A 111,520-nucleotide genomic window follows, 5' to 3' on the forward strand; every position below is an offset into this window, starting at 1 on the left:
TGGGGCCGTGACCGGCTGTGCCCGTCAGTTGCACGTCGAGGCCGCCGAGCGCCACTTCGGTTCCCGAGGTGGCCGCCGGCACATAGATCGTTGCCGCTCCTCCCCCCGTCGATGCGCCCTTGCCGAGAGACGAACCGGTTGCAATATCGGCAATGCCGGCCGTGTCCTTGGCGGACAGCGTGGCAGTGACCCCAAGCGTGCCGGCATCTGCCGGGACATTGACCGTCTGAATGCCGCCGCCGGTGCCGGTGAACGTTGCCGCGTGGTTGTGCGGCGGCAGGGTGGAGACGTTGAGGGTGGTGGTGGGTACGCCGGATTGCATGGCGAAGGGCTGTGTCGGCAGGCCGGGGCCCGTGCCGTAGTGGAGAATCGCCCGGCCGCGCAGATCGGGGAGACCGAACTGGCCGCTCTGGGCCGAGCCGCCGTACTGGGTGCCGATCAGGCTGTAGAGGGCCTGGTTGCCGTTGATCGCGATCAGCCGTCCGTCGGCCGGGAGCCAGTTCCGTGGGCACCAGTTGAACGCAAAGGCACAGACGGTGCCGATGTAGGCCTCCATGTTGCAGGCCTGTGCAGGCGTCGTGCCGACGACGAGCAGGCCGCCGCCCAGGCCGAGCGTTCCGGCGATGCCGAGGGCGGAGAGCCCCCGGGCAAGGGTATGATGCAGGTGGAGTTTGCCCTTCATGCCAGTCTCCTTCCTATTGCGCGCGGCCCGAATCGTGCCCGCAAAGTGCTATGCTGCGCATCGCAGTATAGTTTTTCAATCTTAAGTTGGTAAATATAGAATATTATCTCATTAGTTGTAATGCGTACCGCAAGGTTGCAAAGCGGGACGCCGCCCGGCGGAGCGGATTTCGGGCAGCGCGCTCGCGTGAAAGGTACATCCGCGCCGCGCCGCGCACTGGGGGAGGAGCGGTCGCCAGCCCCTTCGACGCGCGTGCGGCGGCGCTTGAGACGGTGGTTGAGACGGGCGAGGTGCACGATGGGAGGTCGAAACCGGGAGAGTTCGGCCCTAAAATGGAGTACACACACTCCGTTCCCGATGCACCCGATGTATGTAGAGTTATGAGATATCAATCGAACAGGCTGGCCGTGGCGCCGATGATGGAATGGACCGACCGCAACTGCCGGGCGTTCCACCGTCATCTCAGCTCCCATGCGCTGCTCTATACCGAGATGGTGGCGAGCGCCGCCGTCATTCATGGCGACCGGGAAAAACTCCTTGGCTTCGACGCCATGGAACATCCCGTTGCCTGCCAGCTCGGCGGCTCGGACCCGCGCGAACTGGCCGAGGCCGCACGCGTGGTCGAGGCGTTCGGCTATGACGAGGTCAACCTCAATGTCGGCTGCCCGTCCGACCGGGTGCAGTCCGGCCGTTTCGGCGCCTGCCTGATGCGCGAGCCGGAGCTGGTCGCCGAAAGCGTCGCCGCCATGCGTGAGGTCGTCTCGATCCCCGTCACCGTCAAATGCCGCATCGGCGTCGACGACCAGGACCCGGAAGAGGCGCTCGACCGGCTTGCCGACGCCGTGGTCGCGGCCGGCGTCGACGCGCTGTGGGTTCATGCCCGCAAGGCCTGGCTGAAAGGCCTGTCGCCTAAGGAAAACCGCGATATTCCGCCGCTAGACTACGACCGCGTCTACCGGCTGAAGCAGCGCCTGCCGGACCTTTACATCGGCATCAACGGCGGCATCGCCGACCTCGATGAGGCGGAGGCGCATCTTGAGCGGGTCGACGGGGTGATGCTGGGCCGTGCGGCCTATCATGATCCCTGGCTGCTGGCCGATGTCGACCGCCGCTTGCACGGGGCGGAAAATCCTGTGGCGACGCGCGAGGAGGCGGTCGAGGCCTTCCGCCCGTATATCCTGGCGCGGCTCGAAGAAGGCGGCCGGGCGAACCAGATGTTGCGCCACATGCTGGGGCTCTATCACGGGGTGCCGGGCGCGCGCTCCTGGCGCCGCCGCCTCACGGTGGACGCGGTGAAGCCGGGCGCCGGCATCGAGGTGCTGGACACGGCCCTTGCCGAGATTGCCAGTGCCGGACTGGACAAAGCGGCCGCCTTGGGTCAGTTAGAAGCCACGGGGTAGGCGACCGGCTGAGTCCGGCCCGCCCGTCCCCGCTTCCTTCCCGCGCCGCATCCAGTGGGGGCTTTCATGGATTTGTCGTCGATCAACGGCGAGGTCATCGGCCTCGCGCTTGCCCTTGTTGCGTCGGGCGCCGTCGCCGGCCTGCTTGCCGGCGTCTTCGGCATCGGCGGCGGGGCGGTGCTGGTGCCGGTGCTCTACCAGTTCCTCACCTGGCTCGGCGTCGACGAGTCCGTCCGCATGCACATCTCGGTGGCGACCTCGCTCGGCATCATCGTGCCGACGTCCATCCGCTCCTTCATGGCGCACAAGAAGCGCGGCGCGGCCGATCTCGAGTTGCTGAAGAGCTGGATCATCCCCGTGCCTGCCGGCGTGGTGGCCGCCAGCCTGGTCGCAGCCTATGTCTCCGGCGACAGCCTCAAGGGCATTTTCGCCGGCATCGCCGTGATCGTCGGCCTGCGCATGCTGTTCAACCGTGAAAGCTGGAAGATCGGCAACGACATCCCCGGCAATCCCATCCGGGCGATCTGCGGCGTGTTGATCGGCTTTTTCTCCACGCTGATGGGCATCGGCGGCGGCGTCATGAACAACACTTTCATGACCCTTTATGGCCGGCCCATCCACCAGGCGGTGGCGACCTCGTCCGGCACCGGCGTGCTGATCTCCATTCCCGGCGTCATCGGCATGATGTGGGCCGGCTGGGGCGAGCCGAACCTGCCGGCGTTCTCGCTCGGCTACGTAAACCTCCTCGGCGTGGCGCTGATCATCCCGATCACCACCTTTGCCGCGCCGTTCGGCGTCAAGATCGCCCATGCGCTGCCGCGCCGCTATCTCGAGGTCTTCTTCGGACTGTTCCTGCTGTCGGTGGCCGCCCGCTTCGCCTGGAGCCTGTGGGGCTGACGCCTCACGGCTCCAGGATCAACCTGTTGCCCTCGACTCGCCAGCTCTTGAGCCGGTCCATCGCCGACATGCCGAGCAGGCTCGTTTCCAGCGCACCCGGCCGGGCAACGAAGGCGCGCAGGTCCGCAAGCGTGAACTCGCCGATCTGCAACCGGTCCAGCCGTACGGTGGCGACCTCGGTGCGCCCGTTCGCCGTCGACACCGGAACCGTGTAGGACAGCACCGAAGGATCGATGCCGGCCGCCCGCGCATCGGCATCCGTCAGCGTCACGGCCGAGGCGCCCGTGTCGAACAGGAAGTCGACATCGGCGCCGTTGACCTGCGCGGCGATGCGGTAATGGCTGGAGCCGTCGCGGATGATCGTGATGGTGCCGGTCTGCGGATCGGTGAGCGCCATGCCGGGAACCAGCGTTCCGACCACGCGGCGGGCGACGACCTCCAGTTCGTCCCGCCAGGCATAGCCGGTGACCAGCAGTGCACCGAGAGCCCCCCAGATGAGCAGGCTGCGCAGCAGCGCCGGCACCTGGCGAGGGGAGGCGGCCATCGAGCCGCCGATCACCACGAGCAAGGCCAGCAGCGCGACGATGCGGGGGCCGGTTTCGGAATAGCCGCCGTCATCGCCCGGCATCTGGAAGCCGAACAGATACGCGACGAGGGCCGTCACGATCACGGCGGCCAGGAGCGCGAGGATGACGAGGCCTGCAGTCTTGCCGCGAAACATCAGCTTGCCTCCGCCGTCGAGGTGGTCCGCTCTGGAAGCGAGGCGTTGATCGCGCGCCGATGATCGTCCGAAAAGCCCGCCCAGCCGGCGATCTCGTCGAGCGTCCGCCGGCAGCCGACGCAAAGGCCGGTTGCCGGGTCGATCCGGCAAAGGCGGATGCAGGGGCTGTCGCTGCCAGTCATGTCTCTCGCTGGTCCTGTCGTTGCGGTGTCATCCATCCCATGTGGGAGATTTCATCGCCCGGACAAGATCGTGATCGGCGCGGCAAGGATCTTGAGCGGGAAGGTGACCGCCGCCTTGGCCGTGTTGCCCACTACGTCCAGGGTCGTCTCTGTCGGCCCGGATTGCTGTCGCAGCTCCAGCGACTGCAGTGCCTGGTTGAGTTCGGGCGCGACCTGGGCGAGCTGGGCGAACTTGCCGTGGTTCGCGGCATCGCCTCCCTTCACGGCAGTAAGGTCGATGACCACCGCGCCGAGCTTTGCCAGTTCCTCCTCGTCGCCATAGGCGCCGAGCCGCTCGCCGCCGGCGAGCAGGCTGGACGCCCGCAAGGCCCGGTCATCGCGGGAAACGAGGATGACATAGGGCCGCTCCGGCCTGCCCGTGCGGCGCAGCTGCGCCTTGAACACGTCGACATCGACATCGGGTGCGGCCATCGCGATCAGGCCGATCTTGTGGGCCGGCAACGGCTTTCCGGAGATGCGGATCTGGCGGATCGTCTCCGTCAGCACCCAGTTGCCCATCGAGTGGGCCAGCACATTGACCCTGTCGGCACTGGAGGCGGTGAGCGCACGCAGGGTCCGCTCGAGCGAGTCCCGCGCGATGGTGGCGCTGTTGGTATCGTAGAGATAGCCGGTAACGTCGCCGCTGGAGGCCCAGGTGAACAGCACCGCCACGCTCGGCATGTTGCTGTCGTGCTTCAGCTGCGTCATCCGGTAGAGCGCTTCGGGAAAGCGCGTGTTGTAGCCGTGGACGAAGAGGAAGACTTCGCGCTTGCCCTTCGGTCGTTTCGCCAGCTGGCGCTCCAGCTCGGCGCTGAAGCCCTTGTCGTCGAGATAGGCGGCCGAGCGCAGGGTGAAGTCCTTGGCCGGGTCGCCGGGCGGAATGGACGGCCATTCGATCGCCCCCGGCTTGTGGTCGGGCGGGACGGAAACGGTGGCGACCGCATGGTCGAGCCCGCCGCCGCGCTCGCCGCTGAACAGGCTGCCGCGGGTGGTGTCGCGCTTGCGAGTGGTGGCGACCAGGATCTCGTGCATCTTTGCGCCGGGTGCGGTCGCCTCTGTCTCGATCAGGCTGCCCGGGCCGGGACGCCCGGCGCAGGCGGCAAGGACCAGCGCGGCGACAAGGATCATCACCGCCGCCGGCCGGGCGGAGGCGTTTCTGCCGTAACGGGAAGCGGAACTCGGCACGCTGCGGACCTCACTTGAAACCGGCCGGCAGCGCCTGCCGAAAGCCGTTGTTCTTCTTATCAGCAAATGCGCCTGGATGCAGTCATTGCGCAAGGCAGAAGCCGAGAAGCAGGCCGACAAGGGCGAGCTGCTGTGTCGCGCCGAGCACATCGCCCGTGTGCCCGCCGATGCGTGCCCGTGCCAGCAGGGCGGTGCCGGTAGCTGCCGTAGCGGCAAGAAGCAGCGCGGCGAAGACGGCCGGGGCGGGAAGCAGGGCAAGACCGGTGAGCGCTGCGGCCAGGCCGAGGAGCATGGCAACCATCGCCGCGCGAGACGACGGCTGGCCGCTGGCCGCCGCGAGCCCGTCGGGGCGGGCAGGGGCAAGCGCCGTCCACACGCCGACCATGGCAGCGCGCGACGCGGCTTCAACCAGGATCAGCAGGAGAGCTGCCGAAAGCGCGCCGACACGCGCCATGAGGGCTGCGAGCAGCACGGCCCGCAATCCGACGCAGACCACAAGCGCCAGCGTGCCGAAAGCGCCGATGCGACTGTCCTTCATGATCTCCAGCCGCCGCTCGCGCCGGCTGGCGCCGAAGAACCCGTCGGCGACATCGGCGAGCCCGTCCTCGTGCAACGCGCCGGTGAGCATCATCGCGAAGGCGACGGCAAGAAGCGAGGCGGCAAGCGGCGGCAGGTCCGTGAGGCCGAGGAGGGCCAGCAGCAGGGCCGGCGGCAGGGCGAGCAGGGCGCCGGCGACGGGCACGAGCCAGGCGGCGCGGGAGAAGGCGGGAAGCTGCGACGGATCGTCCAGCCGGTTCGCCGCCGGGACGGGCACGCGCGAGAAGAAGCGCAGGCAGGCCGCAAGGTCGGCAGCCGCGCGCAGCACGGGGTCAGTGATCCTGTCGCGGGGGACTTCGGCCTCAGGCTTCATTTTTCACTCATCCGACTTTGCGAGCCTGCGCCCGCCGGTTTATAGATCGGCCCCCGCCCGCCGCCAAGATCGTGCGGACTGCCGATGCCAGCCGGAGTTTCCAGCCCATGTCCCTTTCGCCGTCCGCGCTTCCCTTCGACGACATTCGCAACCTGATCCGCCAGATGCCCGGACCCGACGAGGATGCGGTGGCGGAAGTGCGCGCCCGCGACGCGCAGCTGACCAAGCCTGCCGGTTCACTCGGCAAGCTGGAAGAGCTTGCCGAATGGCTGGCCGGCTGGAGCGGCCGCGGCCGTCCCAAGGTCAGCCGCCCGGTCGTCGCGATCTTCGCGGCGAATCATGGCGTGGCCGACAAGGGCGTCTCGGCGTTTCCCGCCAGCGTCACCCGGCAGATGGTGGAGAATTTCGCAGCCGGCGGCGCGGCGATCAACCAGATCTGCATCGCCCACGATCTCGGCCTGAAGATCTTCGACCTGGCGCTGGACATGCCGACGCCGGACATCACCGAGGAAGACGCCTTCGACGAGGCCAACTGCGCCGCGACCATGGCCTTCGGCATGGAGGCGGTCGCCGGCGGAACCGACCTGCTGTGCATCGGCGAGATGGGCATCGCCAACACCACCGTTGCCTCCGCGCTGCTGGCCGGCCTGTTCGGCGGTGTGCCGGGCGACTGGGTCGGGCCGGGCACCGGTGTCGACGCCGAGGGCATGGCGCGCAAGCGTGCCGCCGTAGAGCAGGCCGTCGCCCGGATCGAGGGGACCAGCGATCCGCTCGAGGTGTTGCGCCGCGTCGGCGGGCGCGAGCTTGCCGCCATGGCCGGTGCGGTGCTGGCAGCGCGCCTGCAGCGCACGCCGGTGATCGTCGACGGTTTCGTCGCGACCGCCGCCGTCGCCGTGCTGCATGCGATGGATCCGCGCGCGCTCGATCATTGCCTCTTCGCGCATCTGTCCGCCGAGCCGGCGCATCGCATGGCGCTGGAAAAGCTCGGCAAGGAGCCGTTGCTGGACCTGGGCATGCGGCTCGGCGAGGGAACGGGCGCAGCGCTCGCCGCCGGTATCGTGCGTGCGGCCGCGCAGGTGCATGACGGCATGGCGACGTTTGCCGATGCCGGCGTGTCGGGGAAGGGCGATAACTAACTCCCGCTTCCGTCTCAGCCGGCAGAAACCCGCGCCCTATAGGCGCTCGGCGTCTCGCCGGTCACGCGCAGGAATTCGCGGTTGAAGTTGGACTTGGTGTTGAAGCCGCTGGCCAGCATCGCGGCGGTCACGCCGTGGCCTTCTGCGAGCAGCTTGCAGGCGTGGCGGATGCGGTAGCCGTTGACATGGCGTGACACGTTCTCGCCCTGCGTGCGGTTGATCGCCGCCGAGAGCTGTTTCATCGGCACGTGCAGGCGCCGGGCAAGGCGCGCGAGCGTCAGGTCCGGATCGAGGCACGCACCGCCCTGGTCGAGCAGTGCGCCGAGACGTGCCATCAACTCCTTGTCGGCCTCGATGTCCGCCCCGCTTTCGGCTCCGGTCTCCCTGGGGACGGCCTCGTCGCTATCGGGCCCTTCGTCCTCTCCCACCGATCCGGGGCGCGCGGCAACGAGGCCGAGCAGGCCCACGGCCAGAAGCGCCAGCGACGAGGTGAGGCTGACCACCAGCGGGCGCAACCACGCTTCGCCGGACATCAGCGCGATGGCAATCGCCGTATCGCTGACCGCCGACAGCAGAAGCGAGGCGCCGACCGCCTGCCAGATCCGCCGGGGCAGATGGCCGGCCTCGAGCCGTGCGAGCGGCAGGTCCTCGCGGCCGCGCGCCTGATAGAGGATCGCGGCGCCATACCCGGCATACAAGGCGACGAGGGCGGCATCCGGCAGCCACTGCAATGCACCCTGGCCGAGCGGCACGGCAAGGGCGGCGGCAAGCGGCGCGGCCACATGCGGCAGCGCGCCGGGCAGGGCAGGCGCGCGGATCGCCGCCTGCCGGAAGGCGAGATAAGCGAGCGGGGGCACGAGCGAGGCGGTGACCGGCAGCACCGGCTGAAGCGCAGCGATGCCGTAGTGCTGGACCAGGGAAATCAGGGTGCCCTGCAGCGCCGCCGCCCCGAGCAGCAAGGGAAAGAGCGAAGGCCCGTCCCGCAGCAGCACGAAGCGGCAGGCCAGGAATGCCAGCACGAGAGCGACGGCAAGGGGGATCGGCAGGACGAGCATGAAGGGTCCTCGGTGAATCGTATCGGGCACGAGGCCGGACGCATCCCTGGTACAGGATCCGGTTGCAGTCGTCCTCGATCCGGTTTCAGGACGCAAGGGCGGGCTCGGGGTGGCATCGGGATCTCATCGCCACCCCGAAGGAGATCCCGCGATGAAACGTCTTGCCCTTGCCGCCCTGCTGTCCGTTCTTACCGTCCTGCCTCCCGTTTCCGCAGTTGCTGAAACGCTGGCGATCCCCGGCTACGACCGGATGGACGTACCGGCCCGTCACCGCGCCCTGCCGATTGCCGCCTCGCTCTGGTATCCGGCAGGCCGGGCGACCTATCGAAACCTGATCGGCGACAGCGTCCTGTTCGAGGGCGCGCCGGCAATGGTCGGCGCGGCGGTCGCCGAGGGCCGCTATCCGCTGATCCTGCTGTCGCATGGCTCCGGCGGCGCGATGGACGGGCTGACGTGGCTGTCGTCGCGCCTGGCCGCGCGTGGGGCCATCGTGCTGGCGGTGAACCATCCCGGCACCACGTCGGGCGATTCCTCGCCGCGCCGGACCATGCGGCTGGCGCCGCGCGCCGCCGATCTGGGCGCCGCCCTGGAGGCCGTGCTCGGCGACCCGCAGTTCGCCCCGCATATCGACCGCGAACGCATTTCCGCGCTCGGCTTCTCGCTCGGTGGCAGCACCGTTCTGGGCCTCGCCGGCCTGCGGTTCGACCGCGACGCCTTCGCCGACTATTGCCGGAAGGCCGGAGAGGAAGCGGCCGGTTGCGATTTCCTGGCGAAGGGCGGAGTGCGGCTGGATGCGTTGCCGGAGGCGTTTTCGGCCGATATGCGGGACCTGCGCGTCTCGGCGGTGATCTCGGTCGATCCAGGGTTCACCCATGCCGCGGCGGAGGAAAGCCTTGCCGGTGTCCGGGGGCCGGTCCTTTTCCTCAACCTGGGCGAGGAAGATCGCTGGCCGGCGGTGGATGTCGGTCCGCAGGGCAGCGGTCTGGCCGCCCGCGTGCCCGGTGCGCGCCATCTCGCAGTCGCACCGGCGCACCATTTCACCTTCCTTGGCGTGTGCAAGGAGGGCGGGGCGGAACTGCTGCGAAAGTGGCAGGACGATCCGATCTGCGACGATCCGCAGGGCGCGGACCGGGCGAGGGCGCATGAAGAGATCGTCGGGATCGTGGCCGACTTTCTCGGGCTGTCCCGGACAGGCGCCGAATAGAACGAAGGGCTCCGGACGGAAGGCGGCAGCGCGTGCTGCCGCCTCAGGACGCCTTGCGCACGATCATCCGCCGGGCGGCGCTGCGGCGCGGGTTGATGCCCGCGCTCGCGGTCTCTTCCAGAGCCGGCATGGCTTCCAGCACGCGCGAGGCCGGGAAGGTGATGATCACCTCGGTGCCTTCGCGCAGCTTGGAGCGCAGCTCGAACTTGCCGCCATGCATCTGCACCAGCGCCTGGACGATGGACAGGCCGAGGCCGGTGCCTTCCTCCGCGCTCTTGATGGCGATGGCACCCTGGCCGAAGGCCTGCATGACGATGGGAATCTCGTCTTCCGGAATGCCCGGGCCGTTGTCGCGAATGGAGATGTACTGGCCGCCGCCCGCGGTCCAGCCGGCCTTGATGTGCACCTCGCCGCCCGACGGGGTGAACTTCACCGCATTCGACATCAGGTTCAGGATGACCTGGCGCACGGCCCGCTCGTCGACCCACAGCTTCGGCAGGTCGACCTCATAGGCTTCCGTGATGGTGATGCTCTTCTTGCGCGCGCGGATCGCCATCATGTGCTTGCAGTCGTCGAGAAGCTCGGCCAGCGGCACGGCTTCCTCGGTGAGCTCGTAGCGGCCCGCCTCGATGCGCGACAGGTCGAGGATCTCGTTGATCAGGTTGAGAAGATGCTGGCCGGAATTGTGGATGTCGGCCGAATATTCGCGATAGGTGTCATTCTGCATCGGGCCGAGAAGCTGGTTCTTCATGACCTCGGAGAAGCCCAGAATGGCGTTGAGCGGCGTGCGCAGCTCGTGGCTCATGGTCGCCAGGAACCGTGATTTGGCGAGATTGGCTTCCTCCGCCCGCCGGCGGGCCTCGTCGGAGATCGCGTTCGCCTGTTCCAGTTCGGAGATCAGATGGTCCTTCTCGGCGCGGAAGGCCAGCATCGTCACGGTGGAGACGTGCAGCTGGTTGCCGAGCATCAGGAAGAAGCCCTGCGCGCCGATGGCCATGGCCATCATCGCGTAGTGGATCGCCGTCTGCTGGTTGAGGAACGACACGACGATCGCCAGCGTGATCGGCAGCGTGCCGGCGAGCAGGGCGCGGGGCAGGCTGGCCGACAGCATGGTCAGCATGGCGATGACGATCAGCATCGTCGCGAACTGGAAGATTTCCGAGCCGTCATGGCCGGGCGCGGTCGACTGCAGCAGGAAGAACCCGGCCCAGGACAGGCCGTAGAGCATGTCGCCGATGATCATCTGGCGGCGCCAGCGCGGCAGATCGGCCTCGGCCGGGGTTTCGCGCTCGAAGCGGCGGCAGGCCATCAGCAGCAGCGTGTGCGCGATGAGCGTGAAGACGAGCCAGCCGACGACGATGTCGACCCGCATCCACAGCAGCGAGATGCTGCCGACGATCAGCGCGAACAGCGGCAGCGCGAGCGCCGCGCTCAGGCGATTCTTGGCGAAGGTGAGCAGCAGCTCGTATTCGAAGTTCGGCGTAGAGCCGTCGCCCGTCGACAGCCGCTCGCGCACATTGCGCACGGTCTTCGCCACGTCGCGCCGTCGCCGGGCGCGCTCGCTGTTGAGGGCCGTTTTCGCCTCGCTGCTGGTGGTTTCCTGCGCGGACATGTAACTCGGGCACCTGGTTGCCGGGGCCTTGCCCGGTTGGATCGAAACAGGTCCAGTGTGGTGACCAACCCTTAATATCCGCCTCAAGGACGTGGTTAACCAAACGTCACGATCCTATATCGCGGGCGCATGGGCAGTCGGGGGCAAGGAGAGCGAATGACAGCGAAAAGCGGATCGGGGCTTGCCGCGCTGGCGCAGGAGATCGGCGCCTGCCGGGCCTGCGTCACGGCTCCGACGGGACGGCCTCTGCCGCACGAGCCGCGGCCCGTCTGCGTCATGTCCAGGACGGCACGCATCGCGGTCTGCGGTCAGGCGCCGGGAACGCGCGTTCACGCCAGCGGCCGGCCGTTCACCGATCCGAGCGGCGACCGGCTGCGCGAGTGGATGGGGATCGGCGAGGATGTCTTCTACGATCCTGCGAAACTCGCCATCGTGCCGATGGGGTTCTGCTTTCCCGGGCTCGACGACAAGGGCGGCGACCTGCCGCCGCGCCGCGAGTGCCGCCGGCTCTGGCACGACCGCGTCTTTGCCGCCATGCCGCAGCTGCGGCTGAAGCTCGTCATCGGCGCCTATGCGCAGGCCTATCACCTCGGCGACCATCGCCGCGGGTCGGTGCGCGAGACGGTCGCCGCCTGGCGCGAGATCCTGGAGGAAACCCGGGCCGAAGGCGTTGCGGCGATTGTGCTGCCGCATCCTTCGTGGCGCAACAATGCCTGGCTGAAGCGCAATCCCTGGTTCGAGGAGGAGTGCCTGCCGGTGGTGCGGGCGGAGGTGGCGCGTCTTCTGGACTGAGGCGGGCAAACAAAAAGGCCGGCGCCCGGGACGAGGCCCGAACGCCGGCGGAAGGTGCGGGGCGCGAGGCCCCGGGGAGTATCCCAGAGGGGGAAGCGTGCGGCCGATCAGCCGAAAAGGTCGCTCAGGAAGGTGCGGACCTCGTCGAGGACCGTGCGGTCCGAGGTCATCGGCAGGGTTTCGTCCTGCGACCAGCCGACCATGCTGTCGTCGTAGAGCGACACGTTCTTGTAGCCGAGCAGCTCGTGCAGCACGAACCAGTTGGTCGCGGCCCAGTGGCCGGTGTTGCAGTAGGAGACGATCTCCACCGACTTGTCGCCCAGCGTTGCCGGCACCAGCGCGGAGATCTCGGCCTGCGGCTTCAGCTGGCCCTTCGCGTCGTCGTAGAAGACGGCCTGGTCGAGGCTGACGGATTCGGGGATACGGCCGAAGCGCGTCGCCTTGGAATGCTTGTCCAGTCCGGCGAACTGGTTGGCCGGGCGGCCGTCGATCAGCACGGCGGAGGTCTCGAGGCGCTTTGCGACATCGGAGGTCTGCGCGAGATAATCGGCCCGCGGCTCGGCGACGAACATGTCGCCGACGGGCGTCACGTTGCCGGTCTCGACCGGATGGCCGGCTGCGACCCAGGCCTTGTGACCGCCGTCGAGGATGGCGACCGCGTCGTGGCCGAGATACTTCACGGTCCAGTAGACGCGCGCTGCGGCGGAGAACTCGGAGCTGTTGCCGCCGGCCGGCACGATCACCAGCGCCTTGTCTTCCGACAGGCCGAGCTCCGAAAGGGCCGCCTCGAGCTTCTCGACGGACGGAAGGATGCCAACCAGGTCGCCGCGGTCGGTGCGCCAGTAACCGGGATACTCGCTCCACACGGCACCGGGCACATGGCCCTTGAGATAGTCCTCCTTGCCGGAGCCGGCGAAGGGCGAGCGGATGTCGATGACGACGACGTCGTCGCGCTCGAGATTGTCGGCGAGCCATTGCGGGCTGACCAGCGGCGTCACTTCGGGCGCAGCAACGGCGACCGGTGCGGCGAAGGATGTGGCGACCACCAGAAGGGTCGCTGCAAGACGAGAGAACGCAAACATCTGCCTGCCTCCAGAAAAGATGGCCGCCTGCGAGCCTTGCAGACGCCTTTTCAAGGGAGGAGTTGACACCGGAGACAAAACGCGGCAAGCGAAATCGAGACGGAAATTGGAAGAAAAATCCAATATTCTCCACTCTCCAGCCAGTAGAAGAAAATGAGAGTTGCCTGAATGCGATTCATTGGAAAATGAATCCGTGCACCTCTCGAGCCGCCGAGCCAGGAACCCATGATCGACCGCATCGACAGACGCATCCTTTCGATCCTCCAGGAGGATTGCACCATTCCGGTCGCCGAAATCGGCCGCCGCGTCGGACTTTCCACGACCCCTTGCTGGCGCCGCATCCAGAAGCTGGAGGAGGACGGCGTCATCCAGCGCCGGGTGGCGATCCTCGATCCGAAGAAGATCAACGTGAAGGTCACCGCCTTCGTGGCGATCACCACCTCGCGGCACAACGACGACTGGCTGCGCAAGTTCGCCGACGTCATCTCCGAGTTCCCCGAGGTGATCGAGTTCTACCGGATGGCCGGGCAGGTCGATTACCTGTTGCGCGTCGCGGTGCCGGATATCGAGGCCTATGATGCGTTCTACAAGCGCCTGATCGCCAAGATCGACATCTCCGACGTCTCCACCTCCTTCGCGATGGAGCAGATCAAGTCGACAAGCCAGCTGCCGCTCGGCTATGTCCAGACGGAGAAGCCGCGCGCCGAACGCGACGACCAGTAGGGCGCGCCAGCAAGGGAGGCGAGACATGGGAAAGCATTCGCGGCGGCAGGGCCAGACCTGGCGACGGCTTGCGGTTGCCGGCCTGATGGCATGCGCCGTGTCCGCCGCCCCGGCGATGGCCGCCGACGGGCCGCAGATCCGCCAGGTGGAGCGGTCTTACGAGGACGTGCGCTTCGACCTGGAGAACGCGATCATCAATCGCGGCCTCGTCATCGACCATGTCTCCAATGTCGGCGACATGCTGGCCCGCACGGCCGCCGACGTCGGGTCGCAGACGCAGGTCTTCGTGAATGCGGAAGCGCTGCTGTTCTGCTCTGCCCGCCTGTCGCGCGCGGCAATGGAGGCGGCGCCGGAAAACCTCGCCTTCTGTCCCTATTCGGTGTTCGTCTACGAGACGCCGGATGCGGGCGGAAAGGTCTCCGTCGGCTATCGCCCGCTCCCCGAAACGGGAAGCGAGGCATCGCGGGCCGCCATCGCCGAGGTGAACGCGCTGCTCGCCGGCATCGTTGAGGAAGCTGGCGGCGAGTGAGCGAGCCGATGCCGGTCTCGCCTCAGGCGTTCTCGCCGACCTGCGGCCAGTAGGTGCCGAGGCACCAGACATTGTCCTCCGGGTCGCGGCAGATGAATTCGCGGCTGCCGTAGTCGCGGGTGACGAGCGGCTCGACGATGACCGCGCCCGCCGCCTCGGCGCGGGCGAAGGCCGCATCGATGTCCTCGACGGCGATGTAGAGCGTCTTGCCGGCCGGGCCGTCCGGCTGGCCGACGATCTGCGCGAAATCGTCGTCGCGCGCCTGTCCCAGCATCAAGATCGAGCTGCCGAGCGCGAGCTCGGCATGGGCGATCGTGCCGTCAGGCGCCTCGTGGCAGGTATGGACGGTGAAGCCGAAGGCCTGTTGCAGCCACTCCACCATCTGGCGGGCGTTGCCGAAGCGAAGGGCCGGAAAGATGCAAGGGGCAGAGGATGTGGTCATGGGTCGTCTTTGTCCTCGTTGCGGAACGAGGGCAGAGATAGCCGCCGTATCCGGCAGACGATTGAACAAATGTCACCTGCCCGGCGGGTCGTGCCAGGTCGCGGAGCCGAGTTTGTCGAGGCTCAACCACCATGCGCGCGGCGTGAGCCCCGCGAAGTCCTCGAACTCCCTGATCATGTGCGCCTGGTCCGAATAGCCGCCGGCGCAGGCGATATCCGCCCAGTCGGGGCGCTTCGCCGCGCGGGCAAGCGCCTGCGCCCGGTTGAAGCGGGCGATGCGGGCAACTGTCTTCGGCGAAAGGCCGAACGCGCGCGAGAAGCGGTCGGCAAGATGCTTGCGGCTCCAGCCGATCCGCGTCGCCAGATCGTCGATGCGATGCACAGCTCCGGACGCGATGAGGCCGAAGGCAGCGTCCACCAGAGGGTGGGAGGGCTCTGCGGCCGCCGCCCCGAAGCGGGCGGCGAGGAAGCCTTCCGCGCAGTCGAGCCGGGCGTTCCAGTCGTCGGTATCCTCCAGGCGCCGACGAAGCTCCGAGATCTGCGGATGGGCAAGATCGGCCAGCGGCACCATCCGTCCGGCGAATTCGGACGCCGGGATGCCGAGGAGGCGCTGCGCGCCGACCGGCGTCAGATTGACCTGCAGGCAGGCGGAGCGGCCGCTCGAGGCGATGAAGATGCGCGCAGTATCGAGACCGGCGATGAAGCTCGGCTGCTCGTCTCCAGCCACGGGCGCACGGCCGAGACGGATGCGGAAAGGCGTGCCGAAACTGATGATCAAGGGGGCGGCGAGCGAGGCGGTCTCGATCTGGCGGATCGCAAATCCGCCCGTTTCCTCATAGGTGGCGACTTCGGTGTAGAAGGGGCGCAGGGCAGGCGGCGCGGGCCTGTGCAGGAAGACGACCTCGCAGTCGGCAGGCATGGTCATGCCAGGTGTATGCGGGGCGGGAAGGCCCGCCTCCGGCGGTTCTTGATCGGCAACAAGTCCAATGGGGTCGCGCCGATGGTCTGTCCGTGTGGTCATGGCCCAGGATGCTCCCGGCTCCTCCCCCTCAGCGGGGTCTGGGATGAGGCGCAGGGTGGCGCAGTCCGGCGCGGCATGCAACCCGGCCGGCCCGGCGGCAAGGCGCCGCCGGGCTGTTTTCAGGTTTACTTGTCGGCGTTCTGCAGCCGGGCGATCAGGCTGGACGTGTCCCAGCGGTTGCCGCCCATGGCCTGCACTTCCGCATAGAACTGATCGACCAGCGCGGTGACCGGCAGGCGGGCGCCGGTCTCGTTGGCGGTCTTCAAGCAGATGCCGAGATCCTTGCGCATCCAGTCGACGGCGAAGCCGAAGTCGAACTTGTCGTCGCGCATGGTCTGCCAGCGGTTCTCCATCTGCCAGGACTGGGCCGCGCCCTTCGAGATGACCTCGATCACCTTGGCCACGTCGAGATCGGCCTTCTTGGCGAAGTGGACCGCTTCCGACAGGCCCTGCACCAGACCGGCGATGCAGATCTGGTTGACCATCTTGGTGAGCTGGCCGGCGCCGGCCGGGCCCATGTGGCCGACCATCTTGGCAAAGCACTCGATGGCCGGACGGGCGGTCTCGAAGGTGTCGGCATCGCCGCCGACCATGACGGTCAGCGCGCCGTTTTCCGCGCCTGCCTGGCCGCCGGACACCGGGGCATCGAGGAAGCCGCAGCCCTTGGCCTTCGCGGCCTCGTAAAGCTCGCGCGCCACTTCCGCCGAGGCGGTGGTGTTGTCGATGAAGATCGCACCCTTCTTCATGCCGTGAAAGGCGCCGTCCGGGCCGGTGGTGACCGAACGCAGGTCGTCGTCATTGCCCACGCAGGCGAAGACGAAGTCGCAGCCCTCGGCCGCCGCAGCCGGCGTTGCGGCATGCGAGCCGCCGTGCTCGGCCGCCCACTTCTCCGCCTTGGCTGCGGTGCGGTTGTAGACGGTGACCTCGTGGCCGCCACGCGACTTGAGGTATCCGGCCATCGGATAGCCCATGACCCCGAGACCGATGAATGCAACTTTCGCCATTGCGCCCCTCCGTTTGCATCTGTTGGCTGAGCCATCCCGGTCGGGACGGCAATTGTATGATGTCGCATCCTCTTTAGCGCATCATCGTGCCAGTGTCAGGTAGCAGTGCCAGGGGCAAGCGTCGGCAAGGGGCATATCGGAGGCGAGGTCTCGCGAAGAATGCCGGCCGGAGCGCAGGGCTCCGGCCGATGGTTCACTTGTCTTCGCAAGCGGTCGGCGGGTTTGCAGCCCGGCGCTTCACCGGACGCCAGATCTGGCGCGGCGCTTCCAGGGGAGGCAGGACCTGGTCCTCGGCGCGCAGCGCGATCAGATAGGTTCGTGCAAGTGCGTCGATCATGTTCGGCTCTCCATCAACGGCGTTTCATTGAGGAAAGCATTGCGGTTTTCGCCCGTTCATGCGACTCAGGAAAAACTTGATCATGTAAGTGAGGCTTACATATGGACTGGAGCCGGATGCCCTCGCTCGCCAGCCTGCGCGCCTTCGCTGCGGTGGCCGAGGCGGGAACGCTGGCGGCGGCGGGACGCAAGCTGAATGTCAGCCACGCTGCGATCAGCCAGCAGGTGCGGGCACTGGAAGCGTATCTGGGGGCCGAACTGGTGGTGCGCGAGGGGCGGGGACTTGCCCTGACGCAGGAGGGGCGCGCGCTGGCCGGCCATCTCGACGAGGCCTTCTCGCTGATGCACAGGGCGGTGGCGGAACTCACCGACGCCGACCGTACCCGCCCGCTGCAGGTGACCATGACGCCGACCTTCGCGGTCAGCTGGCTGATGCCGCGCATCTCCGAGTTTCGGCATCGGCACCCGGATATCGAACTGATGCTGAACCCGACGGCGGACGTGGTCGAGCTCGAGCCGGGCGGCGTCGATCTCGCCATCCGCTTCGGCAAGGGGCAGTGGCGGGGGCTGAATTCGGAGCCGCTGCTGCTGACCGGATTCGTCGTCGTGGCGGCGCGCTCGCTGGTCGGCGACGCGGATTTCACGGATCTGACGAAACTGCGCGAGTATCCCTGGCTGCAGGAACTCGGGGCAAATGAAAGCGCCAACTGGTGGGACCGCCAGGGCATCGCCCCGAACCGCGGCACCAACCTGCACTTGCCCGGCTACATGATGCTGGAAAGTCTGCGGCGCGGCGACGGGGTGACAGCCGCCGCGCGCGCCTTCATCGAGCCGGAAATCCGCTCGGGCCATCTGCGGGTCCTGTTCGAGGACGAGGAGCGCGGCAACGGCTACCACCTCGTCACGCGGCCGGGTGTGCAGCGGCCGCCGCTCAAGACCTTCATCGCCTGGCTGCGAAGCCACCGCGACGGGCAGGGTGCCGCGTCGGGCTAACGGGCGAGCGGCGCAAGGGCGGAGGACAGGTCCGCGATCAGGTCGCCCGCATCCTCGATGCCGACGGACAGGCGCAGCAGGTTGACCGGAACGCCGGTGGCGTCGCCCTCGATGGTGTGGCGATGCTCGACAAGGCTCTCGACGCCGCCGAGCGAGGTTGCCCGCTTGATCAGCTCCAGCCTCCCGGCGACGGCAAGGGCTTCCGCGGCTCCGCCCTTGACCAGGACCGACATCAGGTAGCCGCCGCTCGTCATCTGGCGGCTGGCGACGCCGTGCGAAGCGTGGCTGGCAAGGCCCGGATAGAGGACGCTCTCCACCGCGGGATGTGCCTCCAGCATCTCGGCAACGGCCTGCGCATTGGCGCACATGCGCTCCATCCGCAGGGACAGGGTGCGCAGGCCCCGCAGCAGCAGATAGGCCTCGAAGGGACCGAGCACCGCACCGGCATCGTGCCGCTCCTCGCGAATGAAGCGCCAGGCGTCGCTGTCCGCGTCGCGGCAGGTGACGATGCCGGCCAACACGTCGGAATGGCCGTTCAGCGCCTTGGTCGCCGAATGCACGACGAGATCCGCGCCGAGCTCCAGCGGCTTCATCAGCAGCGGCGTGGCGGCGGTGGCATCGACCGCAAGAACGGCCTTCAGCGCATGGGCAGCCTCGGCGATGGGGGCGATGTCGGCGACGGTCAGCCAGGGGTTGGACGGCACCTCCAGGAAGACGAGGTCCGGCCCGGTCTCGCGGAGCGTCTCGCAGAAACGCGCCGTGTCGGCCGCATCCGCCTCGATCAGGGCGATGCCCGCATGAGCGCAATGCTTGCGCAGCCAGGAGGTGGTGCCCCAATAGATACCGGACTGCGCGACGATGGTGCCGCCCGGCCGCACGCTGCGCAGCGTCGCGGAGATTGCGGCCATGCCGGAGCCGAAGGCGCGGCTCTCGGCGCCGTTCTCCAGCGTGGCGACGAGGCTTTCGATCTGCCGCACGAGGTCGCTGTCGTCCCGCGAGTAGATGTGGGCAGCGCTGGTCAGCCGGTAGTCGGTGTCGCGGGCGAAGGTGGTCGCGGTGTGGATCGGCGGAACCACCGCGCCGTTGACCGGGTCGATGCCGCCGCCGCCATGGGCGAGAAGCGAGGCGGGAGCAAGGCTGCGGTTGGTCGTTTCGGCCATGGGGAAACTCCGGTGAGACTGATCTTGAGGCAAGCGGTAGCCGCGAAACGCCGGCCCCGCAATGGGGCAGGCGTTACGATTTTTCGCGGAAGGGAACTGGTCAGTTGCGGCGCAGGTGCCGGGTCAGGCGTAGCTCGATCTCGTCCCAGAGCCGTCGCAGCGCCTCGACGACGATGAGATAGAGCACGGCCGCCCAGATATAGGCCTGGAAGTCGAAGGTGCGCGAATATGCCCGCCGCGTCTCGCCCATCAGGTCGAAGATCGTCACCAGCGAGACGATGGCCGAGCCCTTGATCATCAACACCAGCTCGTTGCCATAGGGACGAAGCGCGACGATCATCGCCTGCGGCAGGATCACCTTCCAGAAGGTGATGCCCTTGCGCAGGCCGAGCGCGGCTGCGGCCTCCCACTGGCCCTTGTCGACATTCTGGACCGCGCCGCGCAGGATCTCGGCCTGGTAGGCGGCCGTGTTCAACGTGAAGGCGAAGACGGCGCAATACCAGGCGTCGCGGAAGAACCACCACAGGCCGATGTCGCTGAAGAAGGGGCGGAACGTGCCGGCGCCGTAGTAGATCAGGAAGGCCTGGGCGAGCAGCGGCGTGCCGCGGAAGAAGTAGACATAGGCGTAGGCAATACCGGAGATGAACGGGTTGCGCGAGGCGCGCGCCAGCGCCACCGGCAGCGACAGTGCCGCGCCGGCGACCATCGACAGGCCGACCAGTTGCAGCGTGATGATGATGCCGTCGAGATACTTCTGCCAGTAGTCGCGGAAGAAGTCCGACATGACGTTGCTGGCGAGGTAGTAGAGCAGGTTGGCGCCGGCAACGATCCAGAGCGCCATGAGGAGATGGCCGGCGATACGCGCTCCGGTCCAGCGGCGCTGGCGGGCCGGCGGTGCCGGCTGCGGGGCGAGCGTCTGGCTGCTGACCCAACTCATCGCGGTGCCTCGCCGCGACGCGTCCAGGTCTCGATCCGGGACAGCCCGGCAGACGAGATCATGGACAGAACCAGATAGATCAGGCAGGCGCCGCCGAAGAACAGGAAGGGCTCCTTGGTGACGCGGGCGGCGATGCCGGCCCACCGCAGGAGGTCGTCGAGCCCGATGGCCGACACGAGGGCGGTTTCCTTGAGCAGGATCAGCCAGAGATTGCCGAGCGCGGGCAGGGCGAGGCGGATCAGTTGCGGCAGGATGACAAGACGCATCGTCAGCGAGCGACTGAGGCCGAGCGCATAGCCGCCCTCGTACTGCCCCTGGCGGATCCCGCGGAACGCCGAGAGGAAAGCCTCCGAGGCGTAGGACGAGAACACCAGCGACAGCGCGACCATGCCGGCGACGAACGAGTTCACGTCCACGGTCGCGCCGGTGACGAAGACGCGGGCGATCTCGTTGAGCAGCATCTGTCCGCCGTAATAGACGAGAAACAGGGTCAGCAGCTCGGGCAGGCCGCGGAAGATGGTGGTGTAGACATTTGCCGCCGAGCGCAGCGACGGTTCGCCGGAGTTCTTGGCCAGCGCGATCAGGAACCCGAGCACGAGGCCGAAGGGCAGCGAGGCCAGCGCCAGCGACACGGTTACGAGAACGCCGCGCGCGATCTCGTCGCCCCAGCCGTCCGGGCCGAACGATATCAGGGTGAGAGCTTCATTCATGCGACGGAACCGCTGGTCTTAGCGGGACGGCAGACGACTGCCGCCCCGCGAGGTTCAACGGTCGTCAGCCGCCATAAACGTCGAAGTCGAAATACTTCGACTGGATCTGCTCATAGGTGCCGTTGGCGCGGATCGCCTCGATGGCCTTGTTGAACATTTCCTTGAGCTCGGGCTCGTTCTTGCGGATGGCGATGCCGGCGCCCTCGCCGTTGATCACCGGGTCCGGCGTCAGGGTGCCGAGCAGCTTGCAGCAGGCGCCGTCCTCGGTGGCGAGCCACTCGGACAGGACGACGACGTCGTCGATCACCGCATCGATGCGGCCCGAGGCGACGTCCAGCTTGTACTCGTCCGGCGTCGGATAGAGCTTCAGCTCGGCATCGCCGAGCTTGGCCTCGGCATAGTTGGAGTGGGTGGTCGACGACTGCGCGCCCAGCAGCTTGCCGGCCAGCGCTTCCTTGGTCGCGGCCGCAATGTCGCTATCCTTGGGGACGGCGATGGCCGGCGGCGTGTTGTAGTACTTGTTGGTGAAATCGACCTTCTGCAGGCGCTCCTCGGTGATCGACATGGAGGCGATCACTGCGTCGAACTTGCCGGCCTGAAGCGCCGGGATCATGCCGTCCCAGTCCTGGACGACGAATTCGCACTCGACCTTCATCTCGGTGCAGAGCGCCTTGGCGATGTCGATGTCGAAGCCGACGAGCTGGCCGTCGGAGGTCAGGTTGTTGAAGGGAGGATAGGCGCCCTCGGTGCCGATCAGCACCTTGGTCCAGTCCTTGGCCTCGGCTGCGCCTACGGTAGCAATGGCCAGCGCGGCTGCAGCCGCGATCTTCATCAAACGCATCATGTATCCCCTGCGGTACTGTTTTCTGCCCGCGTCCATTTTTCCGGCGCGAGGTCAGATTTCATACTCCCATCAAAATTATCCGAAGTTCAACCGCTTTACGCTGGATTGTCCCCATCGCTCACACAGAACGGGGAACGTTGTTCCGCAATTGTTTCCGGTATCGTAGGGGAAGGTGCAGGGAGTTTTGCGTCTGGACTAGAGCCCTTTCGGCCAACTCGAAGTCAATTCTGCTTCTTGATTGGGGCGGCGATCCGGCGTCGAAACGGTCGCCGTGCGATGCCGTAGCATCGGGCAAGATCGCTCCGTCAGAACGGCTCCGAATTGGCAGAAAGGGCTCTAGCGTGCGGCGAGGCCGTAATCGCCGAAACTGATGAAATCGACGAGCTGTCCCTCGGCGACAGATGTCGTCTCCTCGGGGATCTCGATCAGGCCGTCGGCCTCGCGCAGGGAGGTGATGAGGCCCGAGCCGTCGCGGGCGAACTTGCGCACCACCGTGCGCCCGCTCGCATCGCGGCCCAGAATGCCGCGATAGAACTCGCGGCGGTCGGGCTTCTTCTTCGGCACGGAGAAGGCGGCCGGGATCTGGTAGCGCACAGGCTCGAAGAAGGTGCCGCCGCCGAGCGCAGACAGGACCGGCAGGACGTAGAGCAGGCCGCAGACCATGGCGGCAACCGGATTGCCCGGCAGGCCGAGCGTGACGCAGTCGCCGATACGACCGAAATTCATCGGCCGGCCGGGCTTGATCGCCAGTTGCCACATGTGCCGGCTGCCGAGGTCGTCGATGGCGTCGACGAAATGATCTTCCTCGCCGCGCGAGGCGCCGCCGGTGGTGACGATGACATCGTGGGTCGCGGCGGCGCTCGCCAGGGCCTCGCGCACCGCCTCTGCGCGATCCGGCAGGATGCCGAAGTCCGTGACCTCGACGCCGCTCGCCGCCACCAACCCCGACAGGAGAAAGTGGTTGCTGTCGTAGACGCCGCCAGCGGGCAAAGGCTGACCGGGGCGCCGCAACTCGTCGCCGCTGGAGACCAGCGCCACGCGCAGCCTGCGGAACACCTCGACCCTGTCCGTGCCGGTGGAGGCGATTGCCGCAATGTCCTGCGGTCTCATCCGGGCGCCGGCTTCTACCAGAACCTCGCCGGCTTTCAGGTCTTCGCCGGCCTTGCGCCGGTTGGCGCCGGGCTTCAGGCCGGCGGGAACATGCACGAAGGTCTGGCCGCTGCGCTCCGTCAGTTCGCAGTCTTCCTGCATGGCAACCGTATCGGCCCCTTGCGGCATCAGGGCGCCGGTGAAGATCCGTGCGGCGCTGCCGGACGCAAGGGGGCCGTCCAGAGGGTGGCCCGCGGCGATGCGCGCGCAGACCGGCAGGAGGCCGTCGCCGGCGGAGAGATAGTGCTCATGGAGAAACGCGTAGCCGTCGACCGCGGAATTGTCGGCGAGCGGGACGTTCTGAGGCGCCGAGACGGCTTCTGCCAGAATACGCGCATGGGCGTGGGCGAGCCCGACGCTCTCCTGCTCCACCACCGGGACGATCCGCTCGCGCAGGATGGCCAGCGCCTCCGCGTGGCGCAGCCGGTCGCGGTCGTGCAGGAAGCAGTCGTCAAGCAGTCGTCTGGTCGGAGCCATGGCGCGTCCCGGAAAGTCCGCAGGTGGTCAGGATGAAGCCGGCGATGCCGTCGATATCGTCGAGATGGTAGACCGGCAGGGCAGTATCCGCCACGGCGCTGTCGGAAGCGATGGCGACCACATGCGGATCGCCCGGAGAAAGCGGCTCGCCGCGCGTAGCAGAAGACCGCCGCAGCTCCAGCTTGGGCAGCGGCTCGCGCTTGTAGCCCTCGACCAGCACCAGGTCGCAGGGCGACAGGCGGGCAAGGATCTCTGTCAGCGAAGGTTCCGCCTCGTCGCGCAACTCGTGCATCACGGCCCAGCGGCGACCCGAGACCAGGGCGGTCTCGACAGCGCCGGCCGTCCGGTGGCGATGGCTGTCCGTGCCCTCATGGTCGATGTCGAAGGCATGATGCGCATGCTTGACCGTGGCAACGCGAAACCCGCGCGCGGTGATCGCCGCGACCAGGCGCTCGGTCATGGTGGTCTTGCCGCTGTTCTTCCACCCGGCGATGCCGAAGACCGGGGCAGGGGCGCTTTTGTCGATCATGCACCGGCCTTTAAGAGATCTTCGGCCGCAGCCAGATCCTCGGGCGTGTTAATGTTGAAGAACGGATCGGGCGCACCAAGCGGCGGGGTGAAGTCGGCGCTTGTGTTGGGATGCATGTCGACGAAGGCCAGCACCTTTCGCGTCTGACCTTCACGCAGGAAAGTCTCGAGCGAGTCCGCGACCGCGACCGGCCAGTAGCCGAAGACCGGGTGCATGTGCCCATCGGCCCGGGCCAGCACGATCCGGTGCGGATCCTCGCCGCGTGCGGCAACGAGCCGGGCGGCAAGATCCACCGGATAGAACGGCGTGTCGCCGGCGACAGACACGATCCCTTGCGCACTCGGCGCATGGACCTGAGCCCAGCGGAGACCCGCGAGAACGCCCGCCAGCGGCCCGGCAAAGCCCTCGACGGGGTCGGGGACGACCGGAAGGCCGAATCCGGCGAAGCGGTCGGCCTCGCCATTCGCGTTGAGCACGAGAGGGCCGACCTGCGGCCGGAGCCGTGCGATGACGCGGGCGAGCATGGTTTCCCCGCCCAGCGCCAGCAGCGGCTTGTCGCCGCCGCCCATGCGGCGGGCAAGGCCGCCGGCCAGGATGCACCCTGCGAGATCTGCAGTGCTCATGCGGCATCGTCCTCGCTGCGCGCACCCTTGCGGGCGTGGCGCGGGTCCTCCCGCTCGCCCGCCTCTGGCAGCGCGTCGTATTCGACCCGCTCAGGTCCCGACAGCACGACGAAGCGCTGGCCGCGCGCCCGGCCGATCAGCGTCAGCCCGACGCGGCGGGCAAGCTCCACGCCCCAGGCGGTGAAGCCCGAGCGCGAGACGAGGATGGGAATGCCCATCATCGCGGTCTTGATGACCATCTCGGAGGTCAGCCGGCCGGTCGTGTAGAAGATCTTGTCCTGCGGCGGGACATGGTTGAGCCACATCCAGCCGGCGATCTTGTCGACGGCATTGTGCCGTCCGACGTCTTCCATATAGGCGACCGCCCGGTCTTCCTGGCACAGCACGCAGCCGTGGATCGCCCCGGCTTCCAGGTAGAGCGAGGGCTGGGTATTGATCTTGCGGGTGAGGGCGTGCAGCCAGGAGGTGCGAAGACGGGCCGCGGGATCGAGCACGATCTCGTCGAAGCGCTCCATCACGTCGCCGAAGACGGTGCCTTGCGCGCATCCGGAGGTGCGCACCTTCTTCTTCATCTTCTCCTCGTAGTTGGTCTCGCGCTCGGTGCGCACGACCACAACCTCGAGGTCGTCGTCATAGTCGATGCCGGTGATGCGGTCGTCCGGCCGCAGCATGTTCTGGTTCAGCAGGTAGCCGACGGCCAGAAGATCCGGACGGTCGCCGATCGTCATCATCGTGACGATCTCCTGCGCGTTGAGATAAAGCGTCAGCGCCCGCTCCGTGACGACGCGGATCTCCACCTCGCGGCCGGTCTGGTCGATGCCGGTAACCGGGGTGGACAGGCGCTCGTCCTGCGGATCGGGCCGGACGAGGAAGTCCGGCAGCCGTTCCGGAGCTGCGTCTTTTCGAAGATCCTGCAAGCTGTCCTCCCTGCCGTGCCGCCCGGAATCCGCCCGTGAGACGGGCGCGCGGCGCACGGTGTCTGTTGCGACCAAACTAGGGAAGGAGGGGCGAGGCTGGCAAGGGGATGGACGCGCGCTCTGGCCTCAAGCCGATATGGCGCGCGGCTGGGAGGAGAGACGGGCCTGGCGGGCGGCGCTGAAGATCACTGCCGAAGCCAGATCGTCATAGCTTGCAAGATCCGGCGCCTGGCAGATCGGGATGTAGAGATTCGACAGCACGCCGTCATGCGAATCGAGCGCATCGGCGAAAAACATCGGCATGCCGGGCAGAAGACGCGCCGTGTCGTCGCGCCGGTCGATGATCTGGCAGCCGATGTGCCGGGTGTCGTCGACAATGCGCGCATAGGCGCTTTCGACTGCGCCGCACTCGCCCTCCAGCACCTGGAAAAAGGTGTGTCCGGCGAGCAGCAGCGCACCCGTGAGGCCGTCTCGGGCATTGTTGCGGCGCGCGACCGCGAGCAAGCGGTTGACCTCCTCGTCGAACGACAAGGTCATGTCGCTAAAGTTGATCCTGCTCCTGTAGCTGAGCCGGGTGATGGTCATGGACTGCCTCGATGCGTCTGTCATGGCATGCAGTCTAGTGACAACCCCTTGGTGTTCCGTAAGTGGAAAACCGAAGTCTTGCCTGTGACCATTAACTCGCTGGCAAGCAAGCAGGATCGCCGCTGCGAGGCTCAGACCAGGAGTGCCGCGCGGGTATAGCGGCAATCCTCGATCCGCCGGGCAAGGCACCGGACCGCATCCGCGACCTGCGCGAAATCGGCAGAGCCTGGGCCTGCCAGCACATCGGCAACCTTCGCGGGCATTTCCATGCGATGGTCCTGCGTGCTGGCCCCGCTATTGGCAAGGCAGAGCCAGCAATGGGGAAACAGGCGGGCGCCGAGCGGGCCTTCGCAGAGAAGCTCGACGCGGGACAGCCCAAGATCTCCCTCAGTGCAGGCGCGGCTGTCCGCGAGCCCCGAAGCCTCGCCCTCCAGCCAGAGCAGGACATGGTCCCCCTGTCGCAGAAGAGCGCCCGTGACACCGTTGAGGCGGTTGAGACGACGCGTCCGGTCGAGCAGGCGGTCGACTTCCGCGGAAGGAACGCCGTCAAGGGAGCTGCCGTCGATGCGGGCCCTGTAGCAGATCGCACTCAGTACCATTTTTCCGATCCTTGCTTGCGGTCTCCCCAGCCGCGTTTGCAGTTTGCCGCGCAAGGTCTCGACCAATGGTTAAGGAGACGTCGACGGGCGCGCGAAAATCGCTCCCTGCTGCCGTTTTGTCGCGTTTGCGCCGGTCATGACCGCGGACGGGCCGGGCGTGTTTGCGGGCCTGCGACGGGAAAGCAATTGACGTTTCCGGGCACGGCCTTACGTTCCGCGCATGTGATCGGGCACGGGAACTGTGATGTTCTGGAAGAAAAAGAGGGATGCAATGCCGACGCGCGAAGAGGTCCTTGCCGAGCTTTCCAAGGTCAAGGGACCGGATCTCGAAGGGGATATCGTATCGCTCGGCCTTGTCTCGGATGTTTTCATTTCCGAGGGAAAGGTGATCTTTTCGATCACCGTGCCGGCGGAACGGGCGCAGGAGCTGGAGCCTATGCGGCAGGCGGCCGAGAAGGTCGTCGGAAAGCTCGCCGGCGTCGAGAAGGTGCTGGCGGCGCTGACCTCCGAGCGCCAGGGCGGGCCCGGAGCCAAGGCGCCGCCGCCGGTGCGGCCGGCACCCGCGGCCGCCGACATGGGCAGTGTTCCGCCGCCGATGCAGCGCCGTGCGGCACCGGCAGCGCCCGAGCAGGCGGCAAAGCCTGGCGTGCCGGGCGTGAAGGCGATCATCGCGGTCGCCTCCGGCAAGGGCGGCGTCGGCAAGTCGACCACCACCTGCAATCTGGCGCTGGCGCTGCAGGCCAACGGACTCAAGGTCGGCGTGCTCGATGCGGACATCTACGGCCCGTCGATCCCGCGCCTCTTCCGTGTCTCGGGTCGGCCGGAACCGGTGTCCGGTCGTATCCTCAAGCCGCTCGAGGGTTACGGCATCAAGGTGATGTCGATGGGCTTTCTGGTGGACGAGGAGACGCCGATGATCTGGCGCGGGCCGATGGTGATCTCCGCCATCACCCAGATGCTGCGCGAGGTCGCCTGGGGCGAGCTGGACGTGCTCGTGGTCGACATGCCGCCGGGAACCGGCGACGCGCAGCTGACCATGGCGCAGAACGTGCCGCTGGCCGGGGCGGTGATCGTCTCCACGCCACAGGACCTGGCGCTGATCGATGCGCGCAAGGGGCTCAACATGTTCCGCCGCGTGGATGTGCCGCTGCTGGGCATCGTGGAGAACATGAGCTACTTCCTGTGCCCCGATTGCGGCGGGCGCCACGACATCTTCGGCCATGGCGGAGCGCGTGCGGAAGCCGAGAAGCTGGGCGTGCCGTTCCTCGGCGAAGTTCCGCTGGACATGGCGATCCGCATCAACTCGGACGCCGGTACGCCGGTGACCGTTACCGACCCTGAAGGGCCCCATGCCGCGATCTATCGCGACATCGCATCGAAGGTATGGGCGGAGATCGAGCGCAACCGCGAAGGCGGACAGCGCGCCGCGCCGCGCATCGTCATCGAGAGCTAGGGTCACCCCAGGCACGCATCCTTCAGGGGGGGAAAGCCTGGACGTCTTGTGCAAGGGCTTCGCGGCCGAATGTCGCGAAGCCCTTTTTGTTGCTGGCGAATCGCGACGCGACTGATGGCGGAAGTTCTTGGCAAGAACACTCGCGAACGGACGTTTGACTGTTCGGCTGCGCATTTTTGAAACATGACTATTTCAGTTAGCTTTTACCTCACGGCAAAACGCCTCACTCGATCCATATATTTTGTCGCATCTCCAAGGGAGTTTCCCGGGGTTTTTGTGCGGCGCACAATGGATTGGCCGGATCGCGCTATGCATTCCGTGTCATTTAGTGTTCTTTTGTGCGAAAAAATCCACGTAAGTGCATGAAATGCATGAATATCTCGCACGCAACGCAATACCGAAAGCGTTTGCTTGCACCCGTCCAAAATGACAATCTGCAAGTCGAGGGAGATTGACTGGATGATCAACAAGCCGGATTTCGGCGCCGCCGTTGCGGACTCCGAAACGACGGACGCACATGCGGTAGGGAAGCTGGCTGTCGCCCCCGAGGACGGGGAGCGGGCCATCCTCTACGGCATTCTGGCGAGCGGGCTGGAGCAGGCCGCGGATCGCGGCTGGCTGGCCGCTGTCGCGGCGCTCCCGCGGCTCGACGGAGAAATCGGTGCTCCGCTGGCAGAGCTTTCCCGTATCTCTGCGACTGTCGATCCCGAGGCGCTTCGGCGCGAGTATCACGACCTGTTCATCGGTGTCGGCCGGGGGGAGCTCGTCCCTTACGCTTCGTACTATTTGACCGGTTTCCTGAACGAGAAGCCGCTGGCTCTGCTGCGTCAGGACATGCGCAGGCTCGGTATCGAGCGCGATCCCGACATTCACGAGCCGGAGGACCACATCGCGGCGGTTTGCGCGATGATGGCCGGACTGATCGACGGCAGCTTCGGCGAAGGGGGCGAGGACGAGGCTTCCGCCTTCTTCCGCGCCCACCTTGCCGTTTGGGCGCCCTATTTCTTCAAGGATCTGGCGGCGTCCACGACGGGCGAGCTGTATCCGGCGCTGGGGCGTCTGGGGCAGGCGTTCCTTGCGGTCGAGGTCGAGGCGGACAGGCTTTTTGCGGAGCGCCGCAAGACGGGTTGAGTATCTGGCCCGGCGACGACCGGGCAAAGGCGGGCAGTCGGCACAGCAACTGCCCAGGGCAATGGTGATGGAACGAGAGGGTGTCATGAGACGCAAGGACACAGCGATTGAGGCGGATCGTCGGAGCTTCCTGAAGCTTGCAGGGCTCGGTGCCGTCGCAGGTACCGCGACGCTCGTCACCGGCGAGGCCGAAGCGGTCGAGGCCGACAAGGCGGCCGGCAGCGGCTATCGCGAGACCGAGCATGTGAAGACCTTCTACGACACGGCCCGGTTCTGACCCCCAAGGTCGCCGGACTGTCTTGAGTCGAAATCAATGCCCCGAGCCACAGGCAAAAAGGGGCATGCGCAGAATGACCGTCACGAAGCGGACCTGCGCAATCGAGGGAGAAACGTGATGCTGAGGAAGAAGACGAGCGGGACTGCGCGTCGTTCCAGCCTGGCTTCCGCGATCGAGGCGATCGGCGCCAGCGCGATGGATCGCCGTACGTTCCTGCGCAGGTCGGGCCTTGCTGCGGGCGGGCTCGCGGCGGCCGGGGCACTCACCGGCGGCATGGTGCGCAAGGCCGAGGCGGCCGGGCCGACCAATGCCAAGGTGGATATCAAGAAGACGGTTTGCACGCACTGCTCCGTCGGCTGTACCGTGCTGGCGGAAGTCCAGGACGGCGTGTGGACTGGCCAGGAGCCGGGCTTCGACAGCCCGTTCAACCTCGGCTCGCATTGCGCCAAGGGCGCCTCGGTGCGTGAGCACGCTCATGGCGAGCGCCGCCTGAAGTACCCGACCAAGCTGGTCGGCGGAAAGTGGGAGCGCATTTCCTGGGATCAGGCGATCAACGAGATCGGCGACCAGATGCTGAAGATCCGCGACGAGAGCGGTCCGGACAGCGTCTACTGGCTCGGTTCGGCCAAGCACAGCAACGAGCAGGCCTACCTGGTGCGCAAGTTCGCCGCCTTCTGGGGCACGAACAACGTCGACCACCAGGCGCGTATCTGTCACTCCACCACGGTCGCAGGTGTCGCGAACACCTGGGGCTACGGTGCGATGACGAACTCGTACAACGACATCCACAATTCCAAGGCGATCTTCATCATCGGCGGCAATCCCGCCGAGGCGCACCCGGTCTCCCTGCTTCACGTGCTGAAGGCGAAGGAAGAGAACGCCGCGCCGCTGATCGTATGCGATCCGCGCTTCACCCGCACCGCAGCGCATGCGTCCGAGTATGTCCGTTTCCGTCCGGGCTCCGACGTCGCACTGGTCTGGGGCATCCTTTGGCACATCTTCGAGAACGGCTGGGAGGACAAGGAGTTCCTGCGCCAGCGCGTCTGGGGCATGGACCAGGTCAAGGCCGAGGTGGCCAAGTGGACGCCGGAAGAGACCGAGCGCGTCACCGGCGTACCGGGGTCGCAGCTGAAGCGCGTCGCCCGTACCCTGGCCAACAACCGTCCGGGCACCGTCATCTGGTGCATGGGCGGCACCCAGCACACCAACGGCAACAACAACACCCGCGCCTACTGCGCCCTTCAGCTGGCTCTCGGCAACATGGGCAAGGCCGGCGGCGGCACCAACATCTTCCGCGGCCATGACAACGTGCAGGGGGCGACGGACCTGGGCGTGCTTGCCGACACGCTGCCGGGCTACTACGGCCTGGCAGAGGGCTCCTGGCGCCACTGGGCGCGCGTGTGGGGCGTTTCCTACGACAGCCTTGCCGAGCGCTTCGCCACGATGAAGGGCGCAGACGGCAAGGACAAGCCGATGATGTTCGAGAACGGCATCACGGTGTCGCGCTGGATCGACGGCGTGCTGGAAGACAAGGCGAACCTGCTTCAGCCGGACAACACCCGCGCGATGGTGTTCTGGGGCCATGCTCCGAACTCGCAGACCCGTCTGCCCGACATGAAGCGGGCGATGGAGAAGCTCGACCTGCTGGTCATCATCGATCCGTTCCCGACCATGTCGGCGGTGATGCATGACCGCAAGGACGGCGTCTACCTGCTGCCGGCGACGACCCAGTTCGAGACCTACGGCTCGGTGACGGCATCGAACCGCTCGCTGCAGTGGCGCGAGAAGGTCATCGATCCGCTGTTCGAGTCCAAGACCGACCACACCATCGCGTATCTCTTCGCGAAGAAGTTCGGTTTTGCCGAGGACATGTTCAAGAACATTGAGGTGAACGGCGAGGAGCCGCTCATCGAGGACGTGACCCGCGAGTTCAATCGCGGCATGTGGACCATCGGTTACACCGGCCAGTCGCCGGAGCGGATGAAGCTGCACATGGAGAACCAGCACACGTTCGACCGCACGACCCTGCGCGCCAATGGCGGCCCGGCGGATGGCGACTTCTACGGCATGCCCTGGCCGTGCTGGGGGACTGCCGAGATGAATCATCCCGGTTCGGCGGTGCTCTACGACACGTCTCTGCCGGTCGCCGAGGGCGGCATGGGCTTCCGTGCCCGTTTCGGCGTGGAGAAGGACGGCGACAACCTGCTGGCCGAGGGCTCCTGGCCGGTCGGTTCGGAAATCGAGGACGGCTATCCCGAGTTCACCATGGCCATGCTGATCAAGCTCGGCTGGGACAAGGATCTGACGCCGTACGAGCGGCGGATGATCGAGTGGACGGCCGGCATGATCGATACCATGCCTTCGTCGGAAGAGGTCGGCGAGACCTCGCAGACCGGCGAAATCCCGTCGGACTACAACGACCGGGTCGGCGGCGTGAACTGGAAGACCGACCTGTCCGGCGGCATCCAGCGCGTTGCGATCAAGCACGGCTGCGCGCCTTACGGCAACGCCAAGGCCCGTGCCGTCGTGTGGACCTTCCCGGATCCGGTGCCGCTGCACCGCGAGCCGCTCTACACCAGCCGCCGCGACCTGCTCGACAAGTATGCGACCTATGAGGACAAGACCTTCTGGCGCGTCCCCACCCGCTACAAGTCGATCCAGGAGAACGACTATTCCAAGGACTTCCCGATCATCCTGACCTCGGGGCGTCTGGTGGAATACGAGGGCGGCGGCGACGAGACCCGCTCCAACCCGTGGCTGGCCGAGCTGCAGCAGGACATGTTCATCGAGGTCAATCCGCGCGATGCCAACAATCTTGGCGTTCGCGACAGGGAAATGGTCTGGGTGCACGGTCCGGAAGGCGGCAAGGTCAAGGTGATGGCCATGGTGACCGAACGCGTCGGCGTGGGCGTTGCCTTCATGCCGTTCCACTTCGGCGGCCATTTCCAGGGCGAGGACCAGAGGCACAAGTATCCGACCGGTTCGGATCCCTATGTGCTCGGCGAGGCGACCAACACGGCCCAGACCTACGGCTATGACAGCGTCACCCAGATGCAAGAAACCAAGGCCACGCTCTGCCGCATCGAGCGCGTGGCGTAAGGGGGAAAAACCATGGCACGGATGAAATTCCTCTGTGACGCCGAGCGCTGCATCGAGTGCAATGCCTGCGTCACTGCCTGCAAGAACGAGCACGAGGTGCCGTGGGGCATCAATCGTCGCCGCGTGGTGACCATCCAGGACGGCAAGCCGGGCGAGCGCTCGATTTCCGTCGCCTGCATGCACTGCTCCGACGCGCCCTGCATGGCGGTGTGCCCGGTCGACTGCTTCTATCAGACCGACGAGGGTGTGGTCCTTCACTCCAAGGACCTGTGTATCGGTTGCGGCTACTGCTTCTATGCGTGCCCCTTCGGCGCGCCGCAGTATCCGCAGGCGGGCAACTTCGGTTCGCGCGGCAAGATGGACAAGTGCACCTTCTGCGCCGGCGGCCCCGAGGCGGACAATTCCTCGGCCGAATACGCCAAGTACGGCCGCAACCGTCTGGCTGAGGGCAAGCTCCCGCTCTGTGCGGAGATGTGCTCGACCAAGGCTCTGCTGGCTGGCGACGGCGACGTGGTCTCGTCCATCTATCGCGAGCGTGTCGTGGCCCGCGGCTTCGGCTCCGGAGCCTGGGGATGGGGAACCGCCTACGAGCAGAAAGCCGGCAGCTTCTGATCGGTCGCTCCAGCCGTTGAAAATGACAGGGGCGGCCTGCGGCCGCCTCTGTTGCGTCGGCGAAGCTTTGCACCCGCCGTAATCCGATCGAGGAGAGAGTGACGTGAAATCGGGATCCGCCACCTGGGGCATGTTGGTCGTCGCGGGAGCGCTGCTGGCGCTGGTTCCGGGCTGCCGGGACGACGAGCAGAATCGCCCGCTGCATCTCGAAAAGGGCGTCTATCAGGGTGCGGAAGATGCCCCGCTGACGGCGGAAGAGCAACGTGCCCTGCAGGAGCGCGGCAACCGGCAGCGCTTCTAGAAACTCGACGAGAGCCTGAAGATCAAGCCTGTGGACGGAACAGGGGAGGGACTAGGATGAACGACACGGGAACCGCGCGCCCCGCACATATCTCGGACGGTGTTGTCCGGCGGCTTCGCATCGCTCTCTTGGCGGTTTTCGCCGCGCTGTTCCTTGCGATTGCGGTGCAGGATCCGGCTCTTGCGCAGCAGCCGGTCGACAACGATCCGGCAGCCGCATCGCCCGTACAGGGACAGGTGCCCGGCAACACGCTGGGAACGGATTCCGATACCGAAATGTGGCGTGCCGTGCGCCAGGGCGTCGCCGGACAGGTGTCCATCCCGGACCAGAACGCTGCGACCCTCGTCCAGTCGGAGGGGGAGCTTTGGCGCTCGATCCGCAATGGCCCGCTTGCGCTCTATGCCAGCTGGGCGATGCTGGCGATGGTGGTGGTGCTGAGCCTGTTCTTCGCGATCCGCGGCCGGATCCGCATCGAGCACGGCCGGTCCGACCAGACCATCACGCGCTTTGCCGCCTTCGAACGTTTCGGCCACTGGCTGCTTGCATCATCCTTCATCATCCTGGCGCTGACCGGCCTCAATGTGATGTACGGCCGATACGTTTTGCTGCCGTTGATCGGCCCGGAAGCCTTCGGCGCGCTGACGATCTTCGGCAAGTACCTGCACAACTATCTCGCCTTCGCCTTCATGGCGGGCCTCGTCATCATCTTCGTGATGTGGGTGAGCCACAACCTGCCGCACAAGACCGACATCAAGTGGGTGCTTCAGGGCGGCGGCATCTTCTCGCGCAAGCTTCACCCGCCTGCGAAGAAGTTCAACGCCGGGCAGAAGGTCATCTTCTGGCTGACGATCCTCGGCGGCCTGTCGATCTCCCTGTCCGGCTGGACTCTGCTCTTTCCGTACACCACGCACTTCTTCTCCGGCACGTTCGAGCTGGTGAACACCGTGTTCGGGACCGCGCTGCCGGTGCCGCTGTCGCCCTTGCAGGAGCAGCAGCTCGCCTCGCTCTGGCACGCGATCATGAGCGTGTTCCTGATCTGCGTGATCATCGCCCACATCTACATCGGCACCATCGGCATGGAAGGCGCGTTCGATGCGATGGGGTCCGGCGAGGTCGATCTCAACTGGGCGAAGGAGCACCACTCGCTCTGGGTCGACGAGGTGATGGCTCGCGAGGCGGAGCACAAGGGGACGACAAAGATCCAGCCCGCAGAATAGACCGGAGCATGACGTGTCGGCAGTGATCAACGCCTTCTTCGTCATTCTGGGGCTCATGCTGGTGGGCGGCCACGCGGTCGCCGCCGGCGACGAGCCTGTGCAGGCCTGGCCGGAGCGGCTGCAGGGGCATGGCGGTCCGGTTCGTTCGGTCGCGCTCGATACGGATGACAAGCGCGCGCTGACGACATCCTTCGACTACTCGGTCATCCTCTGGAGGTTCGAGACGGGCGAGGGGGAGGTCGTTCATCGCATGATCGGCCACGAGGCCGCGGCGAACGATGCCGCCTTCGCCGGAGAGCAGCGCGCCGTGTCGGTCGGCGATGATGGCTCCGTCATCCTGTGGAACCTGTCCGACGGCGCGGTGCTGGACCGCGTCGATACCGGCGACGACAAGATGCTGGCGGTCTCCGTCAGTGCCGATGGGCAATTTGCCGCGACGGCCTCGTGGGATCGTACCGCCAGGATCTTCGCGCTGGAGGGCGACAGGCTGTCCGAGCGCGCGGTGCTGGACGGGCATCGCGGCAACGTCAATGCCGTCGCCTTTTCCCAGGACGGCGGCCGTGTGTTCACCGCCTCCTATGACGGCGCCATCCGTGTGTTCGAACGCGAAAGCGGAGAGATGCTGCGCGAGGTCTATTCGCACGGCTGGGGCGTCAACGTGATGCGCCTGCTCCCGGGCGAGACGCATCTGGCCTTCGGCGCGACGGATGGCGCGGTTGCCGTGATCGACATCGCGCAAGGCGCGGTGTTCAAGCAGCTTGCTAGCCACGAACGGCCGGTTCTGTCTCTGGCGCTGTCGCGCGACGGGAGCCGGCTTGCCAGCGGCGGCGGCGACGGGCGCATCCGTGTCTACGACACCGGCGAGTGGGGCTTGCTGGAAGAGTTCGAGAACCCCTATGGCCCGGTCTGGGGACTCGCCCTGCCGTCCGGTGGCGCGGTCGCGCTTTATGCCGGGCTGGACGATCACGTGAACACCTGGCAGGTGGCGCCGCGCGAGCCGTTCGAGCCGGTGGAAAGCCAGTTTCCGCGCCGGTTCCAGGTCTCGGCGGAGGACGATCTCGGACGCCGGCAGTTCGCGCGCAAGTGTTCCGTCTGCCACACGCTTACACCCGATGGCGGCAATCGCGCCGGCCCGACGCTCTACGGCGTGTTCGGGCGGCGCGTCGGCACCTTGCCCGGCTATCCCTATTCCGATGCGCTGAAGCGTCTCGACTTCCTGTGGGACGAGCAGACGATCTCGGATCTCTTCGACCATGGCCCCGACGTAGTGACGCCGGGCTCCAAGATGCCGATCCAGCGTCTGCGGAGCGACGAGGAGCGTGATGCGCTGGTGGCCTATCTGAAACGTGCGACCGCGCCCGAAGGGAGCGGGGCGGACAGCCAAGGAGAACAGAAGCAATGAAGGCGTTCCTGAGCGCAATCCTGGCGCTCGCGGTGATCGGGACGGGGGCCTGGGCCTATCTGACCCGCGAGCTCGATTATTCGTCGGCCTCGGTCTACTCGTCCCACACTCCGGGTGCGGTCCGGCTGTCCCCCGATTCCGGCAAGCGACCGGGCGAATGATCCGTTCGGCAGCGGCCGTCCTGGCGTTCCTGCTCGTTGGCGCGCCGACGGTTCTTGCCGAGACTGCTGGCGCCTCTGCGGCTCTGCGATCCGTCGTTGCGTTGTTGCCGGATTGGCCGGCGGACCAGCGGCGGACGGAGGAACCGGAGGGATCCGCCGTCGTCGTCGGCGAGGGCGGTTTGCTGCTGACCGCCGATCATGTGATAGGCGCGGCGAAAAGCGTTCGCATCCGCATTGGCGACGGCAGCGTCCACGCTGCCGAAATCGTACACCGTGACCCGGAAACCGATCTGGCTGTGCTGAGAGCGGGCATCGAATTGCCGGCCCTTGCGGCGGCGCGCGATCTTGAACCCGCCAGCCCCGTCTGTGCGCTCGGCAATGCCTTCGGTCTCGGCATCTCGGTGACGTGCGGCGTGGTCTCGGCGACCGGTCGAGGGGGCATCGGCTTCAACGCCGTGGAGGACTTCGTGCAGACCGATGCCGCCGTCAATCCAGGCGCCTCCGGCGGGGCGCTGGTGGACGCGCAAGGGCGCCTTGTCGGCATCCTCTCGGCGATCTACACGAAGTCCGGCGACGGCGATATCGGTGTGAACTTTGCCGTCTCCTGGGCGTTGGCCGGCAGGGTTCTCGAGGCTGTCCGGGAGGGGCGCTCGCCGCGACGTGCGCTCGGGGCAAGCCTGCGGCCGACGCCCCCCGGTCCGCTGGCGGCCGGCCTTCAGGTGCTTTCGGTTCGCGAAGGAAGCCCTGCGGCGCGAGCGGGGCTGCAGACCGGCGATGTGATCCTTGCGGTGGACGGCTGGCCTGTTGCGAGTGTCGCACTGCTGCGCGGGCGGCTGGAGCGAGGCGACGCGACCGGCATCGTGACCTTGCGCCGGGGTGAATCGATTTCTGAAGCGGAGCTCGATCTCTCCGATTGATCAGTCACTTGTGGCCGCTTCCGGATTCATTTTCCGAATATTATCCTGCAGCCACCATCCGGTTAGGCTGCTGCATCGAAAGGACAGGTCTCATGAACGACGAAACCTTCAACATGTCCCTCAGGAAGTTCCTCAAGCAGGTCGGCGTGACCTCGCAACAGGCTCTGGAGACTCATGTTCGCACCAGCGGACTGACCGACGGCACGCTCACGGCGAAGGTCGTGTTGACGCTGGAGGGCCAGGAGTTCGAGCATGTGGTCACGGGCAAGATCGACCTGGGCTGAGCCATCCTCGCACGCCCTGGGCGTTGCCGGATTCAACTTTTGAAGGAACACAGTCATCTTGCCGGAAAATAACGTCAACGAGCTCCCGGAGCCGGTTTTCCCGCCGTTGCTGAAGGGGCACAGGCTGGATGGTGGCGATCATCCCTTCGAGGCTGCTGTGGCGGGTGCAGAAGCAGGCCACTATTCGGCTGGAGATCTGCTGTGGTCGTCCGATCCGGCGCATGTCCGCATCGCGCTGGTGCTGGAGCCTGAGGTGGAGCCGGCGCGCGGGGTCGAGATGTTGTTCCTCGCCATGGTCGCGGCGACGGATGCGATCGGCGCGCTGATCCCGCCGGAAATCGCCCTGACCTACGAATGGCCGGCCGTGCTGCGCGCCAACGGGGCAAGGGTGGGCCGGGCCCGGTTCGCGCAGGCGAGCGAAACCGGCGAGGACGGCGCACCGCTCTGGCTGGTGGTCGGCATCGAGGTGCGCCTTGCTCCCGTCGACGGAGCGATGGAACCGGGCGAGATGCCGCATCTCACCAGCCTTGCCGACGAGGGCGGGGCGGAGCTGGAGCATCGGCTTGCCATCGAATCCCTGTCGCGACATCTGCTCACCTGGATCCATTCCTGGGACGTCGACGGCTTCGCGCCGGTTCTGGACAACTGGCTGTTCCGCGCCGATGGCTATAGGGAAGAGATCGTGCTACCCGGACCGGAGGGCGAGCAACGCGGCGTGTTCCTGGGGATCGACGAGACCGGCGGCCTTTTGCTGAAGCCAGCCGACGGGGTCTCTGCGGTCGCGCTTTCGCTCGGCGAGCACCTGGCGCATCTCGACCGGCGCGACAGCGAGGATGCCACCTTGGCGCTGCACAACAGGGGAATTGACCAATGACGCGGCTGCTCAAGGCGATCCGGCTCGATGTATCGGACACGAAAGTGTTTCCGCTCGCGGCGGAAGCGGGAGACTGGGTCATCCCCGGCACGTTCGCCTTTCGCGCCTATACCGACGAGGGCCTGACTGGAAAGCTGCGCCAGGCGTTCGTCTCCGGCTTCCTGTCGCTGGAGAACTTCGGCTGGACGACACTTGCGACCCCGGCCGAAATCTCCGACGAGGAGCGGGAGAGGCTGCTGGAAAGGCTCTGCGAGCACTTCGTCGAAGAGCATGGCGCCCCCTCCATGGAGGCGGCGCGCCCCGTTGCCGAGGCGGAACTCAATGACACGGCGGAGATTGCAGCGGAGCTCGACCTCAACGCATTGCTGGCGATCAGCCGGGAGATCGACGAGGGCGACGGAACGATCCGCGAGAGCTTCCATCTTGTGACGCCCCCTGGCGATGCGCCCCACGCCCGCATCTGGGACGTGACCGAGGACGACTGATGCCGCAATTCTGGAAATCGTCAGGGGCGCACCTGTTGAGCCGCGATGCGAGCGGCTATCTCGAAGTGACGCCGGACTTCCTTCGAGCTTATTTCACCCGGCCGGAGATCCATCCCGTCGAGGAGTCCTGCGAGGCCGAGCATCGCCTGTTCGAGACGCTGATGACCGATCCCTTCGCCGCGGTCGGCGAAAGCGATCTTGCGGCCATCGCCGATCCGGATGCGGCCGACAACTACCGCGTTGTCCTGCGCTTCCGGGACCATCTGGTCACGCATGGCAGCCTGGAAGGAGGCTATGCGGCCCTTTTCAAGGGCACTGGCATCGACATTCCGCCGATGTTCATCGATCAGCTCGTGCACCTGATCACCCATAACGTCCTGCGCAAGGTGGCGGACCCGTTGCGCGTGCGCGCCGGCGAGCTCCTGTTCCGGGAGCAGGCCGTGACCACCGCGGAAGGGCAGCTGATGCTGGCCGATGCCGAGATGGTGGAGACCTATTCGCGCACCGGGGGGCTCGGTGGTCTCGGTGCGCTGCTGGCGGAAGCCGGCACGCCCATGCCGTCGGTCTCGCTGGACGTGCTCACCGAGGAAAATGCCTCGATCTACTGGGACCGGTCGGACCGCTTCGACACGGCCATCGATTTTCGCTTTACCGAGCCTGCGCTGGACGCCTTCGCCAGGGTGCTGGAGAGCTGGATCGGCCACTTCCACGGGGTATCCGTGCGCATCCAGCCGCAACAGTCGATCCGCGACGAGCGCTGGTCCTGGCATGTCGGGCTCGATGCGGAGGCGACCCGCATCCTCAATGCCCTCTACGAGGGGCGGCAGGTCGGGGAGGCGGATCTGGGGCGCATCGTCGCCCTGTTCCGCATGGATTTCGACAATCGGGGCGATGCCATCGAGAGCATGCGCGGTAAGCCGGTCTGGTTGGGGCTGGCGATGGGCGCGGACAATATCGTGCGCATGAAACCCCAGAACCTGTTGACAAACCTGCCCGTTCGGCCTCGAAACTGAACGTCCCGCCCGCGGCCCCTGTCCGCAAGCAATCGGACATCGCCATGTTCACCTCCGAAAACGGCCGCGCCATCCTGTTCATGATGCTGGCCATGGCCGGTTTCATCGTGAACGACAGCTTCGTCAAGCTGGTCTCCGAGCGCCTGCCGCTTGGCGAGATCATGTTCGTGCGCGGCGTGATGGCGCTGGTGCTGGTGTTGGGGCTCGGCGTGATCAACGGCGAGGTGAGGCGGTTTCACCTGCTGGCGAGCCGGCTGGTCGGACAGCGCGTCTTTGCCGAGGTGACTGCGACGGTGCTGTACCTGACGGCGCTCTTCAACATGGAGATCGCCAACGCCACCGCGATCCTCCAGGCGTTGCCGCTGCTGGTGACGGCAGGTGCGGCAATGTTCCTGGGCGCGCCGGTCGGCTGGCGGCGCTGGACGGCCATCACGGTCGGCTTCAGCGGCGTCCTTCTGATCGTGCGTCCGGGCATGGAGGGGTTCAACGCCTGGGCGCTGATGGCTCTCGCCGGAGTGCTCTTCATGGCCTTGCGCGACCTCACGACCAGCGTGCTGCCGAAGAACGTCCCGACGCTCGGCGTCACCTTCGCCACTCTTGTCGGGGTCACCGTCACGGGGCTTGCGCTCTCCCTTGGCGAAGAGTGGACGATGCCGTCGCTTCTGGACCTGACATTCCTTGCCGCGGCCGCCTGTTTCATCCTGATCGGCTTCGTCTGCATCATCAACGCGATGCGCATCGGCGACATCTCGCTGGTCGCCCCGTTCCGCTATTCGATCATCGTCTGGGCGATCATCATCGGCTATTTCGTGTGGGGTGACGTCCCCGACCTGCCGACACTCGCCGGAATCGCCATCGTCGTTGCCACGGGGCTCTACAGCCTGATGCGTGAACGCAAGAAACTGAACGAGGCCGGACCTGCCGCTACGGCCGACTTGCCTCGATGAGCGGCAGGTCTCGCCAAGGCTTGCCAACGTGCCGTCGCACGCCATAAAGCAGATCGTATGACAAATTCCCTCCCTTCGGCAGTGCCGGAGCGGCGCCCCACAATCGCGCTCCTTGTTGCCGTCTCCGCCGTCAATCCCCTGGCTCTCAATATCTACCTGCCGTCGATGCCGACGCTGGTGGATATCTTCGATACGACCGCCGGCATGGTGCAGCTGACGCTGTCGCTCTACCTGGCGGCCGTGGCGATCGCCCAGATCGGCATCGGCCCGCTCTCGGACCGGCACGGGCGGCGCCCGGTGCTGATGTGGGGCCTCGGCATCTTCATCGTCGGCAGCGTCGTCTGCGTACTGGCCGACACCATCGAGACGATGCTGATCGGCCGTGTGCTGCAGGCGGCCGGCGGTTGCGCGGGCATCGTGCTGGGGCGCGCCATCGTGCGCGACCTGTTCGACCGCAGCCAGGCGGCCAGCATGATCGGCTACGTCACGATGGGGCTGGCGGTGGCCCCGATGATCGGGCCGGCCATCGGCGGTGCGCTGGACGAGAATTTCGGCTGGGGCACCAGTTCCTACCTGATGGTGGTTCTCGGCATCATCGTCTTCATCTGGGCCTGGTTCGAACTGCACGAGACCAACCACAACCGCGCCGCCGCCGGCGGCGGATTGCGCGGGCTGGTGCGCAGCTACGGTGTGCTTGCCCGTTCGCCGCTGTTCGTCAGTTACGCGCTGACCTCGGCCTTCACGTCCGCCGTGTTCTTCTCCTTCCTCGGCGGAGCGCCCTTCATCGCGGCGAAGCTCATGAACATGACGCCCTCCACCTACGGGCTCTATTTCATGATGGTCGCGGCGGGCTATATCGTCGGCAACTGGACGTCCGGGCGTTTTTCCGCACGGATCGGCATCGGCCGGATGATCAACGGCGGCAACATCATCCTCAGCCTTGCGGTGATCGCCATTGCCGTCGCCTTCGGGATGGGGCACGTGCATCCGATGTCGCTGTTCGGCCCGATGTTCGTCGTCGGCGTCGGAAACGGCATGTCGCTGCCCAACGCCATTGCCGGTGCCGTCAGTGTCCGGCCGGATCTTGCCGGCGCCGCTTCGGGCTTCACGGGCAGCATGCAGATCGGCGCCGGTGCGATCACCTCGGCACTGGTCGGCTGGCTGCTGACGGGGGTTCTCTGGCCGGGCACCATCTGGCCGCTGGTTCTCGTCATGGCCGTCAGCTGCTGCGTGGCCGTCGCATCCGGCGTTGCGGCAAGGCTGCTTGAAGCGGCGGAATAGGCAAGCCGTGCGGCAGGCGGTATCGTCTTTGCCTGTTCGCCGCTTGTCGGCGCCGCGCATTGCACCAGTTACCGGCAGTTCGTGAAGCCGAAAGCCACACGAGGTCCTGCAATGTCGAGAAGGTCCGGGCCGTCGCGCCGTTTGCTGATTCAGTCTGCGCTCGCCGCGGGCGCCTTGCCGTTTCTGCCTCGTGTCTCCCTGGCGGGCACATCCGGCCCGACCACTTTGGTGGCAAGGCCGGGCACGGCATCGCTTTGGGAAGAGGGCGGTCCGCTCGCCGAGATCTGGGGCTATGACGGCGGCGTGCCCGGGCCGGTTCTTCGGATGCGGCAGGGAGAAACCTTGCGCGTGAACTTTCGAAACGAGCTCGACCAGCCCTCGACCATCCATTGGCACGGCATCCGGATCGACAATGCCTATGACGGCGTTGCCGGCCTGACGCAGGAACCGGTCGCGCCCGGCGAGACGTTCGAATATCTCGTAAAGGCACCGGACGCGGGCACCTTCTGGTACCACCCGCACAACCGCAGCTGGGAGCAGATGGCGCGCGGCCTCTATGGCGTTCTCATCGTGGAGGAGCAGGACCCCGTCGCCGTCGACCGCGATCTCGTCATGGCCTTCGACGACTGGCGGCTCAACGAGGCGCGGCAGATCGATGTGGCGAGCCTTGGCATGCTGCACGACTGGGCCCATGCCGGCCGGCTCGGCAATGTGCTCACCGTCAACGGGCAGCCCTATCTGAAGCAGGTGGTCCGACCCGGCGAGCGATTGCGCCTGCGCATCCTCAACACGGCCAATGCACGCGTGCTCCAGCTTCGGTTCGCCGGCCTTTCGCCGGTCGTCCTGGCGCTGGATGGCCAGCCGGTGGAGCCTTATCCCCTGGCCGACGAGACGCTGGAGATCGCCCCGGCGCAGCGCTGCGATCTCATGGTCGACGTGCCGGGCGAGGCGGCTGTGTTCAAGGTCGAGGAAGTTTCCCGCGAGCCCTTTGCGGCGTGCGAGCTGCGCGCCGAAGGAAACCCGGTCGCCCGCGCAGATCCCTTGCCCGAGACCTTGCGGCTGCCGGCGAACCCGCTGACGACCGCGCTCGATCTCGATGACGCCCTGTCGGTCGATCTGCTGATGGAGGGCGGGGCGATGGGGCGCATGAGCGAAGCGATGCTGCATGGTGAGAAAAAGGGCATGCGCGATCTCGTGGAGGCAGGCAAGGTCTGGAGCTTCAACGGCATCGCCGGCAGCCATCACGACCCGGCGCTGTTTTCAGCCGGGCTTGGGCGCACGGTGCGCATGCCTATCGTCAACGACACGCGCTGGCCGCATGCGATCCACCTGCACGGCCACCACTTCCGGGTTCTCAACCGGAACGGCGCGCCGGTTGCACGGGAAGAGTGGCGCGACACGGTGCTGACCGCACCGGGCGAGCGTGTCGAAATTGCCTTCGTCGCGGACAATCCCGGCAAGTGGATGCTCCACTGCCACATGCTCGAACATCAGGAAGCCGGCATGATGAGCTGGTTCGAGATAAGCTGACCCTCGCCGCAGGGCGGACAGGTCGAGGCCACACCAACAGGAGAGGAACGTTTCCCGCATGGCCAACAGACAGGAACGGCGCGCAGGGCGCGCGTCAGGGACGCTCGACACGACCGGATTCCTGCAGGTCGCGGGAAAATTCATCGACGTGGCGAACCGCGAGAACCGCAAGATCCCGGCGACCGACCTGCAGATGGCGTTTCTCTGGGCTGCCGCACGCTACAACGCGCATGTGGCGAAGACCGTAATCGGGGTCGAGGATCACGAGGAGTTCGTAACCCGGATGGTCGAGAGCTATCGCGAGATGCTGCGCCAGAACCTCGCCGATCCGGAGCTGGATCCGCCAGCAGGAAGCGCTTGAGGTAGATCGGGTGAAAACCGGTCGCCGCCGGGCGGCGACCGGCCAATATCAGTTGTCCTTGAGGAAGTCGTCCGCGGTCAGCGGTCCTTTTTCCATGGCCAGGTAATCGTCCGTGGTGACGATCCGCGGCCGCGCACCGCCGCGCAGCGGCGTGTCGTCCATCTCCCACTGCGCCGAGATCCGGCAGTCATCGCACATCTCGATCAGGGCGATCTGGTCGGCACGCTGGAACATCCAGTGCTTGCCGGAGAGTTTTTCGCGGATGCGGGCGATGGATGAGCGGGTACCGAAGGCCTTGCCGCAGGAGACGCAGGTGGCCGGCTCTTCCTCATGCAGCACCTCCGGCCGCATGGCGCTTGGCGCGGCGTTGTAGCGCGCATCCAGCGTGATGACCTGCTCCGGACAGGTATTGGCGCAAAGGCCGCACTGCACGCAGGCTGCTTCCGTCAGGCTGACCTGGGGCTTGTCCGGGTTGTCGGAGAGCGCTGCTGTCGGACAGGCGGAAACGCAGGCGAGGCAGAGCGTGCAGCCGTCCGAGGCGATCTGGATGCGGCCATAGGGCGCGTGCGCAGGCAGGGCGATCATCTCCTGCGGCATCGGAGCGCCCTCCAGCAGCCGGGCGATTGCGCTGCGGGCGACGTCGCGCTTGGTGCCGACCGGATCGAAGCTTGCAGAGCGCACGGATAGCGGGGTCGCCTCCAGCTTGAAATAGCTGGAGACGGCGTCCGGGTCGTCTTCGACGGCGATGGCGAAGGCGCCGTGAGGCTTGTGCCCCATGCCGGCGAGCAGGCTCTCGCAGAGCTCGATCTCCATGCGCAGGGCGTCCAGCTCATGCGCCTTGGAGGGCGGACAGAGGAACACGATGCGCTTTGCGCCGGCGAGGACGGCGGCGAGCATCGCGTCATGGCCGAAGCTCGTGACGGCATGGGCGCCATGCGGCAGCACGTTGCCCGGCAGGCCTTCGCCGAGGCGGGCGAGCGCATTGATGATGTCGCCGCCATGCTGGCTTTCGTGGATGAGGAGAACGGCATCCTTGCCGCCCGCCTCGCGATAGGTGCCGAGCAGCGCCTGGAGCCGGCGGATCTGGCTGCCGCGCTCCGGGTAGCGGTAGCTGACGGCGCCTGTGGGGCAGTGGGCTGCACAGGAGCCGCAGCCGCCGCAAATGCCCGGGTCGATGACGATCTCGCGCCCCGTGCTCGAAATCGCCCCCGCGGGACAGGCATCCAGGCAGTTGGTGCAGCCGGTCTTGCCCGAGCGACCATGGGCGCAGATCGAAGCGTCGTAGGTGACGTAGAGCGGCTTTTCGAACGTGCCGACCATGTCCGCGATGTCGAACATCGCCCGTGCCACGGCGGCCGGATTGCCGGGGTCGACGCGGATGTAGCCGTCGCGCTTGGAGGGCGCGCTGACCAGCGGCGTTCCGCCCGACAGGTCGAGGATCAGGCTGCAATTGGCGCGTGCGCCGTCGCGGGCCAGGGCAAAGGAAGGCGCGCCGCGAGACGATGGCAGCATCTGGGCGTAGCCGTCGACCGTGACCTCGAAATCGCCGAGCGATCCCTTGAGCATGCGGATGCGCCCCATGTGCACCGGGATTTCCAGCGTGCCGGGCAGAATGAGATCGGAGGCATCGCTGAGCAGCAGCGAGACCGACAGCCGACCCTCCAGGGCCCGTGCCGCGTCGAGCGCCTGCTGGCCGGCGCCGTAGACGAGGCAGACCCCGTCCGACTCGATCGAGTGCAGGGCGGCGGGAACGGAGGGTGTCAGCGCTTCGGCGAGCAGGGCCGAGATCTTCGGATGCGGGTCGGTCGACGTGCCGCACCAGCCGGCGCGTTCGCGGATGTTGACGAAGGAGAGCTCCTGGTCGGCACCCCGTTCCTCGGCGACCTCCTGGAACAGCGGGGCTTCCTGCGTGCAGGCGACAAGGAGCGGCTCACCGGTCGCCAACGCCTTTTCGAACGAGGCGATCTGCGCGCGGCACAGCTGGGTATGAACGGTGTGGTCCTTGTCCAGCCCTGCGATGCGGCCTGCGTCGAGACGCATGGTCTTCTCGCAGTTGCACAGCATGACCCGGGGTTTGCTCGACGCCATGTCGTTCCTCCGTGGCGCGCGCCCGTCCTGCCCAGGGGCACCGGCGAGCCGCTCTTGTTCGATTTGCCTGACACTAGCGCAATTCGTGAGGATTTTCCTTACCTGCCTGAACTTGTGCGCATCCTTGTCGGTCGTGGACGTAAGGTGCGAGCGTCCGCCAACACGGCCGCATTGCCTTTCCCCTTCGCGTGCCCCAGAATTACGTAGATACGGCAATATCGGACCGCATCGTGCGAGGAGGATTTTACGTGCAAAGGGAAGTGCTTGCGCCGTTCGGCATCGTGCTGGAACGTCGCCCGTCCTCCTCGAAATGGGCGGACTGGTCGTGGAAAGTCACGGAAGTGATCCCCGACGCACCGGCCACCGACGGATGGACGGTCATCCACGACGGCGATGGCATCACCCGCTATCTGTCCGCGCCGCACATGCTTGTCCTGCATCACAAGATGGTGGAGGCCTACGACGCCAACATCGAGACCGGCACGCCGTCGATCTGGGCGATGCTGGACGACGAGATCACGCCGAAGACACCGCCCTACAGGGTGCGCGGCGTGACGGCCGATCCCTATGAGGCACAGGGCGTGCTCGACAGCGCCGCCGGACTGGTGGAGCGGGTCGCCATGCCGCGCGAGACGGTGGCCTGGATGGCGCACTATCTCTCCTCGCTGCCGGAGGCGCCGGCTTTCCGCAAGCGCCGGCGTGATCGCATCGAGACCGAGAAGCAGATCTTCGGCAAGGAGCCGATCTTCTCGCCGCTCGGCCGCAGGGAGGAGCGGGAGCCGTGAGCGCCGAGACCGACCGCGGCTTTCTCTCGCGCTGGTCGCAGCGCAAGCAGGCAGCGCGCCAGCAGGTCGGCGAGCGCGCCGAAGACGAGCAGGCGGGTCTCGTCGACGAGCCGAGTTCCGAACTCTCCCACGGCGAGCCGGAGGGCGAAGCCCAGCATCTGGGCTCGACGCGCGAAGAGGTTGCCGAGGCCAACCGGGCGGCAGCCGAGGCTGTCGATCTCGAGACGCTCGCCTTCGACTCTGACTTCTCGCTCTTCCTGAAGGAGGGCGTCTCCACCCAGCTCAAAAACGCGGCGCTGCGCAAGCTCTGGCGTTCCAATCCGGTGCTGGCCTGCGTCGACGGCCTCAACGACTACGACGAGGATTACCGTACGGTCGAGACCTTTGCTGACGGGATCCGCTCGTCCTGGCAGGTCGGCAAGGGCTACAGCTGGATGTCCGAGGTAGAGGAAAAGCTGGAGGCGGTGGCCGATGCTGTCGATATCCAGCCCGCTTCGGACGAGGTTCTTGAACGCGCTTCGGGCGAGGCGATGCCGGACACTCCGCAAGGCCTAGAGATCGAGGTCTCCGACCTCTCAGATTTGGAGAGCGATGACCCGAAGGCTCTGGCGGAGACGCCCGAGGCAGAGAGCGAGCCGGTGCAAGAGCGGCTTTCGCTCATGGCACCCATGACCCGCGATGACGGGGAGGTGGCTCGTCCGCGCACGCCTGCCGCCCAGGAGCCCGCTCGTCCCGCACGTCGGCGTGTCCGCTTCACCTGAAGAGGCGAACTGCCGGCGCACCTGCTGGGACGGGACTACTGGGGCGGAAACTGGTTCTCGCAATAGCTGACCGCGCGTGAGCGGAACGTATTGTAGCGCGCCGCGTCGACCAGTCCTTCCTTGCGCATCTGGTCCACCGCGCCGACGCGTTCGGCAAGGCATGCGTCGAGTTGCGGGTTGCCCGAGGAGGCCATGCCGGCGCTGACGGTGCCCGAACTTTCGAACGGCGTCATGGCAACGCCGGCGAAGCCGACCTTTCCGATCCACACCATGGCAGCAGCCAATCCCACGGCGACGGCGAGCGCGGCTAGGCGCGCTCCAAGGCCGTCGATGGCCCGCGGGCGAGCAGGGCGGGAGACGGGAGCCTCCGCCATTTCAGCCGCCCGTCACGCTCATGTGGCGGGAAACGGCGGGCTGGCGCGTGCGTCGGTCGATGATGAAGTCGTGGCCCTTCGGCTTGCGCCCGATCGCCTCGTCGATGGCGGAGTAGAGCAGATCGTCGCTCTCCGAGGCGCGAAGCGCCGCGCGAAGGTCGGCGCTGTCGTCCTGCCCAAGGCACATGTAGAGCATGCCGGTGCACGTCACTCGAACCCGGTTGCAGCTTTCGCAGAAATTGTGGGTCATCGGCGTGATGAAGCCGAGCCGCCCGCCCGTCTCCGCGATACGCACGTAGCGTGCCGGTCCGCCGGTCTTGTACGGGATGTCCTCGAGCGTCAGGCGCTCGGCAAGATTGGCGCGCACGAGAGAAAGCGGCAGGTACTGGTCCGTCCGGTCCTCGTCGATCTCGCCGAGCGGCATGGTCTCGATCAGCGTCAGGTCGTAGCCGTTGCCGTGGCACCATTCGACCATCGGCACGATCTCGTGCTCGTTGACGCCCTTCAAGGCGACCATGTTGATCTTGACCGACAGGCCCGCTTCCGTGGCCGCACGGATCCCGTCCATCACCTTCGCAAGATCGCCCCAGCGGGTGATCGCGCGGAAGCGCGCCGGGTCCAGCGTGTCGATGGACACGTTGATGCGGCGCACGCCGCAGTCGTAAAGTTCCGATGCGTAGCGTGCGAGCTGCGATCCGTTGGTTGTGATCGTCAGCTCCTCCAGGTCGCCGCTGTCGATATGGCGCGAGAGCGAGCGGATAAGGCTCATGATGTTCTTGCGCACCAGCGGTTCGCCGCCGGTCAGGCGCAGCTTGCGCACGCCCTTGACGATGAAGGCGGAGCACAGCCGGTCGAGTTCCTCGAGGCTCAGAACCTCCCGCTTGGGCAGGAAGGTCATGTCTTCGGCCATGCAATAGACGCAACGGAAATCGCAACGGTCGGTGACGGAAACGCGGAGATAGCTGACGGTTCGCCCGAACGGGTCGATCATCTGCTGGGACATCGTGTGTTCCTTGCCCGGCCGCGGGTGCGGCCTCTTGATACCTGGACGCCGGATGCGCGGTGCCTCCGGTCTCCTCCCCATTTGGGTATGAAGGTAGCGGAAAGAAGACTTGCGTCAATTGTGCGCAGGTAGGAGATGCAGCCGGCTGCCGTGGCGCTTGCAGTTTGCCGCAGCCCCACTATCGTCGCGGCCAACGCAAGCAATGCAACCGGGAAGGATTTGCAACGTGACCGACAGCAAGCCCTGGCCGACGGAACTCCGCCTGAGCAAGGATCGCAAGCGGCTCTCCGTCACCTTCGACACTGGCGAGGCGCACGAGTACTCCGCCGAGTATCTGCGCGTCTGCTCTCCCTCTGCGGAGGTGCAGGGACACTCGCCGGCACAGCGCAAGACGGTGCCCGGGAAGATGAATGTAGGGATCATGCAGATCGATCCCGTCGGCAACTATGCCGTCCGCATCCATTTCGACGATCTTCACAATACCGGGATCTTCTCCTGGGACTATTTCCTCAAGCTGGCGAACGAGCGCGAGGAACTGTGGGGCGGCTATCTGCGCGAGCTGGAGGAAAAGGGCCTTTCGCGTGAGCCGCGGCGCTGAAACTGGCGTCGACAGCCGCCTGGAATCGTCTGCATAGTTGCTGCAGATGGAATCACGTCGGAGAGTGCGAATCGTGAGCGGTGATGAAGCGACAATCCGGGCTGCCGGACAGCAGGGCGCGGGCAATTCAAGCGGTATGAGCCGCCGGGCGCTTCTGGCCGGCCTGCCCCTGTTGCTTGCGGCGTGCCAGACCAAGAGCGGCGCGATCAAGAATGCCGGCCTCGAAGTGACGACGGAAGGTGCCCCGAATTATGCGCTGGCCTATGCGGCGCGGCGCGACGGCGGCTTCAACATTCCGGCCATCCCGTGGAAGGAATTCGACCCGCGCTACCTGCGCCAGTCGGTGCGCTACATGAGCCGCCACGAACCGGGAACCGTTGTCGTCGATCCGCACGCCAAGTTCCTCTATCTCATCCAGCCGGGCGGCAAGGCGATCCGCTATGGCATCGGCGTCGGCCGCGCGGGGTTCGCCTGGTCGGGCGATGCCACGATCCGGTTCAAGCGCGAATGGCCGAAGTGGTTCCCGCCGGCGGAGATGATCGACCGCGATCCTTCCCTGGAGAAGTATCGCGACGGCCAGGAAGGCGGTCCGCGCAATCCCATCGGTGCGCGCGGTCTCTACCTTTGGCAGGGCAACGTCGACACCCTGTACCGGATCCACGGCACCAACCAGCCGCGTTCCATCGGCACCAACGCTTCGTCGGGCTGCATCCGCATGTGGCACCAGGACATCATCGACCTCTACAACCGGGTGGAAGTCGGCGCGAAGGTGGTCGTCCTCGGCTGAGATCAGCGAGACGCGGCCGCCAGCCTTTCGGCATAGGCGAGGATGGCTTCGAGGTCGTCCTGCGTCAGGATGACCTCGGCCAGCGTGGCCGGACTGTCCTGCGGGCGCGGCGGTTCGTTCTCGAAGCGCAGGTGCGCCGGGTGCGGACGTCGTGCAAGGAAGGTCGCGAACCGGTCGTGCCAGTCTTCCAGCGCACTGACCATGATCATGAAGGACGGGGTGGAGGAGATGCCGGTCATCCGGTTCTCCGGCGTCACCACATGGCACCGGGCGCAATGCAGTTGCGACAGGGCCTTGCCGCGCTGCACCAGTGCCTCGCCCGGCGATTGCGCAGCAGCCGGAACGGGCGCCAGCAGCACCGCATGGAGACAGGCGGCGATCAGCGCCCGCACAGCGCTTTTTCGCAAACGCGGCAACCGGGAAGTCGCTCTGCCCTGCCGCCGTTGTGTGCTGTCCAGTGTCATCGCTGGTCGCCCCGCCTTCTCCCGCAAGCACGCGCTAACACTGGCAGGATCGCGCTGGAGCGACGACAGATCAATGCAAAAGGGCCGGCGAAACGCCGGCCCTTGTCATCTGGATGCAGCTTTGGAGCGCTCAGCGCTTGACCACCACCCGCGCGCCGACATCGACGCGGTCGTAGAGATGCACGACGTCGTCATTGGCCATGCGGATGCAGCCCGACGAAACGGCCGTGCCGATGGTCCAGGGCTCGTTGGAGCCATGGATGCGGTACAGGGTGTTGCCGAGATACATGGCACGCGCGCCCAGCGGGTTGTTCGGTCCGCCCGGCATGTGCGCCGGAAGCACGCGGCCCTTGGCGCGCTCGCGGGCACGCATCTGCGGCGGCGGCGTCCAGCCCGGCCACTCGGCCTTGCGGCTGATCCGCTGGCTGCCCGCCCACTGGAAGCCCTCGCGGCCGACGCCGATGCCGTACTTCATCGCACGGCCATTCTCCTGGACGTGATAGAGGCGGCGCTCGCCGGTATCGATGATGATCGTGCCTGGCGCATGAGGGCCATCATAGCGCACGGTCTCGCGACGGATCGGCGACTTGCCGCTCGGCGCGCCGTGAGCGCTGAAGTCCACCCACTTGCGGGTGGCAGGATCAAAGAAGCTGTTTGCGGCCGCAGGCGTCGCGATGGTCGCGGCGACGAGCGTTGCGGCAAGCAGGTTGAAAAGGCGCATATCCAGTTTCCCCATCCGGTGGTCGTCCGAACCAGCCCCTGAACCTTTGCGACGACGCGATGAAACTCGGATGACAACACGTCTCGGCAGAGATGGTGCTGCGGAGGAGACTCCGGTGCGTGGTTCGCGTGGCGCTGTTTAACGATCTGGCTCCGAAACGATACTTCCCATTGTCCCTTGCAATGCGGTTAATGCAAAGGTCTCGACAGACAGGAAACTGCCATATTCGGAAAATGGTTGGCGTGACGGCGGTCACATGATCGTGAGTTCGCTGCCCGAAGGTGGCGGCAGTGCCGCCGTCACGCCCAAAAGTGGAACCTCGGCCGTCAGCCGAGGTTCAGCTCCTTGAAGAAGTCGTTGCCCTTGTCGTCGATGACGATGAACGCGGGGAAGTCCTCTACCTCGATGCGCCAGATCGCCTCCATGCCGAGTTCCTCGAACTCGACGACCTCGACCTTTTTGATGCAGTCCTGGGCAAGGCGGGCGGCCGGACCGCCGATGGAGCCCAGATAGAAGCCGCCATGAGCCTGGCAGGCGCGGCGCACCTGCGCGGAGCGATTGCCCTTGGCGAGCATCACCATCGATCCGCCGGCTGCCTGGAACTGGTCGACATAGGCATCCATGCGACCGGCCGTGGTCGGGCCGAAGGACCCGGAGGCATAGCCTTCCGGCGTCTTGGCCGGGCCGGCATAGTAGATCGGGTGATTCTTGAAATAATCGGGCAGCGGCTCGCCCTTTTCCAGCCGCTCGCGCAGCTTGGCATGGGCAAGGTCGCGCGCAACGATCAGGGGGCCGCTCAGCGACAGCCGCGTCTTGATCGGGTGCCGGGTCAGCTCGGCGAGAATCTCCGGCATGGGCCGGGTCAGGTCGATCTTGACGACGTGATCGGAGAGGGTGTCGTCCGTGACCTCCGGCATGTATTTGTGCGGCTCGCGCTCGAGCTGCTCCAGATAGATGCCGTCGCGGGTGATCTTGCCGAGGGCCTGACGGTCGGCCGAGCACGACACGCCGATGCCGATGGGCAGCGAAGCCCCGTGGCGCGGCAGGCGGATGACGCGGACGTCGTGGCAAAAATACTTGCCGCCGAACTGCGCGCCGACGCCGGTCGCCTGGGTCAGCTTGTGGATCTGCTCTTCCATCTCCAGGTCGCGGAAGGCGTGCCCCAGTTCGGAGCCGGTCGTCGGCAGCTGGTCGAGATAGCGGGCGGAGGCGAGCTTGACCGTCTTTAGGGTGGTCTCGGCCGAGGTGCCGCCGATGACGATAGCCAGGTGATAGGGCGGACAGGCGGCCGTGCCGAGGGTCAGGATCTTCTCCTTGATGAACTCGACGAGCCGGTCCGGCGTCAGCAGCGACGGGGTGCCCTGGTAGAGGAAGGTCTTGTTGGCCGAACCGCCGCCCTTGGCCATGAACAGGAACTTGTAGGCGTCGTCGCCCTCGCTGTAGAGCTCGACCTGCGCCGGCATGTTGTTGGAGGTGTTCTTCTCCTCGAACATCGACAGCGGCGTCAGCTGCGAGTAGCGCAGGTTCTTCTTGAAATACGCATCGCGCGCGCCCTCTGCCAGCTTCGCCTCGTCGCTGCCGTCGGTCCACACGCGGCGGCCCTTCTTGCCCATGATGATGGCGGTGCCAGTGTCCTGGCACATCGGCAGCACGCCGTGAGCGGAGATGTTGGCATTCTTCAGAAGGTCGAAGGCCACGAACTTGTCGTTCTCGGTCGCCTCCGGATCGTCGAGGATCTTGCGCAGCTGCTCCAGATGACCGGGCCGCAGGTAGTGGTTGATGTCGCCGAAGGCTTCCTCTGCAAGGATGCGCAGCCCTTCCGGCTCCACCACCAGCACTTCCTCGCCCTGGAACGTCGCCGTCGAGACGTAGTCGGACGTGAGCTTGCGATAAGGCGTGGGGTCCGCCCCCAGGGGGAACAGCGTGGAGTGGCGATAGTCGGGAGGAGTGGACTCGGACATCGGTCTGCCTTGGCTGGAAGCTGAGGTGGATAGGTTTGGATGCCTTTTACGCCATCACCTTGCCGCCCGCCAAGTCGACTTGCGCCGGAGGCCGCGCGGAAAGGGGAGCGCGGGCGATCGCGCCCCCTTCTGGCGCCATTCGGCGTTACCGCGTGGCGGTGATGTCGATCCTGACGGCAACCTCGTCGCCGACGGTCGAGGCCGGGATGTCCGAGCCGATACCGAAGGCCAGGCGCCTGAGCGGAACGTCGGCCCGGGCACGGGCGGTGTCGCCGTCGATCTCCAGCGTGAAGGGCAGGGTAAGCGGGACCGCCTTGCCCTTGATCGACAATTCGCCGGCGGCCTCGTAGCGCCCTTCGCCGAGCGCCGTGATCTTGGACGATTCGAACACCGCCTGCGGATGGCTGGAGGGATCGAACCACGAGGCGCTCGACAGGGTCTGGTCGACCTGCGGCTGGCCGGTGCCGGCCGTGCCGGTTTCGACGACGGCCCGGATACGGGCATCTGCGATGTTGTCCGGGTCGAGCGAGATCTCGGCCGACCAGTTTTCGAAGCGGCCTTCCACCGGGCTGCCGTTCTGCATGGCGACGAAGGACAGGCTGCTTCCGGCCGTGTCGACGGTCCAGTCGCTGGCTGCGGCAGGGCCGGCGACAAGAAGGCCTGCCAGCGTGAAGCCGACGAGGCGGCCACGGAAATTTCGGGATGCGAACATCGTGAAGAACCTTGTGTCTGGGCCCGTCGCAGCGCGCCTCCGGGAGGGGAGAGCGACGCAGAGCGAGGGCGTCCGTCAGGGACGGTGTTTCGTCAGTCGGTACGGCGTGCCGGTGCGGTGCGGATCATGCGGCGCAACACGTCATCGCGGTTGAGAAAATGATGTTTCAGTGCCGCGGCCACATGCAGCAGCACCAGAAGCAGCAAGCCGTTGGCCAGCAGCTCATGCACCTCCTTGAGTGCGCTTTCCGCTTCCGCCTTCGTGCCCAGCGCCGCCGGGACGGGCAGGTGCGGGACAGGCAGGACGTCGAACACCACGGTCGGGATGCCCCAGGGCGACGCCGAGACCATCAGCCAGCCGGATAACGGGATCGCCAGCATCAGGGCGTAGAGCCCGGCATGCCCGAGATGGGCCGCCAGCCGCTCGATCTTCGGCATCGTCTCCGGCAGGGCGGGAGAGGGATTGGCAAAACGCCAGGCGAGCCGCACCACCACGAGCGCCAGCACCAGGAAGCCCAACGACTTGTGCAGCTGATAGAGCGCAAAAGTGTCGGGCGCCATCGGGTCGAGCCCCGTCATGTACTTGCCGAACAGGAACAGCCCGATGATGAGCAGCGCCATCGTCCAGTGGAAAACAATGGCAACAAGGCCGTAGCCAAAGCGGGTGTTGCGCAGGTGCATGGCGTCTCCAATCCTGGCTGCCGGCAGGAGCGGGAGCGGGCCCGGGAGGAGGCCCGCCCCGCACATCCGCTTACTTCGCCTGCAGCGCTTCGGCGCTGAAGGAGATGGTAACTTCGTCGCCGACATAGGGCACGAACATGTTCATGCCGAAGTCCGAACGCTTGACGACGGTGGTCGCATCCAGACCGACCGCCGGGGTCTTGGCCATCGGATGCTCGCCGATCGAGTTGATGGTCACGTCGAACGTCACCGGCTTGGTGATGCCCTTGATCGTCAGATCGCCGGCCACGGCGAGGGTGTTCTCGCCGGTCTTCTCGACGCCGGTCGACACGAAGGTCGCGGTCGGATGCGCTGCGACCTCGAAGAAGTCTGCGCTCTTGAAGTGCGTGTCGCGCTCGCCCCAGAAGGTGTCGAGGCTGTCGACATTGACGGTCATCGAGATCCGCGAATTGGCCGGCGTTTCCTGGTCGATCACCAGCTCGCCAGTCCAGTCGCCGAAGCGGCCGTCTGTCGTCGAGTAGCCGAGATGGTTGTAGGAGAAGGTCAGGTTGGCGTGAGACTTGTCGAACTCATAGGCGACCGGCTCGGCAATCGCGGGGGCCGCGGCGAGGGCGACCGCGAGTGCGGCAGCGGACAAACGCATCATGTGGAACTCCTGGCATATCTGTTGACGGTAAGGGCACCGACCGCTCTTGCGGCCTGCCGTGGAGATCGTATGAAGGCGTTGCGTCATCAACCGCATCCGGCTGAATTCACTGTACGCGCTGCGTGAACAATAAAACGATGTGGGGCCTCACTGTATGACGCTTGCGTGAAATCGTCAGGTCGGGCACCTTCGCGTGGACCACGCGAAGCCGCGCGGCAAAAGGCCCGAAAGGGGCCGGCCGGATCGGATATGGAGATGCGGAATATGATCGACCTTTACACATGGAGCACGCCGAACGGCCGCAAGGTCTCGATCATGCTGGAGGAGTGCGGGCTTCCCTATGAGGTGTTCCCGGTCGACATCACGAACGCGGAGCAGCACGCGCCGGCTTTCGTCCATATTTCTCCCAACAGCAAGATCCCGGCGATCATCGACCGGGAAGCGGGTGTGAGCCTGATGGAATCCGGTGCCATACTGCTCTATCTCGCCGAGAAGACCGGCCGCTTTCTCCCCCCGGAGGGACCGGAGCGGTTGCGCGTCATCGAATGGCTGATGTGGCAGATGGGCGGTTTTGGCCCCATGCTCGGCCAGGCCCATCATTTCCTGCATTTCAATCCCGGCAAGGCGCCCTATGCCGAGGAGCGCTATGCCAGCGAAGCCAAGCGGCTTTACAGCGTCCTGGATCGGCAGCTGTCGGAGCACCAGTTCGTCGCCGGCGACTATTCGATCGCCGACATGTCGATCTGGCCCTGGGCAAGCCGTTTCGAGTGGCAAGGAATAGATCTGGCGAATTATCCCAATGTGCGGCGCTGGTACCTGGAGGTTGCGGCACGGCCGGCGGTCCAGCGCGGCTATGACGTGCCGAGCGTTACCGCCGGGATCCCCATGCCGACCTGAGACGGGCATGGGGCCGGCATGGCGCGGGCTTCAAAAGTCAGGACGGAATGGATACGGCGCGCTGCGAGGCAGGGCGCTCGGAGCAGTCGGCAAACCAGCGCTGGACATTCGCCAGCGTGTCGAGGCCGGTGATCTCGCCCGCGCCGTAGAAGCCGCCGAGCGTGCGGATCCAGGGCCAGATCGACATGTCGGCGATCGTGTAGTCGTCGCCCATGATGTAGGAGCGCCCCTCCAGGCGTTGCTCCAGCACGGCGAGCAGGCGCTTTGCCTCCGCCGTGTACCTTTCGCGCGGATAGGGATCCTTGACCTTGTCGGCGACGAAATAGTGGAAATGGCCGAGCTGTCCGAACATCGGCCCGAGCCCTCCCATCTGCCACATCAGCCACTGGATACAGTGGTAGCGCCCCGCCGGATCGGCCGGGATCAGCTTTCCGGTCTTCTCGGCGAGATAGAGCAGGATCGCGCCGCTTTCGAACAGGGCCAGGGGTTCGCCGCCCGGCCCATTCGGGTCGAGGATCGCTGGGATCTTGTTGTTCGGGTTCAGCGACAGGAATTCCGGCGTCATCTGGTCGTTCGTGTCGAACGAGATCTTGTGAGCCTCGTAGGGGAGACCGAGTTCCTCCAGTGCAGCGGACACCTTGATGCCGTTCGGGGTCGCCAGCGAATAAAGCTGCAGCCGGTCAGGATGCTGGGCCGGCCAGCGATGCGTGATCGGAAAATCGGTGAGTGAGACCATGATTTTGCTCCCGGAAAGCGTGTCGGTGCGCCCTTCTTAGGAAATCCGCGCCGACCTGTCGCGGCATGTTTGGGCGGCGTCGGCGAAGGTTGCGGCCCATCACACGCAAAGTGCATTTTGGTCTTGGACTTGTCACGATTGCATGCTCCGATCCGCGCTCGATAAGTTGAGAACCGCACCGGCACATGGCGCCCTCGCGAGGGACGAGCCGCATTGGGCTCGCAAGCCAGGCCGGAAGCCCCGGGGGGACGTCATGCGCGGCAAGTTCGGAAGATTCGGTCTCGGCGGCACTCTTGTGCCGGCTCTGGCCGGCATGCTCGCTCTCGGCCTTGCGGCCGGTCCCCATGCGCTGGCGCAGGAGAGCAGCGAACGCCGCATCGTGACGGTCGACGATGCCGATTATTTCGGCGCCGACTTCAGGACGCTGAAAGACGTTGATCTCGACACCTGCAAGACCGCCTGCCTAGACAGCGACCAGTGCCGGGCCTTTACCTACAACACGTCGGCCCGCTGGTGCTTCATGAAGTCCGATGTGGGGCAGTTGCAGTCCTTCGCTGGAGCGGTCGCCGGCCGTGTCGTCACGGTTGCACGCCGGGACGACACAAGCCGGAAGGCCCGCAACGAAGAACTCTCCTTCCTCTCGCGCTCGCTCATGGACGATGCGGCGGCCTATGCCCGGCGCCTGCCGCGCAACTTCAAGGCAGGCGGAGAGAGCGCCGGCCAGCTCGAAGCCCAGGCGCGTACGGCTTTCGGATCGCGCAATTTCGACGAGGCGGAGCGCCAGTTCGCCCGCGCGCTCACGCTGGACGCAGAGCGCAACGATCTGTGGTCGGGGCTGGTCGGCTCGCTGTTGGCGCAGGAACCGTCCGACTGGCAGCGGCGCAGCCAGGTCGAGATCGATGGCACCCTGGCCGCGATCAACACCTATCTGACGGCTGCCGGCGAGGACGAGCGTGTTCGCGCCCTCGACCTGCTGGCGTCTTCGCTCGAGCGACGCCAGCTGTACAAGCCGGCGATCAAGGCTCTGCGTGCCGGCCTCGCCCTTGATGAAGTGCCCGCGCGCCGCGGGCGCTACGACAAGATGGTGGCGACCCATGGCTTCCGCATCCTCGATCATCAGGTCGACTCCGATGCGGTAAGCCCGCGAATCTGCGTCGTGTTTTCCGACACGCTGCAGCGAGGCACCGACTTTGCTCCCTTCGTCCAGGTGACGGGCGAGGGCACCTATTCTGTCGAGAGCGAGGGCGCCCAGATCTGCGTCGACGGCATTCGCCACGGCGAACGTTACGCGCTGCAGATGCGCTCCGGAATCCCGTCGGCCGACGGAGAAAAGCTCGAAAAGTCCGCAAACCTGACCGTCTACGTTCGTGACCGCGCGCCTTCGGTGCGGTTCCTCGGCCGGGCCTATGTCCTGCCGGCTGGCGACGGCGCCACGATCCCGCTGGTGACGGTGAACACCACAAGCGTGGAGACGGAGATCTATCGTATCGGCGAGCGTGGTCTTTCGCCTGCACTCCGCGACCGCCGCATCCTGTCGCAGCTCAACGGCTATCAGTCGGAGCAGATCCGCGACGAGTACGGCGAAAAGCTCTGGTCCGGCACCGTGGAAACGGAACAGCGGCTGAACCAGGATGTCACGACCGCGGTTCCGGTCGCCGACTTCGGACTTGCCATGCAGCCGGGCATCTACGCCATGACCGCCCGTGCGCGAGAGGACAAGCAGAACGAGTGGGGGCCTTGGGCGACCCAGTGGTTCCTGGTGTCGGATCTCGGTGTCAGCTCCTATACCGGAGCTCAGGAAACCCTCGTCTCGGTCCGCAAGCTCTCCGATGCCGGTCCGGTCGAAGGGGCCAAGGTGAAGCTGGTCGCGGTCAACAACGATATCCTCGGCGAGACCGTAAGCGATGCCGATGGCTTTGCGACCTTTCCTCCAGGCCTGTCGCGCGGAACGGGCGGCCGTGCCCCGGCCCTTGTCAGTGTCGAGGCCGCGGAAGGCGGGGACTATGCGTTCCTCGATCTGACCAAGCCGGCGTTCGATCTGTCCGACCGCGGCGTGGAGGGACGAGCAGCACCCGGTCCGGTCGATGTCTTTGCCTGGCTCGACCGCGGCGTCTTCCGCCCAGGCGAAACGGTTCATGTCGGCGCGATGGCGCGCGACCGCACGGCGATGGCGGTCGGTGGCCTGCCGTTGACCTTCATTTATGAGCGCCCCGACGGCGTCGAGCACCGCCGCGTGCAGATCTCCGAGGCCGGTGCCGGTGGCCGCGCACACGCGCTGGAGCTTCCCGCAAGTGCCCAGCAGGGCAGCTGGTCCGTCCGCATCCATGCGGACCCCAAGGGCGAGGCGCTGGCGCGTCTGTCCTTCCTCGTGGAGGATTATCAGCCGGAACGCGTCGACTTCACCCCGCAGACCGAGGCAAAGGCCTTCGATCTCGAGGCGCCGCCGACGGTCTCGCTGCAGGCGAGCTTCCTCTATGGTGCCCCAGCCTCCGGCCAGCGGGTCGAGGGCGAAGTCGTCGTGTCGCCCACGCGTCAGTTCCCCGGCTATTCCGGCTTCACGTTCGGCCTTGCCGACGAGCAGATCTGGCCCGAGCGAACCGCCTTGCCGGACGGCGTCGCGACGGATGAGGACGGCAAGGCCAGCTTCACGCTGCCGGTGCCGCAGCTGCAGCCGACGACGGCGGGCTACACTGCCAAGGTGATCACGCGCGTGGTCGAGGCCGGCGGGCGCTATGTCGAGCGCAGTCTCGATCTCCCCGTCTTGGCCGATGGCCGCAGGATCGGCATCAAGCCGGCATTCGACGGCGGTGTCGATGAGGGCGCGCCGGCCGAGTTCGAGCTCGTGGCACTCGATCGGCAGGGCGAGCGGATCGCGGCCGACGTCCAGTGGACGCTCTCGCGCATCGATACGCGCTACCAGTGGTATCGCGCCGACGGACGGTGGTCCTTCGAGCCGGTGACCACCAGCCGTCGCGTCGCGAATGGTGAACTCGACCTTGCCGCGGATCAGCCCGCACGTCTGTCCGTGCCGGTCGAGTGGGGCGAGTACCGCCTCGAAGTTGCGGCGAACGGGGCTGAGCCGGCGGCGACGAGCATCACCTTCAACGCCGGATGGTATGTCTCCTCTGCCTCTTCGCAGACGCCCGACGTGCTCGATGTCGGCCTCGACAAGAAGGCCTATCGCTCCGGCGATACGGCAAAGCTGCGGCTGAAGCCGCGCTTCGACGGCATCGCCCTCGTTTCCGTGATGGCCGACCGGCTGATCGAAAGCCGCGTGGTCGAGGTTTCGGAAGGCGAGACGGAGATCGATCTCACCGTGACCGACGACTGGGGCAGCGGCGCCTATGTTACCGCCACCCTGCTGCGCCCGATGGATCTGGAGGCGAAGCGCATGCCCTCGCGCGCGCTCGGCCTGCAGTGGCTCTCCGTCGATCCCGGCGAGCGTCGGCATACGGTGAAGATCGATGCGCCGGAGACGATGCGCCCGCGCTCGACCATGGAGGTCGGTTTGACGATCTCCGGTCAGCCCGCCGGCAAGCCGGCTTTCGTGACCGTGGCGGCTGTCGATGTGGGCATTTTGAACCTCACCCGGTTCCAGACGCCGGATCCGGCCGGCTGGTATTTCGGCCAGCGGCGCCTCGGCGTAGAGATCCGCGACTATTACGGCGAACTGATCGACCGGACCGTCGGCGATCTCGGCGTGGTGCGTTCGGGCGGTGACGGCGGCGGCATGTCCTTTGCCGCCCCGCCGCCCCAGGAAGAGCCGATGGCGCTGTTTTCCGGCGTCGTCGAGACCGACGCGGATGGAAAGGCGACCGTCACTTTCGAGGTTCCGGACTTCAACGGCACCGTGCGGCTCACCGCAGTCGCCTGGAGCGAGAGCGGCGTCGGCCATGCCGAGAGGGACGTGACGGTGCGCGACCCGCTCGTCGTGACCGCCACGCTGCCGCGCTTCCTTGCACCTGAGGACCAGTCGCGTCTTCTGGTGGAGATCGACAATGTCGAGGGCGCTGCAGGCGACTACGTGCTGCAGGCGTCCGTCGAAGGGCCGGTCTGGCTGCAGGCGGAAGATGCCTCCCGTACCCTGTCGCTTGCCGCTGGCGAGCGCCAGACCCTGCGCATGCCGCTGATGGCGGAGACCGGCACGGGCGATGCGACCCTGACCTTGACGCTGGAAGGACCCGACGGCCCGGTTGCCGAAAAGGTGCTCTCTCTCGGTGTTCGCGATACGATGCCGCCGCTGACGCGCCGGTCCTTCGTCACGCTGGCGGCCGGTGCCGGCCTGACGCTCGACGCCGGTACGCTGGCCGGGATCGTTCCGGCGAGCGCCAGCGTGAGCGTCGCGGCCGGCGGGGCCGCGCGGATCGACATCCCGGGGCTTCTGGGAGCGCTCGACCGCTATCCCTATGGCTGCACCGAGCAGATGACCAGCCGCGCGCTGCCGCTGCTCTACCTCAACGAGTTGGCCGTCGCGAGCGGCCTCAAGACCGACGGCGAGATTCGCGGCCGGATCGAACAGGCGATCGTGCGGGTGCTGGGCAACCAGAGTTCGAATGGTTCGTTCGGCCTGTGGTCCAGCTTTGGCACACAGGACACCTGGCTCGATGCCTATGTCACCGACTTCCTGCTGCGCGCCCGCGACCGGGACTACAACATCCCGACCCAGGCGCTGGAGTCTGCTCTGGAGAACCTGGAGAACCGCATCGCCTACGCGTCGGACTTCGACGACGGCGGCGAGGGGATCGCCTATGCGCTCTACGTCCTGGCCAGTGCCGGGCGCGCATCCATCGGTGACCTTCGCTACTACGCGGATGTGAAGCTCGACGATTTCGCAACGCCGCTCGCCAAGTCGCAGATCGCTGCGGCGCTTACGCTATATGGTGAAAGCGGGCGGGCGGAGCGTGCCTTCGAGACCGCAGTCGGCGAGACAGGGCAGCCGGAAAACACGAGCTATCGCTCCGACTACGGGACTGCCCTGCGCGACTCCGCCGGCGTGCTGGCCTATGTGACACGCGCCAGCGCCGCCTCTGTCGATACGGCCAGCCTGACCCGCGATGTCGCGAACCGGCAGGACGCGACGCCTGCGCTGTCCACGCAGGACATGGCCTGGCTGCTGGTGGCCGGTCATGAACTGGAGCAGAAGGCGGAGGCCGCAAGCTTTGCGGTCAACGGTACAGCTGTCAGCGGGCGGCTGGACCGGCGTCTGACCGGCGAGACCGTCTCCGGGCAGCCCATGCGGGTCGAGAACCGGGGCGACAAGGCCACCGATGTGGTGATCACCGTCAGCGGACGCCCGGTGGAGCCGGAACCGGCAGGCGGAACCGGCTACAGCATTACCCGTGCGCTCTACGACCTCGACGGAAACGAGCTCACCTCCGAGGCTGTGCCGCTCAACACCCGGGTGGCGGTCGTGCTGACGGTCACGCGCGACCGGCCGGGCAAGGGGCGGATCATGGTCGTCGACCGGCTGCCGGCGGGGCTGGTGATCGACAATCCGCGGCTGGTGCGCTCGGGCGATCTCGGCGGCCTCGATTGGCTGTCGACGGTCGACAACACCGACCATGTCGAGTTCCGCGACGACCGCTTCGTCGTCGCGCTGGACGAGTCCCAGCAGAACATCGATGTCATGACCTTCGCCTATCTGGCGCGGGCGGCGCTGCCGGGCAGCTTTGCCCATCCGCCGGCGACTGTGGAGGACATGTATCGGCCCGACCTTGCGGCCCGCACCGATACGGGGCGGCTCGAGGTGCTGGGTCCGCTGCGCTGACGCCGTAACCGGAAGGGGCGGCCTATGGCACGGACAGGACGGGGCAGGCGAGTGCGGTGGCTGGCGATCGGCCTTTCCTGCGCCGCCGCCCTGTGCCTTTTTGCCATCGGCGCGCTGCTGGCTGTCCAGGTCTTCTCGCTGAAGCGGGATGATTTGCCCGGCACCGTGGAGATGTCGCGCTCTGTCAGCGACCGAAACGGTCGGCTGCTGCGGGCCTTCCAGACGAGCGACGACCGCTGGCGCATGCCGGTTTCTCCTGGCGATGTGGACCCGCTCTATGTGTCGATGCTGCTCGCCTATGAGGATCGGCGCTTCCGCGATCATCATGGCGTCGATCCGCTGGCGATCCTGCGGGCTGGTGCTCAGCTTGTGGCCAATGGGCGGATCGTTTCGGGCGCCTCGACCCTGACCATGCAGACCGCGCGGCTTTTGACCGAGGCGCCGACCCGCTCGCCCCTGTCGAAGTGGCGCCAGATCGTGCTGGCGCTTGCGCTCGAGCGCCATCTCGACAAGCAGGAGATCCTGTCGCTCTACCTCGCGCGCGCGCCTTTCGGCGGCAATATCGAGGGTGTGCGGGCGGCAAGCCACGCCTGGTTCGGCAAGGAGCCGGCCCGGTTGACGCCGGCGCAAGCGGCGCTGCTGGTGGCTCTGCCGCAATCGCCGGAGGGGCGCCGGCCCGACCGCTTTCCCCAGGCTGCACGCACAGCCCGCGACCGGGTTCTGCAGGCCGCAGTGGAGGCGGGGCTGCTGACCCCGGAAGATGTCGCGGCAGCGAAACGCGAGGCGATCCCGGAGCGGCGCCGTCCCGTTCCGATGCTTGCTCCGCATGCGACCCGCCAGGCACTCAACCAAAACGAGGCGACCGACCAGCGCCTCACCATCGAAGCCGACCTGCAGGCGCGGCTGGAGGCGATGGTGGCGGAGCGCGCCGCTCGGCTGGGCAGCCACGTTTCCGTTGCACTGATCCTTGCCGACAATGCCAGCGGCGAGATCCTGGCGCGCGTCGGCTCTGCCGACCTGTTGTCGCAGGCACGCCGCGGCCATGTCGACATGAGCGGCGCGATCCGCTCTCCCGGATCGACGCTGAAGCCGCTGATTTATGGGCTTGCCTTCGAGCAGGGCGTCGCACACCCAGACAGCCTGATCGAGGACCGGCCGACCACGGTCGCCGGCTACAGCCCGACCAATTTCGATCTGTCGTTCCAGGGGACGGTTCGCGTTCGCGAGGCCCTGACCGCCTCGCTCAATGTACCGGCAGTGACGCTTCTGGATGCGGTCGGCGTGTCGCGCTTCATGTCGCGGCTGAAACGGGCCGGTGCGACACCGCGCTTCCCGCAAGGCGAGGCGCCGGGTCTGGCTGCCGCTCTCGGCGGTTTCGGCATCTCGCTGCGCGAGCTCGTTGCCCTTTATGCAGGCATTGCGCGCGGCGGGGTCGCCGTCTCGCTGCACGAGAGCCTTGAGGGGGGCGTGGGGGAGGCCTTGCGCGGCGAGGATCGCCGGTTCCTGTCGGAAATGGCCGCCTGGCGTATCGCCGACATCCTGTCCGAAGTGCCGCCTCCCGATACGGCCAATGGCGCCGGCATCGCCTACAAGACCGGCACGTCCTACGGCTATCGCGATGCCTGGGCCGTCGGGTTCGACGGGCGCCATACCATCGGCGTCTGGGTCGGTCGTGCCGACGGCACGCCGGTGCCCGGACTGACTGGCTACAAGTCCGCCGCACCGCTTCTGTTCGACGCCTTCCAGCGGGTAGCAGCCCGCAGGACGCCGCTGCCGCAACCCCCGAAGGACTTCGACCCGGTCGCCGATGCAGTGCCCGCGCCTCTGCACTATGCCCGCACCGTAACGCGGCCGGACGGCATGCACACGGAGACGGGGCCGGAGATTTTCTATCCGCCGAACGGCGCGACCGTCGATCTCGGTCTTGGAGAGGGCAGCGAGGCAGCGCTCGTCGTGAAGCTGAGGCGAGGCCGGGCGCCGTTCCTGTGGCTGGCGAACGGGGCGCCCGTTGCCAGCGGTCCCTTCGCCACCTCGCTCGTCTGGCAGCCGGATGGGCCGGGCGCCTCGACCATCTCGGTCATCGATGCGGACGGCAACTCGGCCCGCGTGACGCTGGATCTGCGTTAGAAACGAACGCCTACGGCCTCAGCGCAGGCGCGACAGGAACCTGGCAATCACGCCCTGTGTCTCCGGATCCCACAACAGCGGGGCATGACCTTCGTCGGCCAGCGTGTGACGCTCGAGACCCGGACTGCGCTGCTTCATCTGCGAGAAGGTTTCCGCGCTCAGAATGTCCGAATGCGCGCCGCGGATCGCCAGCATCGGCAGGCTGGCGATGGCATCGAAGACGGGCCAGAGGTCTGGAAGTTCCGCGTCCTCGTCGAACGAACCGAGGGTGTTGGCGAGGCGGGCATCGTAGTCGAGCTGGATGCCGTCGTCGGTCTCCACGTAGAGCTGCCGGGCGAGCCGCAGCCAGCCTTGCGCATCGACATGGGGAAACTGGCTGCCGAAGCCCGTGCAGAGCCGCTCTGCCGCCTCCTGCCAGGTGTCGACGCGCATATGGCGGCCGATCTCGCCGGAGATCCTCTTCAATCCGCTGCGGTCGATCTGCGGCCCGATGTCGTTGAGAACGAGACCGGCAACGCGGTCCGGTGCCCGCCATGCGAGAAGCATGCCGTGCAGGCCGCCACGCGACGTGCCGATCACGGCAACACGCGAAAGCGACAGGGCGTCGAGCCCGGCGTCGATATCCAGCCCCTCGCGCTCGATGGAATAACTCCGCCAGTCCGGATGGCGCCCGGAGCGGCCACGTCCGCGATAGTCCATGGCGATGACACGGTGACCGCACCCGGCGAGATAGCGGGCGAGCGGGGCAAAGTCGCGCGCATTGCGCGACAGGCCGGCCAGGCACAGAACGTCGACAGCGGTTTTGCGCTGCGGTTCCCACAAGGTTGCGGACAGGTCGATGCCATCGTCCGAGCGCCATGCGCGGTAGCCCGGCTGCGTGCCTGTTGCTTCTGCTGTATCCATTTCCGCCACCACGATTTTTCCAGGACTCGCTCAGGTCGGGAGGATCATAGGCATCGTCACGAAGCGGCGAAAAGTGCTTTGTCGGCGAAGTCTGTCGCGGATGCGGTGCGAAGGCCGGGTCGATGTTGCGTCGGTCTCGTGTGACGACTATTGTGCGCCTCCCGGACGGTCTGTCCGGCCACACGCCACACTCCAAGAGGTCCAGCATGTTCAAGGGATCCATCCCCGCACTCGTCACGCCGTTTCGCAATGGAGCGGTCGACGAGAAAGCGTTCCAGGAGTTTGTGGACTGGCAGATAAAAGAGGGCAGCCATGGTCTCGTCCCGGTGGGCACCACCGGCGAGAGCCCGACGCTGAGCCATGACGAGCACAAGCGCGTCATCGAACTGTGCATTGAGGCCGCCGGCGGCCGCGTGCCGGTGATGGCGGGCGCAGGCTCCAACAACACCGTCGAGGCCATCGACTTCGCGACCCATGCCGAAAAGGCAGGTGCGGATGCGCTGCTGATCGTGACGCCCTATTACAACAAGCCGAACCAGCCCGGCCTGATCGCCCACTACCGGGCGATCGACGCTGCCGTCGGCATCCCCATCTACATCTACAACATCCCCGGCCGGTCGGTGATCGACATGCAGCCGGAGACGATGGCGGAGTTGTTCGCGACGTCGCGCAACATCAAGGGCGTGAAGGACGCAACCGCGAACATGTCGCGCGCCAGCCGCCAGCGCGAGCTGTGCGGGCCGGACTTCGTCCAGCTGTCGGGCGAGGACATCACCGCGCTCGGCTTCAACGCCCATGGCGGCACGGGCTGCATCTCGGTCACGGCGAATGTCGCGCCGCGCCTGTGCTCCCAGTTCCAGGAAGCGACGCTGGCGGGCGATTTCGCCACCGCCCTGTCGATCCAGGACCGGCTGGCGCCGCTGCACAACGCGCTGTTCATCGAGCCGAACCCCACGGGCGCGAAATATGCCCTGTCGCTGCTGGGCAAGCTCGAGAACGAGTTGCGCCTGCCGTTGGTCCCGGTCTCCGAGCCCACCAAGACCGCGATCCGCGATGCGATGACGCATGCGGGTCTGCTCAACTGACAAGGACGGCTTGCCGGGCGGCGTGATCCGCTGCCCGGCGCCGGTATGACGATGGCCAGCAAGAGCGCCGCCGACAGCAATCGCAAGCTTATCGCCGACAACCGCAAGGCCCGGTTCAACTACGAGATCGAGGACACGCTGGAGGCGGGGATCGAGCTCAAGGGAACCGAGGTCAAGGCGCTGCGTGAAGGCAAGTCGATGATCGCCGAATCCTACGCCAGCTTCGAGGGCGGGGAATTCTGGCTGATCAACTCCTATATTCCCGAATACCTGCAAGCGAACCGCTTCAATCACGAGCCGAGGCGCAAGCGGAAACTCCTGCTGCACAAGCGGGAAATGGCCAGGCTCGCGCTTGCTGTCGACAAGGACGGCAAGACGATCGTGCCGTTGAAGCTCTACTTCAACGAGAAGGGGCGCGCGAAGGTCGAGATCGCCCTGGCGCGCGGCAAGAAGCTGCACGACAAGCGCGAGACCGAGCGCAAGCGCGACTGGAACCGCGAGAAGGCGCGCCTGTTGAAAACCGCTGGATAAGCTGTGGGCAACGGGCAGTTCGTTCGTGCTATGTTCTTAAAGTTCTGCGCGAAAGAATTCTCTCAACAGATTCGCAAGTATGAAGAATTAGCCCTGAAGGATCGTGGACAGAAGAGCGCGTCTTTCGCCTTCGATCGGAACCGGCCGCCTTGTGGATCGATCCACCTGGACGTGGACGAAGCGCCCTTGTGCGCTGGCGACCTGGCTGTCGTCGGCAAACAGGGCAATCTCGTAGGAAACCGATGAGCCACCGAGCCGGCTGGCCCTGATTCCGGCGGTCACCGTGCCGGGAAAGGTCAGTTCCGCGAAATAGGCACATTGCGTCTCGACGACGAGAAACACGGTCTCGGAGTGACGCGGATCGAGCACGCCTTCCTCGATCAGCCAGCCGTTCACCGCCGTATCGAAATAGCTCAGATACTCGACATTGTTGACGTGGCCGTAGATGTCGACGTCCATCCAGCGCGTGGGTATGGCCCGGAACAGGCGGAAGTCGTCGCGGGTCAACGGTACGGCACGGGTCATTCTCAGTCTCGCTCGGCTCGGTCGGGGGAAAGGGCAACTCGGGTGCGAATGGGCTTTCGCTGGGGGGCGGGGCTATCGGCAGGCCTCAGACCGCAAGCCGCAGGAGCGGACGGCGGGTGATCTCGTGCCGAATGCCGGCTTCCGCGAGGAAGGTCGCAACCGATTCGTGCGGAGAGGCTTCATCTTCACGTGCGGAAAAGCCCTGCGCGAGAAGCATCAAGGCATCGCACCGTCTGTTCCGGCCCGTGTCCGGCAAGCGCTGCATCAGCGCCCGGCGCATGGCCTCGACCTCGTTCGAGGAAACCGTGATCTGCACTTCGGTCTTGCTGTCGCTGTAGCGGATGCGGATTTCGCCTGCACTGTCCTGCACGGCGTCGGTGGTGGACCACGTGCTGTCCCTGGCTGCGGGATCGGCCGTGTGAAGGATCACATGCGCGGCCATGGTTCCGATCACGACGCGCTTCAACTCGTGATCGTCCGGATAGCGGAAGGCCGAATGTTTCGGCTGCTCACGGATGAGTTCGCCGTCCACTTCGACGGCGCTTACGAAGGAGAGGCCGTACTGCATCGCAAGGCTCAGGACGCAGGTCCAGTGGTGAGCTGCCTCTTCATCGCCGGCCTCGAGTGCCGTATCGATCCGCGCCCGGCAGGTCCAAAGGAACCGGTTGCACAGCGCATCGCCGGTTTCTTCGCGCAAGTCCAGGAAGTCGCGCCAGACGGCTCCGCTGACGACGAAGACGAGGTCGGGGCGGAGGTCGCGCATCAATCTTTCCTCACAAGGTGCGGCGCCCGAACGTGTTCGTGCGCGGGAAACCGTTCGGCGGCAGGCGCCCGGCCTGCGCCCGGTCGCCGCGCCAATCCGTCAGCTCTTCCATCTTGCGGTTGAAACTGCGCCCGGACGAGTCGATCCAGGACAGGCCTTCCTCGGCCTTGAACACCGTCACATCGGACACGCCGCCGTCGCGGTAGCGCTGCAGCCGCACACCGCGTCCGCGCGACATCTCCGCGACCTGCGCCAGCGGGAAGACGAGCAGCTTCCTGTTGCGCCCGATGATCGCCACCTGGTCGCCTTCGGCGGCAACGCAAAGCCGCGCTTCCACCGGCATCGTCACGTTGAGGACCTGCTTGCCCTTGCGGGTGTTGGCGACGACATCGGCCTCGTCGACCAAGAAGCCGCGCGCCTCGTCGGAGACGACGAGAAGCTTGCGGTCGCCGCGATAGACGAAGACGTCGACGACGTCCTGGCCTTCCTCCATGTCGACCATCAGGCGGACCGGCTCGCCGTGACCGCGTCCACCCGGCAGCTTGTCGGCGCCCAGGGTGAAGAACTTGCCGCCGGTCGTGAAGACGAGCAGCTTGTCGGTGGTTTCCGCCAGGAGGTGCAGCTTCAGGCTGTCGTCCTGCTTGAAGGTGAGGGACGACAGGTCGCTCTGGTGCCCCTTGAGCGCGCGGATCCAGCCCTTTTGCGAGATGACGACGGTGATCGGCTCCTTCTCGATCATCGCCTGATGGATGTCCGTCAGGTCGTGTTCGGGAGCGTCGCCGAAAGTCGTGCGGCGCTTGCCGAGCGGCGTCTCGGGGCCGTAGGTCTTGGCCATCTCGCCGATCTGCTTGCCGATCTTCGTCCACTGGCGCGTTTCGGAACCCAGGAGCGTCAGCAAGTCGTCGCGCTCGGCGGTTAGCTTGTCGTGCTCCTTGCGGATCTCGATTTCCTCGAGCTTGCGCAGCGAGCGCAGCCGCATGTTGAGGATCGCTTCCGCCTGGACCTCGGTGAGCTCGAATGCGGCCTTCAGCGAGGCCTTGGCATCATCCTCCTCGCGGATGATGCGGATCACCTCGTCGAGGTTGAGATAGGCGATCAGATAGCCGCCCAGAACTTCCAGACGGTGTTCGATCTGCGCCAACCGGTGCTGCGACCGGCGGACCAGAACGTCCTTGCGGTGATCGAGCCATTCCTGCAGGGCCTGCTTGATCCCCATGACCATGGGAATGCGCCCGCCCGACAGGACGTTCATGTTGAGCGAGAAGCGGCTTTCCAGATCGGTCAGCTTGAACAGCGACTCCATCAGCAACGCCGCATCGACATTCTTGCTGCGCGGGACGAGGACAAGGCGGACATCCTCGGCGGACTCATCGCGTACGTCGTCGAGCAGCGGCAGCTTGCGGGCCTGTAGCAGCTCCGCGATCTTCTCGATCAGCCGCGACTTCTGGACCTGGTAGGGGATTTCCGTGACCACGACCTGCCAGGTGCCGCGGCCGAGATCCTCGACCTCCCAGCGTGCGCGAACGCGAAAGCCGCCGCGGCCGGTCTCATAGGCCTCCAGAAAGGCCGCATCGCTCTTGACCAGAATGCCGCCGGTGGGGAAATCCGGTCCCTGGATGAACTGCAGCAGGTCTTCGGTCGAAGCACTGGGCGTCTTGATCAGATGCTGCGCCGCAGCGCAAAGCTCGCCGATATTGTGCGGCGGAATGGAGGTCGCCATGCCGACGGCAATGCCGGCTGCGCCATTGGCCAGCAGGTTGGGAAATCCGCCCGGCAGGACGATGGGCTCCTTGTCGAGCCCGTCATAGGTCTCGCGGAAATCGACCGCATCCTCGTCCAGCCCGTCGAGAGTGCGGACGGCGATGTCGGTGAGGCGCGCTTCCGTGTAGCGCATGGCCGCCGCGCTATCGCCGTCGATATTGCCGAAGTTGCCCTGACCATCGACCATCGGATAGCGGACGGCGAAATCCTGCGCGAGACGGACCAGGGCATCGTAGATCGCCTGGTCGCCATGCGGGTGATATTTACCCATGACGTCGCCGACGACGCGGGCGCACTTCTTGAAGCCGGCACTCGGATCGAGCTTGAGCAGCCGCATCGCGTAGAGCAGGCGGCGATGTACGGGCTTCAACCCGTCGCGCACATCCGGCAGGGCACGATGGGTGATGGTCGACAGCGCGTAGGAGAGGTAACGCTCCTCCAGCGCTTCGCGAAGATCGACAGGCTCGATACCACCTGGCTGAATCGGCTCATTTTCCATGCTTCATTCGCTACAGGCATTCGCCGCCCGAAGCAATGCGCGAGGCGCCGTCAATGGCGGTTTTCAGCCGCTTTCCGCCTCTTGAAGGTGGCGCCGGATCGCCTCCACGAACCCGTCGCGCGCCGGCGACATCTGTAGCAGGCGCGGGGCCAGCACATGCCGGTCGAGAAAGTGGCCGGTGAGGCGGAAGGCATCCTCCAGCGCCTGCCGGTCCGGAAGCCGTCCTGCGAACTCGGAAGGGATGCCGTCCTTGCGGGAGGACGAGGCCCCCGGCGCAAGGAACGGCGGCAGGGGCAGCAGGCGAGGGGCATACGGAAGCCCGGCCTCGCGACAAACTGCGCGCCCGGACTTCGGCGAAACGTAGATCAGGTCCTCGACACGTCCCGTCGCAGCGCATTCCGTCAGATCCAGCCCGAAGCCGAGCTCGGCAAGGACCTGCAGCTCGAAATGCACCATCAGCGCCCCCGCGACCAGAGGCTCGTGCAGATGGGCGATGATCGCCTCCAGCCCATCATGCAGCTGCGGATGCGGATCGCGCTCGGGGAGAAAGTGCAGCAGGGCCGCAAGTGCCTGGATGCCGTAGACGCCGGTCGAACTGGTCATCAGCTGGGCGGCGCGCAGCTCCAGCGGTTCGATGGCGTAGAGACCGAGGTGATCGTCGAGACGCGCCCGCCAGACGAGGGCGACGCGGTTTCCCGGCTGCAGTGCCGCCTGCATCCGCCGGCTGCGCCCGCCGCGCACGAGACCCAGATGCCGGCCGCGCTCGCGCGTCATCGCCTCGAGGATCAGGCTGCTCTCGCCGTGTTTCCTCGTCGCCAGGATGATGCCGTCAGCGCTCCATTCCATGGGTGTGCGATCAGCTTTGCGATGAGAATTACCTCGGGAACTCGAGGCCCATTTCGCGGTAGCGCTCGGGATCGTCGGACCAGTTCTCGCGCACCTTGACGAAAAGGAACAGGTGGACCGGGCAGCCGGCGGCCTCGGCGATCTCGCCGCGGGCGGCTTGCGAAATCGCCTTGATGGTGCGCCCGCCTTGGCCAAGCACGATCATCTTCTGGCTGTCTCGCTCGACATAGATGGTCTGTTCGATGCGGACCGATCCGTCCTTGCGCTGCTGCCAGGACTCGGTTTCCACCGTCGACATGTAGGGCAGTTCCTGGTGCAGACGCAGGAACATCTTTTCGCGGGTGATCTCGGCCGCAAGCATCCGCATCGGCAGGTCCGACGCCTGGTCTTCCGGATAGAGCCAGGGACCCGGCGGCACGCGCTCGGCCAGGTCCTCCATCAGATCATCGAGACCGGAGCCGTTGACGGCCGACACCATGAAGGTCTTGTCGAACTGGACGATCTCGTTGGCCTTTTGCGCCAGCTCGAGCAGCTTCTCGCGCCGTGTGACGTCGATCTTGTTCAGGATCAGCAGTTTCGGCAGCTTCACATCCGCAAGCCGCTCCAGGATGCTGGTGACCTGATCGTCGATGCCCTTGCGTGCGTCGATCAGCAGGGCGACCACATCCGCCTCGCGTGCGCCGCCCCAGGCCGTGTCGACCATGGCGCGCTCCAGCCGGCGCTTCGGGCGGAAGATGCCCGGCGTGTCGACGAAGATCACCTGCGAGGCCTCGTGCATCGCGATGCCGCGCACGAGGGCGCGCGTGGTCTGGACCTTGTGGGTCACGATGGAGACCTTCACGCCGACAAGGGCGTTGAGCAGGGTCGACTTGCCGGCATTCGGTGCCCCGATCAGCGCAACGAAACCGGCCCTGGTGGCGGTCTCGTTCGTCTCGGGGGAAATGCCGGTGCCCTCGGTCGGGGCCTGGTCGCTGGTGCTCACTTGATATCCGTCTCCGTCCAGACGCCTTCCCGCAGGAGAGCCGTCTCTGCCGCCCGCTGTTCCGCGAGCCGTTTTGATCCGCCGGTTCCTGTCGCCGGCTGGTATCCGTCGATCTCCACCTGCACGGTGAAGCTGGGCGCATGGTCGGGACCGCTGCGCTCCGTCATTACGTAGCGCGGGGCGGCCTTGCCGCGTCCCTGCGCCCATTCCTGCAGCATGGTCTTGGCATCGCGCAGCGGGCCGTTGTAGCCGGTCATGCGCGGCCCCCAGTGCCGCTCGATCAGAGTTTGCGCCGCCTCGAGCCCGCCGTCCAGATAAACGGCCGCAATGACCGCCTCGCAGACGTCGGCAAGGATCGCCATCTTGCGTTTGCCGCCGGTCTGCGCCTCGCTTTCGCCGAGGCGGATCGCATCGCCGAGCTTCAGGTCCCTGGCGACTTCCGCGCAGGTTTCCTTGCGCACCAGCTGGTTCAGCCGCCGCGCCAACTCGCCTTCCTCGGCCTTGGGGAAGCTCTTGTGCAGCATCGTGGCGACGGCAAGGCCGAGCACCCGATCGCCGAGGAACTCCAGCCGCTGGTAGCTTGTCGCCGGTCCGCTGCGCGCCGTGGCGCTGCCATGGGTGAGGGCGCGCGACAGCAGGTCGCTGTCGCGAAAATCGTGGCCGAGGCGCTTTTGCAACTGCGCCTCAGCCTTTTTCTGTACATCGGAGCTCATGTCGGTCTCTGGGCCACCTGCCTCAAAGCAGCTTGAACAGACGGCTGCCGCGCACGGTCCAAGGCCACTTCCAGAACATCCAGGCGGAGGCGTCCTCGTCCACGGAGAAGAACAGCATCTCGGCGCGGCCGACGAAATTCTCGAACGGCACGTAGCCGACCGCGGACAGCACGCGGCTGTCGGTCGAATTGTCGCGGTTGTCGCCCATCATGAAATAGTGGCCCGGCGGAACCTTGTAGACGCCGGTATTGTCCCAGGTTCCACGGGGCGTCAGATCCAGCGTGTCATAGGAGACGCCGTTGGGCAGCGTTTCTCGGAAACGAGGCACGCGCCGGACGTTGCCGAACTGGTCCGTGGTGATGAAGTCGTCGATCTGCGTCCGCTCGACCGCCGTGCCGTTGATGTGCAGCACGCCGTCGATCATCTGGATTTCATCGCCCGGCAGGCCGATCACGCGCTTGATGTAGTCGACGGACGTATCTTTCGGCAGCTTGAAGACAGCGACGTCGCCGCGCTCCGGTTCGGCCGCCCAGATGCGCCCCTCGATCGGTACGAGGCCATAGGGGAACGAATACTGCGAATAGCCGTAGCTGTATTTCGATACGAACAGGTAATCGCCGACGAGCAGCGTGTCCATCATCGATCCGGAGGGGATGTTGAACGGCTGGAACAGCAGCGTCCGCACCACGAGGGCCAGCAGAAGCGCCTGTACAAGCACCTTCACCGTCTCGTAGAGACCGCCTTCCTTGCTCTTGTTTTCGTCGGACACGCTCATTTTTTCCTTCGTGACGGTCACTTTCCGAGGCCAGCCGGACGGTGGCAGCGCTCGTGGGACACAACCTCGCCCGAGTCGGGCTTCGATTGAAGACCGTCAAGGTTCGGGGGAGGGGATTCCGCCTTGTCTTCAAGGCTTGTACCGGCTCGTCTGAAATGACGCAATGCAAAGGCGTTCGCGTCGCGGAGCGATAAACGCGGTGCAAATGTGCCGTTCGCCGCTGGATCAGCCGTCCCTTGCGCGATCCATCAGGCGGCGCATCTCCCGGATGGCGGCCTCCAGGCCGATGAAGATTGCCTCTCCGACCAGGAAATGGCCGATGTTGAGTTCGGCAAGCTCCGGGATGGCGGCAACACCTTCCACCGTATCGAAGGCGAGACCATGGCCCGCATGGACTTCCAGCCCGAGCGAGGCCCCGTAAAGCACAGCGTCCTTGATGCGCGCGAGTTCACGCAAGGAGCCGTCCGCGTCGCCGTCATTGTGCAGATCGCAATAGCGTCCGGTGTGCAGTTCGACGACCGGGGCCCCCAGAGCCGCGGCCGCGTCGAGCTGCATCCTGTCCGCTTCGATGAACAGCGACACACGCGTGCCATTGTCGGCAAGTGCCGCGACAATCGGCTTCAGGTGGTTGTGCTGGCCACGGGCATCCAGCCCGCCTTCCGTCGTGCGCTCCTCGCGCTTTTCTGGCACGATGCAGGCAGCGTGGGGCCGTGCTTCAAGCGCGATTTTCAGCATCTCGTCGGTGGCCGCCATCTCGAAGTTGAGCGGCAGGTCGATCTCGCGGCTGAGTCGCGCGATATCGTGGTCGGAGATGTGGCGGCGATCCTCCCGCAGATGCGCGGTGATGCCGTCTGCACCCGCCTGGGCCGCAAGATGCGCGGCGCGCACAGGGTCGGGGAAACGGCCGCCGCGGGCGTTGCGGATCGTTGCGACGTGATCGATGTTGACGCCGAGACGCAGGCGCTTGGTGGTCATGAGAAGCTCCCGGGAAGGTCGGCTCGCGAAGCCGGAGGAGGGCAGTGGAGCGCCACTATGTGACTTCGCCGCCCCGCCTTCAACGGTAAACCGATGCCCGCCAGCGGCCAGGTCGCGGCCTTATGCGTCGACGTCGCCAGCCGCTCCCTTCACGGCTCCGGGAAGCTTGCGGGAGGAGAGTTTCAGGCGGCGCGTGCGCTGATAGGCGCGCACGCTGTAGAACACCAGGAAATAGAAAATGGTCGCCGTGATCAGGCCAAGGGGAACGGCTCCCACCAGCATCGGCTTGATCAGCGGCAGAAGCGTGTCGAGCGATTTCTCCAGGAAGCCGCCATCAAGATGCTTGTCGAGGGCGCGATGGTCCAGTTCCTTCGCCTCGCCGTAGATGATCATCGAACCGACCTTGTAGGTCGAGGCCCAGATGAACGGGAACGTCAGCGGATTGCCGACGACGGTGCCGAGTGCGGCGGCCACCATGTTGCCGCCGACGACGAAGGCGATGACGAAACTGAGCAGGAAATGGAGGCCGATGAACGGCGTGATCGAAGCGAAGGCGCCAGCAGCAAATCCCATGGCAATGGCGTGGGGGCTCGCGGTCAGCCGCAGCACCCGCTTGGAGAAATAGCGGGCGGAGCGCGCGAAACTGTGGCGCGGCCAGACGGCAACGCGCAGACGCTCGAGATGGTTCGGCTTGTCGCGACGTTTGAAAAGCATGCCTGGTCTTCAAATCCTTCGTTGCGCCTGCCGGCAAGGGTGGATCAGGTCAACCGATCTCGCGCGTCACGCTGGACACATTCGCCTGTGTCCTGAGCTGATTCATGATGCGGTTCAGATGCTTCAAATCCCATACCTCAAGATCGATAAGGATTTCGTGAAAATCTGCCGCCCGCCTCAGCATTTTCAGATTGTCGATATTGCCACCCAGTTCCGCGATGGTCGCGGCAATGGTTGCAAGTGACCCCGGCTCGTTCAACGCCGAGACGTTGATCCGGGCCGGGAAGCGCTCGCGCTTGTCCCCGGCCATGTCCCAGCGAACGTCCAGCCAGCGGTCGGTCTCGTCCTCGAAAGCCTGCAGCGCAGGCGACTGTATCGGATATATGGTGACGCCGACGCCCGGTGTAAGGATGCCGACAATGCGATCGCCGGGCACCGCACCGCCATCGGGCGCGAAGGAAACGGGAAGATCTCCCGACAGACCGCGAATGGGAAGAGGAATGGCGCCGTTGCGCGGTTCTTCTCCGTCCGGAATCCGGAACTTCATCCCGCTGCCGGATTCCAGGTCGAACCAGCCTGGCTCCCCCGCCTGAAGCTGGTTTGGCAGGCGGTCGTCCTGATAGTCCGGATGCAGCGCCGACACGATCTCGTGGGCGCGGATTTCGCCGCGGCCCACTGCCGCAAGCAGGTCCGCAAGGCTGCCGTAGCCGAGCGACTGCAGTGCCCCCTCAAGCCGCTCCTCGCTGAAGGCGTGCCCGGCCCGGCGGAAGGCCCGCTCCAGGATATGTTGGCCGAGCGAGCCGTATTGCTGGCGAGCGTTCTCGCGTGTGGCGCGGCGGATGGCCGCGCGCGCCTTGCCGGTGACGGCGATCGTCTCCCACGCCGGCGGCGGCGTCTGGGCCTGGCTGCGGATGATGTCGACTTCATCGCCGTTCCGCAGCTCGGTGACCAGCGGCATGATCTGGCCGTTGACCTTGGCCCCGACGCAGGTGTTGCCGATATCCGTGTGAACGGCATAGGCGAAATCGATGGGCGTGGCCCCGCGCGGCAGTGCGATCAACCGGCCCTTGGGCGTGAAGCAGAACACCTGGTCGTGGAAGAGCTCCAGCTTGGTATTCTCGAGGAACTCTTCCGGCGTGTCGCCCTGCGACAGAAGCTCGATGGTACGGCGCAGCCACTCGTAGGCGCGGCTTTCGTCATTGAGCTTGTTGATGTTTCTCCCGCCGAGCTCGCCATCCTTGTAAAGCGCGTGTGCCGCGATGCCGTATTCGGCGACCCGGTCCATCGCCGTTGTCCGGATCTGCAGTTCCACGCGCTGGCGGCTCGGGCCGACAACTGTCGTATGGATCGAGCGGTAGTCGTTCTGCTTGGGCGTCGACAGGTAGTCCTTGAACCGTCCCGGAACGGCCGGCCACGTCGTGTGCACGACACCGAGGACCCGGTAGCAGGCCTCGACTGTGCCGACCACGACGCGGAAGCCATAGATGTCTGACAGCTGCTCGAAGGCGATCGACTTCGACTGCATCTTGCGGAAGATCGAGTAGGGACGCTTCTCGCGTCCCTTGACGAGAGCCGCGATCCCGCGCTCCTCCAGTCGCGACATCAGATCGTGCTCGATGTCCGTGATCAGGCTCTTGTTCTTCTCGCGCAGGGCGGTCAGCCGGTCGGTGATCGTCGAGAATGCATCCGGATTGAGGGTCCTGAAGGCGATGTCCTCCAGTTCCTCGCGCATGTCGTGCATACCCATGCGCCCGGCAAGCGGGGCATAGATCTCCATCGTCTCTTCGGCGATCCGGCCGCGCTTGTGCTCCGGCATGTGATGGAGCGTGCGCATGTTGTGGAGACGGTCGGCCAGCTTGACGAGCAGCACACGCACGTCGTCGGCGATGGCAAGGAGCAGCTTGCGGAAGTTTTCCGCCTGCTTGGCCTTCTTGGAGGCGAGGTCGAGGCGCTTGATCTTGGTCAGGCCGTCGACGAGCTTGCCGATCTCGGGCCCGAACATACGGTCGATCTCGTCGCGGGTCGCCGTCGTGTCCTCGATCGTGTCGTGGAGCAGGGCAACGGCGACGGTCGCATCATCGAGCCGCAGATCGGTCAGGATCGCGGCCACCTCCAGCGGATGGGAAAAATAGGGATCACCCGAAGCGCGCTTCTGACTGCCATGCTTCTGCATGGCATAGACATAAGCCTTGTTGAGCAGCGCCTCGTCGGCGTTCGGATTGTACCGCTGGACCTTCTCGACCAGCTCGTATTGCCGCATCATTGCGGAAACGCCTCACACATCGGTGCGGCCGGCCGGCGCCGCTGCCCCAGGGGGACGCCGCGACAGACGACCGCACGACGTCGTGCGGCGGCCGGATGCCGCCGGACGTCTCCGTTCAGATATCGTCCTTGCGCTCCGGCGGAACAAGGCCTTCGAGACCGCGCAGCAAGTCTTCCTCGGACATGCGGTCGAACTCGACCGAGCTGTCGTCGACTGCGTTGACTTCGGTGCCGCCCTGATTCTGGGAGGACGTGTTCGGAACCATCGGCACAGCGTCGGCCTCCGGCTCGTCCACCTCGACATATTTCTGCAGCGAGTGGATCAGATCTTCCTTCAGATCCTCGGGGCTGACGGTCTGTTCGGCGACCTCGCGCAGCGCCACGACAGGATTCTTGTCGTTGTCGCGATCGATGGTCAGCGGCGAACCGTTTGAGATCATCCGCGCCCGATGGCTCGCAAGCAGCACCAGCTCGAAGCGGTTCTCGACCTTGTCGATGCAGTCTTCGACTGTCACGCGCGCCATGGGTATGCTCCATTTAAACTGTTATCAGCAAGCGGCGATATGTACTGTGTTGCACCGCAAGACGCAAGCCTTGCGCGATGTCGCGCTACAGTTTTGTTTTTTAATCACGTTTCTAATTTCGCCATGATTTCCTGTAGACTCCTTCGGGAAAGCTGCCAAAGCTCAGTTGCCGTTGCGTGGTAAAATGGTGTAGGTGGAACTACTCAAAGGCGGTCGAGTATACCGCCCAAAGCAAAAACAAGGGGATGCTTGCAGGATTGCATCCCTCGGGCACGGAAACCGGATGGAAATCCGGCTTGCAGGTCGATCCGAAAACGGTGTGGAGTGCAGCCTTTTCTCCTGACGCGGTGGGCGAACCCGCGTTGAAAGGCAACTCTGGATATTTTTTCCGGGAGCGTTTTCTTTCCGGGCCCGTAGATCGTCCTGCATTGCAACGAAAGGTATTCTACGAAATGTTCGACCCGCGAGAGAAGGTGGCGTTGTTTATCGATGGCGCGAATTTGTACTCCACCGCGCGTAGCATCGGATTTGATATCGATTACAAGATGCTTCTCCAGGAATTCCAGAAGACCGGATATCTGCTGAGGGCATATTATTACACGGCATTGATTGAAGACCAGGAGTATTCGTCGATTCGTCCCTTGATCGACTGGCTCGATTACAATGGTTACAAGGTTGTGACCAAGCCTGTGAAGGAGTTCGTCGACTCGGCCGGGCGCCGCAAGATCAAAGGCAACATGGATATCGAACTCGCTGTCGATGCCATGGAGATCGTCGAGCATGTCGATCATATCGTGCTGTTCTCCGGTGACGGCGACTTCCGGCCTCTGGTCGAGGCGCTGCAGCGCAAGGGACGCAAGGTAAGTGTCGTGTCCACCTTGCAGACCCAGCCGCCGATGATCGCCGACGATCTGCGGCGTCAGGCGGATCACTTCATCGATCTGGCAACGCTCACCAAGAAGGTCGGCCGCGATCCGGCAGAGCGCACCCCGCGTCCTGCTCCGCGTCGCAACGACGTGGAAGAAGACGAAGACGACGATTATTGAGAGGCCGGTGAACGTGCTTCATCTGCCCAACCCGGCAAGGGATTGTCCGTCCTGTCCGCGGCTCGTGGCGTTTCGCGAGACGCACAGGACGGCGCAACCGGACTGGTACAACGCGCCTGTCCGGACTTTCGCGGCGCCTGATCCGCATCTGCTGATCGTCGGTCTGGCACCGGGGCTGAGAGGGGCGAACCGCACCGGGCGCCCCTTCACCGGCGATTACGCCGGAGACCTGCTCTACGAGACGCTTGTCGATTTCGGTTTCGCGCGAGGCCGGTACGAGGCTCGTCCGGATGACAGTCTCGAACTCGTTGATGCCGCCATCACCAATGCCGTGCGCTGCGTACCGCCGGAGAACAAGCCGACAGGTCCTGAAATCCGGACCTGCCTGCCTTTTCTGACGCAGACGATCGACGCGCTGCCGTCGCTGGTCGCGGTGGTGGCGCTCGGCCGTATCGCTCACGATGCAACGCTGTCGGCCCTGGGCATTCGGCGCGCGGCCCATGCCTTCGGGCATAATGTGCGGCACGAGCTGCGCCCGGGCCTCACGCTTTTCGACAGCTATCACTGCTCCCGCTACAACACGAATACGGGAAGGCTGACGCGCGAAATGTTCCGCGACGTCTTCACCGCCGTGCGGGCGCAGGTGGATGCCTGCGCATCCTGACGGGCGCGGATCAGTCCGCCGGGTTGGCTTCGGGCAAGGGGGCGGGAAACCACCCCCGCGGCCCCAGATGGTCCTGAGGCTGGTAACGGGCCTTGTAGTCCATCTTCGGCGAGCCCTTCACCCAATAGCCGAGATACACATAGGGAAGACCCAGCGCACGCGCGCGCTCGATATGATCGAGAATGAGGTGGGTGCCGAGGCTGCGGCTCTGCGCCTCGGGGTCGAAGAAGGAATAGACCATCGACAGGCCATCGCTCAACCGGTCGGTGAGGGCGACCGCGAGCAGCGGCCCAGTACCCCTGCCGTTGAGAAACGTGTCCGGTCCGCGCCGGCGATATTCCACCAGCATCGTCTCGACATGCGTATCCTCGATCATCATCGCGTAATCGAGAACGGTCATGTCCGACATGCCGCCATTGGCATGCCTTGCATCCAGGTAGCGGCGGAAGAGGTCGTATTGCTGCGATGAGGGGGCCGGCTCGCTGGTCGAGCCGACGAGATCGGCGTTGCGCTTCCACAGACGGCGGAACGAGCGAGTCCAACGAAAATCGTCGACCCGGACCCGGATCGAGATACAGGCGCGGCAGTTCTCGCAGGCGGGACGGTAGGCAATGTTCTGGCTGCGCCGGAACCCGCCCTGCGTCAGCACGTCGTTCAGCACCTGCGCCCGTGATCCCACGAGATGCGTGAAGACCTTCCTCTCCTGCCTGCCGGGCAGGTAGGGACAGGGCGAGGGCGCCGTCAGGTAGAATTGCGGTGTGTCGGTCGGATGTCGCGTCAAGTGCGTCCTTCCCGCTCAGCGCGTCTCAGAGCATCGAGAATCCATAATATATGGGCGCGACAAAAGTGAAAGTCAGCCATAGAAGCAAGGCGAGCGGCGTTCCCGCGACGATGAAGTCCGAAAAGCGGTAGTGGCCGGGGCCCATCACGATCAGGTTGGTCTGGTAGCCGATCGGCGTGGCGAACGAACAGTTCGCGGCGAAGATCACGCAGGTCACGAAGGCCTCGACGGGCATTCCGCTCTGTATCGCCATGTTGACCGCAATCGGCGTGAAGAGCACCGCCGTGGCGTTGTTCGACAGGACGTTGGTCAGCAGCATCACCAGCAGGAATAGAGCCGACAGCATCACCATCGGGCGCTGCCCATCGAGAACCATGACGAGGACGTCGGCGATCATCTTGGCGCCGCCGGTGACCTCGAGCGCGGTGGCTGCGGCGATCGAGGCGCCGATGAGCATGAAGATGCGACTGTCGACTGCGCGAAGCGCCTGGCGCACGTTGAGGCAGCCGGACATTACCATGGCGAAGGTTGCTGCGATCGAAGCGGTGACAATGGGAACCAAGCCGCTGGCGCTGGCCGCCACCATCAGGGCGAAGATGGCAAGCGCGCGCGGTGCCAGCCGGCGCGGCGGCAGTTCGGCCGCCGACCAGTCGAGCAGCAGGACGTCACGGTTCGTCCTCAGCTTCTGGATGCTGCTGGAGTGACCGGCCACCAGCAGCACGTCGCCAGGCTCCAGCCGGATTTCGGTCATCGCCATGCGCGGCATCCGCGAACGGCGCTGGACCCCCATCACCACGCAATCCGTCTCGGTGTGAAACCCGCTCTGGGCGATGGTGCGTCCGGATAGCCGCGATGCGGGCGCCACCACCACCTCCGCCAGGGTGAGGGAGCGTTGCGGCAGCGATGCCTCGAGATCGGACGGCTCCTCGCTTTCGGTTGCCATCAGCGGACGACGCTGGGACAGGGCGGTGGTCAGCGCGTGTCGGGTGGCCGCGACGATCACGGTGTCGCCGGGCATCAGGGTGACGTTCTCGAACGGCGGCAGGATCGGGCGCTCGCCACGCTGCACCAGCCGGACGGTCATGTCCTTGAGGGCGGGAAACAGGCCTGCGACGGAGGTGACGCCTTCCAGCGGATGGCCGGCAGTGATGGCGATCTGGGCAATGAACTGCTTGCCGGACGAGACCTGCATTTCTTCGGCCATCGACCGGCGGGGTTTCAGCAGGAACGGCATCACGAACAGCACATAGAGGATGCCGACGCCGGCGAGGATGACGCCGATCCCGGTAAAGCTGAAGAACCCGAGCCGGACATCGCTCGTGCGGGCCGCGACGTCGGCCACCAGAAGGTTGGTGGACGAGCCGATCAGTGTCGTCATGCCGCCGAGAATAGCGATGAAGGACAGCGGCATCAGCAAGCGGCCGGCCGGCTTGCCCTGGGCTGCGGCAACGGCCGACAGGATCGGCAGGAACATCACCACGACGGGAGTGTTATTCAGGAAGCCGCTGATCACAGCCACGGCGACCAGGATCGGCATGGCTGCCAATACCGGCCTTTTGCGGGTGGCGTCGACGATGATCTTTGCCGGCTTTTCCAGCGCATCCGTCTGGAACAGGCCCTGGCCGACGATCAGCAGGCAGATGACGGTAACGAGGGCCGGATTGGCGAAGCCTGACAGCAGCTCGGACGCACCGATCGTGACGGAGGCGTCAGCCGGCTGGAAAAAGGTGAAGATCAGCAGGAAGGCGACGACGGAGCCGAGCGCAACGACTTCCAGCGCAAGGCGCTCCATCGCATACAGCACGACGGTGACCACGATCACCACGAAGGTCAGCAGCATCGCGGGATCGGCTGGCAGCATGCGTCGGGCCCATCTCCTCGTTCGGGACGCACGCGGTCGCGTGCGGCGCAGCGTGCGCCATGTGCTTTTTTAACGGGCCGAGGGGCTTAAGCAAAGCGGCAAAGGGCTCATCCACCGCTCGCTGTCCGAAATGGTTTTGCTTGCAGGCAGGAAATTCCGGTCAATCCGTTGCGCGTCCGCGGTTCACCACCGCGACCCCGAGGACGATATCGTGCAACAGGCGCTTTTCTGCATTGAAGAAGCTGACCAGAAGGATCAGCGGCGTCAGCAGGCTGACTGAGAACCAGAACAGCAGTGCGTGGATCGCAGCGATCAGGATATCCGGTCGCCGGCCGTCCAGCATCCGCATCGTCAGTCCCATTGCCCGCATGCCGGGAGTGGCACTGTGCGGACCGCCGAGCGTGAAGCCGACATAGGCCAGCGCGACGCCGGGCCCCAGCACCGGGAAAAGCAGCCAGCCGAGCCCGAACGTGAAGAGGCCGAGAAACAGCAGAAGCAGGCCGCCGGCAAGCGTCAGCGCGATGATCACCGCAGCATCGATGAGGAAGGCGATGATGCGATTGGTCCGCACGCTGTCGAACAGCCGCGGGTCCAGTCCGCTCGCTTCACGTCCGTCGTTCATGTCGTCGATGCCCTGTGCGTTGCGGTCCTGCATTGGCGGCTTGCTCCTTGCTGACCTTGCAGGTGGTGACGATGGCCGTTCATGTCAAATGCCTCGCTTTGGCGCGGCCAATGCCGCCTCAGATCCGCGATTCGCCCAGATCGAGCGGGCATACCGAGTGCCCGGCCTTTTCCAACGCTGAGAGGATACGGGCCGCATGCTCCGGGTCGTGCGTTTCCATGGTGACGTCGAGGGTGGTCCCCTTCGCCGGCACGTTCAGGAACAGGCGATGGTGCGAGACTTCCAGGATATTGCCGCCCAGGCGGCCGATCAGCGTCGAGATCTCGCCGAGGATGCCGGGGCGGTCGGCGGTGGTGATGCGGATCGACAGCAGCCGTCCCTCGCGCGCAAGCTCGCGCACCATGATGGACGACAGCAGCCGGGGATCGATATTGCCGCCGCACAGGACAAGGCCGACGCGCTTGCCCTTGAAGCGCTCCGGATAAGCGAGAAGGCCGGCAAGGCCCGCAGCACCCGCGCCCTCCGCCATGGTCTTCTGCCGCGTCAGGTAGGCGTTGACCGCGCGCTCCAATGTCGCCTCGTCGACGAGCAGAATGTCGTCGACCGTCTGGCGGACAATCTCCAGCGTCAGACGGCCGACATTCTTGACGGCGATGCCTTCGGCAAGCGTTGCGCCGCTGCAGGTCACGGCCTCCCCACGCAATGCGCCGAGCATCGAGGGGTAAAGCGCCGCCTCCACGCCGACGACCTCGATTCCCGGCTTTTGCGCTTTTGCCGCGATGGCCATGCCGGAGATCAGCCCGCCGCCGCCGACCGGAACGACGAGGCAGTCGAGATCCGGCTGGTCCTCCAGCATTTCGAGCGCGATCGTTCCTTGTCCGGAAATGATCGCCGGGTCGTCATAGGGGTGAACCCAGACGAGGCCTTCCTCGTCGGCGATGCGCTCCGCCTCGGCTTGTGCATCGGCCAGAACCTCGCCGGCAAGCACCACGCGTGCGCCATAGCCGCGCGTTGCGGCGACCTTCACGAAGGGGGTCGGCTCCGGCATGACGATGGTCGCCGGGATGCCGAGCCGGGCGGCGTGATAGGCGACGGCCTGCGCATGGTTGCCGGCCGACATGGCGATGACGCCGCGCTTGCGTTCGCTCGGTGAGAGCGACGACAGCTTCACCAGCGCGCCGCGCTCCTTGAACGCATTGGTGACCTGCAGGTTCTCGTATTTGACGAAGACGTCCGCCCCGGTGAGCAGAGACAGTTTCGGCGCCGGCAGGCACGGGGTCCGCATCACGGCCCCCTGAATGAGCCTTGCAGCCTGGGTGATCGTCTCGAGGGATACCTGCATCTGAGGGCCTGAAGCTGCGGAAAAGGTCCGCTCAACTGCCATCAAGCAGGGATCATTTGCAAGCTCAGGATGGTCGAGCCGACCATCAGTCCGGCAAGGGCGATCCGCAAGGCGTTCAGCAACCGCGTACCGCCGGCATTGCTGCGCAGCCAGCTTCCCGCCAGCAGCCAGAGACCGTTCAGGAAGCCGCCGAGGCACAGGAAGGTCAGCGACAGGACCAGCGCATCCGCGAAGTAGCGCTCTGCGGAGACGAACTGGCTGATGCCGGCGATCTGCATCGCATAGGCTTTCGGATTGAGCGGATGCACCCAGAAGCCGCGACCGTATCCGGGTATGCGATCGGCCTTGACGCCGCCGCGGACCGGGCTGCGGACGATCACCCAGGCAAGATAAAGGATGTAGCAGAGGCAAAGAACGCGAAGGATCTCGAAGACCTGCGGTGCGCTCTTCAACAGGGCGAAGAGACCGGCAACATTCAGCCAGTAGATCACCTGGAAGCCCGACATCGTGCCCAGCATGAACGGCAGGGCGGGGCGTGCCCCGAAGGAGATGCCGTTGGCCATCAGCGACATGTTCGCAGGACCGGGCGAGCCGACCATCGCGGAGACGAAGAGCGCAAGCAGCCCGAACTGGGCGAGGGGCATCAGGAGATCGGAAGGCATCTGGCAGCGACTTCATGAGGGCGACCGGCGGTCGCGGATTGTGTTTCGCCGGCAGATTTGTCTTGAAACAATTCCTGATACAATCGTAACATTGTTCTTGTGACAATATTGCCTGATATCTCCTCCGGCCTCGATCAGCCGGTCACGGTCCGTTCGCTGGAAGCGCATCTGCGGTCCTGCGTCGAGCGAGGCCTCCTTGCGGCTGGCGACCGTCTGCCGCCCATCCGCGAGGCCGCCTGGAAACTCGGTTGCGCGCCGGGAACCGTTGCGCGCGCCTATCGGGCGCTGGAGCTTGCCGGCCTCGCGCATGGAGAAGTGGGGCGAGGAACCTTCATCGCTTCCGGCGACCGCAAGCTTGCCTTTCCTCAAGCGGCGACCAGGACGCAGCATGTGGCCGATCTGGCCGTGAACAGCTTCCTCATCGAGGATGCCTCGAGCCTTGTCGGAAAGGCGCTGGCTGCGGTGCAGTCGGACCTGGCGGCCGGGGATCTGCCGCTCGCCTATCTCACGACCGGTGAGGACGAGGACATCAGGGGCGTAGCCGCGCGCTTTCTCGGCGGGCAGGGCGCAGCACGACACATGGATGAGATCGTCGTGACGGCCGGCGCCCAGGCGGCGATTGCCTCGGCCTTTCTGGCTCTGACCGAAAACGGCGGCGGCATAGCCTGCGATGCGCTTACCTATCCGGGCGTGATCAGCGCCGCGAGCGCGGCACGTGCGCGGCTTCATCCGGTGAAGATGGATGACGACGGGATGGATCCGGAGGCGTTAGACGCCTTGTGCCGGCGCGCCAAGATCGCCTGCGTCTTCCTGATGCCCTCGACGCAGAACCCGACCGGGCGACGAATGTCGGCCCGGCGCTGTGAACAACTCGCAGAGGTTGCCGCGCGCCACGGCGTGGTGGTGGTCGAGGATCGGATCTACGACTTTCTGTCGGACGAGGGCACACACACCGGGATCTCGGGGTTTCTGCCCGAAAGCACGGTGCTCGTCACGGGCCTTTCCAAATGCGTGGCGCCGATCCTGCGCGTCGGCTTCGTTGCCGCGCCGAAGCCGCTCGCCCGCCAGATCCTCGCGGTGGAGAACGCGCTCAGCCTGATGGTCTCGCCGTTGCTGACACGGGTTGCCGCGCACATCCTTTCAGATGGCGTGTTCGAGGCCCGGTTGGCGCGGGTACGCCGCGGCATCGCTGAGCGCGCAACAATCGCGCACGAGCTCTTCCCGCAGCTGAAGCCGGAGGCGCTGCAGGGCGGCCTTGCGTGGCTGGAGCTTGCGGGCGGGTGGTCTGCCGACGCCTTCTCGTCGGAAGCCGAGGCTCTCGGCGTGCGCGTGGCGCCGGCGCGTTTCTTCGCGGTCGAGCCGCGCGGCGCACCGGAGGCGGTGCGCCTGTGCCTTGGAAGCGTGGCGCAGGATGACGTCTGCCGGCGGGCGCTGGAGGATCTTGCGAGTCTCATGGCACGCCCGCCGCGCGGGCCTCAGATTTTACCCTGAGGCGCCTGGTGCCAGGGCGCAGCCGGGTCAGTCGAGACCCTTGAGCTTTCTTGCCGCACGCGGCGCGAAATAGGTCAGCACGCCGTCCGCCCCGGCGCGCTTGAAGGCCATCAGGCTCTCCATCATCGCCCGCTCGCCGTCCAGCCAACCGTTTCCGGCCGCGGCCATGATCATCGCGTATTCGCCGGACACCTGATAGGCGAAGGTCGGCCGCTCGAACGTGTCCTTCACCCGGCGGATGATGTCGAGATAGGGCATCCCCGGCTTGACCATGATCATGTCGGCGCCTTCCTCCAGATCCAGCGCGACCTCGTGCAGGGCCTCGTCGCTGTTGGCCGGATCCATCTGGTAGGTGCGCTTATCGCCGACGAGCGTCGCGTTGGTTCCGACCGCGTCGCGGAACGGACCGTAGAAGGCAGACGCATACTTCGCCGCGTAGGACATGATCTGGACGTCCCGGTAGCCGGCGGCATCGAGGCCGGCACGGATCGCGCCGATGCGCCCGTCCATCATGTCGGACGGAGCGATGACGTCGGCACCGGCTTCGGCCTGCAGCAGTGCCTGGGCCACCAGCTGGGCGACCGTCTCGTCGTTCAGAATCACCTCGCCCTTCATCAGGCCGTCATGCCCGTGGCTGGTATAGGGGTCGAGCGCCACATCTGTGACGATGCCGATCGGCAGGCCCGTGTCCTTGATGGCGCGGCACGCGCGGCAGATCAGGTTTTCCGGGTTGAGGGCTTCCGAGCCGTCCGCATCGCGCAGCGACGGATCGGTATTGGGAAAGAGGGCGATCGCCGGAATGCCGAGCTCTGCGGCTTCCTCGATCTGGCGGGCGATATTGTCCACGCTGTAGCGCATGACGCCCGGCATGGAGGGAACAGGCTGCTCGATGCCGGTTCCCTCGGTCAGGAACAGCGGCCAGATCAGGTCGTCGACGGTCAGGGTGTTCTCGCGCACCATCCGGCGCGACCAGTCGGTGCGGCGGTTGCGGCGCATGCGGCGTCCCCCGACGATACTATCGACATCGTGGGCCTTCGCATTGAGGGTGGGGCGCTGGTGAGCGGTCATCGGAACTTCCCTGCAGGGGGGTTGATCGGGTTGGACGGACCCTAGCACCGGGAAGGTGCCGACCGGAAGCCTGCCCGAGCTTGCATCCCTTGGCCGGATTGACGCAGGGCCGGGGGCTGGATAATCCAGCAGTCTATCGTCGGGAAACCGAGGCCGTGCAGCCTCGCGTCGTGACACGGCTCTGGGAGGAGGCAGGCAATGGATTTTGCGCTCGGGGAAGACCAGCGTGCGTTTCAGGACGTCGCTCGCCAGTTCGCGCGAGACGAGATGGAGCCCCATGCCAGGGAGTGGGACGAGAAGTCGTTCTTTCCGGTGGAGACGCTGCGCAAGGCGGCGGAGCTCGGCTTCGGCGGAATTTATGTCGGCGACGACGTCGGCGGTTCGGGGCTCGGCCGGCTGGACGCAGCGGTGATCTTCGAGGAACTGGCCGCCGGCTGCACCTCGACCGCGGCCTACATCTCCATCCACAACATGGCCGCCTGGATGATCGACCGCTTCGGCTCGCAGGAGCAGCGCGAGCGGTTCCTCCCCGATCTGTGCTCGATGGCGCGCTTTGCAAGCTACTGCCTGACGGAGCCCGGATCGGGATCGGACGCGGCGAGCCTGCGTACCCGCGCGGTCCTCGATGGCGACCATTATGTGCTCAACGGCTCCAAGGCCTTCATCTCCGGCGGCGGCGTCTCCGACGTCTATGTGGTGATGGTTCGCACGGGCGGGGAGGGGCCGAAGGGCATCTCCTGCCTCGTGGTGGAGAAGGACACGCCGGGCCTCAGCTTCGGTGCCCAGGAGGTCAAGCTCGGCTGGAAGAGCCAGCCGACCGCCCAGGTGAATTTCTCCGACTGCCGCGTTCCGGTTGCGAACCGCATCGGCGAGGAAGGCGAGGGCTTCCGCATCGCCATGGCCGGTCTCGATGGCGGCCGCCTCAACATCGGCGCCTGCTCGCTCGGCGCGGCACAGAGCTGCCTCGACCGCTCCATCGCCTATCTCAAGGAGCGGCGGCAGTTCGGACGTCCGCTGGCCGAATTCCAGGCATTGCAGTTCCGCCTGGCGGACATGGCGACGGAGCTGGAAGCCGCGCGGCTGCTGCTCCACAAGGCCGCGACCCTCGTTGACGCAAAGACGCCGGACGCGACCCGCATGGCGGCCATGGCCAAGCGCATGGCCACCGATGTGGGTTTTTCCGTCGTCAACGAGGCGTTGCAATTGCACGGCGGTTACGGCTATCTGCGTGACTATCCGGTGGAGCGTTATCTGCGTGATGTCCGCGTGCATCAGATTCTGGAAGGTACCAACGAGATCATGCGTGTGATCATCGCCAGAGATCTCCTGAAGGATTGACGGGGCGAGCGTATTGCTACGCGAAATTTTCCTTCGCCGTTTGGAATGAGACGAGAGTTCTGGCGAATTTGTTGAGGATACTTGATGAGCGAACCCGAGATCCTGTTTGAGCGGATCGGCCGTGCCGGTATTGTTACCTTGAACCGTCCCAAGGCGCTCAATGCGCTGACGCACGGGATGGTGCTGGAGATGATCGACCAGCTGGAACGTTGGGCGATTGACGACGCGATTGGTCATGTGATCGTGCGCGGCGCGGGCGACCGTGCTTTCTGCGCCGGCGGCGACATCCGCAAGATCTACGATCAGGGCATGTCGGGTGATCCGACACGGGCTCAGTTCTTCGGCGATGAGTACCGCCTCAATGCGCGCGTAAAGCGCTTTCCCAAGCCATATGTCGCTCTGATCGACGGGATCGTGATGGGCGGCGGCGTTGGCGTATCCGTTCACGGCAGCCACCGCGTCGGCACCGAGCGCACCACTTTTGCCATGCCCGAGACCGGAATCGGCTTCTTCCCGGATGTCGGCGGCTCGTGGTTCCTGCCGCGCATGCCGCAGGAGACCGGGATGATGGCCGCCCTGTCGGCGGGCCGGCTCAAGCAGGCGGACGCCCTGTGGGCCGGTATCCTGACCCATGGCATCGCCGCCGGCGACATGGAGGCGCTGACCGGAGAGCTGACCGAAACCGACGATATCGACGCTGCGATTGCCCGCTACGCAGCACGCCACGATGCCGGCGAGGCGCCGCTTGCCGCGCGCGCCTCCATCATCGCCGACATTTTCGGCCGCGGCTCCGTTGCTGAAATCCTGTCTGCCCTCGACGAGCGCGCCGCACGCGCGGGCGATCCGGATGCGGGATGGGCCGGCGATCTTGCGGCCGTAATTCGGTCCAAGTCGCCGACCAGCGTGATGCTGGCGTTCCAGCAGCTCCGCCGCGGCGCGACGCTCGATTTCGAAGCCTGCATGCGCCTCGAGTATCGCATCGTCTGCCACATCCTCCAGGGCGCCGACTTCTACGAGGGGGTGCGCGCGGTGATCGTCGACAAGGACAATGCGCCGAAATGGTCGCCGGCCGAACTGGCCGACGTGACCGAGGCGGACATCCTGGCGCATTTCGAGATGCCCGTCGGCGGCGATCTCGATGTGTGATGTGATCCGCGCGGCCTGCTAGGGCGGCCGGGCGGAGCAGAAAGGCTCGTCCATGACCACGCTGTTTCTGGACTATCTGAAGCACAGGCCGGCCTGGTCCGTGACGCTTGTCTGGTATCTGCGCGCCATCGCCATCCTGCTGATCTTCAGCGGCCTGATCCATTGGGCGCGCATCGTCGGCATGTCGCCGTGGCGCGGCCAGTGGTTCTGGGAAATGCCTGTCGAGTGGCAGGCGGCGACGGTCTTCTTCGGTGTTCTCGATCTGGTAGCGGCGATCGGCCTGTGGCTGACCGTGTCGTGGGGCGCGGTGATGTGGCTCACGCGAGCGCTCACCCAGGTGGTGATGCACACGCTCTTTGCGGACATCTTCGGTCGGCGGCCCTACGAGATCGCCTTCTATCTGACGACCATCGCGATCTATCTGATCCTGCTCTACCTCAGCGAAAGGGAGCAGCGACGCTGATCGCGCAAGGCTGCGGTCCGGGGCAGGGAGGCCGGCCCCGGTTCGTCTGAACTGACAGGCTCGCGCGACGTCGCGGGCGGAAGTGATGGTGCCGCCGTCGGGGCGGAAAAGGGAGAAGTGCTTATGGCAAAGGTCGGGTTTATCGGGCTTGGGAACATGGGTGGTCCGATGGCTGCCAATCTGGTCAAGGCAGGGCACGACGTGCGCGGCCTCGACCTGTCGGCGGAGGCCAAGGCGCGCCTGGTAGAGGTGGGCGGCAAGACGGCGGACAATCTCGCCGAGGTGGCGTCCGATGCCGACGTGATCGTGTCCATGCTTCCGGCCGGCGCACATGTGCGCAAGGTCTATACGGGCGAGGATGGCATTCTGTCGCATGCCCGCCCCGGAACGCTGCTCATCGACAGCTCGACCATCGACGTGGAGAGCGCACGCGCGGTTGCGGCGGCCGCTGAAAAGGCCGGCATGCCCATGGTCGACGCGCCGGTCTCCGGCGGTGTCGGCGGCGCTGCGGCCGGTACGCTGACCTTCATGGTCGGCGGTCCGGATGCCGCCTTCGAGGCGGCGCGTCCCTATCTGGACGTGATGGGCAAGACGATCGTTCATGCGGGCGGTGCCGGCACCGGCCAGGCGGCGAAGATCTGCAACAACATGCTGCTGGGCATTTCGATGATCGGCACGTGCGAAGCGTTCGTTCTTGCCGAGCGCCTCGGTCTCGACGCGCAGAAGCTGTTCGACATTTCCTCCACCGCCTCGGGCCAGTGCTGGTCGCTGACGACCTATTGCCCGGTGCCGGGTCCGGTGCCGACATCGCCGGCCAACCGCGACTATCAGCCGGGCTTCGCGGCAGCGATGATGCTCAAGGACCTCAAGCTGGCTCAGGAAGCCGCGCATGCAAGCGGCGCGTCCACGCCGCTCGGTGCCGAGGCTGCCGCCCTTTACAATCTTTTCTGCAACGGAGGCGATGCCGATACGGACTTTTCCGGCATCGTCCGGTTCCTGCGCGGCAAGACGGACGCCTGAACCGTCCATACGCTGGACACCAACGATGGCAGGGGCGCGAAGCGGGAGACCGTTTCGCGCCTTGCTCGTTTGAGTTGCCCCTGAAAACCCTGATGTTCGCTGGAAAATATCGTTAACAGACTGTATTTCGTCGCGTCCTGCATCGCATTTGCGCGTTAACCGGAGATTTAGTCTCCTTTTTAAGCGGATTTTAGAGACCGCCTCGTATTGTCTGTCTCAAGGTGACAAAAAACGCACCGCTAACAATACATGAGGCGCAAACAAATGATGACCGCAAAGAAGGCAGTCGACGTCGCGTTGCAGGCTGAAGAGAGCGATGACATCAAGCCGCTCTACCTGGAAGCTTTGACGCTGGTCGAGCGTCTGCATCGGCGACTGCTCGATGTGATCAAGGATGAGTTCGACCGCGAAGGACGCGCAGACGTGAACAGCGTGCAGGCGCTGCTGCTGTTCAACATCGGCGATGCGGAACTGACCGCCGGTGAACTGCGGACCCGTGGCTACTATCTCGGCTCGAACGTGTCCTACAACCTCAAGAAGCTCGTCGACATGGGCTTCATCCACCACCAGCGCTCCCGCACCGACCGCCGTTCGGTCCGTGTCAGCCTGACGGCGAAGGGCAAGGACGTTGCCGAGAAGGTGAACGCCCTGTACGAGCGGCACATGCTGTCGGTCGAGCAGGTCGGCGAGATCGGTCCGGACGACTTCAAGGTCCTGAACCGTTCGCTGCGCCGTCTGGAGCGCTTCTGGACCGACCAGATCCTGTATCGTCTCTGACTGCCCGGGATTTTCCGGCCTGTCCTCATCGAAGCCGCTTCGTGCAGATTGTGCGAGGCGGCTTCGGTGCATGTGGCGGCTGGCTTGCGCTTTTTCGCGCCGCGACATGAATGCGCCATAATGGGATGGCTTAGGAACCGTTGCGTCATCCGATGCGGATGGAGCGTGGTCCGGGCAGAGTTCTTGCCGCGTCGGGCCGGGGCGGGTCTCCTTTGTCGACGGTTGTGAGCATTTGTTAATGCTGGCGGCGTATCCCTAACGAGACCTTTCTGAGCTTGACCTGGGACTGGAGTCGATACGGTGGGATTTGCAGCAACCGACCTCTTCGATGGGCGCCTTCTCGGCCTGCGGGCCGGCGCTAGGGGCGCCGCATTGGCACTGACAGGCGTTTTTGCCTCCGTCGCGATCGGAGGGGATGCGCTGGCGCAGCCGGCTCCCGTGCAGATGCGGATCGAGCAGCAGCGCGTCGAATGGAACGACCAGTTCGACACCACGATGCGCAGCCTGCAGGCGGTCGAATCCTCGTTTCCGACCTTGTCTCCCGACACCGCGACATATGTCGAGACGGCGATCCAGCGCTACTCGATGATCGTTCAGCAGGGCGGCTGGCAGCCGGTGACCAGCGGCCGGAAGGCGATGCGGCTGGGTATGCGCGACGAACACGTCGTGTCGCTGCGCCGCCGCCTCATGGTTTCAGGTGATCTCGAGCAGACCGCGGGTCTCTCCGACACGTTCGATTCCTACGTCGACGCGGCCGTGCGCCGCTTCCAGCTGCGCCATGGCCTGACGCCGGACGGCGTGGTCGGCCAGAGCACTCTGGTAGCGATGAATGTTTCGGCCAATGTGCGGCTGGGCCAACTGGAGACCAATCTGGTGCGTCTGCGCTCCATGTCCGGTTTCCTGGGCGACCGCTACGTGATGGTCAACATTCCGGCGGCCGAGATCGAGGCGGTGGAGAACGGCCGCGTGCGTTCGCGCCACACCGCCGTCGTCGGCAAGATCGACCGCCAGACGCCGATTCTCAACTCGTCGATCTACGAGCTCAACTTCAATCCGTACTGGACGGTTCCGGTCTCGATCATCCGCAAGGATCTGATCCCGAAGATGAACGAGGATCCGGCTTACCTCGAGAAGAACCGCATCCGGATCTTCGACTGGAAGGGCAACGAGCTCGCCTGGCAGCAGATCAACTGGAACACCGACGAGGCGACTCAGTACCAGTTCCGCCAGGAGCCGGGCGAGATCAACTCGCTGGGTTCGGTGCGCATCAACTTCCACAACTCGCATCAGGTCTATCTGCACGACACGCCGTCCAAGTCGCTCTTCGGCTCAGACTACCGCTTCCATTCGTCCGGTTGCGTGCGCGTGCAGAACGTTCGCGAGCTGATCACCTGGCTGCTCGAGAGCACGACCTCCGACTGGAGTCGCGCCCGGGTCGACGAGACGATCCGCTCCGGTTCGCGCGAGGACGTGAAGCTCGGCAACAAGATCCCGATCTACATGTCCTATGTCACGGCCTGGGCAACCGCGGAAGGCGTGATCCATTTCCGCGAGGACATCTACAATCGCGACGGCGTCCTCATGAGCGAGGCCGCAGTCGGCAGCGCTTCCCTACAGTGATTGGCGGGTTGTCGCATCCAGGCAAGGGCGGGGCGCTTCGATGCGGTCCCGTCCAGCCGGGGCGCGGCAATCTTGCGCATGTCGGACGGATGGTGTCGTGACCATTGGAAGGCAGCCGAAAGGCGAAGTCTATTTCGAATTCTATCCTGTCGGACGGCAGGTCAAGGTAACGGCGATTGATGCTGAGACAGGCATCGAGGTCGTCGTGCTTGGCCCCGTTCAGGCCACGCAGGCCGACCTTCAGCAACTTGCTCTGCGGAAGCTTATGAGGCGCCTTGCCCAAGAGGCGCCCGCCCGCTGATCTCGCTGCAGGGAGCTGAGCCGGCGAGATGTCGCGGGCCGGGCAATGGGCCTTGGTTCCCGCGAATGGCTGTGCTATCTGGCGTGACCTTTTGGTCTGGCCGGTCCGGCATTGTTCCGACGGCGCCAATGGTCGCCATGCGCGATTGATCTCACTTCAGGACTGCTAGAGGGGACCGACGATGTCGATGACTGACACCTCGCTCGACACGGCGATTTATCCGAACTTCTTCACGCGCTCGCTTGCCGATGCGGATCCCGAGATCAACGCTGCGATCACCAGCGAACTGGGTCGCCAGCGCCACGAGATCGAGCTCATCGCGTCGGAGAACATCGTCTCTCTGGCCGTGCTCGAGGCGCAGGGTACGATCCTCACCAACAAGTATGCCGAAGGCTATCCGGGCAAGCGCTATTACGGCGGCTGCGAGTATGTCGACGTGGTCGAGCAGCTGGCGATCGATCGCGCCAAGGAGCTGTTCGGCGCCCAGTTCGCCAACGTGCAGCCGAACTCCGGCAGCCAGATGAACCAGGCCGTGTTCCTGGCGCTGCTGCAGCCGGGCGACACGTTCATGGGTCTCGACCTCAATTCGGGTGGTCACCTGACCCACGGCTCGCCGGTCAACATGTCCGGCAAGTGGTTCAATGTCGTGTCCTACGGCGTGCGTCCGGACGATCACATGCTCGACATGGACGAGATCGCGCGCCTTGCCGAACAGCACAAGCCGAAGCTGATCATCGGCGGCGGCACGGCCTATTCCCGCACCTGGGACTGGAAGCGTCTTCGCGAGATCGCCGATTCCGTCGGCGCCTATTTCATGGTCGACATGGCACACATCGCCGGCCTCGTCGCCGGCGGCGCGCACCCGTCGCCGCTGCCGCATGCGCATGTGGTCACCACCACCACGCACAAGTCTCTGCGCGGTCCTCGCGGCGGCCTCATCCTGACCAATGACGAGGCCATCGCCAAGAAGATCAACTCGGCTGTCTTCCCGGGTCTGCAGGGCGGTCCGCTGATGCATGTCATCGCCGCCAAGGCCGTTGCCCTGGGCGAAGCCTTGCAGCCCGAGTTCAAGACCTACGCCCAGGCCGTGGTCGCCAATGCAAAGGCGCTGGCCGCCAGCCTGCAGGAGCAGGGGCTCGACATCGTGTCCGGCGGCACCGACAACCATCTGATGCTTGTCGACCTGCGCCCGAAGAATGCCACCGGCAAGCGCGCCGAGGCAGCTCTTGGCCGTGCGAACATCACCTGCAACAAGAACGGCATTCCCTTCGACCCGGAAAAGCCGTTCGTTACCTCCGGCATCCGTCTCGGCACGCCGGCCGGCACCACCCGCGGCTTCGGCCAGGGCGAGTTCCGCGAGATCGGCCGGCTGATCGTCGAGGTGCTGGACGGCCTGCGCAGCTCCAACAGCGATGATGGAAATGCCGAGGTCGAGGCTCGGGTGAAGGAAAAGGTGATCGCACTGACCGATCGCTTCCCGATCTACCCGAACCTTTGATTGCAGGCCGGTGCGCGGGAAGCGCACCGGCAACCAGTCTTGTGGGCCGCCGTGAGGGCGGCTCACGGTCCGGAGCCCAAAGCGCATGAAGTGCCCTTATTGCGGTTGTGACGACACCCAGGTGAAGGACTCGCGTCCCACGGAGGACAACACCGCAATCCGCCGTCGCCGGATCTGCACCGCCTGTGGCGGCCGCTTCACCACCTTCGAGCGCGTCCAGCTGCGCGAGCTGACCGTGATCAAGCGCAGCGGTCGCCGCGTGCCGTTCGATCGCGACAAGCTGATGCAGTCGGTCCGCATCGCAACCCGCAAGCGCCCCGTCGAACCGGAGCGTCTGGAGCGGATGGTGAGCGGCATCGTGCGCCAGCTCGAAAGCTCGGGCGAAAGCGACATCAAGGCGAGCGACATCGGCAACCTGGTGATGGAAGGGTTGAAGGTGATCGACGACGTCGCCTATGTGCGCTTTGCCTCCGTCTACAAGAATTTCCGGGAAGCCAAGGACTTCGAGGCCCTTCTCGACGAGATGAGTGGGCCCGACGCTGCGGCCTTCGACGAGACCTGACCCTCGGACATACCTGACCATGCCGGACAGCTGCCACGATGATCGTTTCATGGCTGCCGCCGCTTCCTATGCGCGGCGTGCTCTCGGCCGTGTATGGCCCAACCCGGCAGTCGGCGCGCTGATCGTGCGCGATGACGGCGACGGCCCCGTCGTGGTCGGCCGCGGCTACACCCGCCCGCCCGGCGGACCGCATGCGGAAGTCGTCGCCCTCGCTCAGGCAGGCGAAGCTGCGCGCGGTGCCACCTGCTATGTCACCCTTGAGCCCTGTTCCCACCAGGGGCGCACCGGCCCGTGCTGTGTCGCGCTGGCGCAGGCCGGTATTCGCCGTGTCGTGATCGGTCTTCTGGATCCCAATCCGCGCGTTTCAGGCCGCGGCGTGGCGATGCTGGAGGCCGCCGGCGTCGAGGTGCGCTCCGGCGTACGCGAGGAACTTTGCAGCGCCCTGCATGCCGGCCATGTCAGCCGCCTGACGCGCGGCCGTCCGCTTGTGGTTCTCAAGCTTGCCGTCTCGCGCGATGGGTTCATTGGGCGTCGCGGGGCAGGGCAGATCGCCATCACCGGCGAGGATGTCTTCCGGCGTGTCCATATCCTGCGCGCCGAGTGCGACGGAATTCTCGTTGGCATCGGCACGGCGCTCGCCGACGACCCTTCCCTCAATTGTCGGCTTCCCGGCCTTGCCCATCGCTCCCCGGTGCGCATCATTCTCGATACGAATGCGCGGCTCCCCCTGGACAGCAAGCTGGTCCAGACAGCCGGCGAGATCCCGCTCTGGCTGCTTGTCGCCGCCGATGCCGATCCCGACAAGGTGGAGGCGCTGACGGTCGCCGGCTGCACCGTGATCCGCCTGGCGCGGGCGAAGGGCGAGCCGATCGATCCGCGCACGGCCGTCCGGGCCCTGGGGCAGCGCGGCATTACCAAGCTGATGGTCGAGGGCGGTTCGACGGTGGCGCGCGCCTTCCTGGACACGGATCTTGCCGACGAGGTGATCATCTCGCAAAGCGGCCTCGTGATCGGGCAGGGGGGGATCCTGCCCTTCGGTTCGCGTGGTACGGATATGGTCACCGCCAGCGTCCGATTCCGCAATGTCGGCACCCGGCGGGTCGGTGCCGACACGATGACCCATTTTGTCCGCGAAAGGAGCTGACATGTTCACCGGTATCGTCACGGACATGGGACGCATTGCCTCGGTCGAGGCCATTCCGGCGGGTTTGCGTACGCGCATCCTGACTGCCTACGATCCCGACGGCATCGACATCGGCGCCTCCATCTCCTGCGACGGTGTCTGCCACACGGTGACGGCCAGGGGCAGGGATGGCAGCGACAACTGGTTCGAGATCGAGTCGGCGGCCGAGACCTTGCGCCTGACGACCGTCGGCGGCTGGAAGGCAGGGGACCGCGTCAATCTGGAGCGCTCGTTGAAGATCGGCGACGAGCTTGGCGGTCACATCGTCCAGGGGCATGTGGACGGCACGGCAGAGATCCTGGAGCGCATCGACCATCCGGATTCGGTTTTCTTCCGCTTCCGCGCCCCGGCAGAGTGCGCTCCGTTCATTGCAAAGAAGGGCGGCGTTGCCCTTCACGGTACGTCGCTGACGGTCAACGAGGTAGACGGCGACACGTTCACCGTGTTCCTGGTCCCGCACACCCTGGCGGTGACGACCTGGGGCGAGCGCACGGCCGGCGACAGGATCAACCTCGAAGTGGACATGATGGCGCGCTACGCAGCCCGGCTCGCGGAGTATAGCTGAGCGAGTCCTCCGGCTCCCCACATCGTGTCAGGTGCCCGGTGCGGGCATGGCGGGTCTGACAATCCGCGCTGGACAAAACCGGCCCGGCATGGTTCCTACCGGCACCTTGTTGCCGGCTCCTCCGGCAGTGCAGCCGGTCCGTTCTGACGCCTCTTGCGCGCCCGGCTCCCGGCTTGCCATGACATGAAAGCGAAGAGAGCGACATGACGACCCCTCGCATCTTGATCATCGACGCCCGCTTCTACGACGATATCGCCGACGCCCTGGTCGCTGGCGCCATGGACGTCCTCGAAGGGCAGGGCGCCGACGTCACACGCGTGTCCGTCCCCGGCGTCCTGGAGATTCCGGCTGCCCTTGCCATGGCACTCGCTGCCATGGAGGCGGGGACCGCGGACTACGACGGTTTTGTGCTGCTCGGCTGTGTGATCCGCGGCGAGACCTCGCACTACGACATCGTCGCCAACGAGTCGGCCCGTGCGGTGATGGAGCTCACCATCGACGCGGCGCTGCCGCTCGGCAACGGCATCCTGACGGTCGAGAACGGCGAGCAGGCCTGGGTGCGTGCCGACCCGGCGAAGAAGAACAAGGGTGGCGCGGCAGCGCAGGCCGCGCTCGACATGATCGCGATCAGGGACCGTTTCGGAATCTGACAATGACTGAAGACAACGAAGCCAGGACAGAGCCGGCCGTCCGCCCCGCCAACAAGCGCGGCGCGGCGCGGCTGTCCGCTGTCCAGGCGCTGTACCAGATGGATGTCGGCGGCTCGAGCCTTGCCGACGTGCTGGCAGAGTTCGAGGCGTTCCGCCTGGGTGCGGAGCTCGACGGCGAACAGTACCGCGAGGCGGATGCGTCGTGGTTCCGCGATCTCGTCAAGGGCGTGGTCGCGGAGCAGCGCTATCTGGATCCGGTGATCCATCGCTCGCTGGTCGCCGGTTGGCCGCTCCGCCGCATCGACACGACGCTGCGCGCGATCCTGCGCGCCGGAGCGTTCGAGCTGATGCGCCGCAAGGACGTTCCGGCCCGTGTGGTGATCAGCGAGTATATCGATGTCGCCCGCGCCTTCTACGAGGCGGAAGAGCCGCGCATGGTGAACGGCGTGCTCGACAAGCTGGCGCGCGAGTTCCGCAGCAGCGAGTTCGACGGCCCGACCAAGCCGGAGCAGGCGGAAGAGGGAGCCTGAGTCCCTCGCTTGCGCCCCCGATTGTGGACTGAAGCAGCCACGGCGATCCGCCGTGGCTTTTTCTTTGATTTCAGGACTGAATCTTCCCTTGCGGAAGATTGTCATGTGCCTGCTGTCCATCGTTGTTTCCGCAGCGTTATGAGCGCTGGCGCGGCATGACAAAACAGCCATTGCCTGAAGCTGCAGGGCGCGCGATCTGTCCCGGCCGGGTGGAAACTCGTCCTTGACGGGACGCACAGGACAGATACCGTTCTTCCCGCAGGACCGCATAACAATCAAGGAAAGGTCCTTCCGCGTCCTTCATTGGGGGGAAGAATGCTCGAGCTCGTAATAGTAATTTTGTGTGGTCTGCTGTCCCTTGCCTACGGCGTATGGGCCATTCAGTCCGTCATGGCTGCCGATGCCGGCAATGCCCGCATGCAGGAAATCGCCGGTGCGATCCAGGAAGGCGCGCAGGCTTATCTCAACCGTCAGTACACGACCATTGCCATCGCCGGCGTGGTCATCTTCGCACTGGTTGTCTGGTTGCTCGGCAGCCTGGTCGCCATCGGCTTTGCCATCGGCGCGATCCTGTCGGCGGCGGCGGGCTATATCGGCATGCACGTCTCGGTGCGCGCCAACGTCCGCACCGCTCAGGCCGCCAGCACGTCGCTTGCTGCCGGTCTCGAGATCGCCTTCAAGGCGGGTGCCGTCACGGGAATGCTGGTTGCGGGCCTCGCCCTGCTGGGCGTTGCCGTCTATTTCACCATCCTCACCGAGATCCTCGGCTACGATGCGCAGAGCCGCATCGTCATCGACGCACTGGTCGCCCTCGGCTTCGGCGCCTCGCTGATCTCCATCTTTGCCCGCCTCGGCGGCGGCATCTTCACCAAGGGTGCGGATGTGGGCGGTGATCTTGTCGGCAAGGTCGAGGCCGGTATTCCGGAAGACGACCCGCGCAACCCCGCCACCATCGCCGACAATGTCGGCGACAATGTCGGCGACTGTGCGGGCATGGCGGCCGACCTCTTCGAGACCTACGCGGTGACCGTCGTCGCCACGATGGTCCTGGCCTCGATCTTCTTCACCGGAGCCGCAGCACTCGAACTGATGCTCCTGCCGCTGGTGATTGGCGGTGCCTGCGTGGTCACGTCGATCATCGGCACGTTCTTCGTCAAGCTCGGCAGCAACAACTCGATCATGGGCGCCCTGTACAAGGGCTTCGTCGCCACCGCTGTCCTGTCGGCTGTGGCACTGTTCGCCATCGTGTTCTTCTGGCTGGGCTTTTCGACCGAGTACACCACCTCGGGCGGACTGACTTTCGCTGGTCGGCACCTGTTCTACTGCGGCCTTGTCGGCCTGGTGGTCACCGGCCTGATCATCTGGGTGACGGAATACTACACCGGCACCGACTATCGCCCAGTGCGTTCGATTGCCCAGGCCTCCGTTACGGGACACGGCACCAACGTGATCCAGGGCCTCGCCATCTCGCTCGAAGCCACCGCACTGCCCGCCATCATCATCATTGCGGGCATTCTCGGCGCGTTCAATCTTGCCGGTCTGTTCGGCATCGCCATTTCGGTGACGACAATGCTGGCGCTTGCCGGCATGGTGGTTGCGCTCGATGCGTTCGGCCCGGTGACCGACAATGCCGGCGGCATTGCGGAGATGGCCGGTCTGCCCCAGGAAGTGCGTGTGACCACCGACGCGCTCGACGCGGTCGGCAACACCACCAAGGCCGTCACCAAGGGCTATGCGATCGGCTCCGCCGGTCTCGGTGCGCTGGTGCTCTTTGCCGCCTATACCGAGGACCTGAAATACTTCGCGGCCAACGCGGCGCCCGGGTCCTATTTCGACGGGGTCGTGGTGGATTTCTCCCTGTCCAACCCCTACGTGGTGGTCGGTCTGCTGTTCGGCGGTCTGCTTCCCTACCTCTTCGGCGGTATTTCGATGACCGCTGTCGGTCGCGCCGCCGGCGCGGTCGTTGAGGAGGTGCGCAGGCAGTTCCGCGAGAAGCCGGGCATCATGGAAGGCACGGAGAAGCCGGACTACGGCCGCGCCGTCGACATGCTGACCAAGGCGGCGATCCGCGAGATGATCATCCCGTCGATGATGCCGGTCCTGTCCCCGATCGTGGTGTTCTTCGTGATTACCGCCATTGCGGGCAAGTCGCAGGGCTTTGCCGCCGTCGGCGCGATGCTGCTCGGCGTCATCGTCACCGGTCTCTTCGTCGCCATCTCCATGACCGCCGGCGGCGGGGCGTGGGACAACGCCAAGAAGTCCTTCGAGGACGGCTTTGTCGACAAGGACGGCGTCAAGCACATGAAGGGCTCGGAGGCGCACAAGGCCTCGGTCACCGGCGACACGGTCGGCGATCCCTACAAGGACACTGCCGGTCCGGCAATCAACCCGATGATCAAGATCACCAACATCATCGCGTTGCTGCTGCTGGCCGTTCTGGCCCACGGCTGACGTTGCGGCCTGGGTACCGTCAGACGGCATCCAGGCACGCTCATCAGCGAGAATGCAAAACGCCCGCGGCCTTGGCTGCGGGCGTTTTTTTGCGTCCGGCAGGAACTGGGACCGCTCGGTCCCCAGCTGCTACAGGTTGAGGCTCGGGTTCTGGGCGCCGCGCAGGATCTGCGACAGGAAGCCGTAGTCGGCGCCGCCGGTGCGGGTCTTGCGGCTGAGGATGTCGACGACCTTGCCGTCTTCCAGGCTGTAATAGGCCGTGTCGCGCACGAAGCCTTCCTCGTCGAAATAGATGGCGACGACGCGCTGCTCGACTGTTTCGGGCATCAGGAACGCGGTCGTCTCCTTGACCTGCGAGATGTAGTAATAGGCTTCGCCGTCGAGCCGCGAGGAGGTCGAGGGAGATCCGAGCAACAGTTCCACCTGTTCGCGACTCGATCCCACCTGGATGTCGCGCACCCGCTCGGGCCGGATGACATGGCCGTGATTGATGGTGGTGGTGAAGCAACCGGCCAGCGGCAGCGCCAGGACGCTCACCAGCACTGCTCCGCGAATCCATGTCTTCATGTGAAGCGTATCCTGTTGCTTTCTGGCGGCTGTCACGGCCGGAAGGCAGCCGCGTGCCGTTTTTGTCGCTCCGCGCATCCTTGGCAAAGTCCCTAACCTGCGCTAGGCCACTTGGCAACCTTCGTCCAAGCGAGGCAACACATGGTCTTCGGTCTCTTTCGCCGGCGTCAGCGTCCGGAAGTGCTCGCCGCATACACCTCGATCGTGGCACAGGCGCGGCAGCCGTGGCTCTACGCACGGTACAATGTGCCCGATACGATCGACGGCCGTTTCGAGATGGTGATGCTGCACACGATTCTGGTGCTCAATCGCCTCAGGGGGGAGGGAGAGGTTGCTTCCGACTTTTCCCAGCGGCTTTTCGACACGTTTTTTGCCGACATGGATGGGTCGCTTCGCGAGATGGGCGTTGGCGATCTGGGCGTGCCCAAGAAGGTCAAGAAAATGGCCGAGGCTTTCTACGGGCGTGCAGCCGCCCTTGCAGAAGCGCTGGCTGCCGACGGCCTGCAGGATCTCGAGAATCTTGTGAACCGCAATCTGTTCGCCGATGCCCACGATGCGGTGGCCGCGCATGCCATTGCCCGCTACCTGCGCGGTGCGGCTGACGGGCTGTCGCGCCAGGACGCCCCGGCTATTATCGCAAACGGGCCGGTCTGGCCTGACGAGCCGACGGATATCGGCTGAAGCAGGAGGCAGACAGAGACAGCTATGACCCTATCAGATTTTCCATTCTCGCATCCACAGGACGTCCAGCACCTGACCGCGAAGCCGCTCGCCATCGAGTTGCGCCCGGACGAGGCTGACCTGCAGCGCATGGCCAAGGCTTATTCGCTGGTCGGACTCGCCGACGTCGTGGCTCGGTTCGAGCTCCGCAGATGGCGACGTGACGGTGTCGCCGTGGAAGGGAACCTGAAGGCGCGCGCCAGCCAGACCTGCGTCGTCACTCTGGCGCCGGTGGAGCAGGTGATCGACGAGCGTTTCTCCCTGCGCTTCGATCCCGATGCGCAAGCCCTCGCGGGTATCGCCGACGACGGCGAGATCGATGTGGACGCCTTTGCCGAGGATCCGCCGGACCTGCTGGAGGGCAGCAGGATCGACCTGGGGGCCATCCTGTGCGAGCAGCTGGCACTCGCGCTCGATCCGTTTCCGCGTGCCCCGGGCGCCGAACTACCGGACGATTTCGGGGACGAGGGCGGTGAAGAAGCCGACGACAAGCCGCCGTCGCCGTTCGCCGCTCTGGAGCGGTTTCGCAAGCGCGACGAATAAGCTGGGCCATCCAGCCATCGGGGCGCATTGCCAGAAAGCTGTTGTCTCGCCGTTGTAAACGGGTATGTTCCCAACGCTTCAAATGATGGGGGTGGGCTGACCGTTGCTTGTCGACCGCAGCACCAGCGCATTCCATCGGTGAGGTGCGGGACCTTGTGAGACGACCCGAAGGGCGGCACAGGCGACATAAGAATACGACGGCAGAACGGCCGTCCCGGCCCTTGGTGAAGGGTCGGAAATTCGGGACAGCAGTGCCGATCGGCAGTGTTCCTCGCTCGAGTGAACGAGACGCGGACGCCGATCCAGAAGACACGGACAATGGCTCAGACGGTTCGAATCTCGCTGGATGCAATGGGCGGCGACAGGGGGGCGGAAGTCGTCGTACCCGGCGCAGCCCTGGCGCTTGAGCGGCGCCCCGACATCAGCTTCTCCATTTATGGCAACTCGGACATCGTGGCGCCGCTGCTGCAGGCGCATCCGCGTCTGCGCGAGGCGTCGACCCTGCATCATTGCGAGGTCTCGGTCGCCATGGACGCCAAGCCCAGCCAGGCCCTGCGCCAGGGGCGCTGGAAGTCGAGCATGTGGCGCTCCATCGAGGCGGTGAAGACCGGTCACGCGGACGTTGCCGTCTCCGCCGGCAATACCGGCGCGCTGATGGCCATGTCGAAGTTCTGCCTGCGCACGATGGCGAATATCGAGCGGCCGGCCATTGCCGCCATCTGGCCGACCATGCGCGGCGAGTCCATCGTTCTCGACGTCGGCGCGACCATCGGTGCCGATGCGCAGCAGCTGATCGATTTCGCGCTGCTCGGCGGCGCCATGGCGCGTATTCTCTTTTCGATCGAGCGCCCGACCGTCGGCCTGTTGAATATCGGCGTCGAGGAGGTCAAGGGCCTGGAAGAGGTGCGCACGGCCGGACGTCTGCTGCGAGAGGCCAATCTGCGCTCGCTCACCTATGCCGGTTTCGTCGAGGGCGACGATCTGGGCAAAGGCGTCGTCGACGTGGTGGTGACGGAAGGCTTTGCCGGCAATATCGCGCTGAAGACGGCAGAAGGAACTGCCCGCCAGATCGGCAGCTACCTGCGCGCCGCGATGAACCGGACCTGGCGCGCGAAATTGGGCTACCTGCTTGCCAAGGACGCGTTCGACCGCCTTCGCGAGAAGATGGATCCGGGCAAGGTCAATGGCGGCGTGTTTCTCGGCCTGAACGGTATTGTCATCAAGAGCCATGGCGGGACCGATGCGGAAGGCTTTGCAGCCGCTGTCGAACTGGCTTACGACATGGCCCGTAACGACCTGATGAACAAGATTTCTCAGGATCTGAAGAATTACCATCGCGGCCGGTTCGAGCCGCGGGACGGATCGGAAGGTGATAAGTGACAGTGAAGCGATCCATCGTTCTGGGAACTGGCAGCTATCTTCCTGCGCGCAGGCTCACCAACGACGATCTGGCCAAGATGGTGGATACTTCGGACGAGTGGATTGTGCAGCGAACAGGCATTCATGCGCGCCATATCGCCGCCGAAGGAGAATTCACCTCCGATCTCGCTGTTGCCGCGGCACGCAAGGCGCTTGAGGCGGCCGGGTGCAAGCCGACCGACATCGACCTGATCATCCTCGCGACCGCAACGCCCGACAACACCTTTCCCGCAACGGCCGTGACCGTTCAGCACAAGCTCGGCATTTCCGGCGGGTTCGCGTTCGACGTCCATGCGGTGTGCTCGGGCTTCGTCTATGCGCTGGCCACTGCCGATGCCTATCTGCGCACAGGCATGGCCAGGCGCGCGCTGGTGATCGGCGCGGAGACCTTCTCGCGCATTCTCGACTGGGAAGACCGTACGACCTGTGTTCTGTTCGGCGATGGCGCCGGTGCCGTTGTTCTGGAAACCGCCGAAGGCGAGGGGACCACGTCGGACCGCGGTGTGCTGACCTCGCATCTGCGATCTGACGGCGCGCACAGGGACAAGCTCTATGTGGACGGCGGGCCGTCTTCCACCCAGACCGTCGGCCACCTGCGCATGCAGGGCAAGGAAGTCTTCCGTCATGCCGTCTCGATGATCACCGACGTGGTCGAGGCGGCCTTCGAGGCGACCGGCACGGATGCCGAGGCGCTCGACTGGTTCGTCCCGCATCAGGCCAATCGCCGCATCATCGACGCGAGCGCCAAGAAGCTCGGCATCGATCCGGAAAAGGTCGTCGTGACCCTCGAGGATCACGGCAACACGTCGGCGGCCTCGATCCCGCTTGCGCTGGACCAGGCTGTGCGCGACGAGCGCATCAAGCGCGGCGACCTGATCATGCTCGAGGCGATGGGCGGCGGCTTTACCTGGGGGGCGTCGCTGCTGCGCTGGTAGTGCGCGCAAAGGCTTGAGCCCTGTGAACTTTTTGCGAACTGCAGCCCCGGCAGACTGTTGACCGCCTGCGCGCGAGCCAATAGGCTGCTATCCGGGTTCGGTGGGCCCCGAAGGGTCAAAGAAAACAATCCCTGACACCGTCGAGCCACGAGGTTCGGCCAAGGAGGGACTATGAGCGGCAGGACAGTAACGCGCGCCGATCTTTGTGAGGCGGTTTACCAGAAAGTGGGCCTTTCCAGATCGGAATCCTCGGAGCTCGTCGAAAAGGTCCTGTCGGAGATCGCAGACTGCCTCGTTGCCGGGGAGTCGGTGAAGCTTTCCTCCTTCGGATCCTTCGTCGTCCGGTCCAAGGGCGAGCGCATCGGCAGGAACCCGAAGACCGGTGAGGAGGTGCCGATCCTTCCCCGCCGGGTCATGGTGTTCAAGCCATCGAACGTGCTCAAGAAGCGCATCAACGAGACCATGATGGGAGCGTCCGAAAACGGCGACTGAGACAGCGCCAAAGGACGATGAAGCACCATTTCAGCGACGGTCGAAAAAAGCCCCGACGCCTTTCGCACGATCAGCGAGGTCGCAGACGATCTCGATCTGCCTCAGCACGTCCTGCGTTTCTGGGAAACCCGGTTCTCGCAGATCCGCCCGCTCAAGCGCGGCGGCGGCAGACGCTATTACCGGCCGGATGATATCGATCTCCTGCGCGGCATCCGCCATCTTCTCTACGGCGAGGGGTACACGATCAAGGGCGTCCAGCGGATCCTGAAGGAGCAGGGGCCGCGCTTCGTCATGCAGGTCTGGCGCGAGGACGGCATTGCGCTGGCCGCGCTCGCCGCACAGCAGGTGGCCGAGGACGACGCCGAGACCGCAATGCCACCGCGCGCCGCGCCGGCCGCCCGGCGGCAGATCGAGGCCCAGGACGTCTCGCCCCGCCAGGCCGAGCCGCCGGCCCGCCACAAGGCGGAGCCGCAATTTTCCGCGGATGAGGATGACGGCGAGCCGCTGCCACGGGGAATCATTGCCGATAGCGCCGCCTCCGCAGACATGCCACAGGCCCGCGCCGGCCTCCGGCTCATGGAACGTCTGTTGGGCGACCGGGCCGAGAGCCCGTCCGGGAATCTCTCGAAGGACGATATCCGCCGGCTTCAGGCAACGCTCTTCGAGCTGCTGGAATGCAAGAGGATCCTCGATCAGGCGCGGTAACCCCCGCCTGTCGTGCGGCTAGGCTTATTGCGCTGGCGGCGCAATTTCCAGATTCACCGCAGCATACCAATCGGCGAAGGCGCGAATGTCTTCATCCGTCAGCTCCGCAGCCACTGTCGACATGACTTCATGCTTGCGCTTGCCGAGCCGGAAGGCTTTCAACTGCGTGTCGATGTAGATCACGCTTTCTCCCGCAAGGTTCGGCACATCATCCATCTGCCCGATGCCGGTTTCCCCATGACAGGCGCTGCACTCGACCGGCGCAGCCTGCGCGGAGACGCTTGCCGGCAATGTTGCGCTGGCCTGATGCGATCCATACCAGGCGGCCAGATCGGCAATCGCCGTGTCGTCCAGTGACTTGGCCACGACGCTCATCATTTCGTGCACGCGCCGTCCGTCCCGGAAGGCTCTCAGTTGCGCACGCAGATAGGCCGGAGGCTCTCCGCCGATATGCGGCGCGATTGGGATGCGCGCCATCCCGTCGAGGCCATGGCAGGTCCGGCACATGCCGGCACGTTTGCGCCCCGCAGCCGGATCGCCCTTGACGGTTTCGGCAAGGGCAGGGGAGGAGCCGAGCACCCGGGCGGGAACTATCCCGCCCAGGCCCGGACCTGCGAGAAGCGCTGCACAGGCCAGCGCCATCGCCGATCGTCTCATTCTCAGTTCCCCTCGTAGGAGATGCGATAGAGGGCTCCGGCGAGGTCGTCGGAGACCAGGATCGAACCGTCCCGCAGCTGTGCGACATCGACGGGGCGGCCGAGATACTCGCCGTTCTCGTCGATCCAGCCTTCGGCGAAGGCTTCGGTGGTGGCGTTGCCCTCTCCGTCGACGAAGGTCACCATCACCCGGGCGCCGACCGGTTCCGTCCGGTTCCACGACCCGTGCTGGGCGGAGAAGATCGCGTTCTTGTACTTCTCCGGGAACTGCCGGCCCGTATAGAAGGCCATTCCCAGATCTGCTGCGTGAGCCACGGTTTCGACCGCCGGCATTACCACCTCGACGGGCACTTCCTGCCCGGCATATTCGGTGGTGCGCACACTGCCGCCGCCGTACCAGGGGTGCCCGAAATGCTGGCCCGCCGCGGTCTGGCGGTTGATCTCGCCCGGCGGGATGTCGTCGCCCATGCCGTCCACCTGGTTGTCGGTGAACCACAGCTCGCCGGTCTCGGGGTGGAAGTCATGGCCGACCGAGTTTCGGATACCGTAGGTGTACACCTCACGCCCCGTGCCATCGGTGTTGATGCGGATCATGCCGCCGATTCCATGCTCCTTGTAGAGGTCCAGCTTTTCCGCAGGCGCCACGTTGAACGGTTGGCCGAGCGAGATGTACAGCTTGCCGTCGGGGCCAATCTTGCACACGCGCGCCGTGTGATTGTAGCTCTCCTCCGTTGCCGGCACGAGGTCGCCCTGCTTGACGACGTTGAAGGCGGCGACGTCGGGGCTCTCGTAGAAGAATTCGGCCGCCGGATAGACCAGGACGCGGTTCTGCTCGGCGATATAGAGGAAGCCGTCCTTCGAGAAGCAGGGGCCGTTCGGAATTGCGAACTTGAGGGACGGGGCGAAGTCCTTCACCTCGTCCGCAACGCGGTCCTTGTTGCGGTCGGTCACGGCCCAGACCTTGTCCTTGCGCGTGCCGACGAAGGTGACGATGCCCTGCGGCCCGACGGCCATGTGGCGTGCATCGGGAACCACGGCGTAGAGGTCGATCTTGAACCCGGCCGGCAGCTTGATGCGCTTCAGCGTCTCGCGGATGCCATCGGCATAGGCGCCGCTTTGCTCCACAAAGGTGAACTCCGTGGTGCCGGTGCTCTGGAAGTTCGACAGTTTCTCGAGGTTGTCCGGCACCGGCGCTTGCGCGGCGGCGAGGGATGTGGCGGCCAGCAGGCCGATGCTTGCAAGCAGAAAGGTCTTCATCGTTTCCTCCGGAATGAGCGACCGCCTCCACGGCCGCTGGTTCGGGATCTTCGTCCCGATTGATACTCACAAAGATCCCGGATGCGGCTCTCCTTCAGGACGGAGAGCCGCATCCGGGCAGGTGAGTGGGAGATATAAAATCATACATATGACAAATATTGCAATTATTCCGGGAGGCGGCCAGAAACGCACGTCCTGCCGCCTCCCGAGCATGCGGGCGAGAGCTAGAGCACGCCTCGCGACATTTCCGAGGCGATATGGTCCGCCTGCCGGATCGCCAGCGCCACGATGGTCAGCGTCGGGTTTTCCGCGGCCCCCGTGGTGAACTGGCTGCCGTCCGACACATAGAGGTTCGGCACGTCATGGGCCCGGCCCCAGCGGTTGACCACGCCATCCCTCGGGTTTTCCGACATGCGGTTGGTGCCGAGGTTGTGGGTGGAAGGATAGGGCGGAGTGGGGAAGGTGCGCGTCGCACCGACCGCCTCGTAGATCGCGATGCCTTGCTTGTAGGCGTGGGTCCGCATCGCGATATCGTTGGGGTGGTCGGTGAAATGCACGTTCGGCGCCGGCAGACCGTACTGGTCCTTGAGGTCGTGGTTCAGGGTGATCCGGTTGGTCTCCTGGGGCATGTCCTCGCCGACGATCCACAGGCCGGCCATGTTCTCGTAGGAGTCGAGCGCCGTTGTGAACTCCCGGCCCCATGCGCCGGGATCGAGGAACGCCGCCATGAACGGCAGTCCCAGGGACAGGGTCTCCAACTCGTAGCCGCCCACGAACCCGCGAGAAGGGTCGTGCCGTGCTTCGTCCTGGACGATGCCGGCCATCGTCGTGCCTCGCCACATGCGGACCGGCTTGTCGAACACCGCATAGACCGATCCGGTCATGTGACGCATGTAGTTGCGCCCCACCTGGCCGGAAGAGTTGGCCAGCCCGTCCGGGAACAGGTTGGAAGCGGAGTTGAGCAGCAGGCGGGGGCTCTCGATCGAGTTGCCCGCCACGCAGACCACGCGCGCCTTTTGCAGGTGCTGGTTGCCGTCCTTGTCGGCGTAGAGCACGCCCGTCACCTTGCCGGCCGCATCGTGCTCGATGCGCAGCACATGCGCGCGTTCGCGCACCTCCAGGTTTCCGGTCGCCTCGCCGCGAGGGATGTCCGTATACGCAGCGGACCACTTGGCGCCCCACTTGCACCCCTGGAAGCAGAAACCGGTCTGCTGGCAGGCGTAGCGGTCGTCGCGCTCGGCCGAGTTGATGGCCATGCGCCCCGTATGGACTTCCTTGTAGCCAAGCTGCCGAGCGCCGGCCTCGAGCACCTTGAAGTTGTTGTTGCCCGGCAGGCCCTCGCGTCCGCCGGTGCGCGTGACGCCGAGCTTTTCCTCCGCCTTCTCGTACCAGGGTTCCATTTCGGCGAGATCGATAGGCCAGTCCAGGAGGTTGGCGCCCTGCACGTTGCCGTAGGTGGTGCGGGTCTTGAACTCATGCGGCTGGAACCGCAGTGAGGCGCCGGCCCAGTGGGTCGTGGTGCCGCCGACAGCCTTGACGATCCAGGCCGGCAGGCCGGAAAAGTCCTTGGCCACACGCCAATCGCCGGAGGTCGAGCGCGGATCGAGCCAGGCCAGCTGTCCAAAGCTCTCCCACTCGTCGTTGATGTAGTCTTCCGGCAGGTAACGCCCGCCGGCTTCCAGCGCCACAACGCTGACGCCCTTCTGGGCCAGTTCGTTGGCCAGGACACCGCCGCCGGCGCCTGTCCCGATGACCACGACGACGCTGTCGTCGTTCAAGTCGAATGGTGCGGCCATGACAG

The 111,520-nt window shown here is 65.6% G+C and carries 111 protein-coding genes and 2 pseudogenes; 59 read left to right on the forward strand and 54 right to left on the reverse strand.

Translation table 11 applies throughout. The features are described from left to right. Window positions 1-379: 379 nt before the first annotated feature. Window positions 380-682 (reverse strand): annotated as a pseudogene (locus GH266_RS23675) (phage tail protein); the annotation flags it as partial. Window positions 683-1,062: 380 nt separating this feature from the next. On the opposite strand from GH266_RS23675, the gene dusA reads away from it, so the two are divergent. Both dusA and GH266_RS00015 read left to right on the forward strand, forming a co-directional pair. Next, the gene (dusA, locus tag GH266_RS00010) at window positions 1,063-2,082 is read left to right on the forward strand and encodes a tRNA dihydrouridine(20/20a) synthase DusA (RefSeq protein ID WP_158192068.1); all 1,020 of its coding nucleotides are present in this window, start codon (window positions 1,063-1,065) and stop codon (window positions 2,080-2,082) included. A 66-nt stretch (window positions 2,083-2,148) separates the two neighbouring features. Beyond that, on the forward strand, window positions 2,149-2,979 hold the full coding sequence (locus tag GH266_RS00015; protein ID WP_158192069.1) for a sulfite exporter TauE/SafE family protein: 831 nt from the start codon (window positions 2,149-2,151) through the stop codon (window positions 2,977-2,979). Between the two features lie 4 nt (window positions 2,980-2,983). On the opposite strand, the gene GH266_RS00020 is transcribed toward GH266_RS00015, so the two are convergent. The 4 genes from GH266_RS00020 to cobS all read right to left on the reverse strand — a co-directional run bounded on the left by GH266_RS00020 (window position 2,984) and on the right by cobS (window position 6,016). Then, entirely contained in the window at window positions 2,984-3,700 is a 717-nt protein-coding gene (locus GH266_RS00020) for a retropepsin-like aspartic protease family protein (RefSeq protein ID WP_158192070.1), read from the reverse strand. Next, window positions 3,700-3,882 (reverse strand): DUF1289 domain-containing protein, encoded by a 183-nt coding sequence (locus tag GH266_RS00025; protein WP_158192071.1) that lies wholly within the window; start codon window positions 3,880-3,882, stop codon window positions 3,700-3,702. The genes GH266_RS00020 and GH266_RS00025 overlap by 1 nt, the downstream gene beginning before the upstream one ends. A 51-nt stretch (window positions 3,883-3,933) precedes the next feature. Further along, a complete protein-coding gene (locus GH266_RS00030; protein WP_158192072.1) occupies window positions 3,934-5,049 on the reverse strand; it encodes an alpha/beta hydrolase in 1,116 nt (371 codons plus the stop codon). 139 nt (window positions 5,050-5,188) lie between these two features. Next, window positions 5,189-6,016 (reverse strand): adenosylcobinamide-GDP ribazoletransferase, encoded by an 828-nt coding sequence (gene cobS, locus GH266_RS00035; RefSeq protein ID WP_158192073.1) that lies wholly within the window; start codon window positions 6,014-6,016, stop codon window positions 5,189-5,191. A gap of 107 nt (window positions 6,017-6,123) precedes the next feature. On the opposite strand from cobS, the gene cobT reads away from it, so the two are divergent. Continuing rightward, window positions 6,124-7,152 (forward strand): nicotinate-nucleotide--dimethylbenzimidazole phosphoribosyltransferase, encoded by a 1,029-nt coding sequence (cobT, locus tag GH266_RS00040; protein WP_158192074.1) that lies wholly within the window; start codon window positions 6,124-6,126, stop codon window positions 7,150-7,152. Window positions 7,153-7,166: 14 nt separating this feature from the next. Here the strand turns inward: cobT and GH266_RS00045 are convergent, their stop codons facing one another. Then, window positions 7,167-8,207, reverse strand: a complete 1,041-nt coding sequence (locus GH266_RS00045; RefSeq protein WP_158192075.1) for an AraC family transcriptional regulator — start codon at window positions 8,205-8,207, stop codon at window positions 7,167-7,169. Between the two features lie 151 nt (window positions 8,208-8,358). Here GH266_RS00045 and GH266_RS00050 point away from each other — a divergent pair, with 151 nt between their 5' ends. Beyond that, entirely contained in the window at window positions 8,359-9,411 is a 1,053-nt protein-coding gene (locus GH266_RS00050) for an alpha/beta hydrolase family protein (protein WP_158192076.1), read from the forward strand. A 43-nt stretch (window positions 9,412-9,454) separates the two neighbouring features. On the opposite strand, the gene GH266_RS00055 is transcribed toward GH266_RS00050, so the two are convergent. Further along, window positions 9,455-11,023, reverse strand: coding sequence for a sensor histidine kinase (locus GH266_RS00055; RefSeq protein ID WP_158192077.1), 1,569 nt, complete (start codon window positions 11,021-11,023; stop codon window positions 9,455-9,457). 156 nt (window positions 11,024-11,179) lie between these two features. Between GH266_RS00055 and GH266_RS00060 the strand changes: the two genes are divergently transcribed. Then, window positions 11,180-11,815, forward strand: a complete 636-nt coding sequence (locus tag GH266_RS00060; RefSeq protein ID WP_158192078.1) for a uracil-DNA glycosylase family protein — start codon at window positions 11,180-11,182, stop codon at window positions 11,813-11,815. Between the two features lie 107 nt (window positions 11,816-11,922). On the opposite strand, the gene GH266_RS00065 is transcribed toward GH266_RS00060, so the two are convergent. Continuing rightward, window positions 11,923-12,897 carry a sulfurtransferase gene (locus GH266_RS00065; RefSeq protein WP_158192079.1) on the reverse strand — a complete coding sequence of 325 codons (975 nt, stop codon included), beginning with the start codon at window positions 12,895-12,897 and terminating at the stop codon, window positions 11,923-11,925. 228 nt (window positions 12,898-13,125) lie between these two features. Here GH266_RS00065 and GH266_RS00070 point away from each other — a divergent pair, with 228 nt between their 5' ends. Both GH266_RS00070 and GH266_RS00075 read left to right on the forward strand, forming a co-directional pair. Next, a complete protein-coding gene (locus GH266_RS00070; protein WP_185926488.1) occupies window positions 13,126-13,620 on the forward strand; it encodes an Lrp/AsnC family transcriptional regulator in 495 nt (164 codons plus the stop codon). Between the two features lie 25 nt (window positions 13,621-13,645). After that, complete coding sequence (locus GH266_RS00075; RefSeq protein WP_199270411.1) at window positions 13,646-14,149, forward strand: DUF302 domain-containing protein; 504 nt, start codon at window positions 13,646-13,648, stop codon at window positions 14,147-14,149. Between the two features lie 22 nt (window positions 14,150-14,171). Here GH266_RS00075 and GH266_RS00080 read toward each other — a convergent pair whose 3' ends face one another. The 4 genes from GH266_RS00080 to GH266_RS00095 all read right to left on the reverse strand — a co-directional run bounded on the left by GH266_RS00080 (window position 14,172) and on the right by GH266_RS00095 (window position 16,952). After that, window positions 14,172-14,591, reverse strand: a complete 420-nt coding sequence (locus GH266_RS00080) for a VOC family protein (protein WP_158192080.1) — start codon at window positions 14,589-14,591, stop codon at window positions 14,172-14,174. 72 nt (window positions 14,592-14,663) lie between these two features. Continuing rightward, window positions 14,664-15,515 (reverse strand): helix-turn-helix domain-containing protein, encoded by an 852-nt coding sequence (locus tag GH266_RS00085; RefSeq protein ID WP_158192081.1) that lies wholly within the window; start codon window positions 15,513-15,515, stop codon window positions 14,664-14,666. A 221-nt stretch (window positions 15,516-15,736) separates the two neighbouring features. After that, window positions 15,737-16,615, reverse strand: a complete 879-nt coding sequence (locus tag GH266_RS00090) for an NAD(P)-dependent oxidoreductase (protein WP_158192082.1) — start codon at window positions 16,613-16,615, stop codon at window positions 15,737-15,739. Window positions 16,616-16,808: 193 nt separating this feature from the next. Beyond that, a complete protein-coding gene (locus GH266_RS00095; RefSeq protein WP_158192083.1) occupies window positions 16,809-16,952 on the reverse strand; it encodes a hypothetical protein in 144 nt (47 codons plus the stop codon). A gap of 101 nt (window positions 16,953-17,053) precedes the next feature. On the opposite strand from GH266_RS00095, the gene GH266_RS00100 reads away from it, so the two are divergent. Beyond that, the gene (locus tag GH266_RS00100) at window positions 17,054-17,944 is read left to right on the forward strand and encodes a LysR family transcriptional regulator (RefSeq protein WP_158192084.1); all 891 of its coding nucleotides are present in this window, start codon (window positions 17,054-17,056) and stop codon (window positions 17,942-17,944) included. Here the strand turns inward: GH266_RS00100 and GH266_RS00105 are convergent. From GH266_RS00105 to GH266_RS00150, 10 genes are all read right to left on the reverse strand, one after another. Further along, complete coding sequence (locus GH266_RS00105; protein ID WP_158192085.1) at window positions 17,941-19,104, reverse strand: trans-sulfuration enzyme family protein; 1,164 nt, start codon at window positions 19,102-19,104, stop codon at window positions 17,941-17,943. The two genes, GH266_RS00100 and GH266_RS00105, sit on opposite strands and share 4 nt — an antisense overlap. 100 nt (window positions 19,105-19,204) lie before the next feature. After that, complete coding sequence (locus GH266_RS00110) at window positions 19,205-20,041, reverse strand: ABC transporter permease (RefSeq protein WP_158192086.1); 837 nt, start codon at window positions 20,039-20,041, stop codon at window positions 19,205-19,207. Next, window positions 20,038-20,751, reverse strand: a complete 714-nt coding sequence (locus tag GH266_RS00115; protein ID WP_158192087.1) for an ABC transporter permease — start codon at window positions 20,749-20,751, stop codon at window positions 20,038-20,040. The genes GH266_RS00110 and GH266_RS00115 overlap by 4 nt, the downstream gene beginning before the upstream one ends. A gap of 64 nt (window positions 20,752-20,815) precedes the next feature. Beyond that, window positions 20,816-21,592: an ABC transporter substrate-binding protein gene (locus GH266_RS00120; RefSeq protein ID WP_158192088.1), complete on the reverse strand. Its 777-nt coding sequence runs from the start codon at window positions 21,590-21,592 to the stop codon at window positions 20,816-20,818. 339 nt (window positions 21,593-21,931) lie between these two features. Next, window positions 21,932-23,221 carry a molybdopterin molybdotransferase MoeA gene (locus GH266_RS00125; RefSeq protein WP_158192089.1) on the reverse strand — a complete coding sequence of 430 codons (1,290 nt, stop codon included), beginning with the start codon at window positions 23,219-23,221 and terminating at the stop codon, window positions 21,932-21,934. Next, window positions 23,196-23,750 carry a molybdopterin-guanine dinucleotide biosynthesis protein B gene (gene mobB, locus GH266_RS00130; protein WP_158192090.1) on the reverse strand — a complete coding sequence of 185 codons (555 nt, stop codon included), beginning with the start codon at window positions 23,748-23,750 and terminating at the stop codon, window positions 23,196-23,198. The genes GH266_RS00125 and mobB overlap by 26 nt, the downstream gene beginning before the upstream one ends. After that, window positions 23,747-24,373, reverse strand: coding sequence for a molybdenum cofactor guanylyltransferase MobA (mobA, locus tag GH266_RS00135; protein WP_158192091.1), 627 nt, complete (start codon window positions 24,371-24,373; stop codon window positions 23,747-23,749). The genes mobB and mobA overlap by 4 nt, the downstream gene beginning before the upstream one ends. Further along, entirely contained in the window at window positions 24,370-25,290 is a 921-nt protein-coding gene (gene fdhD, locus GH266_RS00140; protein WP_209001511.1) for a formate dehydrogenase accessory sulfurtransferase FdhD, read from the reverse strand. Before fdhD ends, mobA begins: the two co-directional genes overlap by 4 nt. Before the next feature lie 126 nt (window positions 25,291-25,416). Beyond that, window positions 25,417-25,875: a BLUF domain-containing protein gene (locus GH266_RS00145; protein ID WP_158192092.1), complete on the reverse strand. Its 459-nt coding sequence runs from the start codon at window positions 25,873-25,875 to the stop codon at window positions 25,417-25,419. 131 nt (window positions 25,876-26,006) lie between these two features. Beyond that, a complete protein-coding gene (locus tag GH266_RS00150) occupies window positions 26,007-26,474 on the reverse strand; it encodes a BLUF domain-containing protein (RefSeq protein WP_158192093.1) in 468 nt (155 codons plus the stop codon). Window positions 26,475-26,745: 271 nt separating this feature from the next. On the opposite strand from GH266_RS00150, the gene GH266_RS00155 reads away from it, so the two are divergent. The 18 genes from GH266_RS00155 (at window position 26,746) to GH266_RS00240 (ending at window position 43,819) form a co-directional block, all read left to right on the forward strand. Beyond that, window positions 26,746-27,927: an Mrp/NBP35 family ATP-binding protein gene (locus GH266_RS00155; RefSeq protein ID WP_158192094.1), complete on the forward strand. Its 1,182-nt coding sequence runs from the start codon at window positions 26,746-26,748 to the stop codon at window positions 27,925-27,927. A gap of 459 nt (window positions 27,928-28,386) precedes the next feature. Next, a complete protein-coding gene (locus tag GH266_RS00160) occupies window positions 28,387-29,058 on the forward strand; it encodes a TorD/DmsD family molecular chaperone (RefSeq protein WP_158192095.1) in 672 nt (223 codons plus the stop codon). Window positions 29,059-29,143: 85 nt separating this feature from the next. Beyond that, on the forward strand, window positions 29,144-29,335 hold the full coding sequence (locus tag GH266_RS00165) for a twin-arginine translocation signal domain-containing protein (protein WP_120268116.1): 192 nt from the start codon (window positions 29,144-29,146) through the stop codon (window positions 29,333-29,335). Between the two features lie 117 nt (window positions 29,336-29,452). Next, window positions 29,453-32,434, forward strand: a complete 2,982-nt coding sequence (locus GH266_RS00170; RefSeq protein WP_158192096.1) for a formate dehydrogenase subunit alpha — start codon at window positions 29,453-29,455, stop codon at window positions 32,432-32,434. A gap of 12 nt (window positions 32,435-32,446) precedes the next feature. Beyond that, the gene (gene fdh3B / locus GH266_RS00175; protein WP_067214644.1) at window positions 32,447-33,046 is read left to right on the forward strand and encodes a formate dehydrogenase FDH3 subunit beta; all 600 of its coding nucleotides are present in this window, start codon (window positions 32,447-32,449) and stop codon (window positions 33,044-33,046) included. Window positions 33,047-33,149: 103 nt separating this feature from the next. Then, window positions 33,150-33,347: a hypothetical protein gene (locus GH266_RS00180; protein ID WP_158192097.1), complete on the forward strand. Its 198-nt coding sequence runs from the start codon at window positions 33,150-33,152 to the stop codon at window positions 33,345-33,347. Window positions 33,348-33,403: 56 nt separating this feature from the next. Then, entirely contained in the window at window positions 33,404-34,564 is a 1,161-nt protein-coding gene (locus GH266_RS00185; protein ID WP_158192098.1) for a formate dehydrogenase subunit gamma, read from the forward strand. 13 nt (window positions 34,565-34,577) lie between these two features. Continuing rightward, window positions 34,578-35,966: a c-type cytochrome gene (locus GH266_RS00190; protein WP_209001512.1), complete on the forward strand. Its 1,389-nt coding sequence runs from the start codon at window positions 34,578-34,580 to the stop codon at window positions 35,964-35,966. Then, window positions 35,963-36,127 (forward strand): hypothetical protein, encoded by a 165-nt coding sequence (locus tag GH266_RS00195; protein ID WP_158192099.1) that lies wholly within the window; start codon window positions 35,963-35,965, stop codon window positions 36,125-36,127. Before GH266_RS00190 ends, GH266_RS00195 begins: the two co-directional genes overlap by 4 nt. Next, window positions 36,124-37,044, forward strand: coding sequence for a S1C family serine protease (locus tag GH266_RS00200; RefSeq protein WP_158192100.1), 921 nt, complete (start codon window positions 36,124-36,126; stop codon window positions 37,042-37,044). Before GH266_RS00195 ends, GH266_RS00200 begins: the two co-directional genes overlap by 4 nt. Window positions 37,045-37,136: 92 nt before the next feature. Next, entirely contained in the window at window positions 37,137-37,328 is a 192-nt protein-coding gene (locus GH266_RS00205; RefSeq protein WP_158192101.1) for a DUF6494 family protein, read from the forward strand. Between the two features lie 58 nt (window positions 37,329-37,386). Next, window positions 37,387-38,202, forward strand: a complete 816-nt coding sequence (locus GH266_RS00210; protein ID WP_158192102.1) for a biotin/lipoate--protein ligase family protein — start codon at window positions 37,387-37,389, stop codon at window positions 38,200-38,202. Next, complete coding sequence (locus tag GH266_RS00215; RefSeq protein WP_158192103.1) at window positions 38,199-38,687, forward strand: DUF6505 family protein; 489 nt, start codon at window positions 38,199-38,201, stop codon at window positions 38,685-38,687. The genes GH266_RS00210 and GH266_RS00215 overlap by 4 nt, the downstream gene beginning before the upstream one ends. Further along, window positions 38,687-39,700, forward strand: a complete 1,014-nt coding sequence (locus GH266_RS00220) for a DUF6352 family protein (protein WP_158192104.1) — start codon at window positions 38,687-38,689, stop codon at window positions 39,698-39,700. Before GH266_RS00215 ends, GH266_RS00220 begins: the two co-directional genes overlap by 1 nt. Before the next feature lie 44 nt (window positions 39,701-39,744). Continuing rightward, window positions 39,745-40,647 (forward strand): DMT family transporter, encoded by a 903-nt coding sequence (locus tag GH266_RS00225; RefSeq protein WP_158192105.1) that lies wholly within the window; start codon window positions 39,745-39,747, stop codon window positions 40,645-40,647. Window positions 40,648-40,704: 57 nt separating this feature from the next. After that, entirely contained in the window at window positions 40,705-41,928 is a 1,224-nt protein-coding gene (locus GH266_RS00230) for a multidrug effflux MFS transporter (protein WP_158192106.1), read from the forward strand. A 111-nt stretch (window positions 41,929-42,039) separates the two neighbouring features. Next, window positions 42,040-43,458 (forward strand): multicopper oxidase family protein, encoded by a 1,419-nt coding sequence (locus GH266_RS00235; RefSeq protein WP_158192107.1) that lies wholly within the window; start codon window positions 42,040-42,042, stop codon window positions 43,456-43,458. 58 nt (window positions 43,459-43,516) lie between these two features. Beyond that, window positions 43,517-43,819, forward strand: coding sequence for a DUF3144 domain-containing protein (locus tag GH266_RS00240; protein ID WP_158192108.1), 303 nt, complete (start codon window positions 43,517-43,519; stop codon window positions 43,817-43,819). A 48-nt stretch (window positions 43,820-43,867) separates the two neighbouring features. Here GH266_RS00240 and GH266_RS00245 read toward each other — a convergent pair whose 3' ends face one another. Continuing rightward, window positions 43,868-45,907: a 4Fe-4S dicluster domain-containing protein gene (locus GH266_RS00245; protein WP_158192109.1), complete on the reverse strand. Its 2,040-nt coding sequence runs from the start codon at window positions 45,905-45,907 to the stop codon at window positions 43,868-43,870. 248 nt (window positions 45,908-46,155) lie between these two features. Here GH266_RS00245 and GH266_RS00250 point away from each other — a divergent pair, with 248 nt between their 5' ends. Both GH266_RS00250 and GH266_RS00255 read left to right on the forward strand, forming a co-directional pair. Then, window positions 46,156-46,692, forward strand: a complete 537-nt coding sequence (locus GH266_RS00250; protein WP_158192110.1) for a DUF3305 domain-containing protein — start codon at window positions 46,156-46,158, stop codon at window positions 46,690-46,692. Further along, complete coding sequence (locus tag GH266_RS00255; RefSeq protein WP_158192111.1) at window positions 46,689-47,453, forward strand: DUF3306 domain-containing protein; 765 nt, start codon at window positions 46,689-46,691, stop codon at window positions 47,451-47,453. The genes GH266_RS00250 and GH266_RS00255 overlap by 4 nt, the downstream gene beginning before the upstream one ends. Before the next feature lie 35 nt (window positions 47,454-47,488). Here GH266_RS00255 and GH266_RS00260 read toward each other — a convergent pair whose 3' ends face one another. Beyond that, window positions 47,489-47,827 carry a hypothetical protein gene (locus GH266_RS00260; protein ID WP_158192112.1) on the reverse strand — a complete coding sequence of 113 codons (339 nt, stop codon included), beginning with the start codon at window positions 47,825-47,827 and terminating at the stop codon, window positions 47,489-47,491. Between the two features lies 1 nt (window position 47,828). After that, a complete protein-coding gene (gene moaA, locus GH266_RS00265; protein ID WP_158192113.1) occupies window positions 47,829-48,830 on the reverse strand; it encodes a GTP 3',8-cyclase MoaA in 1,002 nt (333 codons plus the stop codon). A 226-nt stretch (window positions 48,831-49,056) separates the two neighbouring features. Here moaA and GH266_RS00270 point away from each other — a divergent pair, with 226 nt between their 5' ends. Together GH266_RS00270 and GH266_RS00275 are read left to right on the forward strand one after the other, a co-directional pair. Next, window positions 49,057-49,428, forward strand: coding sequence for a gamma-butyrobetaine hydroxylase family protein (locus tag GH266_RS00270; RefSeq protein WP_425329553.1), 372 nt, complete (start codon window positions 49,057-49,059; stop codon window positions 49,426-49,428). A gap of 136 nt (window positions 49,429-49,564) precedes the next feature. Next, entirely contained in the window at window positions 49,565-50,215 is a 651-nt protein-coding gene (locus tag GH266_RS00275) for a L,D-transpeptidase (RefSeq protein ID WP_199270510.1), read from the forward strand. A 2-nt stretch (window positions 50,216-50,217) separates the two neighbouring features. Here the strand turns inward: GH266_RS00275 and GH266_RS00280 are convergent, their stop codons facing one another. From GH266_RS00280 to GH266_RS00305, 6 genes are all read right to left on the reverse strand, one after another. Next, window positions 50,218-50,607, reverse strand: coding sequence for a c-type cytochrome (locus GH266_RS00280; protein WP_158192116.1), 390 nt, complete (start codon window positions 50,605-50,607; stop codon window positions 50,218-50,220). Window positions 50,608-50,809: 202 nt separating this feature from the next. Beyond that, complete coding sequence (locus tag GH266_RS00285) at window positions 50,810-51,400, reverse strand: L,D-transpeptidase (RefSeq protein ID WP_158192117.1); 591 nt, start codon at window positions 51,398-51,400, stop codon at window positions 50,810-50,812. 326 nt (window positions 51,401-51,726) lie between these two features. Beyond that, on the reverse strand, window positions 51,727-53,361 hold the full coding sequence (locus tag GH266_RS00290; RefSeq protein ID WP_158192118.1) for a fumarate hydratase: 1,635 nt from the start codon (window positions 53,359-53,361) through the stop codon (window positions 51,727-51,729). A 145-nt stretch (window positions 53,362-53,506) separates the two neighbouring features. Further along, window positions 53,507-54,073 carry a YceI family protein gene (locus tag GH266_RS00295; RefSeq protein ID WP_158192119.1) on the reverse strand — a complete coding sequence of 189 codons (567 nt, stop codon included), beginning with the start codon at window positions 54,071-54,073 and terminating at the stop codon, window positions 53,507-53,509. A 92-nt stretch (window positions 54,074-54,165) separates the two neighbouring features. Next, window positions 54,166-54,753 carry a cytochrome b gene (locus tag GH266_RS00300; protein WP_158192120.1) on the reverse strand — a complete coding sequence of 196 codons (588 nt, stop codon included), beginning with the start codon at window positions 54,751-54,753 and terminating at the stop codon, window positions 54,166-54,168. A gap of 70 nt (window positions 54,754-54,823) precedes the next feature. After that, window positions 54,824-55,399 (reverse strand): YceI family protein, encoded by a 576-nt coding sequence (locus GH266_RS00305; protein ID WP_158192121.1) that lies wholly within the window; start codon window positions 55,397-55,399, stop codon window positions 54,824-54,826. A 264-nt stretch (window positions 55,400-55,663) separates the two neighbouring features. Between GH266_RS00305 and GH266_RS00310 the strand changes: the two genes are divergently transcribed. Beyond that, on the forward strand, window positions 55,664-56,296 hold the full coding sequence (locus GH266_RS00310; protein WP_158192122.1) for a glutathione S-transferase N-terminal domain-containing protein: 633 nt from the start codon (window positions 55,664-55,666) through the stop codon (window positions 56,294-56,296). A gap of 37 nt (window positions 56,297-56,333) precedes the next feature. On the opposite strand, the gene GH266_RS00315 is transcribed toward GH266_RS00310, so the two are convergent. After that, complete coding sequence (locus tag GH266_RS00315) at window positions 56,334-57,032, reverse strand: glutathione S-transferase N-terminal domain-containing protein (RefSeq protein WP_158192123.1); 699 nt, start codon at window positions 57,030-57,032, stop codon at window positions 56,334-56,336. Between the two features lie 253 nt (window positions 57,033-57,285). On the opposite strand from GH266_RS00315, the gene GH266_RS00320 reads away from it, so the two are divergent. Continuing rightward, window positions 57,286-62,799, forward strand: a complete 5,514-nt coding sequence (locus tag GH266_RS00320; protein WP_158192124.1) for an alpha-2-macroglobulin family protein — start codon at window positions 57,286-57,288, stop codon at window positions 62,797-62,799. Window positions 62,800-62,850: 51 nt separating this feature from the next. Continuing rightward, the gene (gene pbpC, locus GH266_RS00325) at window positions 62,851-64,926 is read left to right on the forward strand and encodes a penicillin-binding protein 1C (protein WP_244953745.1); all 2,076 of its coding nucleotides are present in this window, start codon (window positions 62,851-62,853) and stop codon (window positions 64,924-64,926) included. A gap of 18 nt (window positions 64,927-64,944) precedes the next feature. Here the strand turns inward: pbpC and GH266_RS00330 are convergent, their stop codons facing one another. Continuing rightward, entirely contained in the window at window positions 64,945-65,829 is an 885-nt protein-coding gene (locus tag GH266_RS00330) for an alpha/beta fold hydrolase (RefSeq protein WP_158192126.1), read from the reverse strand. A 206-nt stretch (window positions 65,830-66,035) separates the two neighbouring features. Between GH266_RS00330 and dapA the strand changes: the two genes are divergently transcribed. Together dapA and smpB are read left to right on the forward strand one after the other, a co-directional pair. After that, window positions 66,036-66,914 (forward strand): 4-hydroxy-tetrahydrodipicolinate synthase, encoded by an 879-nt coding sequence (gene dapA, locus GH266_RS00335; protein WP_158192127.1) that lies wholly within the window; start codon window positions 66,036-66,038, stop codon window positions 66,912-66,914. 51 nt (window positions 66,915-66,965) lie between these two features. Continuing rightward, on the forward strand, window positions 66,966-67,445 hold the full coding sequence (gene smpB, locus GH266_RS00340; RefSeq protein WP_158192128.1) for an SsrA-binding protein SmpB: 480 nt from the start codon (window positions 66,966-66,968) through the stop codon (window positions 67,443-67,445). Between the two features lie 87 nt (window positions 67,446-67,532). On the opposite strand, the gene GH266_RS00345 is transcribed toward smpB, so the two are convergent. The 11 genes from GH266_RS00345 to rpoZ form a co-directional block, all read right to left on the reverse strand. Beyond that, entirely contained in the window at window positions 67,533-67,970 is a 438-nt protein-coding gene (locus GH266_RS00345; protein ID WP_158192129.1) for an acyl-CoA thioesterase, read from the reverse strand. Between the two features lie 85 nt (window positions 67,971-68,055). Then, window positions 68,056-68,733 carry a hypothetical protein gene (locus GH266_RS00350; protein ID WP_158192130.1) on the reverse strand — a complete coding sequence of 226 codons (678 nt, stop codon included), beginning with the start codon at window positions 68,731-68,733 and terminating at the stop codon, window positions 68,056-68,058. A 10-nt stretch (window positions 68,734-68,743) separates the two neighbouring features. Continuing rightward, window positions 68,744-70,993 (reverse strand): DNA topoisomerase IV subunit A, encoded by a 2,250-nt coding sequence (parC, locus tag GH266_RS00355; protein WP_158192131.1) that lies wholly within the window; start codon window positions 70,991-70,993, stop codon window positions 68,744-68,746. Between the two features lie 63 nt (window positions 70,994-71,056). Further along, a complete protein-coding gene (gene recO, locus GH266_RS00360; protein ID WP_158192132.1) occupies window positions 71,057-71,839 on the reverse strand; it encodes a DNA repair protein RecO in 783 nt (260 codons plus the stop codon). Between the two features lie 28 nt (window positions 71,840-71,867). Further along, complete coding sequence (gene era, locus GH266_RS00365; protein WP_209001594.1) at window positions 71,868-72,782, reverse strand: GTPase Era; 915 nt, start codon at window positions 72,780-72,782, stop codon at window positions 71,868-71,870. A gap of 35 nt (window positions 72,783-72,817) precedes the next feature. Next, the gene (gene rnc / locus GH266_RS00370; protein WP_158192134.1) at window positions 72,818-73,534 is read right to left on the reverse strand and encodes a ribonuclease III; all 717 of its coding nucleotides are present in this window, start codon (window positions 73,532-73,534) and stop codon (window positions 72,818-72,820) included. Between the two features lie 22 nt (window positions 73,535-73,556). Continuing rightward, entirely contained in the window at window positions 73,557-74,309 is a 753-nt protein-coding gene (gene lepB, locus GH266_RS00375; RefSeq protein WP_067214747.1) for a signal peptidase I, read from the reverse strand. A 225-nt stretch (window positions 74,310-74,534) separates the two neighbouring features. Beyond that, window positions 74,535-75,284, reverse strand: a complete 750-nt coding sequence (locus tag GH266_RS00380) for a pyridoxine 5'-phosphate synthase (RefSeq protein WP_158192135.1) — start codon at window positions 75,282-75,284, stop codon at window positions 74,535-74,537. A 120-nt stretch (window positions 75,285-75,404) separates the two neighbouring features. Further along, window positions 75,405-75,998 carry a DUF2062 domain-containing protein gene (locus GH266_RS00385; protein WP_158192136.1) on the reverse strand — a complete coding sequence of 198 codons (594 nt, stop codon included), beginning with the start codon at window positions 75,996-75,998 and terminating at the stop codon, window positions 75,405-75,407. A 49-nt stretch (window positions 75,999-76,047) separates the two neighbouring features. Continuing rightward, on the reverse strand, window positions 76,048-78,261 hold the full coding sequence (locus tag GH266_RS00390) for a RelA/SpoT family protein (protein WP_158192137.1): 2,214 nt from the start codon (window positions 78,259-78,261) through the stop codon (window positions 76,048-76,050). Between the two features lie 115 nt (window positions 78,262-78,376). Continuing rightward, window positions 78,377-78,784 (reverse strand): DNA-directed RNA polymerase subunit omega, encoded by a 408-nt coding sequence (rpoZ, locus tag GH266_RS00395; RefSeq protein WP_120268079.1) that lies wholly within the window; start codon window positions 78,782-78,784, stop codon window positions 78,377-78,379. A gap of 452 nt (window positions 78,785-79,236) precedes the next feature. On the opposite strand from rpoZ, the gene GH266_RS00400 reads away from it, so the two are divergent. After that, window positions 79,237-79,830, forward strand: a complete 594-nt coding sequence (locus tag GH266_RS00400) for a LabA-like NYN domain-containing protein (protein ID WP_120268078.1) — start codon at window positions 79,237-79,239, stop codon at window positions 79,828-79,830. 64 nt (window positions 79,831-79,894) lie between these two features. Next, window positions 79,895-80,494, forward strand: coding sequence for a uracil-DNA glycosylase (locus tag GH266_RS00405; protein WP_244953746.1), 600 nt, complete (start codon window positions 79,895-79,897; stop codon window positions 80,492-80,494). Window positions 80,495-80,504: 10 nt separating this feature from the next. On the opposite strand, the gene GH266_RS00410 is transcribed toward GH266_RS00405, so the two are convergent. The 5 genes from GH266_RS00410 to GH266_RS00430 all read right to left on the reverse strand — a co-directional run bounded on the left by GH266_RS00410 (window position 80,505) and on the right by GH266_RS00430 (window position 85,762). Beyond that, window positions 80,505-81,275: an arginyltransferase gene (locus tag GH266_RS00410; protein ID WP_158192138.1), complete on the reverse strand. Its 771-nt coding sequence runs from the start codon at window positions 81,273-81,275 to the stop codon at window positions 80,505-80,507. Between the two features lie 25 nt (window positions 81,276-81,300). Beyond that, the gene (locus GH266_RS00415) at window positions 81,301-83,136 is read right to left on the reverse strand and encodes an SLC13 family permease (RefSeq protein WP_158192139.1); all 1,836 of its coding nucleotides are present in this window, start codon (window positions 83,134-83,136) and stop codon (window positions 81,301-81,303) included. A gap of 160 nt (window positions 83,137-83,296) precedes the next feature. Further along, entirely contained in the window at window positions 83,297-83,791 is a 495-nt protein-coding gene (locus GH266_RS00420) for an RDD family protein (protein ID WP_244953747.1), read from the reverse strand. A gap of 85 nt (window positions 83,792-83,876) precedes the next feature. Then, the gene (locus tag GH266_RS00425; protein WP_158192140.1) at window positions 83,877-85,100 is read right to left on the reverse strand and encodes a threonine ammonia-lyase; all 1,224 of its coding nucleotides are present in this window, start codon (window positions 85,098-85,100) and stop codon (window positions 83,877-83,879) included. Window positions 85,101-85,141: 41 nt separating this feature from the next. After that, window positions 85,142-85,762, reverse strand: coding sequence for a LysE family translocator (locus tag GH266_RS00430; RefSeq protein ID WP_158192141.1), 621 nt, complete (start codon window positions 85,760-85,762; stop codon window positions 85,142-85,144). A gap of 99 nt (window positions 85,763-85,861) precedes the next feature. Here GH266_RS00430 and GH266_RS23680 point away from each other — a divergent pair. Both GH266_RS23680 and GH266_RS00435 read left to right on the forward strand, forming a co-directional pair. After that, window positions 85,862-86,086, forward strand: a pseudogene (locus tag GH266_RS23680) (GntR family transcriptional regulator); the annotation flags it as partial. A 66-nt stretch (window positions 86,087-86,152) separates the two neighbouring features. Further along, window positions 86,153-87,253, forward strand: coding sequence for an aminotransferase-like domain-containing protein (locus GH266_RS00435; RefSeq protein ID WP_244953748.1), 1,101 nt, complete (start codon window positions 86,153-86,155; stop codon window positions 87,251-87,253). Window positions 87,254-87,280: 27 nt separating this feature from the next. Here the strand turns inward: GH266_RS00435 and hemB are convergent, their stop codons facing one another. Further along, window positions 87,281-88,249, reverse strand: coding sequence for a porphobilinogen synthase (hemB, locus tag GH266_RS00440; protein WP_244953861.1), 969 nt, complete (start codon window positions 88,247-88,249; stop codon window positions 87,281-87,283). A gap of 270 nt (window positions 88,250-88,519) precedes the next feature. On the opposite strand from hemB, the gene GH266_RS00445 reads away from it, so the two are divergent. The 14 genes from GH266_RS00445 to GH266_RS00510 all read left to right on the forward strand — a co-directional run bounded on the left by GH266_RS00445 (window position 88,520) and on the right by GH266_RS00510 (window position 102,425). Next, window positions 88,520-89,659, forward strand: coding sequence for an isobutyryl-CoA dehydrogenase (locus GH266_RS00445; RefSeq protein WP_158192144.1), 1,140 nt, complete (start codon window positions 88,520-88,522; stop codon window positions 89,657-89,659). An 84-nt stretch (window positions 89,660-89,743) separates the two neighbouring features. Further along, window positions 89,744-90,805: an enoyl-CoA hydratase/isomerase family protein gene (locus tag GH266_RS00450; protein ID WP_199270412.1), complete on the forward strand. Its 1,062-nt coding sequence runs from the start codon at window positions 89,744-89,746 to the stop codon at window positions 90,803-90,805. A gap of 52 nt (window positions 90,806-90,857) precedes the next feature. Next, window positions 90,858-91,268, forward strand: coding sequence for a DUF6163 family protein (locus tag GH266_RS00455; protein WP_158192145.1), 411 nt, complete (start codon window positions 90,858-90,860; stop codon window positions 91,266-91,268). Between the two features lie 123 nt (window positions 91,269-91,391). Next, the gene (gene mmsB, locus GH266_RS00460; protein WP_158192146.1) at window positions 91,392-92,288 is read left to right on the forward strand and encodes a 3-hydroxyisobutyrate dehydrogenase; all 897 of its coding nucleotides are present in this window, start codon (window positions 91,392-91,394) and stop codon (window positions 92,286-92,288) included. 264 nt (window positions 92,289-92,552) lie between these two features. Beyond that, window positions 92,553-93,065: a transcriptional regulator LdtR gene (gene ldtR / locus GH266_RS00465; RefSeq protein ID WP_067333296.1), complete on the forward strand. Its 513-nt coding sequence runs from the start codon at window positions 92,553-92,555 to the stop codon at window positions 93,063-93,065. A gap of 300 nt (window positions 93,066-93,365) precedes the next feature. Continuing rightward, window positions 93,366-94,685 (forward strand): L,D-transpeptidase family protein, encoded by a 1,320-nt coding sequence (locus GH266_RS00470; RefSeq protein ID WP_425329554.1) that lies wholly within the window; start codon window positions 93,366-93,368, stop codon window positions 94,683-94,685. Between the two features lie 97 nt (window positions 94,686-94,782). Continuing rightward, window positions 94,783-94,986, forward strand: coding sequence for a DUF6898 family protein (locus GH266_RS00475; RefSeq protein ID WP_209001515.1), 204 nt, complete (start codon window positions 94,783-94,785; stop codon window positions 94,984-94,986). A 187-nt stretch (window positions 94,987-95,173) separates the two neighbouring features. Further along, window positions 95,174-96,484: a serine hydroxymethyltransferase gene (glyA, locus tag GH266_RS00480; protein ID WP_158195973.1), complete on the forward strand. Its 1,311-nt coding sequence runs from the start codon at window positions 95,174-95,176 to the stop codon at window positions 96,482-96,484. An 85-nt stretch (window positions 96,485-96,569) separates the two neighbouring features. After that, the gene (nrdR, locus tag GH266_RS00485) at window positions 96,570-97,046 is read left to right on the forward strand and encodes a transcriptional regulator NrdR (protein WP_067214791.1); all 477 of its coding nucleotides are present in this window, start codon (window positions 96,570-96,572) and stop codon (window positions 97,044-97,046) included. A gap of 49 nt (window positions 97,047-97,095) precedes the next feature. Then, window positions 97,096-98,190, forward strand: a complete 1,095-nt coding sequence (ribD, locus tag GH266_RS00490; protein ID WP_244953749.1) for a bifunctional diaminohydroxyphosphoribosylaminopyrimidine deaminase/5-amino-6-(5-phosphoribosylamino)uracil reductase RibD — start codon at window positions 97,096-97,098, stop codon at window positions 98,188-98,190. Between the two features lies 1 nt (window position 98,191). Beyond that, window positions 98,192-98,794: a riboflavin synthase gene (locus tag GH266_RS00495; RefSeq protein ID WP_158192148.1), complete on the forward strand. Its 603-nt coding sequence runs from the start codon at window positions 98,192-98,194 to the stop codon at window positions 98,792-98,794. A 203-nt stretch (window positions 98,795-98,997) separates the two neighbouring features. Continuing rightward, window positions 98,998-99,444, forward strand: a complete 447-nt coding sequence (gene ribH, locus GH266_RS00500; protein ID WP_097174665.1) for a 6,7-dimethyl-8-ribityllumazine synthase — start codon at window positions 98,998-99,000, stop codon at window positions 99,442-99,444. Between the two features lie 2 nt (window positions 99,445-99,446). Next, window positions 99,447-99,974, forward strand: a complete 528-nt coding sequence (gene nusB / locus GH266_RS00505; protein ID WP_158192149.1) for a transcription antitermination factor NusB — start codon at window positions 99,447-99,449, stop codon at window positions 99,972-99,974. A 315-nt stretch (window positions 99,975-100,289) separates the two neighbouring features. Beyond that, the gene (locus tag GH266_RS00510) at window positions 100,290-102,425 is read left to right on the forward strand and encodes a sodium-translocating pyrophosphatase (protein WP_158192150.1); all 2,136 of its coding nucleotides are present in this window, start codon (window positions 100,290-100,292) and stop codon (window positions 102,423-102,425) included. Window positions 102,426-102,554: 129 nt separating this feature from the next. Here GH266_RS00510 and GH266_RS00515 read toward each other — a convergent pair whose 3' ends face one another. Further along, window positions 102,555-102,992 carry an outer membrane protein assembly factor BamE gene (locus tag GH266_RS00515; protein ID WP_158192151.1) on the reverse strand — a complete coding sequence of 146 codons (438 nt, stop codon included), beginning with the start codon at window positions 102,990-102,992 and terminating at the stop codon, window positions 102,555-102,557. Between the two features lie 141 nt (window positions 102,993-103,133). On the opposite strand from GH266_RS00515, the gene GH266_RS00520 reads away from it, so the two are divergent. The 6 genes from GH266_RS00520 to GH266_RS23685 all read left to right on the forward strand — a co-directional run bounded on the left by GH266_RS00520 (window position 103,134) and on the right by GH266_RS23685 (window position 107,806). Next, the gene (locus tag GH266_RS00520) at window positions 103,134-103,673 is read left to right on the forward strand and encodes a ubiquinol-cytochrome C chaperone family protein (RefSeq protein ID WP_158192152.1); all 540 of its coding nucleotides are present in this window, start codon (window positions 103,134-103,136) and stop codon (window positions 103,671-103,673) included. Window positions 103,674-103,697: 24 nt separating this feature from the next. Beyond that, window positions 103,698-104,255 (forward strand): YceD family protein, encoded by a 558-nt coding sequence (locus tag GH266_RS00525; protein WP_158192153.1) that lies wholly within the window; start codon window positions 103,698-103,700, stop codon window positions 104,253-104,255. Window positions 104,256-104,573: 318 nt separating this feature from the next. Beyond that, window positions 104,574-105,635 carry a phosphate acyltransferase PlsX gene (plsX, locus tag GH266_RS00530; RefSeq protein ID WP_158192154.1) on the forward strand — a complete coding sequence of 354 codons (1,062 nt, stop codon included), beginning with the start codon at window positions 104,574-104,576 and terminating at the stop codon, window positions 105,633-105,635. Between the two features lie 2 nt (window positions 105,636-105,637). Then, window positions 105,638-106,609 carry a beta-ketoacyl-ACP synthase III gene (locus GH266_RS00535; protein WP_209001596.1) on the forward strand — a complete coding sequence of 324 codons (972 nt, stop codon included), beginning with the start codon at window positions 105,638-105,640 and terminating at the stop codon, window positions 106,607-106,609. A 171-nt stretch (window positions 106,610-106,780) separates the two neighbouring features. Then, the gene (locus GH266_RS00540) at window positions 106,781-107,101 is read left to right on the forward strand and encodes an integration host factor subunit alpha (protein ID WP_120268056.1); all 321 of its coding nucleotides are present in this window, start codon (window positions 106,781-106,783) and stop codon (window positions 107,099-107,101) included. A gap of 27 nt (window positions 107,102-107,128) precedes the next feature. After that, window positions 107,129-107,806, forward strand: a complete 678-nt coding sequence (locus tag GH266_RS23685; protein WP_158195974.1) for a MerR family transcriptional regulator — start codon at window positions 107,129-107,131, stop codon at window positions 107,804-107,806. A 24-nt stretch (window positions 107,807-107,830) separates the two neighbouring features. On the opposite strand, the gene GH266_RS00550 is transcribed toward GH266_RS23685, so the two are convergent. From GH266_RS00550 to GH266_RS00560, 3 genes are all read right to left on the reverse strand, one after another. Then, complete coding sequence (locus GH266_RS00550; protein WP_158192156.1) at window positions 107,831-108,463, reverse strand: c-type cytochrome; 633 nt, start codon at window positions 108,461-108,463, stop codon at window positions 107,831-107,833. 2 nt (window positions 108,464-108,465) lie between these two features. Then, window positions 108,466-109,719, reverse strand: coding sequence for a PQQ-dependent sugar dehydrogenase (locus GH266_RS00555; protein ID WP_158192157.1), 1,254 nt, complete (start codon window positions 109,717-109,719; stop codon window positions 108,466-108,468). 224 nt (window positions 109,720-109,943) lie between these two features. Beyond that, the gene (locus tag GH266_RS00560; RefSeq protein WP_158192158.1) at window positions 109,944-111,515 is read right to left on the reverse strand and encodes a GMC family oxidoreductase; all 1,572 of its coding nucleotides are present in this window, start codon (window positions 111,513-111,515) and stop codon (window positions 109,944-109,946) included. Window positions 111,516-111,520: the final 5 nt, after the last annotated feature.

The sequence above is a fragment of the Stappia indica genome (genome assembly GCF_009789575.1).
GTDB lineage: Bacteria > Pseudomonadota > Alphaproteobacteria > Rhizobiales > Stappiaceae > Stappia > Stappia indica_A.

What these genes read in the sequence shown, in the direction of transcription:
- GH266_RS00540 (WP_120268056.1), top strand. Translation starts at nt 106,781, where the DNA reads ATGAGCGGCAGGACAGTAACGCGCGCCGATCTTTGTGAGGCGGTTTAC.
- GH266_RS00170 (WP_158192096.1), top strand. Translation starts at nt 29,453, where the DNA reads ATGCTGAGGAAGAAGACGAGCGGGACTGCGCGTCGTTCCAGCCTGGCT.
- GH266_RS00110 (WP_158192086.1), bottom strand. Translation starts at nt 20,041, where the DNA reads ATGAGTTGGGTCAGCAGCCAGACGCTCGCCCCGCAGCCGGCACCGCCG.
- glyA (WP_158195973.1), top strand. Translation starts at nt 95,174, where the DNA reads ATGACTGACACCTCGCTCGACACGGCGATTTATCCGAACTTCTTCACG.
- GH266_RS00275 (WP_199270510.1), top strand. Translation starts at nt 49,565, where the DNA reads ATGAGCCGCCGGGCGCTTCTGGCCGGCCTGCCCCTGTTGCTTGCGGCG.
- dapA (WP_158192127.1), top strand. Translation starts at nt 66,036, where the DNA reads ATGTTCAAGGGATCCATCCCCGCACTCGTCACGCCGTTTCGCAATGGA.
- nrdR (WP_067214791.1), top strand. Translation starts at nt 96,570, where the DNA reads ATGAAGTGCCCTTATTGCGGTTGTGACGACACCCAGGTGAAGGACTCG.
- nusB (WP_158192149.1), top strand. Translation starts at nt 99,447, where the DNA reads ATGACTGAAGACAACGAAGCCAGGACAGAGCCGGCCGTCCGCCCCGCC.
- GH266_RS00380 (WP_158192135.1), bottom strand. Translation starts at nt 75,284, where the DNA reads ATGACCACCAAGCGCCTGCGTCTCGGCGTCAACATCGATCACGTCGCA.
- GH266_RS00015 (WP_158192069.1), top strand. Translation starts at nt 2,149, where the DNA reads ATGGATTTGTCGTCGATCAACGGCGAGGTCATCGGCCTCGCGCTTGCC.
- GH266_RS00290 (WP_158192118.1), bottom strand. Translation starts at nt 53,361, where the DNA reads ATGTCCGAGTCCACTCCTCCCGACTATCGCCACTCCACGCTGTTCCCC.
- GH266_RS00315 (WP_158192123.1), bottom strand. Translation starts at nt 57,032, where the DNA reads ATGGTCTCACTCACCGATTTTCCGATCACGCATCGCTGGCCGGCCCAG.
- rnc (WP_158192134.1), bottom strand. Translation starts at nt 73,534, where the DNA reads ATGAGCTCCGATGTACAGAAAAAGGCTGAGGCGCAGTTGCAAAAGCGC.
- GH266_RS00085 (WP_158192081.1), bottom strand. Translation starts at nt 15,515, where the DNA reads ATGACCATGCCTGCCGACTGCGAGGTCGTCTTCCTGCACAGGCCCGCG.
- GH266_RS00560 (WP_158192158.1), bottom strand. Translation starts at nt 111,515, where the DNA reads ATGGCCGCACCATTCGACTTGAACGACGACAGCGTCGTCGTGGTCATC.
- GH266_RS00095 (WP_158192083.1), bottom strand. Translation starts at nt 16,952, where the DNA reads ATGATCGACGCACTTGCACGAACCTATCTGATCGCGCTGCGCGCCGAG.
- mmsB (WP_158192146.1), top strand. Translation starts at nt 91,392, where the DNA reads ATGGCAAAGGTCGGGTTTATCGGGCTTGGGAACATGGGTGGTCCGATG.
- GH266_RS00230 (WP_158192106.1), top strand. Translation starts at nt 40,705, where the DNA reads ATGACAAATTCCCTCCCTTCGGCAGTGCCGGAGCGGCGCCCCACAATC.
- GH266_RS00420 (WP_244953747.1), bottom strand. Translation starts at nt 83,791, where the DNA reads ATGCAGGACCGCAACGCACAGGGCATCGACGACATGAACGACGGACGT.
- GH266_RS00080 (WP_158192080.1), bottom strand. Translation starts at nt 14,591, where the DNA reads ATGACCACATCCTCTGCCCCTTGCATCTTTCCGGCCCTTCGCTTCGGC.
- GH266_RS00195 (WP_158192099.1), top strand. Translation starts at nt 35,963, where the DNA reads ATGAAGGCGTTCCTGAGCGCAATCCTGGCGCTCGCGGTGATCGGGACG.
- GH266_RS00455 (WP_158192145.1), top strand. Translation starts at nt 90,858, where the DNA reads ATGACCACGCTGTTTCTGGACTATCTGAAGCACAGGCCGGCCTGGTCC.
- dusA (WP_158192068.1), top strand. Translation starts at nt 1,063, where the DNA reads ATGAGATATCAATCGAACAGGCTGGCCGTGGCGCCGATGATGGAATGG.
- GH266_RS00125 (WP_158192089.1), bottom strand. Translation starts at nt 23,221, where the DNA reads ATGGCTCCGACCAGACGACTGCTTGACGACTGCTTCCTGCACGACCGC.
- GH266_RS00260 (WP_158192112.1), bottom strand. Translation starts at nt 47,827, where the DNA reads ATGGCGGAGGCTCCCGTCTCCCGCCCTGCTCGCCCGCGGGCCATCGAC.
- GH266_RS00160 (WP_158192095.1), top strand. Translation starts at nt 28,387, where the DNA reads ATGATCAACAAGCCGGATTTCGGCGCCGCCGTTGCGGACTCCGAAACG.
- GH266_RS00120 (WP_158192088.1), bottom strand. Translation starts at nt 21,592, where the DNA reads ATGCGTTTGATGAAGATCGCGGCTGCAGCCGCGCTGGCCATTGCTACC.
- GH266_RS00020 (WP_158192070.1), bottom strand. Translation starts at nt 3,700, where the DNA reads ATGTTTCGCGGCAAGACTGCAGGCCTCGTCATCCTCGCGCTCCTGGCC.
- GH266_RS00145 (WP_158192092.1), bottom strand. Translation starts at nt 25,875, where the DNA reads ATGACCATCACCCGGCTCAGCTACAGGAGCAGGATCAACTTTAGCGAC.
- recO (WP_158192132.1), bottom strand. Translation starts at nt 71,839, where the DNA reads ATGGAATGGAGCGCTGACGGCATCATCCTGGCGACGAGGAAACACGGC.
- GH266_RS00115 (WP_158192087.1), bottom strand. Translation starts at nt 20,751, where the DNA reads ATGAATGAAGCTCTCACCCTGATATCGTTCGGCCCGGACGGCTGGGGC.
- cobT (WP_158192074.1), top strand. Translation starts at nt 6,124, where the DNA reads ATGTCCCTTTCGCCGTCCGCGCTTCCCTTCGACGACATTCGCAACCTG.
- ribD (WP_244953749.1), top strand. Translation starts at nt 97,096, where the DNA reads ATGGCTGCCGCCGCTTCCTATGCGCGGCGTGCTCTCGGCCGTGTATGG.
- hemB (WP_244953861.1), bottom strand. Translation starts at nt 88,249, where the DNA reads ATGCGCCGCAACCGCCGCACCGACTGGTCGCGCCGGATGGTGCGCGAG.
- GH266_RS00285 (WP_158192117.1), bottom strand. Translation starts at nt 51,400, where the DNA reads ATGCGCCTTTTCAACCTGCTTGCCGCAACGCTCGTCGCCGCGACCATC.
- GH266_RS00310 (WP_158192122.1), top strand. Translation starts at nt 55,664, where the DNA reads ATGATCGACCTTTACACATGGAGCACGCCGAACGGCCGCAAGGTCTCG.
- GH266_RS00300 (WP_158192120.1), bottom strand. Translation starts at nt 54,753, where the DNA reads ATGCACCTGCGCAACACCCGCTTTGGCTACGGCCTTGTTGCCATTGTT.
- mobB (WP_158192090.1), bottom strand. Translation starts at nt 23,750, where the DNA reads ATGATCGACAAAAGCGCCCCTGCCCCGGTCTTCGGCATCGCCGGGTGG.
- GH266_RS00215 (WP_158192103.1), top strand. Translation starts at nt 38,199, where the DNA reads ATGACGCGGCTGCTCAAGGCGATCCGGCTCGATGTATCGGACACGAAA.
- GH266_RS00205 (WP_158192101.1), top strand. Translation starts at nt 37,137, where the DNA reads ATGAACGACGAAACCTTCAACATGTCCCTCAGGAAGTTCCTCAAGCAG.
- GH266_RS00445 (WP_158192144.1), top strand. Translation starts at nt 88,520, where the DNA reads ATGGATTTTGCGCTCGGGGAAGACCAGCGTGCGTTTCAGGACGTCGCT.
- GH266_RS00350 (WP_158192130.1), bottom strand. Translation starts at nt 68,733, where the DNA reads ATGCGCGACCTCCGCCCCGACCTCGTCTTCGTCGTCAGCGGAGCCGTC.
- GH266_RS00065 (WP_158192079.1), bottom strand. Translation starts at nt 12,897, where the DNA reads ATGTTTGCGTTCTCTCGTCTTGCAGCGACCCTTCTGGTGGTCGCCACA.
- GH266_RS00320 (WP_158192124.1), top strand. Translation starts at nt 57,286, where the DNA reads ATGCGCGGCAAGTTCGGAAGATTCGGTCTCGGCGGCACTCTTGTGCCG.
- GH266_RS00415 (WP_158192139.1), bottom strand. Translation starts at nt 83,136, where the DNA reads ATGCTGCCAGCCGATCCCGCGATGCTGCTGACCTTCGTGGTGATCGTG.
- GH266_RS00045 (WP_158192075.1), bottom strand. Translation starts at nt 8,207, where the DNA reads ATGCTCGTCCTGCCGATCCCCCTTGCCGTCGCTCTCGTGCTGGCATTC.
- GH266_RS00150 (WP_158192093.1), bottom strand. Translation starts at nt 26,474, where the DNA reads ATGGTACTGAGTGCGATCTGCTACAGGGCCCGCATCGACGGCAGCTCC.
- GH266_RS00055 (WP_158192077.1), bottom strand. Translation starts at nt 11,023, where the DNA reads ATGTCCGCGCAGGAAACCACCAGCAGCGAGGCGAAAACGGCCCTCAAC.
- GH266_RS00030 (WP_158192072.1), bottom strand. Translation starts at nt 5,049, where the DNA reads ATGATCCTTGTCGCCGCGCTGGTCCTTGCCGCCTGCGCCGGGCGTCCC.
- smpB (WP_158192128.1), top strand. Translation starts at nt 66,966, where the DNA reads ATGGCCAGCAAGAGCGCCGCCGACAGCAATCGCAAGCTTATCGCCGAC.
- GH266_RS00240 (WP_158192108.1), top strand. Translation starts at nt 43,517, where the DNA reads ATGGCCAACAGACAGGAACGGCGCGCAGGGCGCGCGTCAGGGACGCTC.
- plsX (WP_158192154.1), top strand. Translation starts at nt 104,574, where the DNA reads ATGGCTCAGACGGTTCGAATCTCGCTGGATGCAATGGGCGGCGACAGG.
- GH266_RS00400 (WP_120268078.1), top strand. Translation starts at nt 79,237, where the DNA reads ATGTTCGACCCGCGAGAGAAGGTGGCGTTGTTTATCGATGGCGCGAAT.
- GH266_RS00090 (WP_158192082.1), bottom strand. Translation starts at nt 16,615, where the DNA reads ATGGCGAAAGTTGCATTCATCGGTCTCGGGGTCATGGGCTATCCGATG.
- ldtR (WP_067333296.1), top strand. Translation starts at nt 92,553, where the DNA reads ATGATGACCGCAAAGAAGGCAGTCGACGTCGCGTTGCAGGCTGAAGAG.
- parC (WP_158192131.1), bottom strand. Translation starts at nt 70,993, where the DNA reads ATGGAAAATGAGCCGATTCAGCCAGGTGGTATCGAGCCTGTCGATCTT.
- GH266_RS00555 (WP_158192157.1), bottom strand. Translation starts at nt 109,719, where the DNA reads ATGAAGACCTTTCTGCTTGCAAGCATCGGCCTGCTGGCCGCCACATCC.
- GH266_RS00515 (WP_158192151.1), bottom strand. Translation starts at nt 102,992, where the DNA reads ATGAAGACATGGATTCGCGGAGCAGTGCTGGTGAGCGTCCTGGCGCTG.
- GH266_RS00220 (WP_158192104.1), top strand. Translation starts at nt 38,687, where the DNA reads ATGCCGCAATTCTGGAAATCGTCAGGGGCGCACCTGTTGAGCCGCGAT.
- GH266_RS00075 (WP_199270411.1), top strand. Translation starts at nt 13,646, where the DNA reads ATGGGAAAGCATTCGCGGCGGCAGGGCCAGACCTGGCGACGGCTTGCG.
- GH266_RS00385 (WP_158192136.1), bottom strand. Translation starts at nt 75,998, where the DNA reads ATGCTTTTCAAACGTCGCGACAAGCCGAACCATCTCGAGCGTCTGCGC.
- GH266_RS00050 (WP_158192076.1), top strand. Translation starts at nt 8,359, where the DNA reads ATGAAACGTCTTGCCCTTGCCGCCCTGCTGTCCGTTCTTACCGTCCTG.
- GH266_RS00200 (WP_158192100.1), top strand. Translation starts at nt 36,124, where the DNA reads ATGATCCGTTCGGCAGCGGCCGTCCTGGCGTTCCTGCTCGTTGGCGCG.
- GH266_RS00305 (WP_158192121.1), bottom strand. Translation starts at nt 55,399, where the DNA reads ATGATGCGTTTGTCCGCTGCCGCACTCGCGGTCGCCCTCGCCGCGGCC.
- moaA (WP_158192113.1), bottom strand. Translation starts at nt 48,830, where the DNA reads ATGTCCCAGCAGATGATCGACCCGTTCGGGCGAACCGTCAGCTATCTC.
- GH266_RS00100 (WP_158192084.1), top strand. Translation starts at nt 17,054, where the DNA reads ATGGACTGGAGCCGGATGCCCTCGCTCGCCAGCCTGCGCGCCTTCGCT.
- cobS (WP_158192073.1), bottom strand. Translation starts at nt 6,016, where the DNA reads ATGAAGCCTGAGGCCGAAGTCCCCCGCGACAGGATCACTGACCCCGTG.
- GH266_RS00235 (WP_158192107.1), top strand. Translation starts at nt 42,040, where the DNA reads ATGTCGAGAAGGTCCGGGCCGTCGCGCCGTTTGCTGATTCAGTCTGCG.
- GH266_RS00330 (WP_158192126.1), bottom strand. Translation starts at nt 65,829, where the DNA reads ATGGATACAGCAGAAGCAACAGGCACGCAGCCGGGCTACCGCGCATGG.
- GH266_RS00550 (WP_158192156.1), bottom strand. Translation starts at nt 108,463, where the DNA reads ATGAGACGATCGGCGATGGCGCTGGCCTGTGCAGCGCTTCTCGCAGGT.
- GH266_RS00525 (WP_158192153.1), top strand. Translation starts at nt 103,698, where the DNA reads ATGACCCTATCAGATTTTCCATTCTCGCATCCACAGGACGTCCAGCAC.
- GH266_RS00510 (WP_158192150.1), top strand. Translation starts at nt 100,290, where the DNA reads ATGCTCGAGCTCGTAATAGTAATTTTGTGTGGTCTGCTGTCCCTTGCC.
- fdh3B (WP_067214644.1), top strand. Translation starts at nt 32,447, where the DNA reads ATGGCACGGATGAAATTCCTCTGTGACGCCGAGCGCTGCATCGAGTGC.
- GH266_RS00245 (WP_158192109.1), bottom strand. Translation starts at nt 45,907, where the DNA reads ATGGCGTCGAGCAAACCCCGGGTCATGCTGTGCAACTGCGAGAAGACC.
- GH266_RS00025 (WP_158192071.1), bottom strand. Translation starts at nt 3,882, where the DNA reads ATGACTGGCAGCGACAGCCCCTGCATCCGCCTTTGCCGGATCGACCCG.
- GH266_RS00430 (WP_158192141.1), bottom strand. Translation starts at nt 85,762, where the DNA reads ATGCCTTCCGATCTCCTGATGCCCCTCGCCCAGTTCGGGCTGCTTGCG.
- GH266_RS00060 (WP_158192078.1), top strand. Translation starts at nt 11,180, where the DNA reads ATGACAGCGAAAAGCGGATCGGGGCTTGCCGCGCTGGCGCAGGAGATC.
- GH266_RS00105 (WP_158192085.1), bottom strand. Translation starts at nt 19,104, where the DNA reads ATGGCCGAAACGACCAACCGCAGCCTTGCTCCCGCCTCGCTTCTCGCC.
- GH266_RS00495 (WP_158192148.1), top strand. Translation starts at nt 98,192, where the DNA reads ATGTTCACCGGTATCGTCACGGACATGGGACGCATTGCCTCGGTCGAG.
- lepB (WP_067214747.1), bottom strand. Translation starts at nt 74,309, where the DNA reads ATGAGCGTGTCCGACGAAAACAAGAGCAAGGAAGGCGGTCTCTACGAG.
- GH266_RS00450 (WP_199270412.1), top strand. Translation starts at nt 89,744, where the DNA reads ATGAGCGAACCCGAGATCCTGTTTGAGCGGATCGGCCGTGCCGGTATT.
- GH266_RS00155 (WP_158192094.1), top strand. Translation starts at nt 26,746, where the DNA reads ATGCCGACGCGCGAAGAGGTCCTTGCCGAGCTTTCCAAGGTCAAGGGA.
- mobA (WP_158192091.1), bottom strand. Translation starts at nt 24,373, where the DNA reads ATGAGCACTGCAGATCTCGCAGGGTGCATCCTGGCCGGCGGCCTTGCC.
- ribH (WP_097174665.1), top strand. Translation starts at nt 98,998, where the DNA reads ATGACGACCCCTCGCATCTTGATCATCGACGCCCGCTTCTACGACGAT.
- GH266_RS00295 (WP_158192119.1), bottom strand. Translation starts at nt 54,073, where the DNA reads ATGTTCGCATCCCGAAATTTCCGTGGCCGCCTCGTCGGCTTCACGCTG.
- GH266_RS00225 (WP_158192105.1), top strand. Translation starts at nt 39,745, where the DNA reads ATGTTCACCTCCGAAAACGGCCGCGCCATCCTGTTCATGATGCTGGCC.
- GH266_RS00185 (WP_158192098.1), top strand. Translation starts at nt 33,404, where the DNA reads ATGAACGACACGGGAACCGCGCGCCCCGCACATATCTCGGACGGTGTT.
- GH266_RS00520 (WP_158192152.1), top strand. Translation starts at nt 103,134, where the DNA reads ATGGTCTTCGGTCTCTTTCGCCGGCGTCAGCGTCCGGAAGTGCTCGCC.
- GH266_RS00390 (WP_158192137.1), bottom strand. Translation starts at nt 78,261, where the DNA reads ATGATGCGGCAATACGAGCTGGTCGAGAAGGTCCAGCGGTACAATCCG.
- GH266_RS00425 (WP_158192140.1), bottom strand. Translation starts at nt 85,100, where the DNA reads ATGCAGGTATCCCTCGAGACGATCACCCAGGCTGCAAGGCTCATTCAG.
- GH266_RS00165 (WP_120268116.1), top strand. Translation starts at nt 29,144, where the DNA reads ATGAGACGCAAGGACACAGCGATTGAGGCGGATCGTCGGAGCTTCCTG.
- GH266_RS00345 (WP_158192129.1), bottom strand. Translation starts at nt 67,970, where the DNA reads ATGACCCGTGCCGTACCGTTGACCCGCGACGACTTCCGCCTGTTCCGG.
- rpoZ (WP_120268079.1), bottom strand. Translation starts at nt 78,784, where the DNA reads ATGGCGCGCGTGACAGTCGAAGACTGCATCGACAAGGTCGAGAACCGC.